The 115,343-nt window shown below is 36.7% G+C and carries 112 protein-coding genes and 3 tRNA genes (2 of these 115 running past the window's edge); 56 read left to right on the top strand and 59 right to left on the bottom strand.

All coding sequences use genetic code 11. The features are described from left to right. Both B0I22_RS08910 and B0I22_RS08905 read left to right on the top strand, forming a co-directional pair. Positions 1-1,088: the 3' portion of a M16 family metallopeptidase gene (locus tag B0I22_RS08910; protein WP_133944311.1), read on the top strand. 1,645 nt of this gene lie to the left of the window's left edge; only the last 1,088 of its 2,733 coding nucleotides appear in the window; the start codon falls outside the window, past its left edge; its stop codon occupies positions 1,086-1,088. Between the two features lie 124 nt (positions 1,089-1,212). Next, positions 1,213-2,616 carry a T9SS type A sorting domain-containing protein gene (locus B0I22_RS08905; protein ID WP_133944310.1) on the top strand — a complete coding sequence of 468 codons (1,404 nt, stop codon included), beginning with the start codon at positions 1,213-1,215 and terminating at the stop codon, positions 2,614-2,616. Between the two features lie 458 nt (positions 2,617-3,074). On the opposite strand, the gene B0I22_RS08900 is transcribed toward B0I22_RS08905, so the two are convergent. From B0I22_RS08900 to B0I22_RS08890, 3 genes are all read right to left on the bottom strand, one after another. Then, the gene (locus B0I22_RS08900; protein WP_133944309.1) at positions 3,075-3,455 is read right to left on the bottom strand and encodes a VOC family protein; all 381 of its coding nucleotides are present in this window, start codon (positions 3,453-3,455) and stop codon (positions 3,075-3,077) included. Positions 3,456-3,467: 12 nt separating this feature from the next. After that, a complete protein-coding gene (gene hemH / locus B0I22_RS08895; protein WP_425459593.1) occupies positions 3,468-4,505 on the bottom strand; it encodes a ferrochelatase in 1,038 nt (345 codons plus the stop codon). Between the two features lie 118 nt (positions 4,506-4,623). After that, positions 4,624-5,502, bottom strand: coding sequence for a NifU family protein (locus tag B0I22_RS08890; RefSeq protein WP_133944307.1), 879 nt, complete (start codon positions 5,500-5,502; stop codon positions 4,624-4,626). 307 nt (positions 5,503-5,809) lie between these two features. On the opposite strand from B0I22_RS08890, the gene B0I22_RS08885 reads away from it, so the two are divergent. Together B0I22_RS08885 and B0I22_RS08880 are read left to right on the top strand one after the other, a co-directional pair. Then, positions 5,810-6,328, top strand: a complete 519-nt coding sequence (locus B0I22_RS08885; RefSeq protein WP_133944306.1) for a gamma carbonic anhydrase family protein — start codon at positions 5,810-5,812, stop codon at positions 6,326-6,328. Between the two features lie 39 nt (positions 6,329-6,367). Next, positions 6,368-7,306, top strand: a complete 939-nt coding sequence (locus B0I22_RS08880) for a YihY/virulence factor BrkB family protein (protein WP_133944305.1) — start codon at positions 6,368-6,370, stop codon at positions 7,304-7,306. A gap of 1 nt (position 7,307) precedes the next feature. On the opposite strand, the gene B0I22_RS08875 is transcribed toward B0I22_RS08880, so the two are convergent. After that, on the bottom strand, positions 7,308-7,742 hold the full coding sequence (locus tag B0I22_RS08875; protein WP_133944304.1) for a hypothetical protein: 435 nt from the start codon (positions 7,740-7,742) through the stop codon (positions 7,308-7,310). A gap of 215 nt (positions 7,743-7,957) precedes the next feature. Between B0I22_RS08875 and B0I22_RS08870 the strand changes: the two genes are divergently transcribed. The 4 genes from B0I22_RS08870 (at position 7,958) to B0I22_RS08855 (ending at position 13,967) form a co-directional block, all read left to right on the top strand. Continuing rightward, on the top strand, positions 7,958-8,842 hold the full coding sequence (locus B0I22_RS08870; RefSeq protein ID WP_133944303.1) for an ABC transporter ATP-binding protein: 885 nt from the start codon (positions 7,958-7,960) through the stop codon (positions 8,840-8,842). Next, positions 8,835-9,305: a hypothetical protein gene (locus tag B0I22_RS08865; protein WP_133944302.1), complete on the top strand. Its 471-nt coding sequence runs from the start codon at positions 8,835-8,837 to the stop codon at positions 9,303-9,305. The genes B0I22_RS08870 and B0I22_RS08865 overlap by 8 nt, the downstream gene beginning before the upstream one ends. 20 nt (positions 9,306-9,325) lie before the next feature. Beyond that, positions 9,326-12,535, top strand: coding sequence for a M1 family aminopeptidase (locus tag B0I22_RS08860; RefSeq protein WP_133944301.1), 3,210 nt, complete (start codon positions 9,326-9,328; stop codon positions 12,533-12,535). A 370-nt stretch (positions 12,536-12,905) separates the two neighbouring features. After that, positions 12,906-13,967, top strand: a complete 1,062-nt coding sequence (locus B0I22_RS08855; RefSeq protein ID WP_246022177.1) for a DUF4407 domain-containing protein — start codon at positions 12,906-12,908, stop codon at positions 13,965-13,967. A gap of 37 nt (positions 13,968-14,004) precedes the next feature. On the opposite strand, the gene B0I22_RS08850 is transcribed toward B0I22_RS08855, so the two are convergent. From B0I22_RS08850 to B0I22_RS08715, 28 genes are all read right to left on the bottom strand, one after another. Beyond that, positions 14,005-14,352, bottom strand: coding sequence for a hypothetical protein (locus B0I22_RS08850; protein WP_133944299.1), 348 nt, complete (start codon positions 14,350-14,352; stop codon positions 14,005-14,007). Between the two features lie 188 nt (positions 14,353-14,540). Further along, a complete protein-coding gene (guaB, locus tag B0I22_RS08845) occupies positions 14,541-16,001 on the bottom strand; it encodes an IMP dehydrogenase (RefSeq protein ID WP_133944298.1) in 1,461 nt (486 codons plus the stop codon). A 258-nt stretch (positions 16,002-16,259) separates the two neighbouring features. Continuing rightward, on the bottom strand, positions 16,260-17,822 hold the full coding sequence (locus B0I22_RS08840; protein ID WP_246022176.1) for a BamA/TamA family outer membrane protein: 1,563 nt from the start codon (positions 17,820-17,822) through the stop codon (positions 16,260-16,262). Positions 17,823-17,966: 144 nt separating this feature from the next. After that, on the bottom strand, positions 17,967-18,761 hold the full coding sequence (locus B0I22_RS08835) for an SDR family oxidoreductase (protein WP_133944296.1): 795 nt from the start codon (positions 18,759-18,761) through the stop codon (positions 17,967-17,969). Next, complete coding sequence (locus B0I22_RS08830) at positions 18,762-19,433, bottom strand: hypothetical protein (RefSeq protein ID WP_133944295.1); 672 nt, start codon at positions 19,431-19,433, stop codon at positions 18,762-18,764. 11 nt (positions 19,434-19,444) lie between these two features. Next, complete coding sequence (locus B0I22_RS08825; RefSeq protein ID WP_133944294.1) at positions 19,445-19,939, bottom strand: hypothetical protein; 495 nt, start codon at positions 19,937-19,939, stop codon at positions 19,445-19,447. Between the two features lie 10 nt (positions 19,940-19,949). Continuing rightward, positions 19,950-21,167, bottom strand: a complete 1,218-nt coding sequence (locus B0I22_RS08820; protein WP_133944293.1) for a 3-phosphoshikimate 1-carboxyvinyltransferase — start codon at positions 21,165-21,167, stop codon at positions 19,950-19,952. Positions 21,168-21,248: 81 nt separating this feature from the next. After that, positions 21,249-21,575, bottom strand: a complete 327-nt coding sequence (locus tag B0I22_RS08815; RefSeq protein ID WP_034964122.1) for a nucleotide pyrophosphohydrolase — start codon at positions 21,573-21,575, stop codon at positions 21,249-21,251. Next, entirely contained in the window at positions 21,575-22,957 is a 1,383-nt protein-coding gene (locus tag B0I22_RS08810) for a hypothetical protein (protein WP_133944292.1), read from the bottom strand. The genes B0I22_RS08815 and B0I22_RS08810 overlap by 1 nt, the downstream gene beginning before the upstream one ends. 189 nt (positions 22,958-23,146) lie before the next feature. Beyond that, a complete protein-coding gene (locus tag B0I22_RS08805; RefSeq protein ID WP_133944291.1) occupies positions 23,147-24,211 on the bottom strand; it encodes a beta-ketoacyl synthase N-terminal-like domain-containing protein in 1,065 nt (354 codons plus the stop codon). Then, the gene (locus B0I22_RS08800) at positions 24,208-25,407 is read right to left on the bottom strand and encodes a beta-ketoacyl-[acyl-carrier-protein] synthase family protein (protein ID WP_133944290.1); all 1,200 of its coding nucleotides are present in this window, start codon (positions 25,405-25,407) and stop codon (positions 24,208-24,210) included. The genes B0I22_RS08805 and B0I22_RS08800 overlap by 4 nt, the downstream gene beginning before the upstream one ends. Positions 25,408-25,490: 83 nt before the next feature. Beyond that, positions 25,491-25,748: a phosphopantetheine-binding protein gene (locus B0I22_RS08795; protein ID WP_034963026.1), complete on the bottom strand. Its 258-nt coding sequence runs from the start codon at positions 25,746-25,748 to the stop codon at positions 25,491-25,493. A 157-nt stretch (positions 25,749-25,905) separates the two neighbouring features. Further along, positions 25,906-26,448 (bottom strand): beta-ketoacyl-[acyl-carrier-protein] synthase family protein, encoded by a 543-nt coding sequence (locus B0I22_RS08790; RefSeq protein WP_133944289.1) that lies wholly within the window; start codon positions 26,446-26,448, stop codon positions 25,906-25,908. Between the two features lie 7 nt (positions 26,449-26,455). Beyond that, the gene (locus B0I22_RS08785; RefSeq protein WP_133944288.1) at positions 26,456-27,604 is read right to left on the bottom strand and encodes a beta-ketoacyl synthase N-terminal-like domain-containing protein; all 1,149 of its coding nucleotides are present in this window, start codon (positions 27,602-27,604) and stop codon (positions 26,456-26,458) included. Between the two features lie 301 nt (positions 27,605-27,905). Then, positions 27,906-28,325, bottom strand: coding sequence for an acyl-CoA thioesterase (locus B0I22_RS08780; protein WP_133944287.1), 420 nt, complete (start codon positions 28,323-28,325; stop codon positions 27,906-27,908). Next, the gene (locus B0I22_RS08775) at positions 28,315-29,577 is read right to left on the bottom strand and encodes an ABC transporter permease (RefSeq protein WP_133944286.1); all 1,263 of its coding nucleotides are present in this window, start codon (positions 29,575-29,577) and stop codon (positions 28,315-28,317) included. The genes B0I22_RS08780 and B0I22_RS08775 overlap by 11 nt, the downstream gene beginning before the upstream one ends. Next, positions 29,567-30,322: an ABC transporter ATP-binding protein gene (locus B0I22_RS08770; RefSeq protein ID WP_133944285.1), complete on the bottom strand. Its 756-nt coding sequence runs from the start codon at positions 30,320-30,322 to the stop codon at positions 29,567-29,569. The genes B0I22_RS08775 and B0I22_RS08770 overlap by 11 nt, the downstream gene beginning before the upstream one ends. A gap of 45 nt (positions 30,323-30,367) precedes the next feature. Then, on the bottom strand, positions 30,368-30,649 hold the full coding sequence (locus B0I22_RS08765) for a Txe/YoeB family addiction module toxin (protein ID WP_133944284.1): 282 nt from the start codon (positions 30,647-30,649) through the stop codon (positions 30,368-30,370). Next, positions 30,631-30,840: a DUF2683 family protein gene (locus tag B0I22_RS08760; RefSeq protein ID WP_133944283.1), complete on the bottom strand. Its 210-nt coding sequence runs from the start codon at positions 30,838-30,840 to the stop codon at positions 30,631-30,633. The genes B0I22_RS08765 and B0I22_RS08760 overlap by 19 nt, the downstream gene beginning before the upstream one ends. 49 nt (positions 30,841-30,889) lie before the next feature. Then, positions 30,890-31,885, bottom strand: a complete 996-nt coding sequence (gene darH / locus B0I22_RS08755; RefSeq protein WP_133944282.1) for a BtrH-related acyltransferase DarH — start codon at positions 31,883-31,885, stop codon at positions 30,890-30,892. Positions 31,886-31,943: 58 nt separating this feature from the next. Next, complete coding sequence (gene DarG, locus B0I22_RS08750; protein WP_133944281.1) at positions 31,944-32,348, bottom strand: flexirubin biosynthesis protein DarG; 405 nt, start codon at positions 32,346-32,348, stop codon at positions 31,944-31,946. Beyond that, a complete protein-coding gene (locus B0I22_RS08745) occupies positions 32,348-32,788 on the bottom strand; it encodes a hotdog family protein (RefSeq protein ID WP_133944280.1) in 441 nt (146 codons plus the stop codon). Before B0I22_RS08745 ends, DarG begins: the two co-directional genes overlap by 1 nt. Before the next feature lie 44 nt (positions 32,789-32,832). After that, positions 32,833-33,264 (bottom strand): hotdog family protein, encoded by a 432-nt coding sequence (locus tag B0I22_RS08740; protein WP_133944279.1) that lies wholly within the window; start codon positions 33,262-33,264, stop codon positions 32,833-32,835. After that, positions 33,264-34,403: a dialkylresorcinol biosynthesis protein DarB gene (darB, locus tag B0I22_RS08735; RefSeq protein WP_133944278.1), complete on the bottom strand. Its 1,140-nt coding sequence runs from the start codon at positions 34,401-34,403 to the stop codon at positions 33,264-33,266. The genes B0I22_RS08740 and darB overlap by 1 nt, the downstream gene beginning before the upstream one ends. A gap of 2 nt (positions 34,404-34,405) precedes the next feature. Next, a complete protein-coding gene (locus tag B0I22_RS08730) occupies positions 34,406-35,320 on the bottom strand; it encodes a dialkylrecorsinol condensing enzyme DarA (protein WP_133944277.1) in 915 nt (304 codons plus the stop codon). 37 nt (positions 35,321-35,357) lie between these two features. After that, positions 35,358-39,014, bottom strand: a complete 3,657-nt coding sequence (locus B0I22_RS08725) for an MMPL family transporter (protein ID WP_133944276.1) — start codon at positions 39,012-39,014, stop codon at positions 35,358-35,360. A gap of 3 nt (positions 39,015-39,017) precedes the next feature. Continuing rightward, the gene (locus B0I22_RS08720) at positions 39,018-39,344 is read right to left on the bottom strand and encodes a hypothetical protein (protein ID WP_133944275.1); all 327 of its coding nucleotides are present in this window, start codon (positions 39,342-39,344) and stop codon (positions 39,018-39,020) included. Continuing rightward, the gene (locus B0I22_RS08715; protein ID WP_133944274.1) at positions 39,334-39,552 is read right to left on the bottom strand and encodes a hypothetical protein; all 219 of its coding nucleotides are present in this window, start codon (positions 39,550-39,552) and stop codon (positions 39,334-39,336) included. Before B0I22_RS08715 ends, B0I22_RS08720 begins: the two co-directional genes overlap by 11 nt. Positions 39,553-39,787: 235 nt before the next feature. Between B0I22_RS08715 and topA the strand changes: the two genes are divergently transcribed. Continuing rightward, positions 39,788-42,358 carry a type I DNA topoisomerase gene (gene topA / locus B0I22_RS08710; protein ID WP_133944273.1) on the top strand — a complete coding sequence of 857 codons (2,571 nt, stop codon included), beginning with the start codon at positions 39,788-39,790 and terminating at the stop codon, positions 42,356-42,358. A 165-nt stretch (positions 42,359-42,523) separates the two neighbouring features. Here the strand turns inward: topA and B0I22_RS08705 are convergent, their stop codons facing one another. From B0I22_RS08705 to B0I22_RS08695, 3 genes are all read right to left on the bottom strand, one after another. Then, positions 42,524-42,862: a hypothetical protein gene (locus B0I22_RS08705; protein WP_166668207.1), complete on the bottom strand. Its 339-nt coding sequence runs from the start codon at positions 42,860-42,862 to the stop codon at positions 42,524-42,526. Positions 42,863-42,985: 123 nt separating this feature from the next. After that, positions 42,986-43,486, bottom strand: coding sequence for a hypothetical protein (locus B0I22_RS08700; RefSeq protein WP_133944271.1), 501 nt, complete (start codon positions 43,484-43,486; stop codon positions 42,986-42,988). A gap of 70 nt (positions 43,487-43,556) precedes the next feature. Beyond that, on the bottom strand, positions 43,557-44,411 hold the full coding sequence (locus B0I22_RS08695) for a GLPGLI family protein (RefSeq protein WP_133944270.1): 855 nt from the start codon (positions 44,409-44,411) through the stop codon (positions 43,557-43,559). Between the two features lie 218 nt (positions 44,412-44,629). Between B0I22_RS08695 and B0I22_RS08690 the strand changes: the two genes are divergently transcribed. The 18 genes from B0I22_RS08690 (at position 44,630) to B0I22_RS08605 (ending at position 65,734) form a co-directional block, all read left to right on the top strand. Continuing rightward, the gene (locus B0I22_RS08690; RefSeq protein WP_133944269.1) at positions 44,630-45,979 is read left to right on the top strand and encodes a hypothetical protein; all 1,350 of its coding nucleotides are present in this window, start codon (positions 44,630-44,632) and stop codon (positions 45,977-45,979) included. Between the two features lie 15 nt (positions 45,980-45,994). Beyond that, positions 45,995-47,044, top strand: a complete 1,050-nt coding sequence (locus B0I22_RS08685; RefSeq protein WP_133944268.1) for an acyltransferase family protein — start codon at positions 45,995-45,997, stop codon at positions 47,042-47,044. A gap of 90 nt (positions 47,045-47,134) precedes the next feature. After that, positions 47,135-48,262 carry an EpsG family protein gene (locus B0I22_RS08680; RefSeq protein ID WP_133944267.1) on the top strand — a complete coding sequence of 376 codons (1,128 nt, stop codon included), beginning with the start codon at positions 47,135-47,137 and terminating at the stop codon, positions 48,260-48,262. A gap of 9 nt (positions 48,263-48,271) precedes the next feature. After that, the gene (locus B0I22_RS08675; RefSeq protein ID WP_133944266.1) at positions 48,272-49,828 is read left to right on the top strand and encodes an EpsG family protein; all 1,557 of its coding nucleotides are present in this window, start codon (positions 48,272-48,274) and stop codon (positions 49,826-49,828) included. 5 nt (positions 49,829-49,833) lie between these two features. Continuing rightward, the gene (locus tag B0I22_RS08670) at positions 49,834-50,904 is read left to right on the top strand and encodes a formimidoylglutamase (RefSeq protein WP_133944265.1); all 1,071 of its coding nucleotides are present in this window, start codon (positions 49,834-49,836) and stop codon (positions 50,902-50,904) included. Between the two features lie 161 nt (positions 50,905-51,065). Continuing rightward, positions 51,066-52,076: a glycosyltransferase family 2 protein gene (locus B0I22_RS08665; RefSeq protein WP_133944264.1), complete on the top strand. Its 1,011-nt coding sequence runs from the start codon at positions 51,066-51,068 to the stop codon at positions 52,074-52,076. 25 nt (positions 52,077-52,101) lie between these two features. Further along, positions 52,102-53,208: a glycosyltransferase family 4 protein gene (locus tag B0I22_RS08660; RefSeq protein WP_133944263.1), complete on the top strand. Its 1,107-nt coding sequence runs from the start codon at positions 52,102-52,104 to the stop codon at positions 53,206-53,208. A 29-nt stretch (positions 53,209-53,237) separates the two neighbouring features. Then, positions 53,238-54,128, top strand: a complete 891-nt coding sequence (locus B0I22_RS08655) for a polysaccharide biosynthesis/export family protein (RefSeq protein WP_133944262.1) — start codon at positions 53,238-53,240, stop codon at positions 54,126-54,128. Between the two features lies 1 nt (position 54,129). Then, complete coding sequence (locus tag B0I22_RS08650) at positions 54,130-56,640, top strand: polysaccharide biosynthesis tyrosine autokinase (protein ID WP_133944261.1); 2,511 nt, start codon at positions 54,130-54,132, stop codon at positions 56,638-56,640. 178 nt (positions 56,641-56,818) lie between these two features. Beyond that, entirely contained in the window at positions 56,819-57,619 is an 801-nt protein-coding gene (gene porG / locus B0I22_RS08645) for a type IX secretion system protein PorG (RefSeq protein ID WP_133944260.1), read from the top strand. A 5-nt stretch (positions 57,620-57,624) separates the two neighbouring features. After that, the gene (locus B0I22_RS08640; protein ID WP_133944259.1) at positions 57,625-58,371 is read left to right on the top strand and encodes an undecaprenyl pyrophosphate synthase; all 747 of its coding nucleotides are present in this window, start codon (positions 57,625-57,627) and stop codon (positions 58,369-58,371) included. A gap of 30 nt (positions 58,372-58,401) precedes the next feature. After that, positions 58,402-60,936, top strand: a complete 2,535-nt coding sequence (gene bamA, locus B0I22_RS08635; RefSeq protein WP_133944258.1) for an outer membrane protein assembly factor BamA — start codon at positions 58,402-58,404, stop codon at positions 60,934-60,936. Between the two features lie 22 nt (positions 60,937-60,958). Further along, positions 60,959-61,618, top strand: coding sequence for an OmpH/Skp family outer membrane protein (locus B0I22_RS08630; protein WP_133944257.1), 660 nt, complete (start codon positions 60,959-60,961; stop codon positions 61,616-61,618). Positions 61,619-61,646: 28 nt separating this feature from the next. After that, complete coding sequence (locus B0I22_RS08625; RefSeq protein WP_133944256.1) at positions 61,647-62,147, top strand: OmpH/Skp family outer membrane protein; 501 nt, start codon at positions 61,647-61,649, stop codon at positions 62,145-62,147. 63 nt (positions 62,148-62,210) lie between these two features. After that, positions 62,211-62,690: an acyl-CoA thioesterase gene (locus B0I22_RS08620; protein WP_133944255.1), complete on the top strand. Its 480-nt coding sequence runs from the start codon at positions 62,211-62,213 to the stop codon at positions 62,688-62,690. Between the two features lie 2 nt (positions 62,691-62,692). Continuing rightward, on the top strand, positions 62,693-63,562 hold the full coding sequence (gene rfbD, locus B0I22_RS08615; RefSeq protein ID WP_133944254.1) for a dTDP-4-dehydrorhamnose reductase: 870 nt from the start codon (positions 62,693-62,695) through the stop codon (positions 63,560-63,562). A 67-nt stretch (positions 63,563-63,629) separates the two neighbouring features. Then, complete coding sequence (locus B0I22_RS08610; RefSeq protein WP_246022175.1) at positions 63,630-64,235, top strand: hypothetical protein; 606 nt, start codon at positions 63,630-63,632, stop codon at positions 64,233-64,235. A 128-nt stretch (positions 64,236-64,363) separates the two neighbouring features. Then, complete coding sequence (locus B0I22_RS08605) at positions 64,364-65,734, top strand: tetratricopeptide repeat protein (RefSeq protein WP_133944252.1); 1,371 nt, start codon at positions 64,364-64,366, stop codon at positions 65,732-65,734. A gap of 442 nt (positions 65,735-66,176) precedes the next feature. On the opposite strand, the gene B0I22_RS08600 is transcribed toward B0I22_RS08605, so the two are convergent. The 3 genes from B0I22_RS08600 to B0I22_RS08590 form a co-directional block, all read right to left on the bottom strand. Beyond that, positions 66,177-67,064, bottom strand: coding sequence for a DMT family transporter (locus B0I22_RS08600; RefSeq protein ID WP_133944251.1), 888 nt, complete (start codon positions 67,062-67,064; stop codon positions 66,177-66,179). Further along, positions 67,061-67,708 (bottom strand): leucyl/phenylalanyl-tRNA--protein transferase, encoded by a 648-nt coding sequence (gene aat / locus B0I22_RS08595; RefSeq protein WP_133944250.1) that lies wholly within the window; start codon positions 67,706-67,708, stop codon positions 67,061-67,063. Before aat ends, B0I22_RS08600 begins: the two co-directional genes overlap by 4 nt. A 128-nt stretch (positions 67,709-67,836) precedes the next feature. Further along, a complete protein-coding gene (locus tag B0I22_RS08590; RefSeq protein ID WP_133944249.1) occupies positions 67,837-68,217 on the bottom strand; it encodes a DUF3127 domain-containing protein in 381 nt (126 codons plus the stop codon). A gap of 168 nt (positions 68,218-68,385) precedes the next feature. On the opposite strand from B0I22_RS08590, the gene B0I22_RS08585 reads away from it, so the two are divergent. The 3 genes from B0I22_RS08585 (at position 68,386) to B0I22_RS08575 (ending at position 68,668) form a co-directional block, all read left to right on the top strand. Then, positions 68,386-68,467, top strand: a tRNA-Leu gene (locus tag B0I22_RS08585). Positions 68,468-68,505: 38 nt separating this feature from the next. Then, positions 68,506-68,581, top strand: a tRNA-Gly gene (locus tag B0I22_RS08580). Between the two features lie 5 nt (positions 68,582-68,586). Next, positions 68,587-68,668: transfer RNA gene (locus tag B0I22_RS08575), tRNA-Leu, on the top strand. A gap of 119 nt (positions 68,669-68,787) precedes the next feature. Here B0I22_RS08575 and ypfJ read toward each other — a convergent pair. The 5 genes from ypfJ to B0I22_RS08550 all read right to left on the bottom strand — a co-directional run bounded on the left by ypfJ (position 68,788) and on the right by B0I22_RS08550 (position 72,826). After that, complete coding sequence (ypfJ, locus tag B0I22_RS08570) at positions 68,788-69,642, bottom strand: KPN_02809 family neutral zinc metallopeptidase (protein ID WP_133944248.1); 855 nt, start codon at positions 69,640-69,642, stop codon at positions 68,788-68,790. Between the two features lie 193 nt (positions 69,643-69,835). Next, positions 69,836-70,321 (bottom strand): 6,7-dimethyl-8-ribityllumazine synthase, encoded by a 486-nt coding sequence (gene ribH / locus B0I22_RS08565; protein WP_133944247.1) that lies wholly within the window; start codon positions 70,319-70,321, stop codon positions 69,836-69,838. 10 nt (positions 70,322-70,331) lie between these two features. Continuing rightward, on the bottom strand, positions 70,332-71,036 hold the full coding sequence (locus tag B0I22_RS08560) for a tetratricopeptide repeat protein (RefSeq protein ID WP_133944246.1): 705 nt from the start codon (positions 71,034-71,036) through the stop codon (positions 70,332-70,334). Between the two features lie 80 nt (positions 71,037-71,116). After that, on the bottom strand, positions 71,117-71,653 hold the full coding sequence (locus tag B0I22_RS08555; RefSeq protein ID WP_133944245.1) for an adenine phosphoribosyltransferase: 537 nt from the start codon (positions 71,651-71,653) through the stop codon (positions 71,117-71,119). 9 nt (positions 71,654-71,662) lie between these two features. Then, positions 71,663-72,826: an NTF2-like N-terminal transpeptidase domain-containing protein gene (locus tag B0I22_RS08550; RefSeq protein WP_133944244.1), complete on the bottom strand. Its 1,164-nt coding sequence runs from the start codon at positions 72,824-72,826 to the stop codon at positions 71,663-71,665. Between the two features lie 148 nt (positions 72,827-72,974). Here B0I22_RS08550 and B0I22_RS08545 point away from each other — a divergent pair, with 148 nt between their 5' ends. From B0I22_RS08545 to B0I22_RS08530, 4 genes are all read left to right on the top strand, one after another. After that, positions 72,975-73,406: a RapZ C-terminal domain-containing protein gene (locus tag B0I22_RS08545; RefSeq protein ID WP_133944243.1), complete on the top strand. Its 432-nt coding sequence runs from the start codon at positions 72,975-72,977 to the stop codon at positions 73,404-73,406. A gap of 85 nt (positions 73,407-73,491) precedes the next feature. Continuing rightward, positions 73,492-74,205 (top strand): nucleotidyltransferase family protein, encoded by a 714-nt coding sequence (locus tag B0I22_RS08540; RefSeq protein ID WP_133944242.1) that lies wholly within the window; start codon positions 73,492-73,494, stop codon positions 74,203-74,205. Continuing rightward, on the top strand, positions 74,202-74,909 hold the full coding sequence (locus tag B0I22_RS08535) for an LOG family protein (RefSeq protein ID WP_133944241.1): 708 nt from the start codon (positions 74,202-74,204) through the stop codon (positions 74,907-74,909). Before B0I22_RS08540 ends, B0I22_RS08535 begins: the two co-directional genes overlap by 4 nt. Positions 74,910-74,965: 56 nt before the next feature. Further along, positions 74,966-75,439, top strand: coding sequence for a DUF6702 family protein (locus B0I22_RS08530; protein ID WP_133944240.1), 474 nt, complete (start codon positions 74,966-74,968; stop codon positions 75,437-75,439). 32 nt (positions 75,440-75,471) lie between these two features. Here the strand turns inward: B0I22_RS08530 and B0I22_RS08525 are convergent, their stop codons facing one another. The 9 genes from B0I22_RS08525 to B0I22_RS08485 form a co-directional block, all read right to left on the bottom strand. Beyond that, positions 75,472-76,236 (bottom strand): hypothetical protein, encoded by a 765-nt coding sequence (locus tag B0I22_RS08525; RefSeq protein ID WP_133944239.1) that lies wholly within the window; start codon positions 76,234-76,236, stop codon positions 75,472-75,474. 69 nt (positions 76,237-76,305) lie between these two features. After that, complete coding sequence (locus B0I22_RS08520; protein WP_133944238.1) at positions 76,306-77,043, bottom strand: sulfite exporter TauE/SafE family protein; 738 nt, start codon at positions 77,041-77,043, stop codon at positions 76,306-76,308. Then, positions 77,034-77,483 (bottom strand): FixH family protein, encoded by a 450-nt coding sequence (locus tag B0I22_RS08515; protein WP_133944237.1) that lies wholly within the window; start codon positions 77,481-77,483, stop codon positions 77,034-77,036. The genes B0I22_RS08520 and B0I22_RS08515 overlap by 10 nt, the downstream gene beginning before the upstream one ends. A 9-nt stretch (positions 77,484-77,492) precedes the next feature. Further along, on the bottom strand, positions 77,493-78,944 hold the full coding sequence (gene ccoG, locus B0I22_RS08510) for a cytochrome c oxidase accessory protein CcoG (RefSeq protein WP_133944236.1): 1,452 nt from the start codon (positions 78,942-78,944) through the stop codon (positions 77,493-77,495). Positions 78,945-79,060: 116 nt separating this feature from the next. After that, positions 79,061-79,948, bottom strand: a complete 888-nt coding sequence (locus tag B0I22_RS08505) for a c-type cytochrome (RefSeq protein ID WP_133944235.1) — start codon at positions 79,946-79,948, stop codon at positions 79,061-79,063. A gap of 19 nt (positions 79,949-79,967) precedes the next feature. Then, positions 79,968-80,162, bottom strand: a complete 195-nt coding sequence (locus tag B0I22_RS08500; RefSeq protein WP_133944234.1) for a CcoQ/FixQ family Cbb3-type cytochrome c oxidase assembly chaperone — start codon at positions 80,160-80,162, stop codon at positions 79,968-79,970. An 11-nt stretch (positions 80,163-80,173) separates the two neighbouring features. Further along, complete coding sequence (ccoN, locus tag B0I22_RS08495; RefSeq protein ID WP_133944233.1) at positions 80,174-82,459, bottom strand: cytochrome-c oxidase, cbb3-type subunit I; 2,286 nt, start codon at positions 82,457-82,459, stop codon at positions 80,174-80,176. Between the two features lie 15 nt (positions 82,460-82,474). Then, positions 82,475-82,663 carry a cbb3-type cytochrome oxidase assembly protein CcoS gene (gene ccoS, locus B0I22_RS08490; protein WP_133944232.1) on the bottom strand — a complete coding sequence of 63 codons (189 nt, stop codon included), beginning with the start codon at positions 82,661-82,663 and terminating at the stop codon, positions 82,475-82,477. Positions 82,664-82,774: 111 nt separating this feature from the next. Next, a complete protein-coding gene (locus tag B0I22_RS08485) occupies positions 82,775-85,153 on the bottom strand; it encodes a heavy metal translocating P-type ATPase (RefSeq protein ID WP_133944231.1) in 2,379 nt (792 codons plus the stop codon). A gap of 95 nt (positions 85,154-85,248) precedes the next feature. On the opposite strand from B0I22_RS08485, the gene B0I22_RS08480 reads away from it, so the two are divergent. From B0I22_RS08480 to B0I22_RS08465, 4 genes are all read left to right on the top strand, one after another. Beyond that, on the top strand, positions 85,249-85,962 hold the full coding sequence (locus tag B0I22_RS08480) for a Crp/Fnr family transcriptional regulator (RefSeq protein ID WP_133944230.1): 714 nt from the start codon (positions 85,249-85,251) through the stop codon (positions 85,960-85,962). Positions 85,963-86,058: 96 nt separating this feature from the next. Then, positions 86,059-86,874, top strand: coding sequence for a 3-methyl-2-oxobutanoate hydroxymethyltransferase (gene panB / locus B0I22_RS08475; RefSeq protein WP_133944229.1), 816 nt, complete (start codon positions 86,059-86,061; stop codon positions 86,872-86,874). A gap of 75 nt (positions 86,875-86,949) precedes the next feature. Further along, positions 86,950-87,801 carry a carboxylesterase family protein gene (locus B0I22_RS08470; RefSeq protein ID WP_133944228.1) on the top strand — a complete coding sequence of 284 codons (852 nt, stop codon included), beginning with the start codon at positions 86,950-86,952 and terminating at the stop codon, positions 87,799-87,801. A 9-nt stretch (positions 87,802-87,810) separates the two neighbouring features. Then, positions 87,811-88,137: a hypothetical protein gene (locus B0I22_RS08465; protein WP_133944227.1), complete on the top strand. Its 327-nt coding sequence runs from the start codon at positions 87,811-87,813 to the stop codon at positions 88,135-88,137. 8 nt (positions 88,138-88,145) lie between these two features. On the opposite strand, the gene B0I22_RS08460 is transcribed toward B0I22_RS08465, so the two are convergent. Then, on the bottom strand, positions 88,146-89,306 hold the full coding sequence (locus tag B0I22_RS08460; protein ID WP_133944226.1) for a hypothetical protein: 1,161 nt from the start codon (positions 89,304-89,306) through the stop codon (positions 88,146-88,148). A 137-nt stretch (positions 89,307-89,443) separates the two neighbouring features. On the opposite strand from B0I22_RS08460, the gene B0I22_RS08455 reads away from it, so the two are divergent. Next, on the top strand, positions 89,444-90,127 hold the full coding sequence (locus B0I22_RS08455) for an RluA family pseudouridine synthase (protein WP_133944225.1): 684 nt from the start codon (positions 89,444-89,446) through the stop codon (positions 90,125-90,127). Positions 90,128-90,221: 94 nt separating this feature from the next. Here B0I22_RS08455 and B0I22_RS08450 read toward each other — a convergent pair whose 3' ends face one another. The 4 genes from B0I22_RS08450 to B0I22_RS08435 all read right to left on the bottom strand — a co-directional run bounded on the left by B0I22_RS08450 (position 90,222) and on the right by B0I22_RS08435 (position 96,252). Next, entirely contained in the window at positions 90,222-90,419 is a 198-nt protein-coding gene (locus tag B0I22_RS08450) for a hypothetical protein (protein ID WP_133944224.1), read from the bottom strand. Positions 90,420-90,432: 13 nt separating this feature from the next. After that, positions 90,433-91,563: an ATP-binding protein gene (locus B0I22_RS08445; protein ID WP_133944223.1), complete on the bottom strand. Its 1,131-nt coding sequence runs from the start codon at positions 91,561-91,563 to the stop codon at positions 90,433-90,435. A 222-nt stretch (positions 91,564-91,785) separates the two neighbouring features. After that, positions 91,786-93,942: an outer membrane beta-barrel protein gene (locus B0I22_RS08440; protein ID WP_246022174.1), complete on the bottom strand. Its 2,157-nt coding sequence runs from the start codon at positions 93,940-93,942 to the stop codon at positions 91,786-91,788. A 210-nt stretch (positions 93,943-94,152) separates the two neighbouring features. Beyond that, positions 94,153-96,252, bottom strand: a complete 2,100-nt coding sequence (locus tag B0I22_RS08435) for an outer membrane beta-barrel family protein (protein WP_133944222.1) — start codon at positions 96,250-96,252, stop codon at positions 94,153-94,155. 163 nt (positions 96,253-96,415) lie between these two features. Between B0I22_RS08435 and B0I22_RS08430 the strand changes: the two genes are divergently transcribed. The 9 genes from B0I22_RS08430 to B0I22_RS08390 all read left to right on the top strand — a co-directional run bounded on the left by B0I22_RS08430 (position 96,416) and on the right by B0I22_RS08390 (position 102,444). Next, positions 96,416-96,763: a hypothetical protein gene (locus tag B0I22_RS08430; protein WP_133944221.1), complete on the top strand. Its 348-nt coding sequence runs from the start codon at positions 96,416-96,418 to the stop codon at positions 96,761-96,763. After that, positions 96,760-97,782 carry a sensor histidine kinase gene (locus B0I22_RS08425; RefSeq protein WP_133944220.1) on the top strand — a complete coding sequence of 341 codons (1,023 nt, stop codon included), beginning with the start codon at positions 96,760-96,762 and terminating at the stop codon, positions 97,780-97,782. The genes B0I22_RS08430 and B0I22_RS08425 overlap by 4 nt, the downstream gene beginning before the upstream one ends. Next, entirely contained in the window at positions 97,769-98,452 is a 684-nt protein-coding gene (locus B0I22_RS08420; protein ID WP_133944219.1) for a LytR/AlgR family response regulator transcription factor, read from the top strand. Before B0I22_RS08425 ends, B0I22_RS08420 begins: the two co-directional genes overlap by 14 nt. Before the next feature lie 87 nt (positions 98,453-98,539). After that, complete coding sequence (locus tag B0I22_RS08415; RefSeq protein ID WP_133944218.1) at positions 98,540-98,770, top strand: acyl carrier protein; 231 nt, start codon at positions 98,540-98,542, stop codon at positions 98,768-98,770. Further along, positions 98,758-99,972: an ANL family adenylate-forming protein gene (locus B0I22_RS08410; RefSeq protein ID WP_133944217.1), complete on the top strand. Its 1,215-nt coding sequence runs from the start codon at positions 98,758-98,760 to the stop codon at positions 99,970-99,972. Before B0I22_RS08415 ends, B0I22_RS08410 begins: the two co-directional genes overlap by 13 nt. Continuing rightward, complete coding sequence (locus tag B0I22_RS08405; protein ID WP_133944216.1) at positions 99,969-100,691, top strand: SDR family oxidoreductase; 723 nt, start codon at positions 99,969-99,971, stop codon at positions 100,689-100,691. The genes B0I22_RS08410 and B0I22_RS08405 overlap by 4 nt, the downstream gene beginning before the upstream one ends. A gap of 12 nt (positions 100,692-100,703) precedes the next feature. Further along, on the top strand, positions 100,704-101,279 hold the full coding sequence (locus tag B0I22_RS08400; protein ID WP_133944215.1) for an acyltransferase: 576 nt from the start codon (positions 100,704-100,706) through the stop codon (positions 101,277-101,279). A 222-nt stretch (positions 101,280-101,501) separates the two neighbouring features. Then, positions 101,502-102,053, top strand: a complete 552-nt coding sequence (locus B0I22_RS08395; protein ID WP_246022173.1) for an RNA polymerase sigma factor — start codon at positions 101,502-101,504, stop codon at positions 102,051-102,053. A gap of 10 nt (positions 102,054-102,063) precedes the next feature. Then, complete coding sequence (locus B0I22_RS08390) at positions 102,064-102,444, top strand: hypothetical protein (RefSeq protein WP_246022172.1); 381 nt, start codon at positions 102,064-102,066, stop codon at positions 102,442-102,444. A 50-nt stretch (positions 102,445-102,494) separates the two neighbouring features. Here the strand turns inward: B0I22_RS08390 and B0I22_RS08385 are convergent, their stop codons facing one another. After that, the gene (locus B0I22_RS08385; RefSeq protein WP_133944212.1) at positions 102,495-104,765 is read right to left on the bottom strand and encodes an aconitate hydratase; all 2,271 of its coding nucleotides are present in this window, start codon (positions 104,763-104,765) and stop codon (positions 102,495-102,497) included. A 323-nt stretch (positions 104,766-105,088) separates the two neighbouring features. Then, a complete protein-coding gene (locus B0I22_RS08380; RefSeq protein ID WP_133944211.1) occupies positions 105,089-107,869 on the bottom strand; it encodes a bifunctional aconitate hydratase 2/2-methylisocitrate dehydratase in 2,781 nt (926 codons plus the stop codon). 277 nt (positions 107,870-108,146) lie between these two features. On the opposite strand from B0I22_RS08380, the gene B0I22_RS08375 reads away from it, so the two are divergent. From B0I22_RS08375 to B0I22_RS08340, 8 genes are all read left to right on the top strand, one after another. Continuing rightward, positions 108,147-108,569 carry a DUF2752 domain-containing protein gene (locus B0I22_RS08375; RefSeq protein WP_133944210.1) on the top strand — a complete coding sequence of 141 codons (423 nt, stop codon included), beginning with the start codon at positions 108,147-108,149 and terminating at the stop codon, positions 108,567-108,569. 14 nt (positions 108,570-108,583) lie between these two features. Beyond that, positions 108,584-109,252: a WG repeat-containing protein gene (locus tag B0I22_RS08370; protein WP_133944209.1), complete on the top strand. Its 669-nt coding sequence runs from the start codon at positions 108,584-108,586 to the stop codon at positions 109,250-109,252. Between the two features lie 239 nt (positions 109,253-109,491). After that, the gene (locus tag B0I22_RS08365) at positions 109,492-111,600 is read left to right on the top strand and encodes a TonB-dependent receptor (RefSeq protein ID WP_133944208.1); all 2,109 of its coding nucleotides are present in this window, start codon (positions 109,492-109,494) and stop codon (positions 111,598-111,600) included. A gap of 159 nt (positions 111,601-111,759) precedes the next feature. Next, positions 111,760-112,428, top strand: a complete 669-nt coding sequence (locus tag B0I22_RS08360; protein WP_133944207.1) for a T9SS type A sorting domain-containing protein — start codon at positions 111,760-111,762, stop codon at positions 112,426-112,428. 92 nt (positions 112,429-112,520) lie between these two features. Beyond that, positions 112,521-113,198, top strand: a complete 678-nt coding sequence (locus tag B0I22_RS08355) for an HU domain-containing protein (protein WP_133944206.1) — start codon at positions 112,521-112,523, stop codon at positions 113,196-113,198. Further along, entirely contained in the window at positions 113,170-113,694 is a 525-nt protein-coding gene (locus B0I22_RS08350; protein ID WP_133944205.1) for an acyl-CoA thioesterase, read from the top strand. The genes B0I22_RS08355 and B0I22_RS08350 overlap by 29 nt, the downstream gene beginning before the upstream one ends. A 91-nt stretch (positions 113,695-113,785) precedes the next feature. Continuing rightward, on the top strand, positions 113,786-114,718 hold the full coding sequence (locus B0I22_RS08345) for a 2-hydroxyacid dehydrogenase (RefSeq protein WP_133944204.1): 933 nt from the start codon (positions 113,786-113,788) through the stop codon (positions 114,716-114,718). Positions 114,719-114,821: 103 nt separating this feature from the next. Beyond that, positions 114,822-115,343 carry the 5' end (the start) of a serine hydrolase domain-containing protein gene (locus B0I22_RS08340; RefSeq protein WP_133944203.1) on the top strand. Its footprint extends 735 nt past the window's final position, so 522 of the gene's 1,257 nt are visible here — the first part of the coding sequence; it begins with the start codon at positions 114,822-114,824; the stop codon falls past the right edge of the window.

Genomic DNA, 115,343 nt, shown 5'->3' with positions numbered 1-115,343 from the left:
CAAAAGAGCAAATCCAAGATATGCTAGATGGTTTGAAGTCTAATGTAAACTTCGGATTTGGTGGACAAACTTTGTATGTGAACTTCAGTACTTACAAAGAAAACTTGCCAAAAGTAATGGGATTGATCAAAGAAATCTTGACAGAATCTACTTTCCCAGAAGCTGAATTAGCAAAAACGGTTAACGAGTACAACACATATTTGGAAGGCTCTTTGAATGATCCACAATCTATCGCATTCAATGAGATCGAAAAAATCACTCAGAACTATCCTAAAGAAAGTATTTATTACACAAATTCTACTAAAGAGCAAATCGAAAACAATAAAAAAGTTAAGAGAGACCAGCTTGTAGATTTCTACAACAAAATTTTGGGAAGTAACAATGGCGTTGGTAGCATCGTAGGTGATGTAGATGGAAAAGAAGCTACTGCATTATTGGAAAGCACTTTCGGGAAATGGGATTCTAAATCTAAATACGAATACATCAAACCAGAATTGTTCGCAACCAAAAAACAAGACAAAGAGTATCTAACACCAGATAAAGAAAATGGTGCTGCGGTTGGAAAAATCTCTTTCTCTATGGACAGAAAATCTCCAGATTATCCAGCGCTTGTGATTGCAAACGAAATGTTGGGAAGCGGTGGTTTCTTGACTGCTAGAATTCCGACAAGACTTCGTGAGAAAGAAGGAATCAGCTATGGTGCAGGATCTTATGTGAATATTCCAATCGAAAGCAATGTTGCATCTTGGGGCTGGTACGCATTCTACAATCCAACTAAGAAAGACGCTGTAAACAAAGCGCTTAAAGAAGAGGTGAACAAAGCGGTGAAAGATGGTTTCACAGAAGAAGAGTACAAATCTAACTTGACATCTTGGTTGAACTCAAGAAAAACAGGTTTAGGAAACGACAATACTTTGATGAACTTGGTGAATGGCCAACTTCAGTACGGCGTTCCTTTGGAAGAGTACGACGCTTTGGAAGCAAAAGTATCAGCGCTTAAAGTTTCTCAAGTGAATGATGTTCTTAGAAAATACATCAGCGAAGACAAATTGACTTCTGTGTTTGCAGGAGATTTCAACAAGAAATAATATTTTTTCTATAAAAATGAAAACCGTCTCAGATTGCTGGGGCGGTTTTTTTATTGTCATATTTATATTTTTATTATCTTTATCGTATCAATAATATATAATAACCCTTTTATAAACTACAACTATGAAAAAAAACAACATTTTATTTAGGTATTTCTGTTTTATTGTGTTTCTGTTTTATGGGAATGCTAATGCTCAAACTTTCACTTTGGATTGGTCCAAAAACTATGGAGGATCAAGTATGGATTTTGCTGAGCAGATCAGTCCAACTTCTGATGGTGGATTTGTAGTCATAGGAAGATCTAGCTCTTCAAATGGTGATGTTTCCACTAATATGGGACAGTCGGATTTTTGGCTTGTAAAATTGGATTCAAATGGAAATTTGCAATGGCAAAAAACTTTTGGAACTGTGGATAGTGATTTGGGGAAAAGTGTTCAGCAAACCTCTGATGGTGGCTATATTGTTGGTGGCTATATCATTAAAAACGGCATCTATACTGGATGGATTTTAAAACTAAATAATATAGGCGAAGTCGTTTGGGATAAGAAAATAGATAATTCGCTAATTCTCAATATTCAGCAAGTTGGAGGTAACAGTTATTTGCTTTCAGGAAGTATCGATTTTAAACCAGCACTTATAAAATTGGATAACTCAGGAAATGTAGTTTGGGAAAAACAATTTACAAGTGGTTCCAACTTTGCAACCATTATTGAGACAGGTAATGAATATGTTGGAGCAACTGTAAGTGGAAGTATTTATAAAGTAAGTAGCAATACAGGTAATGTTGTTTGGCAAACAGAAATTGCCAACGAAATGCTTTCAAAGGTAATTTTGACAAGTGATAATAAATATATGGTGATGGGAACCAACGGCAAGGACACTTTCGGATATTCTGTAAGTCAAATTAATGCACAAGGAGTTGTTGAATGGAATAAATCTTTCGAGTCGCAACTTCCAAATAGTTTCGGAAATGATATTGTTGAAGTTTCGGATGGTTATGTTTTGCTGGGCATTTCGCAAGACAATATTTCGGGAACTTTGGATATGAATAATACATTGGTTAAAATTGATAAATCTGGAAATTACGTTTGGAGAAAAATGGCTGGCGGTTCTAAAGCAGAAGGTTCAAACAATATTTTTTCCAAAGCTTCTATTATTAAGGTCTCAGAAGGTAGTTACGTTGTCGCAAGTTCATCTATGTCCTCGGATAGAGATTTGCCTGCTAACAAAGGCGACTTTGACTTCTGGGTTTACAAAATTTCCGCATCGCCAGTGCAATCTGTAAACGATGTTTCCAAGAATACATTCTCGGTTTATCCAAATCCGGTTGTAGATTTCTTGAGCATCAAATCTGATAAAAAGATTGCAAGCGTTGAGATTTATTCTGTAGACCAAAGATTACTTTTCACAAATAGTGATATCAAGGATAACAAAGTATCTTTAAAATCTTTATCCAAAGGTGTTTATGTTGTTAGATTTATCGATGAAAATAAAAACATAACAACGAAGAAGATAATCAAAGATTAATAGAATTTTAGATATAAAATAAAACCGTCGCAGTAATCTGAGACGGTTTTTTATTTTTCAAATATCACAATTAATTTTCAGGAGCCGGGAACCTGCTTTCCGTTGCAATTCCTCGCGCCCAGCTTTTCCCATCGCTTGCTGTGGGATTTCCACTACAATCAGGGCTATGGGTTTTTAAGTAAAACAATATTTCACATCCAAAAGAAATTATCCACAATATTTGTCATTCTGAAAAAAAATCCAAAGACTAGTTTTACCGATAGGAAGCATACAAATAGCACATCTAAATAAATTATCAAAATGACAAAAAAACACCCTTATTTCACAAAAAAATAAAAAGACACTTAGGATACGGAAAGGTACAGAAAGTGTACAGCGAGTGTATAGACGTAGTATAAAAAAGCTTAATGTCAAAATGACAAAAAACGACCTCAATATTTATTAAGGTCGCGTTTGATTTATTTAGTAATTCTAAGGTCAGAAACAATGATCTTATAATGATCACAATCCTCGAAGCAGATTCCGTTCTCTTTCCAATACGGATTCTTGGGCGTCAAAGCCGGAACTTTAAAATGTTCAAGATTGGCCAAGATCTTCTGAAACTCTTCCAAGGTTTCCGGATAGAAAACCAAGATGTCATCATCATCAAACTTAGACTCCGGCAAGTTCCCATCTTGCGTGAATTCCAGATGCCAATTCTCACCAGCTTTCCCAAGGAAGACACCATCATAACCATTGTGGTCTTCAAACTTTCCAATCACTTCAAATTCCAAAACGTAAGTGTAGAAGTAAATCAGTTTCTCAAGATTCTGTGTATGTCGTGCATATCGGAAAACCATTTGATTTGAATATTAATGAAAGTAAAAATCATTCAGCTTTTCTTCAGAAAGCGTTTTCACAACATTCACCCAGCTTTGTTCCTCATTCAGACAGGGAATATAATCAAATCTTTCGCCACCGCCGTGCAGGAAGATTTCCTTACCTTCCACAGAGATCTCTTCCAAAGTTTCTAAACAGTCAGAAACGAAAGCAGGACAAACGATGGCCAGTTTCTTGATGCCTTTTTTGCCAAGACCTTCCAAAGTAGCGTCTGTATAAGGTTCCATCCATTTGTCTTTGCCCAATCTGGACTGGAAGGTGACCATTACTTTTTCTTTTGGCAATCCTAGTTTTTTGCATACCAATTCGGTTACTTTATAACATTGGTGTCTGTAGCAGAATTTGTGCGAAGGGTTGTCTTCCTTTTGGCAACAAGTATTCATATTGCAGGTGTTCGTAGGATCGGTTTTGTAAATATGACGCTCCGGCACACCGTGATATGAAAACTGCAACAGATCAAAATCCACAGGAAGTTTTTGCCTGATACTTTCAGCTAATGCATTGATGTAGATCTCTCGGTCATAAAATGGCTCCACGTAATTGATCTTGATATCAGGAAAGAATTTCAGTCTCACTTCCTCAGCTTTGTCGATCACCGTTTCTGTGGTGCTCATCGCATATTGCGGATAAAGCGGAAATAAAGTGATCTCGGTAATGCCTTTGTCCACCAATTCCTGAATGCCTGTTTTGATGGATGGTTCAGCGTAACGCATTCCCAAACCAACCGGAACATCCACGATTTCCTGAAGTCTTTTCTGAAGATGTTTGGAGATCACGATTAAAGGCGAACCTTCATCGGTCCAAACGGTTTTGTAAGCTTCGGCAGATTTCGCTGGTCGGGTTTTCAAGATGATTCCTTGAACCAAAAGAGCACGGAAAAACCAACGATAATCGATGACCTTTTCGTCCATCAGGAACTCGTCCAGATATTCCTTTACATCATTTACGTCCGTCGATCTCGGCGATCCAAGGTTTACGAGAAGAATTCCTTTTTTATTGTTGGTTTCCAATATTGAAATTATTATGATTTGAAAAGTCTTCGACTCCGCTCAGACTGACACGTTTCTAATGAAAGTGTAGTATTAGCAATATCACACTGAGCGGAGTCGAAGTGCTTATTTATAAATTTTATCCATTCACAGCTTCCACATTCTCCACCAATTCCGGAACGAATTGTTTTAGAATATTTTGAATGCCGTTTTTCAGAGTTGCTGTTGAAGATGGACAGCCACTGCAAGCGCCTTGAAGCAACATTCTTGCCGTTTTGTTTTCCTGGTCATATTCGATCAACGAGATTTTCCCACCGTCGTTTTCTACGGCTGGCGCAACATATTCATTCAAAATGTCGCTGATCTTTTGCTCATCATTCGTATATTCTCTGTTGATGATCTTCAACATTGGATTCTCGTGGTTGTGAGGTTCTGTGTTGGAAATGGTTTTTCCAGCTTGCAAAAATTCTGCGATGAACGAACGAACTTGATTCATAATTTCGTGCCACTCAAACTGACCGTCTCTGGTCACGGCAACGAAATTGTCGCTCACGTAAACTTCTTTCACAAAGTCAAAAGCTTCGTACAATTCTTTGGCTAAAGGCACTTCGTCTGCTTCTTCCCTGGACTTTACCTCAATGAAACCATCCATCAACATTTTGCTGGAGATGAACTTCATCACCGCTGGATTTGGGGTCATCTCAGAATAGATCTGGTACATTTCTTTTTTCTTCTGAAGATAGATCCTTGGGTTGGCCAACAATTCGTCCTCGATGATATTTTTCAGGCTTTCGGAAACGTGGTCCCATTCGACTGTATCTTCTTTTGCGACTGCAATAAAATTGGCTGTGATAAAAATTCTGTTGACGAAAGGATAATTGAAAAGTTCTTGTGCCAACGGAATCTCTGAAATGTCAGATTCTCTGTCAAGCTCCAAAGATCCGGGAATCAGATTGTAGTCTGTAACAAACTTCATCACTTTTGGATTCTCTGTTGGTTCTATAATGATTTCTCTCATTTTAAGTATATTGAACTACAAAAATATCGTAATTTGGTGGAACAAAAAAGCCGATGAATCCCAATGTTGTGTTAAGTTTTGATTATGAGTAGGTTTGCGGATATTCGATTTTTTCTATTGGTTTGATTTTGGCTGTTTCGGATGACGAAACGTGGATTGAAGACGAATCTGCGCCCCGGCCTGAACGGAAATCCTTTTTTGCTTTGACTTAATGTCTATTTAATGGCAACTTGACTGCAAAAAAGATTGGGAGTGGAGGACGGATAGAGGCGCCCAAATTATATTAATTAAAAAATTTAAAAATAAGATGGCAATTATAAGAGAACTTTTAGGGAAAAAACCACAGTTTGGAGACAATGCATTTGTGGCAGAAACGGCTGTGATCATTGGCGATGTGACGATGGGAGATGACTGTAGCATTTGGTACAACGCGGTTTTGAGAGGCGATGTACATTACATCAAAATGGGGAATAAAGTGAATGTCCAAGATAATGCGATGATTCATTGCACTTACAAAAAAAGTCCGACCACGATTGGTAATAATGTTTCGATTGGTCACAATGCGATTGTTCACGGTTGCACGATTAAAGACAATGTTCTGATAGGAATGGGCGCAATCGTGATGGATGATTGCGTGGTGGAAAGCAATTCTATTGTTGCAGCTGGTGCGGTTGTAACAGCGAATACGATTATCAAAGAAGGCGAAATTTGGGCTGGCGTTCCTGCAAGAAAAGTGAAAGATATTTCACAAAGTCTGATTGAAGGCGAGATTGACAGGATTGCAAATAATTATGTTAAATACTCCAGCTGGTACAAACAGGAGTAGATTGGTACAAAGATTGAATTTTCCAGGGAAATGTAAACTATGACAAAGCTTAAATCTTTTTGGGAAGTTCTAAAGGCCACTTTCAATGAGTGGACGTCCTCGTCCGCATCCAAAGACAGTGCAAGTATGGCTTACAATGCAATATTTGCGCTTCCGGGTTTGCTGATCATCATCATTTGGACGACGAGTCATTTTTTTGGCGAAGAAGCTGTGAATGGAGAAATCCGTCGGCAACTCCAAGGAATAATGGGTTATGACGGTGCGAAAAGTATTCAGGATATTATTGCCAGCGCGATGGTGGATAAGGAGAACTTCTGGATGAAAGCTTTGGGTGTGGCGACTTTGATTTTTGGTGCAACCAGTTTATTTTTCCAAATGCAAAGTACGCTGAACAATCTTTGGGACGTGGAAGCTACACCGAAAAAGGCTTGGCAGAAGTTCATTCTTGATAGAGCCAACTCTTTAGGAATGATTTTGATGATTGCGTTTTTGCTGTTAATCAGTATGGTTTTATCATCTGTAATTGGTCTTGCCAATGGTTTGATAACCAAATATTTTGGAGTTGACACTTACTTCATTATTCAAGTTACCAATTTCGTTTTAGGATTGGCGGTCGTGACGGTTTTGTTTGCAATGATGTTCAAAGTATTGCCGGACGTTGAGATCAAATGGAAATCTGTTTGGATTGGCGCAATAGTAACGGCTTTGCTCTTCAACCTTGGGAAAATGGGAATGAGTTTTTACTTTGATATGTCAAAACCAACTTCAGTTTTCGGTGCCGCTGGAACTGTGATTCTTTTGATGATGTGGATTAATTATTCTTGCCAACTCATATTCTTCGGGGCAGAATTTACCAAGGTCTATGCTATGCGAAAAGGGCACAACATTGTTCCATCGAAGCACGCAACTTGGAGCAAGGCAAAACTATACAGAGATGCTGAGGAACAAAAAAAGCAAGTTGCTCCTCAGGAAATTTAAATTATTTAAAAACGGGTTTATCATTTTCACAAACGATACTTTCCGGTTGCATTACCAACATACAATCTGACATCAGGTTGTATTTTTTGTTGTACTCAATTGATTTTTGATTGTACATATCTATCTTTTCTAAGAAACTTTTTTCATCTATTTTGATGGAATAAGCGATATATTCAACTGGTCCGCCACAAGCTTTCACGCCCAAGCCAACTGTTTTCCAATCGTCAGAATTACTGCATTTTTCACTGCTTGCTAATGCTTTGATTTTTGTTTTTAAGGATTCCAATTCTTTAGATTCTTCTGCCGTTAATCCATTCTTGGGAGCATCATCTTTTGGTCTTTCCGGTAATGGTTTTGGAAGATTGTCCGCAGTATAAGTAGGTTTACACGATAATGCAAACGCAGAAACAAGACTTAGTAAAATTAAATTTTTCATAACTAAATTTTGAATTGAGCCATCAAATATAATACCTGTAATCCTTTTTGACAATTTAATTTTCCGCTCTTATTAATAAATTGATTTAAGCATTTTATATGACAATTAAATTTAAAATTGACTAATAATTATAAGTATTCGATAATTTTTTTTGAAAATTGTAACAAATAATGTTAATAATCGTCTAATAAAATTATAATACTTAAAAAAAAACTATGGAACTGAAAATAAATAACATTAGTAAAACCTACGCCAATGGTTTGAAGGCTTTGGATAACATCAATCTCACGATTGGGAAAGGAATGTTCGGTTTGCTTGGACCCAATGGCGCAGGGAAATCTTCATTGATGAGAACCATCGCAGGTTTGCAAGCGCCGGACAGTGGCGAGATTTTTCTGGGAGACCTCAATGCTTTGACACAAAAAGAAGAACTTCGAAAAGTTTTGGGCTATCTTCCACAAGATTTTGGTTTTTATCCGAAGGTAAATGCGGTGGAACTTCTCAATCATATTGCCATTCTAAAGGGAATTTCAAATAAATCTGAGCGCAAAGAAATCGTTGAAGGCTTGCTTCATCAAACCAATCTCTTCGAGGCGAGAAAAAGAAACGTCAGCGAATATTCTGGCGGAATGAGACAACGTTTCGGGATTGCTCAGGCACTTTTGGGAAATCCAAAATTAATTATTGTTGATGAACCAACCGCTGGCCTAGACCCGATGGAAAGAAATCGTTTCCATAATCTATTGAGTGAAATCGGGGAAAATACAATCGTTATTCTTTCCACGCATATTGTAGATGATGTCAAAAATCTGTGCAACCGTGTAGTGGTTTTGACTTCTGGACATATTATTCTAGACGGAACGCCAAAAGGTGTGATAGAAGATTTCCAAGGAAAAATCTGGAAAAAACTAATCGAGAAATCCGAAGTTGAGGTAGCGAAACAACAGTACCAAGTGATTTCCACGCATATTTCTGAAGGTAAAGTGGAGATTCGCGTTTTTGCGGAAACTCAGCCAGACGCTAATTTTATTCCTGTAGAATCCAACTTGGAAGACGTGTATTTCTCAAGTATCACCAAAAAAATGGCAACCAATGTTTAAAGAATTATTCTCTTTTGAACTCAGGAACGGTTTCAAAAAATGGAGTACGCAGATTTACTTTTTGGTTTTCCTCACGCTTGGCGTACTCGTTGGATTGGGAACGACGGGCGCATTTGACACTTCAACCTCAGATTCGAATTTGACCAAAAATTCCTCTTTGGCAATCGCCAGATTGATTGTCGGGATGAGTGGTAATATTATGGTGCTTATCAATGGGATTATGATGATTAGCATTATGGCAACCGCGATTCAGAAAGATTATGCCTATAATTTTCACGGCTTGTTGTACACGACGCCAATTACCAAATCTGGCTATTTTTTCGGAAGATTTTTGGCTAATTTCCTCATAGCAATCTATGTTTTTTCCGGAATTTTAATTGGCTATTTTTTCGGAACGCTTTACGGACTTGGAACTCCACAACTTGGCCCATCAATATCATCAATTTTCTTTGGCCATTTCTGATTTTCACTGTCGCTAATACATTGATTATAGGTTCGATATTTTTCGCGTTGACGACGTTGACCAGAAGCACTTTGGCTTCATACCTTTTCTGTGTGATTTTGCTTTTGTTATCGATTTTGAGCGACAGCATTCTTTCCGACATCGAGAACAAAGATTTGGCCTCACTTCTAGACCCGTTCGGGAATTTTGCTTTGAAACAAATCACAGAATATTGGACGCCTTACGAACAAAATGAAAACATAGTTCCGCTTTCGGGCATTTTGCTGTGGAACCGTTTGGTTTGGTTGGGAATTTCGCTGTTGTGTGTTGGGATTACATATTTCAAATTTGATTTCAACCAATTTCTACAGCCTTTTTCACTCTTCAAAAAGAAGAAGACGGCTTTGGTAGAAACTTACACCAATTCCGAAAAATCATTACAGGAAATCCTGAATGTTCAAAAGGATTTTGGTTGGATAGCGAAACTTAAAGAGCTATTCTATCTTTCTTTTTTTGAGGTCAAAAGAATTGTTTACACGCCATTTTTTGGAATAATTGCTTTCATTTTTGGCGTTTTGCTGATTGTAATTTCCAATTATATGAAATCGATGTACGACGCAGAATCCATTCCTGTCACCTTTCTGATGGCAGAATTGGCGGAAGAAGGCTTGTCATTTTTCTTGCTTTTGCTGATTGTCTTTTTCTCAGGAAACATCGTTTGGCGAGAGCGTGAAAATAAAATCGACGAGTTGATTGGCGTGAGCACGGTTTCCAATTTCAACCTGATGTTTTCCAAATTTTTGGGAATGGTCTGGATGGTCATCCTAATGCAGATTTTTTCTAATTTAATTTGCATCGGGATTCAGTTTTACAAAGGATTTTATGACATCGAACCATTGACGTATTTGAAATTTAACCTTTACAATCTGCCTTATTATTTGGTTTTGATAGGTTTCAGTTTGTTTATTCAATTGATTGTCAACAACAAATATTTTGGATTTTTCTTGGCGATTTTCCCTGTCGTATTCCTTCCGATGTTGTACAATTATTTGGAAATGAATGGGATTTTGTACAGCTTCAATTCCAATGGTCCGCAACTTCCTTATTCAGCTTTGAATGGTTTTGGGCAAGTGCTTTACAGCTATTTCATAGTGAAATCATATTGGATTTTGATGATGTTATTCTTGTTGTTCATTGCGCTTTTGGTTTTCCCGAGAGGCAAGGAAAAGGGATTGTCCAAAAAATATCTTTTATCGAAAACGTCATTCAAATTAAAACATAGATTTTTACTGTTTCTATTCTTGTTCTCGACTGTTGGACTTGGTGGCTACATTTATTACAACACGCATATTCTTAACAAATCGTATACACAAGTTGAAATGGAAAAAATGCGTGTCGATTACGAGAAAAAATATAAATATCTGGAAAAAATCGACCAGCCAAGAATTGTTTCTTCGGATTTGAAAATTGACATTTTTCCTGAGAAATCAAGCTGGAGCGTAGACGGCATTTATTACATCAAAAACAAACATCAAAAGCCGATTGACAGCATCATCCTTAAATATCCGAATAATCTGGATGGACATTATACTTACAAAAAAATGCAATTGGGACGTTCCGGAAAAGATATTTTCAATGATGAAAAAGTAGGTTTGAAACTTGTAAAGCTAACTCAACCGCTTCAACCAGGCGATTCTATTGCGCTCAATTTTCAATATACATTTGAGCCAAAAGGTTTCGCAAATTCTGAGACGGAAACGGACGTGGTTGGAAATGGCTCATTCTTTAACTCAAATAACTTGCCAGGCTTAGGTTACGACGGAAATGCGGAACTTTCGGAAAATTCTGCCCGAAAAAAATATGGTCTGAAACCAAAACCAAGATTGGCAAAAGTGAATGACACGAAAGCAAGAATGAACAATTTCATTTCAAATGATTCCGACTGGATTCGTTTTCAAACTCAGATTTCGACGGATAATAATCAGATTGCAATCGCACCTGGCTATTTGCAAAAAGAATGGAAAGCAAATGGCAGAAGATATTTTACTTACAAAATGGATTCGCCAATTCTCAATTTCTATGCGTTTCTTTCGGGCGATTATCAAGTTAAAAAAGCAAAATGGAATAACATCAACATCGAAATTTATTATCAAAAAGGTCACGAATATAATCTGGACAGGATGATTTCGTCCATCCAAAATAGTTTGAATTATTACACCAAAAACTTTGGACCTTATCAGCACAAGCAAGTCCGAATCATTGAGTTTCCACGTTATGCTTCATTCGCACAATCGTTCCCGAACACGATTCCATATTCTGAAGAAATTGGTTTCCTGACAAAAGTTGAACCTGATAAGCCCGAAAAAATCGACCTTCCATTCTATGTGACAGCTCACGAAGTCGCGCATCAATGGTGGGGGCATCAAGTTGCTGGCGGCAATGTCCAAGGAAGTGCGATGATGTCGGAAACATTCTCCCAATATTATGCTTTGATGGTGATGGAACACGAGTACGGCGCTCCGGCAATGAAAAAATTCTTGAGTTACGAGCTTGATAAATATCTTCAAGGCAGAACCAGAGAAACGAAAAACGAAATGCCTTTGATGTTAATCGAAAATCAAAATTACATCCATTACAACAAAGGAAGCGTTGTGATGTACGCGCTGAAAGATTATTTGGGAGAAGCAAAACTGAATTCGATTTTGAAGAAATATCTGGAACAAACCAAGTTTCAGGAACCACCTTACACCAATTCTATTGAGTTTGTAAATCTTCTGAAAAAAGAAACGCCTGACAGTTTGCAATACCTTATCAAAGATATGTTTGAGACAATTACGCTTAATGAAAACTATGTGAAGGATTTATCATACAAAAAAGTCGGAAAGCAATATGAGGTAAAACTGACAGTTGGAAGCGCAAAATACCGTGTGGATGGCAAAGGAAAATCGAAGAAAATTCCGGTTAATGATTATGTTGACGTAGGCGTTTTCGGACAAAAATCTAAGAAATTTCCTGAAGGCAAAGAATTGATTTTCAAAAAAGTGAAGATGGATAAGCCTGAGAAAACCTTTATTTTATTGGTCAATGAAGAACCATTGCAAGCAGGAATCGACCCGTACGCAAAACTAATTGACCGAAATATGAAAAATAATGTTCACGATTTCAAATCAAAACCAGACAAAGTTAATCTGGATGCGGATGAAAAAACTGGTGGCGCAGGCGTGAAAGTGACTGTGAATACAGGAGATTAATTTCGATTCAAATAATTATAATTGATAGAGTCTGCTTTTGTTAAAGGCAGACTTTGTTATTTAAACAAATTTGTTTCGAAAACCACAAAAGGCACAAAAGCCACTATATTTTTTATGCTTATCTAAAGTCCAAAAAAGGAAAAAAACATTCTTGATAAGATTAGCTTTTTTGCTCTTTGAGAATTAGTTTTTACTCGATTTCTCTTTTGTGACTTTTGTGGTTTTGAGTTTTTTAATGAGAAATAGTAAAAATAAATTTGGTACATAATTAGCTATTTGGTTTTACCTAATACTATTTGTAACAATTTAACGTTTTGACTTACATATTGTGATAATCATTAATATGAAAAATACATCTAACACTAATAAAATGAATTGGTTTCAGCACTTCCTGATGATTTGCTCCGGCGCCAACATTCACCTTTTGAAGAAATCGCCAAGCGAATGGAACAAGTTTGCTGGAATTGGCGGAATCGTACTATTCACGGCAGTTTTCGCGACACTTTCCGCAGGTTATGCGATGTTCACGGTTTTTGATAATGTTTGGACAGCCGTTGGATTCGGGCTACTTTGGGGATTGATGATTTTCAATTTGGACAGATACATCGTTTCTTCCATCAAGAAAACGGGAACGTGGTGGAATCAGGTTTTGATGACGATTCCAAGGTTGATTTTGGCGACATTTTTGGGAATCATTATTTCAAAACCATTGGAGTTGAAAATCTTTGAAAAGGAGGTCAACAAACAATTGAACACGATTATTCAAAGAAATAAAAAACAACTTCAGGCGGAAATGACCGGAAGGATTTTGCAACAATCCGGGCCTTTTGATACGGAAAAAAAACAAATTCAGAATCAAATCAAAACTTACCAAATGGCCTATGATTCGGCTTCTGTGGAATTAGAAAAAGAAATTCTCGGAAAAGAATCTGGCTTGACGAGCGGAAAAGTCGGCTTCGGAACCAACGCCAAACGAAAAGCGGAATTGAAAGAACAAAAACGCCTTGACCTCGAAAATTACCAAAAACAACAACAGTCGCGATTGGAATATTTGGACAAGGAAGTTTCGAAAGTCTATACCAATTTGGAAACCGAAAGAAAATCTACGGAAACTGTGGAAGACAAATTCAATGGATTTGCAGCGCGTTTGCAAGCCTTGGATGAGTTGGGGAAAAATTCAGCCATCATTGCCTTGGCGGCGAGTTTCATTATGGGATTGTTCATCTGTTTGGAAATCTCACCGGTTTTAATCAAATTGATTTCACACGTTGGTCCGTATGATTATCTCTTGGAAAAAACTGAGAATGATTTCCGATTATATTCTAAGGAAAAAATCACGAAAGGAAATTCTTTGACCAATTACAGAATCGATGATTTTGATGACGATTTGGAAAAAAGAAAAAAGAGAAAACAAGATTTGAACAATGGATAAAAAAATTTGAGCTTCCGGATTTGGAAGCTCAATTTTTTTATTTTAAATCACCGACAACAAAAGGCTGTTCGGCGTTTTCGTTATAATCTCGTACAAATCCTATTTCTTTTGATTTTGTGATTTCGGATTTCGAGGTTCCGGAAAATCCATCCCCAAAATCGATGCTGAAATCAATGTAACTCAATCTGTTCTTTGTAAATTTCATTTGATTGAAAACCAAAATGATGTTCTTTTCTTTGAGGTTTTTCTGCAAGCTCAGCAAGTCCCTTTTTGTCATTTCCTTATTGAAAACTACGGCTATCACTTTTTTGTTTGCAGTAAAAGAAAGCGTACCGAATACGATAAATGACAGAAATAAAAAGGAGAAGAATGTGGACTTTTTCATTGCGATATTTGCTTTTGCAAAACTATTAAATTCTTAGCAAACACAACACCAAAGTTTTGATTTTTAATGCATTTATCTTAATTTTTTTAGTTTTTTTTAAATTACCCTCATAAATTAGTGGTCAAATAAAAAAAGACCCCAAAATGAGAAATCAAGTTGGGGTCTTTTTTTATTTGATTTAAGAATTATTAGAAAGAATAATTCGGAGCTTCTTGGGTAATTATGACATCGTGTGGGTGAGATTCTTTCAAACCACTTCCAGTAATCATTACCAATTTCGAATCTTTTTGTAAAGCTTCAATGTCTTTGGCACCACAATAGCCCATTCCGGCACGAAGTCCTCCAGTCAATTGGAAAATAACATCTTCCAATTTTCCTTTGTGAGGAACGCGACCTTCAATGCCTTCGGGAACAAATTTCTTAGCTTCACTTTGGAAGTATCTTTCTTTTCCGCCACGTTTCATTGCGGATAGACTTCCCATTCCTTGGTAAGATTTGAATTTTCTGCCTTGGAAAATGATTTCTTCTCCTGGAGCTTCGTCAGTTCCAGCAAGAAGTGAACCTAACATTACTGCGCCGGCTCCACTTGCAATTGCTTTCACAATATCGCCTGAAAGTTTGATTCCACCATCAGCGATTACTGCAACGTTTTTCTTTTTTGCAAATTCGTAAACGTTGTAGATGGCGGAAAGTTGAGGAACGCCGACTCCGGCAACAACTCTGGTTGTACAGATAGAACCTGGGCCAACACCCACTTTCAGAACATTTGCGCCAGCTTTTATCAAGTCTTTCGCCGCTTCAGCCGTTACAATGTTTCCTCCAACAATGTCCAAATCTGGGAATGTTTTTCTGATTTCTGAAATCTTATCCAAAACACCTTTGGAATGTCCGTGAGCAGAATCGATGGCGACGATATCAACACCTGCTTTTACCAAGGCTGTAATTCTTTCAATCGTGTCTTCACCAACGCCAACGCCGGCTCCAACGATTAATCTTCCGTTTTGATCTTTGTTGGCATTCGGATATTCTAATTGATTGTCGATATCTTTAATCGTAATCAAGCCAACTAATTTGTTTTTCTTGTCAACGATTGGAAGTTTCTCGATTCTGTTTTTCAGCAAAATTTCTTTCGCCGTTTCCAGATTCGTGGTTTTGTCGGATGTGATGAGGTTGTCTTTCGTCATTATTTCCTCCACTTTCACTTCGAGGTTTTCTTGATATTTCACATCTCTGTTGGTGATAATTCCGATGAGATAATTGTTTTTATCAACCACAGGAAGACCGGAGATTTTGTATTCGGCCATCAATGCTTTCGCTTCGGCAAGTGTGTGGTCTTTGGAAAGTGTGACCGGGTCGGCAATCATTCCGTTTTCGGAACGTTTCACGCTGTTGACCTGCGCGGCTTGTTCCGCAATCGTCATATTTTTATGAATGAATCCAAGACCGCCAACTCTTGCGAGTGCAATGGCCAAATCTGCTTCTGTCACGGTATCCATTGCTGCGGAAACGATGGGAACATTGAGCGAAATTTTGTCTGTGAGTCTGGATTTTAGGGAAACCTGATTAGGTAAAACTTCTGAATAAGAAGGGACTAATAGAACGTCATCGAAAGTGATGGCTGCCTCTACAATTTTGTTATGAATAGACATCTTTACTTTCTGTGCAAAATTAAGCTATTTATTTGGAATTTGAAAGTATCATAATTTATTTGATAAATAGTTAATATTCAGAAAAATGATGATGGGATGTGAAAGCCCATAGCCCCGATAGAAGCGGCATCCTTTTTTGTTTTATCTTTTAGTTTTCTATTGATGACAAATGGTCGTAAACAAAAAAGATATAGCGGATAGCGGGAAATAGCTCCGAAATTTTATAAATGATGAATGATTTTTATCTATAATTATTTATTAAAAACGGCTCAGGATTCCCCAATGGATTTTTATCTCGTTGAATTTGAATGGGTTACCAAATTGGTTTCCGTTCGAAATCTGGAAACTCATCAAACCGATGGGAAGAAAAAAGTTGAAACCGAGACCTAAACTATACAATTTCGGTGAGATTCCCAAGGCTTTGTTGGACATTTGGCCGTACTGCGCAAAGAGGTCAAAAAAGGCTTGGTCATTGACGAGATAGCGATATTCTGCACCGGCAAATGCGTAGAAATCGCTGATGAGACTCTGCTCGTTGAAACCGCGCATCGAGTTCCAGCCTCCAAACCTAAAAAGTTCGTTTGTGGAAAGTTCGTTCTTGGCGCTGAGCAATGCGGACTCGGCCTTGACGTTCAGGTAGTGGTTTCCGGAGAGATTGAAATTGTGTTCGGCGAAAAGGAAATATCGGATTTGGTCAAATTTTTCCTGCGTGTCGTCGTAATTGGTCTTGAGGAAATCGGCTTCCACACGGATATTGCTTTTGTTGATGAACAGCGGAATGTCGCTTCCTTCCTGATATTGATACCAAAGTCCAATCCCTTTTTTGCTGTAATCGCGACCGCCCGTGTAGAGCGAATCCAAAATCGCAGACGACTCGAAAGTTCCTTTAAGACCAAGTTTTTGACGTGGCGAAAGGTGATAGTAAACCGCGGGCAAAAATTTCACATTTGCGAAAGTGGAATCTTGGCGGAAGATATTGACGTTAACATTAAGACCGACATTGCTTCCAAACGTGTACGGAATATCCGTCTGCATATCGAAAGTTTGACCTTTGTCCGGATTTCTTTGCCAGTAAACGCCGATGCTTTCGAAGCTGTTGAACATATTTTTGAGCTGGACATTCAAGGTTCCGTTGACGGTGAATTTTTCGGTTTTGTCGTTCCCGAAGCCAATCATTCCGTCGAACGTGTTGGTTTTTTTCTTTTGCGTAAAGAGAAAAACTTGTGTAGAATCCTTTGTAAATAAAGTCTGAGGCGGTTTTTCCAAAGTCACAAATTGATGATTCTGCAAAGCCTGGTTCATCGAAACCAAGTTTTTGTCTTCGTAATTTTTGCCGACATATTCTTTGTTCAAAGCTTTAACGAATTGTTTCGGTAAACGCGTGTAGCCTTTGTAAACGATGGCGTCTATTTTCCTTTGAGATGCGGTGACAACTGAGATTTTGACCGTTGGAATTCCATTTTCCATTTTCTGGAATTTGGTTTTCACACGGTTGAAGGCGAAACCTTTGTTCCGATATTTTTGATTGATGTTCTTCTTGAGTGAATCGAGGTTTTTGGTGAAGAGCTCGTTCTTTTGAAGTTTCAAATCTGAAACCAATGAGTCTGAAAATTTGACATTGACTTTGTTGAAATTCGGACCTTTGTCGTAATAGATTTCGGTGCGGTTTTCTATTTTTTTGACGTCTTTCAGTTCTGTGAAAAAGTAGGAATTCTCGGTCAATGAATCCAAAAACTTGACTGCTTTCGCTGAGTCCGAAACTATTTTTTTTGCGTTGGTTTCTTTGTCGATGAGCCAGTATTCTTTTTTCTGCGCGTTCAATAAAACACAGAAGAGAGTAAAAATGAAGAAAAAGAAATATTTAATTTTAACCACAAGGTTCACAAGGATTTCACAAAGGACACTATTTTTAGTTCATTGTGAACTTTGTGAAAAAACTTAGTGCCTTTGTGGTTAAACAGAAAATCAATCCATTTTATTGTATTTCTTCATCAGATTCTCGTACGTGCCTTGCGGGAGAATCCATTTGAGCGGAACGCCAATCTTTTGTCCGAATTTTCCAAAATAATAGTGCGCTTTCCACTTCGATTTCCCTAAAAGTCCATCAATGTAAACCGCCACATCCAAAGGTTCGGTGCCGTCGCCAACGTGGGAATTCATCAAAGCGTAAACTTTATCGAAGACATTTTTATAGGGTTCAGAAACTTTTGTTTTGACACGGTTTTCCGCAATGTTAGTTTTAATGTCGCCCAAATGAAGCGAACAAACGTGGATATTCCAAGGATAAACTTCGTAGCGCATTGCTTCCGTCACTTTATCCAAAGCCGATTTTGAGGCGGAATAGAAACCTCGGAAAGGCAAACCCATTTCGGAACCGATGCTGGAAACATTGATGATTTTTCCTGATTTCTGCTCTCGCATTTTCGGTAAAACGGCGGTCATCATCTGGACAGAACCAATCAGATTGAGATTGAATAATTTCGTAATATCTTCTTTTGTAGAATCTTCAACCGAGCCAACCATTCCCATTCCGGCGTTGTTGATGAGAACATCGATTCTGGTTTCTGTTTTCAGGATTTCAGAAATGGCGTTGTCGATTTGGTCTTTTTCAGTAATGTCTGTCGGAATCGAAACGAAACAATCGGAGCTTACGACTTTTCTGCTAAGCCCATAAACTTTGTTTCCTTTCTTCCCGAAATATTCTGCGAGCGCAAATCCAATTCCGGATGAAGCGCCTGTGATGATGATTGTTTTTGACATTTAGAAATTAAAAGATTTTTTTGAATTAGGGATTTTGATTTCATTCTTTCCCATTTTATACTCGTTCATTTTTATCAATTTGGGAAGTTTGTGCGTGAATTCTTTATAATAGTTTTTCGGAACTTTCCGTTCGTATCCGCTGTCACATTCGGAGTATTGTTCATCAACTATAACTTTTCCGGTTGAAAAATTGATTTCATCGGAGAAATTAAATTCGCAAGTATCATCAAATTTAACCAAGGCGCCAATCAGATAGAAATCACCGTTTTGAAATCTATAGGTGTTTTTTGAAGTAACCGTATGTCTAGAATTTGAAAAATAGGATTGAAAAATCACAAGACAATTATTCTTGATAGTCAATTCCAGTTCATTGCTTTCAGGATAAAATCCCTCTTTGCTGTCAAATATTAGATTAGAATTCTCCTTCCAAATTTTTAATTTTCCATTGAAGTTTTTTAGAATGTAGAGTTTTCTTTCAAGACCTTTGGATATGTTATTAACAATCTTATCAGTATTGAATACCATCACGGTTTCGTCTTTTCCATCTTTGTCGAGGTCGCCTTTTGTTTCCAAGATTTTCTTGTAACCTTTTGGAATTGTGAAATCTTTCAATTCCTGAGCATATGAAAATGTGAAAAGAAATATGGCTAAAAAAGAAAGAATTTTTTTCATTGAGTTACATTTTAGAAACTTAATCCAATATCCTCTATTTCAATCATTGCCGTATCTTCCAAATTACAAATACAACCTTTGACGGTTTTATAATTTCCAATAATGCGCGTCTCTTTTCCTTTTTTGTCAGTAATGATAATTCCGGCAGAGTAAGTTTCCCCTTCTGCGTGATAACTTCGAAATAGCAAATATTTGTAGCCATCATTCGTAAACTGAAGATTGTCAATTTCCATTCCCGCATTTTGAATTCCGCCACCACGATAGTAAGAATTATAATGAAATTGCTTCCAACTTTCCTTTGTTCTATTGGCTGGGAATTCCATTTCAATTTTGTTTTTAGTTCCAAATCGATACTGAATGTACTTGTTGGATTTATCCTTTACCAAAGACATTTTCTTTCCATTTTTAGTTTCAAATGAGTAGATAATTTCCTCATTTGGCAAAAGATATTGCGACCAAATTGTGGCAGGAATTAAAAATAAGAAAAGTAGAAAATGCTTTTTCATTAATGTAAAATTAATTCGTAGTTACCTTGTCAAAATCCTCCCAAAACTCAGGATAAGATTTTTCTACCACATCTTCGTTTTCGATATTAAGTTCTTTAACCAAGGCAAAAGGCGCAAAAGCCATTGCCATTCTGTGGTCGTTGTAAGTCGCGATTGAAATGTTTTCTTCAGGTTCTATGAATTCCGAAGATTCTATTTTTTCAACCGTAATATGCGTTTTTGCTCCAATTTTCAACAATTCATTTTGAAGTGCCACCAATCGGTCGGTTTCCTTAACTTTTAAAGTGTGAAGTCCTGTAATTTCGAATGGAATTTTCAAAGCTGTTGCCGTCACACAAAGCGTTTGCGCAATGTCTGGACAATCATTCATATCCAAAGTAATCAATTCAGGATATCCAAAAGCTGGTTCTGGCAAAAGCGAAATCGAGTTTTCTGCATAATCCGAAACCGTGTTGATTCCGAAATATTTCCAGTAGATTTCTTTAATCACGCTGTCTCCTTGAAGTGAAAGTGTATGGTAATTTTTTAAAGTAATATTCTTTCTGCCAATTGCGGACAAAGAGTAGAAGTAAGAAGCTGAAGACCAGTCGCTTTCCACTTCGTAATGTTCAATCCGGAAGTTGTCGGAATGGGCTAAGATTTCAATTTTATTTTCTGCAAAATGAGATTTGATTCCGATTTCGTTAAGGATTTTCAAAGTCATTTCCAGATAAGGACGAGAAGTTATTTCGCCTTCCAATTCCAATGTCAAGCCGTTTTCTAATTTTCCTCCAATTAATATTAATGAAGTCAAAAATTGGCTTGAAACATTCGCTGAAATTTTAACCGAATTTTTCTCCAATTTCTTTCCAATGATTTGTAACGGCGGAAAACCTTCTTTCTCAAGATAAGTAATGTCGGCTCCAAGCGATTGAAGCGCATCCACCAAAGGTTTGATTGGGCGGTTTTTCATTCGATCAGAACCCGTCAGAATTGTTTTTCTACCTTCAAAAATCGAATAATACGAAGCCAAGAAACGCATTGCCGTTCCGGCGTGGTGGATGTCGATCAGCTCAGTATCGGATTCCAAAGCTTTTTTAAGCAAAGTTGTGTCCTGAGAGTTGGAAAGATTGAGCATATCAATGTTCCCAAAGAGTTTCCCTAAAATCAAAAGACGGTTCGAAATACTTTTCGAACCGGTAATTTGGATTTTTTGATTATCGATTAATTCAGATTTTTTTAATATCATTCTTATGTATTAATGTAAAAAGTATTAAAGTTTTAATGATTCTAATTCGTGAATACATTCTACTTTAATACTGTGTACAAATTATTTTAATTTCTCGTTGTTTTGATGTCTGTCCTTGTCTCTGTCTGTTTTCACTTTCATTTTTTTATCGAAAGCCGATTGCAAATCTGTTCCGGTTTGATTGGCGAGACAAAGCGTTACGAATAGAACATCTGCCAATTCTTCGCCAAGGTCTTTGGATTTGTCAGATTCCTTTTCAGATTGTTCGCCGTATCTTCTGGCGATAATTCTTGCAACTTCGCCAACTTCTTCTGTCAGCATTGCCATATTCGTCAATTCGTTGAAATAGCGGACGCCAATGGTTTTTATCCATTCATCAACCTGATTTTGGAGTGTTGTGATTTCCATTATTGGTAAGCGCCAATTGTTATTGGATTGATTCTGTTGATTCCTACAATATCTTTAGGAACATTAGCATTGAAAATACCTTTTCCTTTGGCAGGTGAATCCGTTTTCACTCTCAAATTCATTTTCTGAGTAAAGTAATTTTGGAATTTTGGGTCTTCATTGGCAATGTTTGAACTTCCCACTGTTAAACCAGAATTTGTTGTGAATTTCAGTAAAGAGCTGTTGAAACTATAACTAATCTGCGTTCCATTCGGATTATTACTCAAAGAAATCATATCTGGCATATCACCATAAACAATTGAATTATTTACTGTTAACTTCACAAGTCCGGATTCCAAATCGCCAGCTTCATTTTCCCAAGTATTGCTTGCAAAGATTCCCATCGCAGACATACTTGAGTTTAAATCCCAATAATTGGCAATCGTACAATAGTTTAGGTTATAGTTTCCGCTTCCGGCAATCGCAATGTCAGTTTCACCGCAGTTGTTCATCACCACGTTGTTCATTGTCAGATTTGAATGGATGCCATAGATTCCAACATTTTGAAAAGTGTGAATGATGGAATTGTTTATTTCTGCCGTATTCTTTTTAAGTTGAAGACCAACGTTTCCACCAAAAAGTCTGGCATAGTTCATTTTCAGTTGTGTATCTTCTTCCATTTTGATTCCGTTCCAATTAGCTGGCAAAGTATCGTATTTTGTATCACTTCTGTCACCTCGGAAAACCACTTCATCACCCAAAACTCCTTTTACATCAAGAATTGAATTTTTTGCGAAATTCATTCCGCTGTTTTTTCGGAAATAAACTTTCGTCCCTTTTTCCATTGTCAAAGTTTTCCCTTCAGCAACAGTCAAATCTCCGAAAATCACTTTTACTTTATCCTTTGTCCAAGTTGTATTTTCAGAAATAATATTTGGATTTGTATCAGTCTTAATAAAATATTCCGCGTCTTGAACAACAGAAAGAAGCGTCACTTTCTGTTCACCCGCTGGCGTATTGATTACCACTTTGTCCTCTGCAATCGCTTCTGGAGCATTGGCAACTGGCGCAATTTCTACAAAAACATAAAGACTGTCTTTTCTTCTCAGCGCCACATTTTCAAAACTCGTTCCCACTTTTCCATCCACATTGATTCTGTAAAGCGAACCACTTCCGCCTTCCAACGCAATTCTCGGAATCAAAACATCCTTGTCCTCTTTATTGTAAACCTTCACAGCATATGTTTCACTACGCATTTGGTTGTAAACTGTGTCGCAAAAAAGTGTGTCTGTGGAGAATCGCAACAGTTGAGTTGGCGATTCAAACGAAATATCATCGCGATTACACCCCACTAATAATAAAAGTGACCAAAATGCGATGCCAAGGAATATTTTAATTTTCATTTATCTTGTTTAATCTTCAAAACTACAAAATTTAAATTTTTATTTTGTGACTCTGGCGATATTTCAGAATAAATTTTATTTGGGCGCCTTTATCCACCCTCCGTTCCCGCTTTTTTCTTTTTTTGTCAAAAAAGAAAAAGAGCTCTACTCAGGTTGGGGCGCGCTTCGCAAAAAAGAAATTTTCAGAATTTAAATTAGATTTTCCAACAAAACCGTACTGTGGTCAACTCCACCAAGATGATTGTAAAGAAGAATATTTTTGATACTTTCTTTTTCAACTTCATTAATCTTCATCACCGCGGGAATCTGCTGATTTTTTAAAATCTGACAAGCCATAAATGTTGAAAAACCACTTGCTGTATTGAATTCTCCACTCAAATGTTTATAATATAATAATGACGAATTTTGAAATAATGCTGAAGCCTTCTCATAATAAACATCCGACTTTGAATCTCCGCTGAAACCTAAAATAACAGCATCGATATCTTCATTTTTTAAATTATTTTTAGCTAAAAAATTTTCAATAAATTTTGTGGTTTCGTCTAATTCTAATGAATTTATAATTTGAATATCTTTCAGTTCAGCGTAAGAGTTTTCTGTTTTATCTTTCCCCAAAACAAAAAAGCTCGAACCCTCACCCCAAATCACACCTTCCGTTGTTGAATTCAAATAATCAACAGGCAGATTTTCTTCTTTTTTAATGGAATTGCTCAATTTATAGAGCTCCATTGTTCTTTCAGTTTGTTCATCTGTTGAACCTACCAAAACATTTTCTGCTTCACCATCCAAAATCTGAAGTTTTGCATCCAGCATTGAAAATTCGAGTGAAGATGAACTGTTGACGTACGTAAAATTATAGCCGTGACATTGCAATCCCAAGGCAATTTGTCCGGAAACCGTGTTGTGAGTGGATTGAATAAAAAAAGTTGGCGTCAAAAACTCCTCATTATTTTCCAATACATTTTTCAGGAACTTTTCGGAATCCTGAGAGCAACCCATTCCGGTTCCGACGATGATGGCGTCAGGCTTTTCAATTCCTGCTTCCTGTAAAGCTTTTGTGGAAGCTACAGAGCTCATTTTTACCGTTTTAGACATTCTTCGGCTCATCGCTGGCGGAATGAATTCTTTGTAATTGGGCTCAATGGCTTTTAAAATTTGAACTGAATTTTCAGGTTTTAAAATATCGGAGAAATTTTCGTTTAAAGTGTCCTGAACCGAGATGCAGGCGGCACTGTTGATGTAAACTGCACTCATTGTTTAGAAAAAATTAAAGTTGAACAGTTTCCGCCAAATCCAAATGAATTGGAAAGTACGTGGTTGATATTTTTTTCTTTCAGTTCGGTAACTGGCGTCAAATCAAATTCTTCCATTTTATTTTTGAAATTTAAATTTGGAAAAATCACATTGTTCTGCATCGCCAAAATCGAATAAACCGCTTCAATTCCCGCTGCCGCCGCCAAAGTGTGACCCGTAAATGCTTTCGTAGAACTGAATTCCGGCACCTGATTTTCACCAAAAATCCGAATCATTGCAATGCCTTCAGATAAATCATTATTAGGAGTTGCGGTACCGTGAACGTTGATGTAATCGATGTTTTCTTTATTTAAACCTGAAACTTTCAAAGCTTTTTCCATTGCCAAAAATGCACCTTGTCCGTTTTCCGAAGAAGCGGTCTGGTGATGTGCATCATTCGCATTTCCATAACCTGAAAGATAGGCGAGGACTTTTTTATTTTCTTTTTTCACAATTTCGTCAGATTCCAAAACGAGGTAAGCGGCAGCTTCGCCCAAGTTTAGGCCTTTTCTGTCGTTGTCGAAAGGCGTGTTGTAAGAATCCGTCAGAATCATCAACGTATTAAATCCATTCAAAGTAAACTTTGAAAGCGAATCTGTTCCGCCAACAATCACACGGTCAAGAACGCCGTTTTTGATGAGTTTTGCTCCCATCATAATCGCGTTGGCAGCAGACGAACAGGCTGTGCTGATGGTAGAAACCATTCCTTTCAGGCCCAACAATTCTGCAATCGCCAAGGATGAATTTCCGGCATCGTGCGAGTCAATATATTTTTGCTTTTCAGGAAAATCTTCGTAGGTGTAGAAATATTTTTCGGTAATATCCATTCCGCCCACGCTTGTGGAGGAAATGAGTCCGGTTTTGTAGTCGTTAATATCCGAAATTCCGGCACTTTCTACAGCTTCTTTTGCAGCAACCATTCCCAACAAAGTGGTTCTTGTGACGTTGTTGTCTTCATTCAGCTGAAGTTTCTGCACAAGTTCTTCATTAGACAATTTTATCTCGCCTGTTTTGATGCTTCCGGCGTGGCGTGTTTCAAACAGTTCGATGTCTGAAATGCCGTGTTTACCGGTCGTCAGCGAAATAAAATTTTCCTCGACATTGTTACCAATGGAGGAAATGATGCCCATTCCTGTAATGGCAATTTTTTGACCCATCTTTTTATAAATGTAACAATGTAGCAATGTAACAGTTTACCAATTATTGCTAGACTGTTACATTGTTATATTGGTAAATTAATTTATTTTGTTCTGTTTTCTTCGATGTATTTTGCCATCACTTCGATGGACTGGAAGATTTCTTTTCCTTTTTTCGGGTCTGATAATTTGATTCCGTAGTCTTTATCGAGAAGTACGATTAACTCCAGCGCGTCGATAGAATCCAAACCAAGACCGCCACCGAAAAGTGGGTCTGTATCTTTGATTTCTTCTACTGCAACGTCCTCAAGATTAAGAACTTCGATGATTTTGTTTTTTAATTCTAATTTTAAATCTTCCATAAAAATTAATTTGAAAATATGTTAATTAGATAATTTGAAAATGTTTTGCAATACAACATATATTAGATTTTCAATAAAAATTAGTCTGTTGATTAATTGCTGTACTTATGATGAATATTATGCATTTTAAAATTAGCACATTTTCAAATTATCAAATTTATAATGTCAGCAAATATACAAAAGCTTTATAACTTTCCTGATATAGTTCGACCCAGCCACACAAGACTTTTTCAGCTTTTCCTGACTGCAGAATCTGTGCCGCGTATGCGTTTAAAAATTCCTCATCAAATTCATTCAAAACGAAAAACGCATTCTCGGTTTGCATTTTATGTTTTATACTGATTTCGCCGACGCAAATGTTGGGTAAAGTGTAGACAAAAACAGCGGGGCTCGGGAAATAATTTTCCTGAGAATTGATACTCTCCTGATATTTAAAATCGGTGTCGAGGCTTGAGGATTTGTTGGCAAAAACCAATGCAGTTTTGCTGTGGTCATCGTTTTTCAAAATCATTTCGGAAGCGAGAAATGCGAGTTTGCTGAGATTATCCATCTTATGAAATTTTGGATAATTCAGTTCTAAAATTTTATAAGCTTCCTTTGCGAAGTCCGAGAAATTTTCGGTTTTAGTTTCAAAAATAATTTGTTCGTTGAGAATTATTTTTGAATTTTCTATGGTGCAAGTGTATGTTTTCTTCATCATTTAAATTTTAACATTTCTCCAAAACAATCGCCGCATTACACCCTCCAAAACCAGAAGCTGTTTTCAAAATATATTTGACTTCTGCGGATTGATTTTTCTTAATAATATTCAAATCTTTCGAAACACCCATTTCTTCAAAGTTTTTAGACGGAATTAAAGTACTGTTCAAAGTAGATTCCATAGAAATAATGCTTTCCAAAAGCCCTGAAGCTCCAAGGCAATGTCCGTAATAACCTTTCATACTGTTCAGCGGAACATTTTGCAAATCCATTCGGTTGAAAGCGATGGCTTCCATTTCGTCGTTGTAAAGCGTTGCTGTTCCGTGAGCGGAAATAAAATCGATTTGTTCTGAAGAAACTTTCGCTTCTTTCATTGCATTTTGAACGCTCATAAACAATCCATCGCCGGTTCTCGATGGTCCGGAAATGTGATTGGCATCGTTGATTGCAGAGTCACCTAAAATTTTAAACTTAAATTTTTCGTTCGCTGATGGAGTAGAAGTGATGTATGCCGCAGCCGTTGCTTCACCCAGATTAATGCCGTTACGATTTTTGTCGTAAGGTTTGCAAGGTTCGCTTCCAATCGCCTGGAAAGAATTGAAACCTGAAATTACAAATTCAGAAATCTCATCTCCGGCGACCACAAAAGCATCTTTATATTGTCCTGCCAAAATCATATTTTTAGCCACAGAAATTGCCATCACTCCCGAAACACAAGCGTTTGAAACGACAATCGGTTTGGTTTTAAATCCAAAAAAATCAGCCAGTTTTTGAGCTAAGTTTGAAAGATAAACGCCGTCCGGTAAAGTGTTTTCGTTTTTTAATAAGCTGATGTTTCCTTTGGTTGTAGAAAGAATAAAAGCCGTTTCATCTGAAATCTGATGTCTTTCTACTAAAGGTTTTAGACTTAATAAAAACATTTTTTCAAGTCTTGTGAAATTTTGATTGTCACTCTGAGCGGAGTCGAAGAGTTTATTGAATTCTTCTTCCAATTTCTCAGAATCAATTTTAGAAACAAAAAAAGCTTCGTGATTATCAATAACTTTATGTAAAGCAACGCCAGATTTTCCTTCCAGAAGTGCTTTCCAGTTTGATTCCACATCAAAACCCAATGGTGTGATGCAGTTGTAATCTGTAATGTAAATTTCTTTGTTCATTAATTACTAAAATTTTGAATCTTATTTTGAAAACATTATTGCCGATTAAATACAATTAACAGGTCGCTCCTACGGAGCTTTAATTTTTGAATATTTTTTTTCTATTATCAGTATGCTCCTAACGGAGCTGTATTTAATCCCATTGGGATTTACTGTTAATAGAAAAAAGTGAAACCACCAAAAACAGAGCTCCAGAGGAGCGAAATGTAGATTTGTCTTGTAAAACATTGTGTTTGTCTGTTTTCATCGGACAACAATTTTTTAAAAAGCTAATAGCCATTAGCCAATTGCTAGAAGTCTTCTAAAATCCCATTTTATCTTTCCAAGCCTGAAAAAACTCGGGATTGTAGAGGCATAAATTATTTTCAGAATCCAGAAAAACCTGAATGGTTTCTCCTCTGCAAACCAATTGATTATTTTGGTTGAAAATCTCATATTTATAAATCAATTTCGCTGAAACAGAATTCACAAAAGTCGTTACAATATTGAAAGTTTCACCATATTTTAAAGGCAGAAAATGTTCACACGTGCTTTTTACAATCGGCGTGGTAAATCCAGCTTTCTGAATGTCGAGATAAGTCAAACCGTGCTGTCTTCCGAAAGACTCTCTTCCGTCCTCAAAATACACGATGTAATGCCCGTGCCAGACGATTCCCAGTGGGTCTGTCTCGTTGAAACGGACGCGTACTTTTTCGGTACAAGTTAATTTTTTAGACTGCATTTTGTTTTCTTTCGTATAGTAAAGAGATGGTTACCATCGCAATATAAAATAAAAATAAGAAAATCAGTTCCTTGGCAATTTCGCCAATGCCACTGTTTCTTAAAATAATATCGTAATACGCATTCAGTCCCCAGTTCATCGGGGAAAACTGTGCGATTTTCTGCATAAATTCTGGCATCAGGAAAACCGGAACCCAAATTCCGCCAATCGCTGCCAAAACCACAACAGAAGTCGCTCCAAACGGCGCCGACTGTTCCTGAGTGTCGGAAACGGTGCCGATTAAAACGCCAAATCCAATCGCTGCCAAACCTGCAAATAAAGTGACAATCAGAAGGTGAAGCATTTTTCCGGTAACGTCAAATTGTGGCAAATCCATCAGCGGGAAAAGCCAGATTCCTACTGCAACCATCAGCAAAAACTGGATAACGCAAATAATGAGATAGGTGAATGTTTTTCCTAAAATATGAATGTAATATGGCGTCGGGCTCACGCGAACTCTCACGCTCGTTCCCTGACTTTTTTCTTTGACTAAATTAATCGACAACGGCACCACAATAAAGAAAATCGCAAACAGCGCCCAGGCAGGAACATTATGTTGTACGGAATTTGGCATTACTTCTTCGTTGCCTTTGTTTGGTGTGATTTCTTTGAAGGTAATCAGGCTTTTATTTTCAAGGTCTTCCGTCGTTCCCAATTGGTCCTGGAAGGCTTTGTAGATTTTTTTATTCTCGATTTCGAAAACCATTTTGTTGATGGCATTCATCACAGAATTTTTGAAACCAGCGTTGGTGGCGGGGTCGAAATAGAGGTGAATGTCTTTCGTTTTTGAAGCTACAGCTTTTGTCGCCGTAGAGTCGATTTCCAAACCAAACGAACTTACAACGGTCTGAACTTTGGAATCGATATTTGAATTTAAATCTTTCGTCAGATTTTCCGGAATGACGATGGCCATTTGATAATCTCCTGTAAATACGGCTTTCTCGGCTGATTTTTCGTTGTAATCGGTGACGAGTTCAAATGTTTTGCTGGTTTCCAGTTCTTTTTTGATGACTTTGGAAACTTCAGACTTGTCGTTATCAATAAAAATAATCGGAATTTTTGAACCCTCCAGATTTTTGAATGTCGAATCCTGAATTAAAGTAATCGTAATAATCAACAGCAACGGCATCAGGAAAATGATGACAATTCCGCCTGAATCCCGCTTTAATAACTGAATTTCCTTGATGAAACTTCTCCACAATTTATACAACATCTCTCAATTCTTTTCCGGTTAATGAAATGAAAACATCCTCAAGGTTTTCGGCATTGGCGACTCTTTCAACCAGTTCCTGCGGTGTTCCCGTCGCGTGGATTTTTCCGTGGTCGATGATGGCGATTTTTGTACAGAATTCCTCAGCCTCAGAAAGGTGATGCGAGGTATAAATAATGCACGTTCCTTTTTTATTTAAATCTAAAAGATAATCGATTATGGCTTTTTTGGATTGAACATCAACGCCGACCGTTGGCTCGTCCAGAAACAGAACTTTCGGGTTGTGAAGTGTTCCGGCAATTAGGTTGCAACGGCGTTTCATTCCGCCTGAAAACTGGTCCACTTTTTTGTTGGCAAATTTCGTTAAACCCATTAATTCTAAAGCTTCATCGATTGCTTTGTGAAGATAATCGTTTTTCAAACCATACAGACTTCCGAAGAACAAAAGATTTTCTTTCGCCGTCAAAGTTGGGTAGAGCGCATATTCCTGAGGAACAACGCCGATAATTTGTTTGATTTTTGAATTGTCTTTTTTCGGCGACAAACCGTTGATGGTAAAACTTCCTGAAGTTGGTTTAATCAAACCTGAAAGCATAGAAATTAGCGTGGTTTTTCCCGCTCCGTTTGGACCGAGAATTCCGTAGATTTCGTTTTTATCAATATTGAAAGAAATATCATTAACCGAAAAGTCTTCCGAGTTTTTGTATTTCTTGTAGAGGCTTTTTATTTCGATGATGGGATTTGACATTGTTTGTTTTTGAGGATTTATAAATGAAAATAGCTAAAGAAAAATTTAGTTGTCGCTGTAATGTCCCAAGGAACTCACTACAATGACATTTTTATCTTCTTCATAAATTTCATAAACAAATCTGTCTTTTTTATTAATCCTTCTGCTCCAGATTTCTCCTTCAAAGTATTTTAATTGCTCTGGTAATCCTGTGCCGGTTCTGGGATGTTCTTCGATTTCGGTGAAGAAAATTTCCACTTTTTTGATGTCAGATTTATTACCTGATTTTAAAATTTTAGCAAGGTCTTTTTCCGCTTCCCTGGTGCGGACTATTTGATACCTTCCCATATATTTTTTGTATTTACATCAACCGTTTTTCCTTCAGAATATTCCTTTCTGGCTCTGTCTACCTTTTCAGCAAACTTTTTAGAAGGAATTTCTTCTTCTTTGATTTTCAATTCGGTTACCCCCAGAGCTTTGAGAATAGCTTTGATTTTTTTACTCTCGCTGGAATCTATTTTGAAACTGAATGTTGTCATAAGTCATTGTGTTTAAAGTATAAATTTAGATAAATTATTCTGCTGACGGTTAAATCGCCTTCCTCAGTTTCTTATAAAAAGCCTCTTCCAAATCAGCAATATGCAACATCGACTTTGAAAGCTGATTGTAAATATCGCTTTTCGAGTTTCTGTTTTTGTAAACTCTTGCAATATCCACGGCAAAATCTCTCCAAAGGTCACCGATTGCGGTAATTTCTTTGGATAATTCCTTTAACTCGTCATTTTTAAGAATAACAGACGCCTCCTGTAAAAAAGCACCGTAAATAAATCTGAATCCGCCACCACCAGTACCGATTTCTTCCTGCATTCTGATGAGTTGTCCAAGATAATGATTGGTGACTTTGGTACCTTTTTTCTCAGCCCATTTCGGGATGCTTTTCGCCACCCAACGCATTGCTTTTACACCAATTAATGGAACTGGCGCGAGCATATTTTTGCAGGTGTCTTTAATTCCTTTTTTGATGGCTTCTTCCAAATGTACATTTTCCGGAATGTGTGTTGGGAAATACATATGACCTTTTGGAGCGAGTGCACCTTTTGCGTAACGAACTTTCTCAAGTTCAGCTTCGGTCAACGTGGTTGCAAAATCCATTACAGGGTCGCTGATGAGGAATTTACCATCTTCTTTTCCGTAAACCACAAGATTGTGGGCGTTGAAATGGAATTTATATTCTTCAGGAAAATAAGTCAAGTTGAAAACACCAACCTGTAAACCAGTTGGGATATTTTGTTCTAAATTTTTCTCCAATGCCTTTTGAGCTTCGTCTGGATTTGAGAACTTTTGTCTTTTGATTTTAATTCCCAATCGTTTTGCCGCTTTGGTGAATATCGAACCTGGCATTGGACGATAACTAAAACCTGGCGCAAAATTCACTTTTAAGAAAGGCAAATACACGAAAAATAATCCGGAACCGATTCCGAAAATCATTGGCTCGCTGAGTTTCAAACCTTTGTTGAGAAGTAGATTGGAAGCAACACCGTTTTCGCAATGCGCTGTCTGATGGTGTTCAAAATTTATTTTCATTCGTTGTTTCTTTAAAACCCCTTCAGAGTTCAAAACGCTGAAGGGGTTATTTATTTCATTATTTCCCGTCAAAATTTTTCAATTCATCTACTGAAATTCCGAAGGCGTCGGCATATTTTTTCAAAGTAGAATCGCTTAGTTTTTTGAAAACGTGTGGTTTTGAATGTCGTTTTACGGTCCATTGCCATTTGTCAACATAAGCCGCAAGAACCTGCAAATCCATTTTATTCAACTCCATAAAATAGATGATTGGGCTCACGATGTTGTTGGCGACGTTTTGCTTAGCTTCTTCAATTCTCTCATAAATGAGTTCCATCGATTCGTCAAGGGCTGCTTTTTTAGCTTCCCAGCCGATACTTTGAGCGGTGGTGTAATTGTTATTTTCATCAGTCACGTATAACATTTCGGTCATATTTGCTGATTGAAGATTACTTTCGTCTTGTGGAATGTCTTGTTTTTTCATTATTTAATTTCTTGAATAAACAAATTGATTTCTGCTCGGATGAGTAATTTATCATTAATAAAAGTCTCGCAGAAAATGTTGCAAATGTTCTCATATTGAGAAATCAGAGAAGCTTTGGAAATGATATTATCACCAACTTTTGGCAACGCAAAAATTTCTATTTTTTTGATATTGGTAATGAAACCGATGACTTTGGTTTCCACATCCGCACCTTTGAAAAAACTTTGTCCAAGAATCGATGAACACGTTTGCGCCACATTTTCTATCAATCCAGCTTCAACCAATTCATTATTCAAAACAAAAATATTATCAGGCTTGATTTCAAAAGAAGTGATGACGGTTTCAGGCGTCAACTCCAAAATGTAATCCGCCATCAGCATTGGTTTGCGATGGGGAAGAAAATTGTGGATGTTGATTAAGTTCTCGGCCTTCAGTTCCATATTTTAGTTTAACCACAAAAGTCACAAAAGCTTTTGCTATTTTTTTATTTCACAACGGTTTTCATCTGCGATTTTGCAATCACGGTTTCATTGATTTTCGTAACGATTTCAACTAGAGTTACGCCCATCATTTCGTTCAGGATTGTCGCTTCAGAAATCAGTTGGTCGCCTACTTTTGGTAAGGTTTCAACTTCAACAGATTTTATTGCGCCTATGTAACCTGTCGGAGATTCCTTACCCAAGAGAAAATATTTATAACCTGTATGCAAAGCTACCGTCTGAGCCTGATGTTCAATCAAACCGGAAGCTTGGAAAATGCCTTCGCTCACAAAAATATTATCTTCTTTAATTGTAAATCTTGAAACAACCAGATTCTCGGAATAGTCGGAAACTTCATCAACCATTACGAATGGAAATCTCTGTGGAATCAGACTTTCTACAAAATCTTTGTCGGAGTTTGGTAAGTTGCTTTCCATTAGCAAACCGTCAATAAGGCACAAGAATACGCGAATCTTCCACTTTCTGGAACGCAAAGAAGGATTTTTTCACCTTTCTTCAATTTCCCAGAATTCATCAATTGCTCAACAGCGATGAAGATAGAACCAGCGCCGATGTTCCCCACTTCGGAAAGATTGTAGAACCATTTTTCCCAAGGAAAATCCAATCCTACATTGGCAAATTCCTCTTTCAATCCGTCTTTGAAGTAACCAGAAGAAATGTGCGCCAAAACGTGGTCCACAGTTTCTGGGTCCAACTGATGTTTGTCAAAAGATGTTCTCAAACTTTCTGCACCTTTTACCAAAATATATTTGTCAAGGATTTTCGTGTCTTGTTTCAAAGCAAAAATCGATTGTTTCAACCATTCGTCAGAAGGATAATCTGCCCAAGATTTGAGGCTTCCGTCTTCCTGTTTTTCGCAACCTGAATACATACAAGCTTCGATTTGGTGCGCATAAGAATAGAAATCAATCCATTCGATTCTTAGAGATGTTTCATTTTCTCTTGGTTTATTTTCCAATAAAAATGCACCAGCGCCATCAGACAACATCCATCTTAGGAAATCTCTTTTGAAAGCGATGATGGGTTTTTCTTCCAAAAGCTTGAGGTTTTCTGCCTCGTGGTCAAATTTGTCCGCCGTCATCCAGGAAGAGAATCTTTCCGAACCTACGCAAACGGCATTGTCTTTAACGCCAGCTTTTACGGATAGAAATCCATAGTTCAAAGCGTTCATTCCAGAGTTGCAAAGTCCCATAGACGTATTGATTTCTACAGATTTTCCAATGTTCAACTCGCCGTGAACCATTGAGGCGTGCGAAGGCTGAATTTGGTCAGCAGAAGTGGTTCCGCAAGACAAAAGTTCCATATCTTCTTTTTTGAAATTCTCATCAAAAAGGCCATTGATTGCCGCTGCTGTAATTTGAGCATTGGTGTGCGTTGGCTGTCCGTTTTTGTCCAAAGCGTAATATCTTGTTTTGATTTGATTGTTTCTCAAAATCAAAGCTCTTGCTTTGGAAGGTGTATTGTTGACCAAACCAAGATGTGTTTCCATTTCGTCATTAGAAACCGGCTCGTTTGGCAGATATGTAGAAGATTTGGTGATATAAACGTTACTCATTTTTATTTTAAATTAATTCCTTGTAAATATTCTCTTTGTTTCTTTCTTTTGAACCACAAAATGGGCGTTAATAAAAGGTGAAAAACCAAAACTATAGGCGAAACTACCCAGATTGCTGTCATCAAATATACCTTAAAGAATTTAATCAGCAAAGGGCGTTTTTCTTTTTTATTGATAATCAATTTGCTCCAAATGGTGAAGATTTTGTTCCCCACTTTTTCCATTCTTACCAAAAAAGGACGGATTTCCACCGCTCCATTTTTCACTAAATCTGGCTGAAGATTCTTAAAATCATTACCGCGGAAATGCGCTTCAATAATCTTACCATACTTTACAGAACCGGCAATTTCTTCATCAGAAACTCCAGCGGATGGTAAGATTCCAGATTTTTCTTTTTTTCCGGTTGTGAGCCATCTTAGGATTGTCAAAACGCTGGTGTAATTATCGTGTCTGTCCACCAATGCGATGTTTCCAACCAACTTAGCGTTTAGAGTTTTCAGATAGACTTTCAATTTTTCTTGAGAAAGCATCCACATATTTCGAGTTCCAGAAATGGTGACAATTGGCGTATCCTTCAAAATATTCTCTGCAAATCCACTTTTCAAAAACGAAATAACCGGAATTGAAGGTGTGAGATACCAAACTTGATATCCGAACAAAATCAAATCAAAATTGGTGTTCAAAACTTCGTCGGAAGGAGGAAAGATTTCGCTTGGGATTTGGAGATAAGATTCTGGAAAAGTGTTGAAAAAAACATCACCTGGCCAAGGAAAAGGAAAATCTTTTTTCAGCTGAATGTTGTAATAAGTGACTTGATAATCGTCTTTTTTATCCTCAAAAGGTTGGGCAATATTCTTCACAATATCTTCCAATTGTCCGGTTTGAGAATAGTAAATGACAAGCATTTTCTTTTGCATCAGAATTTAATATAGAAACAAAAATAGCATTTTCAAACTATTTTTTGCGTCTTAATATTTTAATTGATTCTGAATTGTACTCTAAGTTAAAATTGATATTGCCAGAAAGTTTGTTTTCTGTATTGAGGAAAATGATGGTTTCCGGTAAATCCGTGATTTCGGAAAGGTCAAAGTTTTGGTCAGAGATGAGGAGAACATCAATGGTTTTATAAATGTCAGAAAGGTTTTCGATGTAATTGAGTTTTCTTCTTTTGACTAAGTAATTTTGTTCCGCAACTTCCCGTTTCTCCTTATTTTTAATGAAACTAAATATTTTTCTTCCAGCTTGCTGAATGGTCAGAAGGAAATCTTTCTGTCCAAAATCATCAGCGATATGTAGAATCGTTGCGTCTTTTGCGATGTGTTTATTTAATTCAAAATAAACCGATTTATTTTCATTAAAATCATCTTTGACCGCTTTTACAACTTCCGTTTCTTTGTAGAGGAAACTTAAGAATAATTTCTTTTTAAAATAATTCTCATCCTCAAATTCATTTCGAAGTTTTGCAAATTCATTTCTGAAATTCGCATTGATATTTTTCGCACGTTCTTTATAAGTCGTTCCAAAACTCAAATCGTCTTTGCTGATTCTGTCGCCAACTTTCACCGTAATACTTCCATCATAAATAATGAAATCGCCTTTCGGTAAAACTTCAGAATTCCCGTGAATGTAAATCGGTAAAATGTCTAAACTAAATTCTTCGGCCAAATAAAATGCGCCTTTGTGAAAACGTTTGATGTCATTGGTGTAAGACCTTTCAGCTTCAGGAAAAACGACTAAAGAATAACCTTGGTCGATTTTTTCTTTCAATTTTTCTTTCCCATTTTCTATGCCTTGAGAAACAGGGAAAAATCCTAAAGCCTTTACCAATTTTCCAAAAATCGGTGAATCATAAACCCAGTCGTTTACGAGATAAACGATTTTGTGCGTCGTCATTCCAATTGCCAAAGTATCAAGGAACGACGTGTGATTTGCAATGATAATCGCTGGTTTGCTGAAGTCTTCGTCCGGATTTGAAATGATTTTTTTCTTCACAAATGGATTGCCATACAGCACAGATTTCATAAACTTCGCCAGAATCAATTTGATAATATCCAAAGTTTTTCCTTTCGCATTTTTCACGAAAACACTTCCAAGCGCAGAGAACATCAATCCGCCTAAACCATAATAAATAAAGAGAATCACGGAATGGAAAAATAGCCTGAGGGTAATGGGCGACAAACCTTTTTTCTGCCTGTTAATAATCAAAAACCTAAACCAAAAAGGATACAAAGTTGAAGTGATTATAATTACTGAGAGCATTCCAATCAAAGCCACCAAAGCCAAAGAATGTAAGGCCGGATGTTTTGCAAAAATCAAAGAACCAATGGATAAAATCGTGGTAAAAACCGCCAAGATTATAGAAATTCTATACGTCGGAAGTTCGTTTTTCCCTGTCGTGTGCTCTTTCTGCATCGCTTTTGTGAGGAAAATACTGAAGTCATCTCCAACGCCGAAAACCAAAGTACAGACAACGGTGCTGAAAATATTGAGTTCTAATCCTAGAAAATAAAGAATTCCCGCGGTCACAACGCCCGTGAGAACAATCGGAAACATCGTTAGCAACGACAACTCGAAATTTCTAAAGAAAACGATAATCGTTAATACAATCGCCAAAAGTGAATAATTAATCAAGGTGTTGAAATCCCTTTTCAGCAAGCCCAAAAAGTTCTCATTCATCTGCTGGCGGTCGATGGCGATGGCGTCGTGTTTCTTTTCGATATCTTTTATGAAGACGTCACGTTTCTTTTCATCCACTTTTACGACATTCGAAACGGTGTAAAAACCATTTTCCTGACTTAGGAATTCTGAGATTTGAAGCGCTTTTATTTTTTCGTAGTCTTTGAGACTTAAAGTGGCGTAGGTTTTATTTAAATTTTCATTGAATTGGTCGAAAGCCGAAGCATTAAAACCAAATTTATTTCCATTAGAAACCAAATCGGAAATCGTTTCATTTTTCTTGTTTTTGTTCCAGAATTTTTGCCAGATTTCGACCTTTTTTTGCTGGTCTTCTTTAGATAAAACAACATTCCCAAGAGAATTGTAGCTCAAGATATTGCCTTCTTGTTTTTCTTTCTCCAAAAACTGGCTCAAATCGGAATTTCTCGCCAAAGCTTCTTCCTCAGAATTTCCATAAGAAATCGTGTATATGGATTTTGAGGTAATGTCTGACAGTTTTTCAAGTTTCGCCTCACTGATTTTTAAATCTGTCGGAATATAATTCAAATCGCCAATGTCATCATTGAAACCAACGTGGCGGAAACCGAACAAACACGCAATAATCACAAGCGAACAGCCGATAATCAAAGGTTTGTTTTTCTCGTAAGGATAATGCCCGATTTTGTCGATGAAATTGGAGTTTACTTTCTCAGATTTTTCCTTCGGATGATACAATTGCGGAACGATAATCAAAGCCAAAACCGAAGAAAACAAAACCGTAATCGATGCAAAAAGTCCCAAATCTTTCAACGCTTCAGAACGTACAAAAACGAGACACAAAAACGAAACCGCCGTCGTCGCACTGCTCAGGATAATCGGTTGGGTGATTTCTTTGTAAAGCGCTTCGATATTGTTATTGTGCTTGTAATGCGTGAGAATATGGAGCGCGTAATCAATCGTAATTCCAATCAAAATCGCACCAACGCTGAGTGAAATGGCGGAAATTTTATCTTTAATAAAATACAAAACCATCAAAGCGAGCAAAACCGAAAATAAGGTCGGAAGGAAAATCACGATGGGCGTGAAAAAACTTCTAAAATAATAAATCAACAAAATCATCAACACCGTCATCGAAATAATCACCGTATTTTGAATATCTTTCTTGATTTGTTGGGCATTCGCAACCGCAATTACCGGCGAACCAAAGTAACTCAGTTCCGTTTTTCCTTTGAATTCTTTGTTGAGGTCATCTTTGATTTCATTAAGTTGATTGACGAAAGCCTCATTGTTTTTGGTGTCGTTGCTTTTATTTTTTGGTTCAATGAAAAGCAGGAGGTTTTTGCCGTCTTTAGTAACGACGTAATTATCTTCGAGCTTGAAATCTTTGCTGATGTTTAAGGCATTCAGTTTTTTTATTCCGAGAAAAGTAATTCCCAAAGGGTCTTTTTTGATGAAATCTTTCGTGACCAAGCTTGTCGGTGAAACCAAAGAAACGTAATTGTTCTCAACCTGTTTTGCAATGCTGTCTTTATTAAGTTTTCGCTCGATTTCCTGATAATCGCTTTTGTCTAAAAACAAGGGCAGATTTTGATTCACGAAATCAAACGTTTCAGAAATCTCATTATCATTCACCTTTCCTTGGATGGAACCAATGTATTTCTCTAAAGGTTTTGTCTTCTCTAAAAATTGGTCAGCCGTTTCTGACAGTTGAAAATTATCGTCCTTCGATTTCTTTTCGATAATGACGATGATTTTGTCTGAAAAATTAAGTTGTTTCAGAACTTTCGCTGTCAAATCAGACTTTTCGCTTTTCGGAATGATTTGATTAATGTCTTCTTCAAAGTTGATTTTCGAAGCAAAGAACAAGCACAGAAAAGCAATTCCCATCGCAACGGCAATGGAAAGGATTCTGTTTTTGGCAATCAGATAATATAAATAGATGAAAAAGCGATGCATTGTTTATTCTATCAGATTGATTAAATCGCGAATTTCTTTGTAGGAGATTGTTCCTTGTTCGGATTTATCATAAATGGTTAAAAGATAGATTGTTTCGGCTTGGATGATGAGATGTGAAATAAGTCTTGCACCACCAGATTTACCTTTGTTCTTGCTGGAAATTTGCATTCGGATTTTATAGGAATTATTGCCAAGTGGCGTTCCTTGCTTTGGATTTTCGCGAAGACTTTCCAAAAGTTCTGCAAAATCTGTTTTTATGGATGAATATTTTTTCGCCAGTTTCTTAATGTTCTTATCAAAAACTGAAATGGTTTTAATATTATAGCTCATTCAAAAGTTCTTGCGCATCTCTCGCTTTTGTTTTACCTTTTTTTACAAGATTAAGTTCCTTCACAGCTTCTTGCAGGTCACGGAGAATCTCACTCTTGTCTTTTTTGGAAATTTGAAATTTTAACTTCAATGCTTTAGCAAATGCCTTCAAAGCATCCGCTTCTTCAGAAGTATTGGGCTCTATGATGAAAATATCTTGTGTTGGCATTTTGATTAATGATTTAAAATAACTTAATATTATATTCAATACAAATGTAGTATTTTAAGTTTTCAAAATCAATAGATCCTCGACTGCAATGTGAAAATCTTATTCCGAAATCAATCGTTCGGAAAGGCTGATTTAGTGCTTTCATTGATATAATTAATAATAACAAATTTTAAAATCGAGAGCACTAAATGAGTGGTCTAAAAAAAAACCTCTACTTTTGCAAAAATTTTCCAGTATGCCAAAGAATCTTGTAATCGTCGAATCACCAGCAAAAGCAAAAACTATTCAGAAATATTTGGGTAGTGATTTTGAGGTGAAATCCAGCTTTGGTCACATTCGCGACTTGCCCAAAAAAGGAATGGGAATCGACCTTGCGAGCTTTACACCTGACTATGAAGTTTCTGCTGATAAGAAGAAATTAGTGGCAGAATTGAAAGCCTCTGTGAAAAAAGCCGATATGGTTTGGCTGGCTTCCGATGAGGACCGCGAGGGAGAAGCGATTGCTTGGCATCTAGCGGACGAACTGAAATTAAAACCAGAAAATAGAAAAAGAATCGTTTTCCACGAGATTACAAAAAATGCAATCTTGAAAGCGATTGATAATCCAAGAGATATTGACCAGAATTTGGTTAATGCACAACAAGCAAGAAGAGTTTTGGACAGAATCGTTGGTTTCGAAATGTCACCGGTTCTTTGGAAAAAAGTGAAAACTGGACTTTCCGCAGGACGTGTACAATCGGTTGCTGTAAGATTGGTTGTTGAACGAGAAAAAGAGATTCGTGAGTTTACTCCGAAACCAAGTTTCAAATTAGAAGGGATTTTCCTTAATGACAACAAGCAGGAGATCTTGGCGAAACTCAAAAAAGATTTCGAGAAAGAATCTGACGCAGAGAACTTTCTGAATTTGGCCAAAACTACAGACTTCAAAGTCCTGAATGTGGAGACCAAACCGGGAACAAGAACAGCTTCTGCACCGTTCACGACTTCCACTTTACAACAGGAAGCTTCTTCTCGACTTGGATACAACGTAACTTCCACAATGCGTTTGGCGCAGAGACTTTACGAGGAAGGATTCATCACGTATATGAGAACGGATTCCGTGAATCTTTCTCAGGAAGCCATCAATGGAGCGAAAGCGCAGATCGTTTCTGAGTACGGTGAGAATTATTCTAAACCAAGAAATTACACCACAAAATCATCTTCTGCACAGGAAGCCCACGAGGCGATTCGCCCAACAGATTTCGCTTTGAAGTCCATTGGCGATGCGCAGTTGAACAAATTATACCAATTGATCTACAGACGAACTTTGGCTTCTCAAATGGAGAATGCGAAAATCGAGAAAACTGTCATCGAAATTGGAAACGCCAAGTTGCCACAACACTTCGAAGCGCAAGGTGAGGTCATTATTTTTGACGGTTTCCTTAAGGCTTACGGCATCGTAAAAACGGAGGACGAAGATGACGAAAGCAACGAAAAATTGTTACCGAAAGTTTCCGTTGGCGAAGCTTTAGACTATAAAAAAATCACCGCGACTGAAAAGTTCACAAGACCATCTGCAAGATTTACAGAGGCTGGTTTGGTGAAGAAACTGGAAGAGTTGGGAATCGGTCGTCCATCGACTTATGCGCCGACCATTCAGACCATTCAGAATCGTGAATATGTAGATAAAAGAGAACTCGAGCCTCAGAAAAGAGAGATCGTGAAAATGACATTGGGGAAATCCGGTGTCAAAAAAGAAGTTCTGGAAGAGAAATTTGGTGGCGATAAAAACAAATTCATCCCAACCGATATTGGCGAGGTCGTGAACGATTTTTTGACCAATAATTTTGCTGAGATCCTGGATTACGGTTTCACCGCAAAAGTGGAGGAGAGCTTTGACCACATTGCAAGCGGCGACCAAAAATGGAAGGAAATGATGACGGATTTTTACTCCAAATTCCATCCAAGGATCGAAGATGTAGAGGAAAATGCAGACCGTGCGAATGGCGAAAGAAGCCTTGGTGTAGATCCAAAATCTGGCAAGAATGTCTATGCGAGAATTGGAAGATTCGGACCGATGATTCAGATTGGCGAGCAGGATGATGAGGAAAAGCCAACATTTGCATCATTGATGTCCAACCAAAACATTTCGACTATCACTTTGGAGGAAGCTTTGGAGTTGTTCAAACTGCCTTTCGATTTGAAAGAAGTGGACGGACAAACTGTAACCATCGGCGTTGGAAGATTCGGACCTTATGTGAAATGGGGCGAGACTTACATCAGCATTCCCAAAGGTGAAGACCCGCTTTCTGTGGATCAAAACCGTGCTGAGGAAATCATTAATGAAAAGAAAGTGGCAGATGCGCCAATCGCAAGCTACAAAGGTGAACCAGTGACAAAGGGAACCGGAAGATTCGGACCTTTTATCAAATATCAAAGTATTTTCATCAACGTTCCGAAACGTTATAACTTCGATAATCTGTCTCAAAACGATATCAACGAATTGATTGATGCAAAACTGGAGAAAGAGGCCAACCGATACATCCAACATTGGGAAGCTGAAAAGATCTCCATCGAAAATGCGAGATGGGGACCGATTGTGAAACACGGCAAGAATATCCACAAGATCCCGAAAAAGAAAGATGACACCAAATACGAAGCAGACGAACTAAAAGACGTTTCTCTGGATGAGGTGAAAAAATGGATCACGGCGCAAGACCCAAAAGCCTTCGTTGAGAAAAAGAAACCTGCAGCCAAAAAGCCAGCCGCAAAAAAAGCAACTACTGCGAAGAAAGCACCGGCTAAGAAACCTGCTGCGAAGAAATAAGAGTTTTTAAACTAGAATATAAAAACCCCTTTTGAATTTCAAAAGGGGTTTTGTTTTTAGATTATTAATTGGAGATACAAGCGTGACGCTCGTGCCAGCTTGGGCAATGCCGTTGAATTTAGCACTGAACCCGCCATTTTGTCAAACTGCTACTAGCAACAGTATTTATTCCGTTTTTATAAATTCAATTTTTTCGTCCATTACGTCACTTTTCGCGCGGACTTTTATTTTATTCCCATTAGTTTCTAAAATCTCCACGAAGATTTTCTTTCCAATTACGCGACTGACGTCTTTTGGGTGATTCAATATTTTTTCATACGTCATTGCATATTCGCAATCAGATTTCCATTCAACTCTTGTGTGTATTTCAACTCCGGTTTCTGAGTTGATTTCGATTTGCGTATTTTCAGTCCGCACTATTTTTTCGGGTCGGCCATTTTCCGCGTAAATAAATTTTCCGGTTTTAAATTCTGCACAGTTTTTTTCTTGAGCGCAACTGCTCAAAATAAAAAAAATTATTATTGTGGCAATCAGTTTTGTCATATTGTTGTTAACGTTTCCCCGCTGGCGCAACATCTTGCTTGTGCCGTTTCATTATACTAGCTAAACGTTTAAATTAGGATTTTTTTAGTTTTCGAATTCTTTCTTAAACTCCACACGATAAGCCACACCATTTTCTGATCCTAAATTGGTGATGGAAGTTGGGCCTTCAGGATCTACCATTTGACCGATATTTACAGGCATTTCGTTGATGGTGACACTATCCGATTTTATCAGATTTCCATTTTCGCCTTTCTTGTAATTATTAATTTGGCAAGGAACAATGGGTTTTGCAATCCACATAATGCTTTTCCATTTGTGCGTATGGATGGGTTCAGATTTCTTGCCGTCCAGAATGACAGCCAAAACTCTCACATTGCCATCTTCAAAAACGACTTTGTGATTGTCCGGCGCTGCTTTCAAAGCATCCAAATTCTCAGGCCAAGTCCAATTGGTGGAATAGGTGCTGTCAGTTTTAGTTGTCGTGGCGATGTCAGTTTTATTGCAATTTTTGGTAATGTACTTTGTAAATGCAAAGCCCAAAAGCCCGCCAACTAAAAGTCCGATAAGTAATTGTCCGAATTTCATATGTTTGTATTTTAAAGTTTTTAATTATTCTTCTTGCAAAGTTTCAGATTGCAAATCATCTGAATCAAAATTACTTATAAAGTTCCATTTCTATAAAATTATTAACCTTCTTAAAAGTTTCCCTTGCGCCTTGTTCTTTTCTTTTGATCAAATCTTGCTTTGATAATGGATTACCATTCGCATCAGAAAGTATCGTGTCCGACATTTCTGAGGAACTGTGAATGAGTTTTATATTTCTGGCTGGGTCTTTTTTATATTCGTTCCAAAGTTGATTGAATTTCTCATTGGTCAGAAAAGTTTCTTGCTTTTTGGAATCTATTATCAAAGGTTGATAGTCGAGTTTTTGACTGCCTACCAAATTGAAAATATGATCGCCTTTCTCATCTTCAATATTCAAAATCAAACCGGGAAGACCGCAGAATTTGTAAGGGCCGTCTTGGATTTGGATGTCGTTGGCGAACCAGGCAGTCCAATTTCTCCCGCCGAAAGTGGTGGTGGCTTTTTGAACTTTAAAACCTTCTATGCTTTTTGTGTCGGGCAAGATTGTCCAATTTATTTTCTTGTTTTCTTTTAAGGCGACATTGGTGGCAAAGATGGAAGTATGGTAGATTGTTTCAAAATCGGGATAGCTTTTGGAAACTCGGAAATTGACTTTCGCCATTTTAACTTTCCTCATATCAATGGTGACAGATTGCGACACTTTTGTTTTTTCAAATTCAGCTTTGAAGAGTGAATCTCTGGTGATTAGCAAAGCGCTGTAAAAGTTAGAACCATCTTTTGTAATATCCAGATTCATTATTTCTTTTTCAATATAATCTTTGTTCAAAGAATCCATTTTGAAAGTATATTCATAAGTGAATCTTTGATTTTGAGCGAGAATTATAGAAAATATAAAAAGTGAAATTAGAAGAATAAGTTTTCTCATTATAATCAATTGGTTGAATGTTTTGGTCCGGGAGTTTCGGTTTGTGATTTTGTATTTCAAAGATAGCAATTATCCACTTTCGATAAATGTAGGATGCTTTAAATTCCGCCCCGAATTGTGAATAGAATATCAAGATTCCAAAGCTTGAAAAGGATTTTCACCGATTGCCGATTAATTTTAATATTTTTGACACTTCAAAACCCAAAACACAACTCAGGATGGGAGAAAAATTACAATGGGCAACGCTGAAGAACTTTCCTTGGATGGTTTTTTTTGTTGCGATTTTTATCTGGATTGCCATTGCCGGTGCCAATTATTATTACCAATTACAAGGTGGTTTTACGGGAACTGGCTTGCTTTTTCCGATTTCTGTCATCTATCCCAATCAATTTCTTTGGAGCGGATTTGTGTTTGCCTTTTTGTTTTTATTGACCGGAATTTTCGCTTTTCGATATTCGGAAAAACTGAATGTCTATCTTTTGTTTTTGATTGCCATCGTTCTTGTTGTTTTCGGAAATCTGAGCCAAGGAAACTTCGATATTGCTTTTCTACAACCGTTCTATCTGAAAGGAAGACAATATTACACCGACGCGATTAATATTACAGATGGAACAATTTGGCTTCGTGATTTCACTAAGAATTTGGAAAATTTCCAGCTTCATACCAGAACGCATCCGCCGTTTGTAACGCTTTTGCATCATTGGATTTTGCAGATTTCTAATCTTGAAATGTTGGCGATATCATTCTTTGCAATCGGCTGTTTGTCTTTCCCGATTTTTTATAAAATCTTAGATTATCTCGGTTTTGAAGAATTGAGAAAAAAGTGGATGTTGCTTTTGTTCGCCGTGATTCCTTCGGTTAATATTTATCTTTTGGTTTCCATCGATTCTTTGGTTTTGACTTCAACTTTGATTTTCCTTTTGGGATTTGCGAGAATATTTCATCAAAATAAAATCGACGTTTGGTCATTTCTATTCATCTTTTCAGGATTGCTGTTGACAAATTTGATTACGTTTTCCGGTTTATTTCTGTTTGCATTTTTGGGCTGTTTCAGTTTTTATTTTCTCCTCAAAGGAAAATGGAATTTCGTTTGGCTGAGCGTGATGAATACGGTTTTGTTTGTCTTGAGTTTTCTATTGATTTATGCCACAACAGGTTACAATCATCTTGAAACATTCTTGCAAGCTTCACACTCCGAAAATCCCGATGGTTTCAGACTTTTTCATCAGCCTTTTATTTACTTCGTAACGAGGATGGAAGACATTGGCGAGATATTTTTGTTTCTGTCTTTTGGATTTTTAGCGGTTTTCTTTTCGAAGAAATCTGGAACCGAAGTTTTTGAAAATCCAAAGATCAATATTCTGTTTTTCTCAGCCATTTCCGCTTTGTCTGCAATGCTTTTGACGGGCGCGTACGGAACTGGCGAAACGGCGAGAGCTTGCTTGTTTCTAGTTCCTTACTTTTTGATTTTGTTGAAGGATATTAATTCAAATCAATTCAAGATTCTATTTTTTCTCTGTCTTTTTCAGACGTTTGGGATGCAGATGATTGGGAATTTTTATTGGTAATTTAAAGTGTGATTGATGCTAAATAATTTGACAGGATTAAGATTCTACACAGCACTTTGGGTTTTTTTGTACCATTTTAGCGTTTATGTCGGCGGTTTGAATAATTTCTTTTTTGATAAAGGTTATTTGGGCGTTGATGTATTCTTTGTTCTAAGTGGATTTATACTGACCTATGCTTATTACAAAAGCTTTTTCTTAGAAAAAGTAACGGTCAAAAAATATTATAATTTTCTGCTCAAGAGGTTTGCGAAAATCTATCCGCTTCAGATATTGACATTTTTAATTGTTGGTATGCTGTTGTACGTTGGGAAATATATTTTTCATCAGGAAGATTTAATTATCAGGAAAGACCACATTATTTCCAATTTGTTGATGATTCACGCTTGGAATATCAACGATGCGCTGAGTTGGAACACACATTCCTGGAGCTTGTCGGCGGAGTGGTTTGCGTATGTTTTTCTTTTCATTTTGTCAGTATTGGTTATAAAATTAAATAAATCTGTAGGTAGAATCGTTCTTATTGGAGTAGTTGTTTTTTTTGTTTTAAGATGGTTTAGTATTGAGAATTTTGATCTGAATGAATATACTTATAATGGCCTTGAAAGAATCATTCCTGAGTTTTTTTTAGGTGTCAGTATTGGTTTGCTGAGGTTTGATATTCAGCTTTCAAAAAAGATGGCGAGTTTTATTTTCGTCTTAAGTTTATTGATGCTTTTCTTGCTCACGATTACAGATTACAAAATGGATGCGCTGTGTATGTTGATTTTTGCAGGATTGATCTTTTCGTTGTCATTTGAGACTTATTTTGACCAATTTTTCAGTTCAAAGAGAATTGTTTACTTAGGGAATATTTCTTTTGCATTTTATATGTTTCAGTTGATTGCTTTTTATATTTTCAAACCGTTTCAGAATTACATTGGCAGTCTTGATTTACCTAATTTTGTCCATCTACCAATAGAATTACTGCTTTTGATTTTGCTGAATCTTCTAATGGCTTCTTTGGCTTTTAAATATTTTGAGGAACCTATGAGAATATCAATCGTGAAAAAATTAGCAAAAAAATAATCCAAAATAAAATCTTAAATCTTATTGGTATTACGAAAGACAAGCTTTTTTAATACATTTGCTCTTTACAAAAACTATTTCCGAACACAAATGGCATTTCTCCATCCGGCTTTCACCATTCTTTTTATCTTGCTGATCTTGTTTAGTTTTCAGGAGGTCTATGGCAATGGTGAAAAAAAGAATTTTGCCGGTTTATGGGTCGTTGGAATTATGATGATTGTGCTATCCGGATTGCGTGGGAATGTTGGAGCAGATTATCCAATTTACAGATCTTTCTATTTGTTTTATTTCCCGACAATTGACTATTCTGAATTGATCGATAAAATGTTAATGCGGAAAAGCGATCTGGAAATCGAGTGGATGTACGTGATGCTCAACAAATTTGTGGCGACTTTCGGTGGTCCATTCCAATCTTTTACATTTGTAAGTGCTTGCATTAGTGTTGGGATTAAAATTTGGACCTTTAAAAAAGATTCTCCATATCCTGTGTTTTCCGCATTGATTTTGCTTATTCCAGGCTATTTCATTGCAGATACGGGACATATGAGGCAAGCACTTGGGATGACAGTTTGTATTTTGTCCTATCAGTTCATCAAGGAGCGAAAATTGGTTTGGTATCTCGTCTGTCTCTACATCGCTTATGGTTTCCACAAGTCGGCCATTATCTTTTTGCCGGCGTATTGGTTGGTATTGATTCCATTGAATGCGAACCGGATTTTCTACGCCATCATCACTTGTGTTATTCTTTCGCCATTTCAGGTTTATAACTTGTTCTCAGGATTTTTGGGGAGTTTGAATCTTCAAGATGTTTCCAATGGTTACAACGGTTACATCGGCTACGAAGACAAGGCTTCCAGTTTTATGGACGGCACAATGGTTTTGTATGGGATTCTTCTAGTAATGTACGATAAGACCGCTTGCCAACGCGTTTGGTATTACGAATATCTCCGAAATATTTTGGTTTTTGGAGTCTGTCTCTATTTCATTTTCCGGGACAATCCTGTGTTTTCTACAAGGTTGGTTGGGGTTTACGTCGGATTTGCGCCACTTGTGGTAGCTAATATTATTTATGGAATTGATAAAGTTGGGACCAAAAGATTCTGGCATCTTTTCTTTGTTGGATTTATGGTGTTTTATTACTTTGTTTTTGCCAGTTATCAAGGTGTTGCGGGGAGATTTACGCCAACCACTTATACTAATTTCCTTTGGAGTTACTAATAGTTAATAATGAAAAAAAACATACCACTTTTACTGATATTCCTAACGCTTGCCCTATTAATTTTTTTTAATATTCAAGTGGTTGTGGATTTTGCGGGGCGATATATTTATCCTTTGGATGATGCTTATATCCATCTTTCGATGGCGAAAAATTTTGCGGAATTTCAGACTTGGGGCATCACGCAATATGAGTTTTCATCCACGACTTCTTCTCCACTTTTCACATTTCTGTTAGCGATTTTGATTAAAGTTTTTGGGAATTGGGAATACATTCCGCTGGTTGCGAATAGTCTTGCTGGTGTGGCTTTAATCCTCGTTTTTCATCAGTATCTGAAGCAATTTTCTAAAGCAACTTACATCATTTTCCTGTCGTCATTGGTTTTATTAATGCCATTGCATCTGATGATAATGACAGGAATGGAGCACGTTTTCCACGCATTGACAATGGTTTTGGTATTGCTAGCTTTCAAAAAATATTTGGATAATGAAGCGCCGAGAAATTTTTCTAATTTGGCTTTGTTGGCGATTTTAGCAACAGGTTTCAGGTACGAAAGTTTGTTCTTCATATTTTTTATGTGCGTTTACCTTTTCTTCATCAAAAGAGAATATTTTCAAAGCATTGCATTGGGATTATTTGCGATCACGCCGGTTTTGATTTATGGTTGGATTTCTGTAGATCACGGTTCGTTTTTCCTTCCAAATTCTTTGATTCTGAAAGGAAATACCAATGACGGAATCGTTGGTTTTCTCACAAGGGTTGCCGGAAATGGCTATCGTGGAATCTCGGTTTTGTTATTAATCTTAATCTTATTAATTCAGATTTTCATTAAATCAAAAAGTCAAAATTCTTTCATTGATAAAATTAAAGTTAATCCCATTCCAATGGTCGTTTTCTGTGGATTTGCAGTGCATCTTTTGTTCGCCAACTTTGGTTGGCTGATTCGTTATGAAGCTTATTTGGTGGTTGTGATTCTTTTGGCGATTGCACCTTTTGCGGATGAACTTTTTCAGAAGAAAAAGGGAAATCAGGTTTTGAAGTTTTCAATGGTCATTTTATTATTAATTACATTTTCATTGCGCTTCGTTCCAATGTTAAAAAATCAACCTAAAGCATCCAAAAATATTTTTGACCAACAAATCCAATTGGCGGATTTTCTTCATCAATATTACAAAAATTCCAAAGTTGTAGCGAATGATATTGGCGCCATCACTTATTTTAATTATATCCATTTGCTCGATACTTACGGGTTGGGAAGCATCGAAGTGGCGAAACTGAGGAAAGAAGATCACGGAAAATTTGCCGATAACAAAAAACTTCAAGCTTATATTTACAACACCGCAAAATTGCAGGATTTTGAAGTGGCTTTGGTTTTTGATGAATGGGTAAAAATGCCGGATTATTTTTCGAAAGTCGGAACTTTGACAATTCAAGATAATTACATGGCGGGAGGAACGACGGTTTCCTTTTATGCCGTCAAAAAAGAAAATACAAACAAACTAAGAAATCAATTGGTCGAGTTTTCCAAACAAACGCCGAAAGATGTCATCATTAATATTAAAAAATAGAATCAATGAACTTCGAAGATTTTATTGTTGCGCCAAGACAATTCCGAACCGAGAAATGGCAAATCGGAAACAAAATCACGAGTGAAATCAAAGAAAACAGCATTGTCTTGCTTTTTGTTTCAGATTATCGTGGTGCCAATGGCGATGCTGAAAGTCAGGATTTTACAGGCATCCGAAGAGAGTTTTACAAATTGTCCCAGCTTGATTTTGATATTCCAATCATAGATTTGGGTGATTTGGTTTCGGGGAAAACGCCTCAGGATTCGCATTATATTTTGCAGGAAGTTTTGTCAGCTTGTCATCAGAAGGGTGCAATTCCTGTGATTGTTGGTGGAAGCAACGATTTGGCTTTTTCGCTGTTTTCAGCGCTCAATTTTCATCAACAAGATATCAATTATACCCAAATCAGCAACGTGGTTTCTCTGAAACAGGACGAAGAAATTCACGAATCGACCTTCTTGAGTAAAATCTTAAGCTCCAAAAATTTCTCCATAAAAAATTACCATCATCTTGGTTATCAGAAACATCTGAACGAAATGGATTCTGTGAATTTGATAAAGGAAGTTCAGTTCGACATTATCCGTTTGGCAGAAATGATGAATTCTACAGAGAAAACCGAACCTTATTTCCGGAAAGCAGATTTGGTCACCATTAATTGCGACGCCATCGAAACTTTTGCCGAAGCCTTTTCTATGAATCCGCAAGTGAATGGACTCAACAGACGCGAGATTTGCGCATATATGAAAGAAATTGGACTGAGCGAAAGACTGAAATCTGTTGGGATTTTCAATTATAATATTTATTCGGATTCTCAGCTCAATCATCAGCTTTTGGCACAAATGATTTGGTATTTGATAGAAGGAATCAATATCCAGAAATCGCATCCGAAAGAGAAATCCTACGAGACTTTTTTTGTTTTGATTAATGATGAGCAATATGCCTTCAAGCGTGATGTTTTCAATAATCTTTGGTATTTTGGCGAAGATGAGAATATTGACAATTGTATTCCGTGCTCGCGTTCGGATTTTGATGAGGCGAAAAGAGGTTTTTTAAGCCCGAGATTTACAAGAGTTTAAAAAAGGAGTCTCGTAGATTTTGCAGATTTGACAGATTTTTATTATTTCCAAAAAGTGATATATTGATAGGAAAGTTAATCCCAGAAAAAACTCCGAAGGAGTGAAATGTTTGTAGCAAACATAACCATAGAAAAGAAAAGCTCCGTAGGAGCGACACAACAATGACAATCGAGAAATCAAACATCAAAGTTTCCATCATTGTTCCGGTTTATAACGTCGAGTTATATCTGGAAAAATGCCTGTTGTCATTGGTCAATCAAACTTTGCAGGAAATTGAAATCTTGGTTGTGAATGATGGAAGCCAAGACAATTCTCAAAAAATCATAGACGATTTCCAACAAAAATATCCTGAAAAAATCTTCGGTTTTACAAAAGAAAATGGTGGACTCAGCGATGCGCGAAATTTCGGAATCGATAGAGCCAAAGGACAATTTTTAGGATTTGTAGATAGCGATGATTACGTTTCCGAAACGATGTTTGAAGAGATGTACAATTTGGCCATAAAACACAATGCAGAAATGACAATCTGCAATCTTCAAAAAGTGGATGAAAATGGAAATATCACTCAGAAACTAACACAACTCTCCGGTTTTTCAGAGAAAATCACTCTAAAAGACAATCTTTTCGTTTTTTCTGATATTTCGTATTTTGCCTGTAACAAGATTTTTCGCCGAGATTTGTTTGATGGAAAACGATTTAAAAAAGGAGTTCATTTCGAAGACATCGAGTTGATTCCGCAGTTGTTGCTTCAATGCCAGATTTTGGCTTTCACGCCGAATTATCATTACCAATATCTCGAAAGGCAAGATTCCATCAGCAAAAGCCACACAACCAAAGGTCTTGATATTCTGAAAGCGGTGGAAGCTGTTAGCGAAAAGTTTAATCAAAGTCAATTTGCTCATCAAACAAAATTTTTGAAAGATTTCCAGATTTTGGAAGGCGTTTATACATTTCTGGCTTATTTAGCATTTGTGAAAGAAGACAGCGATTTCCATAAAATGTCGGATGTTTTGGATGATTTTATTAAAACAAAAGGTTTGAAAACTAAAGAAATCTTGCAATATAGGCGGTTTGGTAAGAATTATCTATTATCTTTGCCCCTGAGAAAAAAAATTTATTATATCCTTAGCCTGCTTAGACTAAGGAAAATCGTCAGGATTTTGACTAATTAATAACAACCCAAGCCAAAAACACTAAATGAGTAATTTCGAAACTTTTTTGCAAAGCAGCGGAATATCTTTCTTTTATTTTAAGCTCTTGTTTGGCTTTGTATTTTCCTTTCTTATTACCTACGCTGCGATTCCGACGATCATCAAAATTTCCAGACGAAAAAATCTGATGGATGAGCCAGGTGCGAGAAGTTCGCATCTTAGAAAAATTCCAAATCTTGGAGGTATTGCTATTTTCTTTTCCTTAGGTGTTTGCGCACCGGTTTTTGCCTACGAATTGTTTGACCGCTACAAATTCCTCTTCGCTTCTTTCATCATCCTGTTTTTTGTAGGAGTGATGGACGATATTATGGTTTTGCGGGCTTACAAAAAACTGTTGGCTCAGATTCTGGTTTCCGCTTTGATGGTGATTGGCTCAGATGTCAGAATCCGAAGTCTGTTCGGGGTTTTCGGTGTTTATGAGATCAATTATTATGTAAGTATTGCATTCAGTTTGATGACCTTCATTATTTTGATTAATGCTTTTAATTTGATTGATGGAATTGACGGATTAGCAGGTAGTTACACGATTGCGACCAGTGCCTTGTTTGGTATTAGTTTTTTCCGATTGGGAGAGCATAATGATCCTTTGGTGGTTCTTTGCGGTATTTTGATCGCGGCATCATTAGGCTTTTTGGTCTACAATCTATCGAATAAACGCAGTACAAAAATCTTTATGGGAGACACGGGATCTATGATTCTTGGATTTCTTTTAGCCTTCACAGGGATTTCTTTTATTGATATTTTTATCGCAAAAAAGGATGATGTTTTCTATCATCTTCAGGCTGCTCCCGTGATAGCAGTAGCGATTTTGATACTCCCAATCATTGATACGTTGACTGTCATTATTACTAGAATTTATCACAAAAAATCCGTATTGTCGCCAGACAAGAACCATATTCACCACAAATTGCTTAACTTGGGACTTACCCACAAAAGATCCACGACTTACATCATTTCTTACTACTTTTTGATCATTGCTGTAGCGTATTCTTTCAGGCATTTGAATGTGAATCAGTTGTTGTTGATAATTTTATCTTTGGGCTTTTTAGGAGCTTATTTACCGATATTCTTATTGCGATTCAAGAAAGATTAATAATTTATACTTTTGCAAAAAAACAATTAATGAAAAACCGTTATTCATTTAACATATTTTTACTACTGATATTGATTGGATTTACGTCTTGTATTTCCAAAAAGGATATTCGCTATCTGCAACCAAGTGAGAGTCTTACGATAAATGAGGAAGGCTTGGTACCCTACAATGTTCCACAATATCGAATTACAAAAGGAGACATCTTAACGTTAAACGTGGTTACTACACCAAAAGGTGATGCTGCGCAATTTTATTCATCTCTCAATGCTTCATCTTCAGGTGGTGCAAATGGTGCAGCAGGTGGAGCTGTTGGTGGCCAGATAGGCGGGGCAGTCGGCGGACAAGCTGGCGGCGGCGGTGGAACTGGAGGTAATCCAACATTTTATTTCAATGGATTGAAAGTGGATTCCAATGGTGATGTCAACATTTTTGGAATTGGCTATGTAAAAGCGGAAGGAAGAACGGTAGAAGACATGAGCCAAGAAATACAAACCCGTGTCAATGAAAATTTTTTGCAAGGTAAGGCTGAAGTAAGACTTAATCTAGACGGAATCAGATATTACGTCTTAGGTGATATGGAAACCACAAGTGTCACCGGAGAAAAAGTTGCTTATGTGACTCAACTCAACATTATGCAAGCGCTTGCAATGAACGGTGGACTCAATAGAACGATCGATAGAAAAAGTATTACCATCCACAGAAAATATCCCGAAGGCATCAAAACTGCAAAGTTGGATCTTACAAGAGAAGATGCGATGAACTCACCTTACTATTGGCTGCAAAATGGCGACATCATTTACCTTAATACCAATGGTAAAAGCATCAATGGATTTGGAAGAGAGCCTGTTCAGACTTTGACAACCGGCGTTTCCTTGCTTACGACAGTGATGTCTATTTATTTAATAATTTCGAGACTATAAGATGATTCCTAATAAAAACGGAAATACGACGCAAGATACAGCTCAAGTGGCTGAAAAAATGGGATCTTTCAATTTGTTTGATCCTGTTCACTTTGTGCAGAGGGTTCTTCGAAATTGGTACTGGTTTGTAATCTTAGGATTTCTTGGATACTGTATTTCTTATGTTTACAGCAAGTATTATGCGCAGAGGGTTTACTCATCCAGTCTTTCTCTAAGTATCTCAAACAACACATCCAGCTATTTCACGCCCAATCAGTCTATCAATTTTATTTGGGGACAAGGTGGGAATCAGGACGGAATTTTTCTTAAAAAAATATTACTCTCCAGAAGTCACAATGAATATTTGGTAAAGCAACTGAATCTTAATACCAATTATACGACCAAAGGACTCATCAAAACTACTTATCTGGATCAGGAAGATAGTCCGTTTTTTTTGGAAATCGATAAAAATCACTTGCAGCAAGTCAATTATCCAATCAATTTCATTCCGAAAGGAAATAACAAATACGAAGTGGTACTGCCGGAAGAAGGATTGTCCACCCATCTTTACAACTACAATACCGAATCTTTCGAAAGTATTCCCGCTTTTGCAAGACCAGCTAATAAGATTTTGAGTATTAATGAATGGTACGAATCGCCTCATCTTAGATTCAAGTTGGTTACCAATCCCAATCCAAGTAATCTTGGTTTAGATAATGTCGCAGTCACACTTATTCCGGTAAATCAAGCTGTGAACGGGATCATAGGAAGTTTGGCTGTGGATTTTGATAAGGAATTGCCATCCATTATGGTCATTAGCAAAACAGGTTATAATCTAAATGGCGCCGTTAATTTTCTTAATAACTCCGTTCAGGAACTAATCAATAAAAGATTAATAGATCAAAATACAGTCGATCAAAACACGGTAGAATATCTGAATCTGAATCTAACCAAAATCAGAAAAAAACTAGATTCCAGCGCTACAGTTCTTAATAATCTGAAAATCAACAACCGCCTTTTCGATATGGAAAATATCGATTCCAAAACACTCTCAAAACTAAGTGATCTGGAAGCACAAAAGGCAGAATTGGTAACGAAAATTAACTCTCTGAATGACATCCGTTCTTCTGTGAATACCAATAATATTGATAAAATAATTAGTCTCAATATTGCAGGAATCGAGGATGGAAGTTTCAATGCATCTGTTTCTGAACTCAAAGCACTTTATGCAAAACGGAGAGAAATGGCGCAGATTTATACGCCTAATTCTGAACCAATGCGGGAAATCAACCGCTTGATTAATGAAGCGAAATATACTTCGCAAAGCGGACTCAAAAAATATTTCCAGTCTTATTATGACAGACTTGCCGCATTGGATGGTGGGATTCTTAAAATAGATCAGGAACTTGTAACGCTGCCGGAAAAGCAAAGGATTTATCTGGATGCCCAGCGCGGTTATGATATTATTGAAAGCACTTACAACACCCTGCTTTCCGAACAGGCAAAATCTCAAATGCGTGTTGCGACCAATCAGAGTAATCTTAGAATCATAGATAAGGCCAAAAATCTAGGTCAAGGGCCTATTGCGCCAGATGTCAATGGGACGAAGATGCAAATTATGGGCGGATTGCTGTTGCTTCCATTGTTGTTTTTATTGATTGGGGAATTGCTTGATAATAAAATTAGAAACCTAAAAGAACTTTTAAGCGCTACCAAAATTCCGCTTCTTGGTGTGGTAGGTCATAATAATTATGAGAATAATCTTACCGTTTTGGAAGAGCCAAAATCATCCATTTCAGAGGCATTCCGAGCGATTAGGGCCAATCTTAGATTCTTGTTTGATGAAGAGCAGAAAAGCAAAGTGATTCTCGTGACTTCATCTATCAGTGGGGAAGGGAAAACTTATATTTCGATTAATATTGCTTCGGTATTGGGTTTAAGTGGGAAAAAAGCGGTACTGTTGGGAATGGATCTTAGAAAACCGAAAATTTTTGGTGACTTCAAAATCAATAATAAAAACGGAATTTCTAATTATCTCACAGGGCAAGTTCAATTGGAAGATATTATCAACCATACCAGCATTCCAGGGCTTGATGTTATTACTTCCGGGCCTATTCCTCCAAATCCTTCAGAGCTTTTGATGAGCGATAATAACATGAAATTCATAGACCAGTTGAAGGAGATTTATGAATATGTCATCATAGATTCGCCACCAGTAGGATTGGTTGCCGATTCTTTTGAATTGATTAAAAAAGCAGATACTACAATCTATGTTGTTCGCCACGAATACACCGAGAAACATATGTTGAAAATGATCAGCGAAAAATATTTCAACAAAGAAGTAAAGAATTTGGGCTTGGTGTACAATGACTTTGTTGTGAAGCAAGGTTATGGTTACGGTTATGGATACGGCTATGGTTACGGCTACGGTTATGGCTACGGTTATGGCTACTTCGATGAGGATAAAAATTACAAGGAGCCAACGATTATCAAAATCCGGAACAAACTGAAAATGTTTTTTAATAGAAAATAAGAGCCTTTATTAAGGCTTTTATTTTTTTTAAAGACTATTTTGAAGATATGTTCGTTTTTATAACAAATAATTATAATTACTTGTCCTTATTTAACTAAACTTTAAGAAGTTGCTTACGCTAAAAATGTTTTATATTTGCACCAAATTTTTAAGTAATAGACGTTTCAGTATATTGAAAATGAAGAAAAAAATAACTTATTCCTTTATCGCCTTATTTTGTTTTCTCAGTTTTGCCAATGCGCAAAGACACGAGATTGGGGTGCAGATGGGAATGAGTAATCTTGTTGGGGATATTGGACGGACCAATTATATTTTCCAAAAGCCTATTGGTGGGAGTCTTACAGATTATGGGCTTCCGTTCTACGGCGGTTTGCTTTATCGTATGAATTTCAATCCGTACCAGTCGGCGAGGCTTAATTTGGGTTTCAGCAATGTTCAGTTTGATGACAGATATGCCAAGGAGAATTACAGAAGAATGAGGAAATTATGGGGAACCAATTCTATATTTTCTGCTGATTTACTTTTTGAATATAACTTCTTACCAGTAAATGATGAGCAGAGAAGCATGCTGAGCCCGTACATCTTCGGAGGAGTTTCCGGGATGTATATGAATGCGGCAAGTCCGGAGCTTAATATAAAATCAGCTACCGATATAGAAGTGAGCTACACCCAGAAAAAAGAATTCACAATGGGCGTGCCTTTTGGAATTGGGCTTAAGTATAAATTTAATTATAACTGGGCATTGTCCGGCGAGTTTTTATTCCGCCCGACATTCTCAGACAAGGTAGATTACAGTAGTGTGGAAGAAGGTGATATTACGGTGAAGAAAACTGCACTCAACAAAGAACAAACCGCTGAAATAGTACAAGGATTTATGCAACAGAGGAATATTGGAAATCCGAACTCAAAGGACTGGGTCAATTCCGTGACGCTTATTTTGTCTTATTCTTTTGGAAGACCACCTTGTTATTGTAAATAGTGATTATGGACGACTTAAAGAAACTAATAGATCAAAATCGTTTGCCTCAGCACGTTGCAGTCATTATGGATGGAAACGGAAGATGGGCAAAATCCCGAGGCGAAGAAAGAACCTTCGGACACAAAAATGCTATCAATGCCGTTCGTAATGTCATTAATGCGTGTAACGAAGTGCATATTCCTTACCTCACGCTTTACACCTTTTCTTCAGAAAACTGGAACAGACCAAAAGAAGAAGTGGATACGCTGATGAATCTTCTGTCCGAAACATTATTGCTAGAGGCTGATGAGATTTTCTCAAAAGGACTGAGAATGCACGTTGTGGGAGATGTTTCTATGCTTCCGGAATTGGTGAGAGATCAATTGCTGAATGTCATTGACCTGACAAAAAATAATACTGGTGGAAATCTAATTCTTGCTCTGAATTATGGCTCTCAGAAAGAAATTCTGAAAGCGGTAAAAGAAATCAGCGAAGAAGTAAAAGACGGAAAACTGAATGTAGATGATATCGATGAGAAATGCTTCGAAGACCATCTTTATACAAAGGATTTCCCACAGGTGGATCTGATGATAAGAACAAGTGGTGAAGTGCGAATCAGTAACTTTTTGCTTTGGCAAATCGCTTATGCTGAACTTCAGTTTTTAGATGTACTTTGGCCAGATTTTACCAAAGAAACATTTTTCCAATGCATTTTGGATTATCAGAACAAAGAAAGAAGATACGGAAAGACTAGCGAGCAGCTGCTTTCATAATATATTTTAGAAAAGAGAACTTCAATTAGAATGAAATTAAGAATTATACCCATTATTTTGTTAACAGCTTCCGCGTATTTCCACGCACAGGTTGTTCCACAGGGTAACAATGCAGAAAACACAGAACTTGCAGCAAACCAAAATCAAGAATATGTTCTGAAAGATGTTGTGGTAGATGGTGTCAAGAGATTCACCCCAGCTCAGATTTTGCGTTTCACAGGACTTGTGAAAGGAGAGAAGTTAGAAATTCCGGGGCAGAGAGTTAGCAACGCTATCAAGAAGCTTTGGGAGACACAGTCTTTTTCTAAAGTCGAGGTTTACATTCAGGATGTAGAAGGGCAAAATGTTGTGCTTCAATTTTCTTTGCAAGACCTGAAAGAACTTGGTGAAGTGAAATTTACCGGGAAAGGAATTGGAAAGTCTAAGAACGAAAAACTCATCAAAGATAACAATCTGAAACCTGGGACAAAAATCAATAACAATTTGGTTTCCAGTCTTCAAAACAAAATTCCTCAGGAATATATTGCCAAAGGTTTTGCGGATGCCAAAATTAATATTCAGGAAAAAGCCAACGGTGGAGACGCCAATTTGGTGGACTGGACGATAGAGGTTTCCAAAGGTAAAAAAGTAAAAATCGATAAAATCGAATTTGACGGAAACCAAGAAGTATCAGACAAAAAACTAAGAAAAAATGGTTTCAAAGATACCAAGCAAAAGAGATTCCTTCTTGGGATTCTGAAGCCTTCAAAATTTGTTCAGGACAAATACGATGAGGACAAAAGAAACCTTATCAGTTATTATAATTCCTTAGGTTTTAGAGATGCAACAATCGTTTCAGATTCTGTAACGAGAAATGAGAAAGGTTACAATATCAATGTAAAACTGAATGAAGGTAAAAAGTACTACATCGGTGATATTAATTTCATTGGGAATACGACTTTCACCACAGAATTTTTACAAAGAATCTTAGGATATAAAACAGGAGATATCTACGATGCAGTAGGATTCAACAAAAAAGTTGGAGACGATGGCGGTAAGGAAGATGATTCTGATATCAAATCCATTTATATGAACAATGGATTCTTGTTTTCAAACGTAACACCGATTGAAAAATCTATCAAAGGAGATTCTATCAATTTGGAAATCAGAATCAACGAGGGTGAAAAAGCAACTTGGAACCGTGTAACTTGGTCTGGAAATACCACGACGCATGATCACGTAATCTTGAGAGCATTGAGAACAAAACCGGGTGCGTTGTTTGCAAAAACAGAAATCAAAAGAACCTATTTCGAATTGGCTGGGATGCAGTTTTTTGATCCTCAACAAATCGGAACCGATGTAAAACCAAATCCGCAAGATAACACCGTGAATATGCACTGGACGCTTGTAGAGAAAGGATCTTCTCAGGTTCAGTTGCAAGCAGGTTACGGTGGTGGATCTTTCATCGGAACGCTTGGTTTGACCTTCAATAACTTCTCTTTGAGAAACTTCCTTAAGTTCAAAGATTTCAAACCAGTTCCTCAGGGAGATGGACAAACTTTGTCACTTCAGGCACAAGCTGGACAATTTTTCACCAATTATAGTGTTTCATTTACAGAGCCGTGGGTCTTTGGAACGAGACCAACCGCACTTAGTGTAGGTTTTAACTATTCAAATGTAAATTACAACTTATCAACTGGCGATCAAAAAATGGACATTTTCTCTGCAACAGCAGGTCTTACAAGACTATTGAAATGGCCGGATGATTATTTTGCACTTTACACTGGGATTCAGTTTCAGAGTTATAACTTTAGCAACTATCCATTCAACTTTGGTGATGTTGTAGAAAATAATGGTAGTACGAAGTCATTCAGTTTCAATATCGGTTTGAGTAGAAGTTCTGCCGGATTAGATCCAGTGTTCCCAACTTATGGATCCAATGTGGAAGCTTCTTTGAAATTCACGCCTCCATATTCTTGGTTCAGCAACAAAGATTATTCTACTATGACAACTTTGGACAAGTACAAATGGATGGAGTTCTACAAAGTAAAGTTGAAAGCAGATTTCTACAACGAGGTAATCGGGAAATTAGTTCTTAGAACCACTGGAGAAATGGGATACCTGAATGGATACACCAAAGAATTAGGCCCACCACCATTCGAAAGATATTATGTAGGAGGTGTAGGTTTGTTTAATGGTAGATTTGATGGTAGAGAATTGGTACCGTTGAGAGGATATGAAAATGCTTCCTCTACAGGTTTCAGCTCATCTTCAAATTATGATATTACGCCTTACGGTGGAGCAACTATTTATAACAGATTTGCAGCAGAATTGAGATATCCAATTTCTATGAACCAAACAGCGAAAATTTTCGTTTTAACGTTTGTTGAAGCAGGAAACGCTTGGAACAGTTTCGGAACTTATAATCCATTCAAACTGAAAAGATCTGCCGGACTTGGTATTAGAGTATCGATGTCAGCATTTGGATTGATCGGGTTTGATTTTGCTTATGGTTTTGATAAAACACTAGGAAGCCAGGAACCATCAGGATGGCAACAGCACTTCTTGATGAACCAGCCATTATAAAATAAAATATTATTTTTATCAGATGAAAAAAATAGCATTCATTGTAACAATTCTTTTCACCGCAACACATATCTATGCACAGAAGATTGGCGTTGTAGATACAAATTATGTGTTGAGCAAGTTGCCTCAGTTCAAAGAAGCTGAAAACAGACTCAATACTCAGGTGACGCAATGGCAGGCAGATTTGCAGAAGTTGCAGGCGGAATATGAAAGAAAAAGAGAAGCTTTCGAAAACGAAAAGGTACTCTTGGTAGGAGATCAATTGAAGCTCAGAGAAAAAGAAATTGTGGATATGGAAACTAGCATCCGCAACACAATTGGAGCTAGATTTGGAACCAATGGGGAGGTAAATCAATTGAGATCCAATCTTACGAAACCATATCAAGACCAGATTTGGAATGCCATCAAGACTGTTTCTACCAAAAATAACTTGGGCATAGTTCTTGATAAAAGCAACAACATTAGTGTAATTTTCCTTGATAAAAAGTATGATTACACCGAGGCTGTTCTCAATCTTTTAGGCAAAAGTCTTCCAAAAGTTGAGGAAACAAAGACCTCTATTCCTAACAGAGGAGGTCGCCCAATGAATTCCAACAAGAATGGTAAACTGAAATCTAATAGTGCTAGTAAAAAAGTAGCACCTATAGAAAGTATCCAATCTATGGATGTAAAAGGAAATTAAATATAAATTATAAACATAACTTTTTAAAATGAACAAATTAAATGTATTATTAGTAGCCGTTGTAATGGTTTTTGCAACTGGATTTGCACAAGCTCAAAAAATAGCTTCTGTTGATATCAATTCGATCTTTACATCAATGCCAGAAATGAAGGCTCTTGATCAACAATTACAAAACTTGCAAACTTCTAAGCAAGGTGAATTGGAAAAGCAAGGAAAATCTCTTCAGGATTTGATGAAAAAATACCAAGATGAAGCGGCAAAACAAACGCCTGCTATCAATGAGCAAAGAAGCCAAGAAGTTCAAAAACTTCAGGACAATCTTCAGCAACTTTACGCTGCTGCTCAAAAAGACATCGCTGAAAAAAGAGATGCAGGATTAGCACCAATTGAAAAAAAAATCAACGATGCTATTTCTAAAGTTTCAAAAGCTGCAGCTTACGAATTCGTATTTGATGCTTCTAGCCCAGCTCTTGTTTACAAAGCAGGTACAGATGCAACTCCAGCTGTAAGAAAAGAATTAGGTCTTTAATTTTAAGACAATATTATAATAAAAACCGCTCTCTTTACGGAGCGGTTTTTTTATTTTTGCACTATGGAAAAAGAATTTTCATCTACTGTTAAAATCCGTTTTGCAGATTGCGACCCGATTGGTCACCTAAACAACGTGAAATATCTGGAATATATGCTCAATGCCAGAGAAGATCACGTTGAACAAAACTACGGATTTACCTACGAGCAATACACCAGAGAAACAGGTTGCACTTGGGTCACGATTCAAAATGAAATTGCTTATTTGAAAGAAGTTAGGTACAATTCCACAGTCAACATCACCAGCAAGACGATTATGGTGGATGACATCACTGCGGTTGTAGAATTGCTAATGACAGACGAAAATGGAAAAATAAATGCGGTTTTCTGGTTGACGGTGATCTACTTCAATATGAAAACCAGAAGAGCCGAAAAAATGCCAGACGAAACTTTGGAAAAATTCGCGCATTTTTTAGTTGAGATTGACCATAAAACTTTTAAAGAGAGAGTCACTTTTTTCAGAAATCAAAATAGAGCCAAATAATTATGCAAAGAATTTTAGTTGTTGGCGGAAACGGCCAATTGGGACATTGTCTTCAAAAATTAGCACCAAAATACCACGATATTTTCGACTTCAATTTCACAGGATCTCAAGCTTTGGACATTACAGATAGAGCTCAGATTGAAAAGGAATTTGAAGAGTACAAACCAGATTTTGTCATCAATGCTTCGGCTTACACAGCTGTAGATTTGGCGGAGAAAGAAGAGGAAAAGGCTTTTGCTGTCAATGCCATTGGTGTTGGTAATTTGGCTGAAATTTCAAGTGAGTACAACGCTATTTTGATTCACGTTTCTACTGATTACGTTTTTGATGGCGAGACCAATTTGAGCTATTCAGAAGATGATTTCACAAACCCGATTGGTGTTTATGGCGCTTCAAAACGTAAAGGAGAAGAGTTGGCTTTGGAAAACAATCCAGAGACTGTGATTCTTAGAACTTCTTGGTTGTATTCAGAATTTAATAAAAACTTTGTGAAGACAATGTTGCATTTGTTTAATGTGAAAGACGAATTGGGAATCGTAGGCGACCAACACGGTCAACCAACCAACGCAAATGATTTGGCAGAAGCAATTATGGAAATTATCGAAGCTAAAAACAAAACCTTCGGAATCTACCATTTTTCCAATTATCCAGAAACCACTTGGTTTGATTTTGCGAATAAAATAAAAGAATTTTCGGGTTCTTCCGTTTCATTAAAAGCAATCACGACGGAGGAATTTCCAACGCCGGCAAAGCGCCCAAAAAGAAGCACAATGTCTTTGGACAAAATCGAAAAGGATTATAACATCGAACCAAAACATTGGGAAAACAGCCTTCAGGATTGTGTAGAAATCCTAAAATTAACGAATGCGTAAACTCCTATTTTTAATTAGTGTTTTTTGTTTTCAGTTCTTTTATCTTCAGATAGTTACATTGAACAAAGTGGAAAAGACGAATGACAACAAGGACAAGTTTTTTTATCTAATCAATGATGCTTCGAAGTCAGAATTCTTAGGAGAAATTCTAGTGAATGCTTTCTCAAATGACGATGTGGCAATCTTCGGCGATATTTACAAAAAAGCAAAACAAGTTGGTGCGAACAGTTTTTCATTAAAACCAATTGAAAACATCGACGGTACTTTTCAAAACTTCAATCCGGCTTATTATATTTTGAATTTGTATTACACAAATCTGGAAAATATTCCCAACGAAGAAAATGTCGCGTACTTGGTTTCGTCATCAGAAAAAAAACAAAAGATTAATATCAATAATAAAACGACAGAATTACCAGCCAGAAGTTTCATCAAACTCAATTTGAACGAGAGTGAAGTTATGTCAGTCTCCACCAGAAAATTGTTGGGGTCAACGGTAAAATTGTCAGCAAAAGCCGGACAGCCATCTTTGTATCTTTCTTTGACAGATTTCAAAATACGTAGCAATGATAGTCTCTACGGCGGTGTCAATCTCAAATCCGGCGATATTACTGGATTAGAAAAATCGTTTGGTATGTTTTTGACTACAATCTACACAGAGCAGAAAAAAGATTAATGTTAATAAGTTATCATATTAAAATCACTTATTATCAAAATAAATTTAATTAACTTTATACAAGCAGATTTCAGGACCGGGCATTTGTAATTCTCAACACTCAATCTCTAGTCTAAATCTATATACTATTGGAAGAATTTTTTGAAAACGAACTTGCTAAAAAGTTCGAAGAAATGATAGAAAATAATGAAGAATTCTATTTCGATACAGAAGAATACATAGAAATCATCATTTACTATCTGGAGCTTGGAGACTACAGCTATGCAGAAATGGCCGTGAACCACGCTCTTAGCATCCATCCAAATTCTCTGGAAATCAAAACCAAGCAATTGGAAGTTTTCCTAGAGTTGGAACGTTATGTGAAAGCCAAAGAATTGATAGACGAGTTGCATCAATCCTCTTTGGAAGACACAGATTTCCTTGTGTGTTGCGCCAAATATTACTCAAATCTCGGAAACCCAAAAAAATCCATCGAATATTGCCAGCGCGCATTGCAATTGGAAGAAGAGGAAAATTTCCTTCACAATTTCATCGCAGACGAATATGTGAATCTGGACGACCCGTTCAACGCGTTGAAACATTACACATCCGCACTGGAGCACGATCCTTTCGACGATTATTCCTTGGAAAATGTAATGCTTTGCTATAATTTGCTAAATCGTCCTGTGGAAGCTTTGGATTTCCTCAATCAATATTTGGACAAATTTCCTTTCTCAGAAACCGCTTGGTACGAGTATGGGCAATTCCATTTTAACAAAAAGAATTACGAAGAAGCCATCAAAGGTTTTGACTATCTATTAGCAATTAACTCAATGGCTGTCGGTGTTTATGCCAACAAAGCCTCGTGTTTTGAAGCAATGGGAGAGTGGGACAAAGCAATTGCAGTTTACGAGGAAATGCTGGAATTGGAATATACCAAAGCTTTCACATTCTACAAAATCGGATTATGTTACAAAGAAGCCAAGAAATTAGTTCCTGCACTCACATCTTTCCAAAAATCATTGAGAGAAGACCCGCAGTTTTACTTGGCAATGATGGAGCAATCTCACATTTATGAAGAATTGGGAAACATCAAAGAATCGCTTTATTTTGCACAAGAAGCCTCTTTACTCAACGAAGGAAATGTCGAGTATCAGAAGCGTTTAGCGTTTCTCTACATTACTTCCGGCGATTACGAGGAAAGCTTGGTTTGCCTCAAAAAACTCATAGAATCCGAGCCGACGAGGTTTTACAATTGGTACGCCTATTCAGAAGTCTTGATGTTGCTTGGCGAGTACGAAGATGCCATCACGATTTTGGACAAAGCTCTGAAAGCCCATCCACGCGCCGAATTGTATTATCAATTGAGCAACTGCTATTTCCATCTGAAAAACGAATCAGAAGGCGTCTTGCAACTCAAAAAAGCTCTGGATTTGGATCCAAGTCTCAGCAAAGATATGCAACAGAAATATCCATCGATTAAAGAACAGGTCAAAAAAATAAAGGCCAAAAAGAAATAAAAGCAAAGCTCAGATTCGTCTGAGCTTTTTCATTTTTAGGAGCCGGGAACCTGCTTTCCGTTGCAATTCCTCGCACCTGGCTTTCCCAAGGCTTGCTGTGGGATTTCCACTGCAATCAGGGCTATGGGTTTTGTCATCCAATCAACATTTCAAAAAAAGAATCAGCATTATCTGTAAAATCTGTGAGACTATAAATCATTGTAATTTCGGGTTAAGTAAAATTACATAATATCAATAGGAATGGGCTTTAGCCTATTTTTAATGAAAAAAAAGAGTTAGGCTTTAGCCAAAATTTAAATATGTTTTGGCTAAAGCCTTTTTTTGCAATTTTATACATCGGGCTAAAGCCCGACGCTATTAATAATGTTTTTATAATGACATTAAATAAATTAAATAGTTAACCCAAACTCAGGTTAATTTTAAACCAATTAACCAAATGCCATCAGCCATTGGCCATCTTCGGTTTGCTCCTCAAAAATATTAATCCAGCCAAAATAATCAGCGCACCAACAGATTGCATTGTCGTCAATTTCTCTCCGTCCAGAATTCCCCAAATAATTGCAACAATCGGCATCAGTAAAGTCACAGTAGATGCAAAAAGCGGGGTAGAGATGCTCAATAATTTATAATTCATCATCATCGCCAATCCAGTTCCGAAAATCGACAGCATCGCCACAAATCCCAAACCGACAAAGTCACCTTTTGAAAATGTAAAATGCGAGAAAAATCCAGAGAAAACCAACGCAATCAATGATGGCAAAAACAAAACAAACGAAAAAACATAAGCCGACATCAAGATAGCCGGAACATCGTGCAACTTAGATTTGACAGTCGTTGTGCTGATGGCGTATAACAACGTTGCCAAGAGCAAAAGTAAGATTGGATAGATTTTGATTTCGCCACTCTCGCCACTTCCCAAAGCCAAGATGCAAGCACCTGTAAAACTTATCAATACGCCAAGCAATTGCCTTTTCGTAGTTGAGAATTTCCAAACGAGAGAACCGACAATAATCACAAAAATCGGCATCATAGAATTGATGATTCCTGCAATGCTACTACTGATTTCAGTTTCTGCCATTGGAAATAAAAACATCGGGACAAAACTTCCTGAGAGCGCTACAAGGATGAGCCACTTCAAATGTCTTTTCGGAAATAGTTTTATTTTGGAAATCGCAAAAGGCATCAGCACAATTCCCGAAATCAAAACACGCAAAGCACCAACTTCGTAAGGATTGAAATGTTCCAAAGATTTTTTGATTAGTATAAAAGACGAACCCCAAATCACAGATAATGCGATGAGAAGTAGCCATTTTTGTCGTTCTGCTGTCAAGAGATTTGCTGTTTTAAGATTTTTAAATATTCGTTTTTGGGAATCATTTTTGCACCAAGACTTTCCAAATGTTCAGAATGGATTTGGCAATCAATCAGTTCCCATTCGTCTTGATATTTCGTTGTGAAATGGATGAATCCAGCTTTCGATGCGTTGGAAACTTTGGAAAACATACTTTCGCCACAGAAAACTTTTCCGACTTGTACGCCATAAAATCCACCAACCAAATTACCATTTTGCCAAACTTCAAAACTTTTGGCTTTCCCAGCTTTATTAAGTTTTACAAAAGATGAAATCAAATCTTCATTAATCCAAGTTCCATCTTGGTCTTTTCGTTCCGCAAGCTTACAACTTCTCATCACATCCTCAAAACATTGGTTTTCCGTGAATTCAAAAATGCTATCTCTCAAAATTTTTCTCATCGATTTTGAGATTTTAATTTCATTAGGAAACAAAACAAATCTCGGATCTGGACACCACCAAAGGATTTCTTCGCCTTCATTATACCAGGGAAAAAGTCCGAGTTCATAGGCAAACCAAAGTCTTTCGGGTTTCAAATCGCCACCAACTGCCATCAACCCTGTCTCTGCGTCGTAGAGTTCTGGGTCGGGGAAAGAAATGTCATCAGGGTCAAGCCAAATCATTTGAAAAGTTTTGTTTAATATTAATGAACATCGATTTAATTAGTTTTATTATGAAATCTACTGACCTACAAAAATTCCCTACATTCAATTAAATGCAGGGAATCTATAATTAAACTATTCTAAAATAATTAGAATGGCAAGTCATCGTCTTCGTCCTCAGCAAAAACATTTTTGTTCTCTGTTGCTGGCTGTCCTTGGTTTGGAGTCGCTTCGGTTGGCTCATTAAAATTTGTAGAAGCATCTTTTTCCATTCTCCATCCCACGATCGAGTTGAAATATTTCACTTCACCTTGTGGGCTCGTCCATTCTCTACCTCTGATATTGATATGAACTTTCACTTTGTCACCCACTTTGTGAGCATTCAGCAAGTCCACTTTATCTTGAGTAAATTCAATATTAATAGGTTGTGGATATTGTTCTTCAGTCAAAAGAACGAGTTCTTTTTTTTGAAATCCGCTTGCAAATGTTTGTAAATCAGAAATCTTCTTAATTGTTCCTGTTAATTCCATATCTTCAAAATATTTTAAGAGTGTAAAGGTAATAAAAAGTATCGAAGTTATCCGAAATCACACAATCAAAAAACTTGAAAAAAAGATTGATTTTATTTTGGAGGATATGTAAAAGAGTTCTATATTTGCACTCACCAAAACGAAAGAAAAGTAGTTCTTGAAAATAATGCGGATGTGGTGTAATTGGTAGCCACGCCAGACTTAGGATCTGGTGCTTCACGGCGTGGGGGTTCGAGTCCCTTCATCCGCACAAACTAAAATTTCTAAGAAATTAGGAATTTTTTTTATGCGAAAATAGCTCAGCTGGTAGAGCACAACCTTGCCAAGGTTGGGGTCGCGGGTTCGAGTCCCGTTTTTCGCTCCACCTCTGCCCTGGTGGTGGAACTGGTAGACACGCAGGACTTAAAATCCTGTATCTTCGGATGTACGGGTTCAAGTCCCGTCTGGGGTACAAAACGACTGTTGATCTTAGGATTTGCAGTCGTTTTTGTTTTTAATAGCTAAGAGATACGTATAAAAAGCCCGACGAAAATAGATTCGTCGGGCTTTTTTATTTTTGTTTAATGTATTCTACTTCAAAAGCGCATTAAAAGTATCACCTTGCCTGATGTCACCAGAATTGTAACCTTTCATAAACCATTCTTCTCTTTGTGCGGAAGAACCGTGCGTGAAGCTCTCTTGGTTCACGTAGCCTTGTCCTCTTTTTTGGATATTGTCATCACCAACTGCTGCGGCAGCGCTCATTGCTTGTTGTATGTCGCCTGGTTCTAATATTTTCTCACGGTTGTCGGTTTGTTTTGCCCACAATCCGGCGTAGAAATCTGCCTGAAGTTCATTGGCAACAGAAACTTTGTTCATTTCTGATTCCGAATATCTTCCGCTATTTCTGAGTTGATCTACTTTGTTAAGAGTTCCTAACAAATATTGAATGTGATGACCGTACTCGTGGCCAAGAACATAAGCAACTGTAAACTGTCCTACCTTTGCTCCAAATTTCTGTTGCAATTCATTGAAGAAGCTCATATCCATATAGATCGTTTGATCTGCTGGACAATAGAAAGGTCCCATTGCTGCTTGAGCAGTTCCGCAACCAGAGCGGGTTGCGCTTTCGAATAGGACAACCTTTGCAGGTTTGAACTGGATTCCGTTTTGTTGGAAGATTTTATTCCACGTTTCTTCGTTTTCAGCAGTCAGCATACTTACGAATTCTCCGATGTTGAGTTCTTCTTTGGATAGTTGTCTTTGTTCGGATTGTTGTGGTGCAGATGCGCTGTTGTTCAAAATGGCAGAAGGATCTCCTCCCAAAAAGAAAACGATGGCTGCGATGATGATAGTTCCTAATCCGCCACCGACAAGCATTCCGCCACCGCCACCTGAGCCTCGTCTGTCATCGAAGTTGCCACTTCTGTCGTTTGTCCATTTCATCTTGTAATATTATTTTGTGTTTTAAAATTAATACTTTCTTTTTGATATTTAAGTAAATTTTTTTTGGATCGTCTTTTAAAAATAGCCCTGATCGTAGAGGAAATCCCACAGCATGCGATGGGAAAGGCTTGGCGCGAGGAATTGCAACGGAGAGCAGGTTCCCGGCTCCAAAAAATTTTTATAATAAGAAATTCTAATTTGATTTGGTGTTGAAATCGATCATTTTGAGTGCCGTGACTGCGGCTTCTACGCCTTTGTTGCCAAGGTTTCCACCGCTTCTTGCGATGGATTGCTCCTTGTTGTCATCTGTCAGAACGCAAAAAATTGCGGGCGTTTCTGTAAGAATATTGCAGTCTTTGATGCCTTGCGTAACGCCGGAACAAACGAATTCGAAATGGGGCGTTTCTCCGCGGATCACGTTTCCAATGGCAATCACTGCTGCGAATTTGTTGGATTTGCAAAGTTTCATCGTTGCAAAACTCAATTCGAAAGCGCCAGGAACATAATAGATATGGATGTTTTCTTCTTTGATGCCTTCGGCTTTCAGGGTTTCCACTGCGCCATTTCGGAGGTTGTACGTGATGAAGTCGTTCCACTCAGAAACAACAATGCCGATTGAATATTCATCGGCATTGGATATGTTGAGTGGCTTGTAATCTGAAAGATTTACCGTTGCCATATTTTATATTTTAATAATATTTTGTCATTTCTATGAACGCATCAGATTGACCGTTGTCATAATCTTGATATTTTTCGTCGATAGTTGCGAAGTATTTTTTAGCATCTGCATTTTTCTTAAGTGCTAGAGCCAAAATTCCTGCTTTCTTTGTGAAATAGTAAGATGTGTAAGCATCATCTGAAGCTGAAGCCGCTTTGTCCGCCATTGCTAATGCATCGTCTGCTTTGTTTAGGTTGGAAAGGCAATCTGCCATTGCGCCATATTTCAGAGCGACCAAAACTTTGTTCCCAGAGCTGAATTTGTCTAATAAATCATAAGCTTTCTGATAGTTTCCTTTTTTGAACTCGATCAATCCTGCGTTGTAAGCAGAAAGTTTACCTGCTTTTGTGCTTCCATATTCTTCGAAAGTTCCAATGAATCCTGGGTTTGCAACAGATTTTCCGCCTAATGCTAGATCTTCTTTACCTTCAGCCAAGTTTTTCTGAGCCACCAAGTAGCTTTTCGTAGCTTCTTCGTTTTGTGGACCCAAAATAAATTGCTGATATCCGAACCAGCCAAGAACTGCAACGATCAAAACACCAAAACCAATGCTTAAGGTTTTTGCATTTTTCTCTAAGAAAGATTCTATGTTAAGAGCCTCTTTATCAAGATCTCTGAAGAATTCTACAGTTTCTTTTCCTTCTTGTTCGTTTTTCGTGTTATGATTATTTGCCATAATTTTTTAGTAAATGAAGTGCAAATTTAATGCTTTCCTTTTGATTTGCAAAAACTTATTTTTCGGATGCTCAACTTATTTTAATATTGAAGAAGGGAATAGACTTCGGAGTTAAATTTCTTAAGTCTTTCTACACCATTCAAATCCTTTAAGTCTATCAAAAAACTGAATTGTGTAGGAATCGCGCCTTGTTTTGAAACAAGTTTTGCTGCTGCTTCCGTAGTTCCGCCTGTTGCTAAAAGATCATCGTGAATCAGAACGCGTTGTCCTTCTTTCAGATGTCCTGTTTTCATTTCGATTTCTGCTGAGCCATATTCCAAATCGTATTTTTCTCCGATGAAAGGTGGTGGCAATTTGCCTGCTTTTCTGATTAATACAAAAGGAACGTCCAAAGCTACTGCAATGGCAATCCCGAAAAGATAACCTCTGCTTTCTATACCACAAACCACATCTACTTTTCCTCTACTGAAATTTGCCAAGTCTGCAATCACTTCTTCATACAATTTAGGTTGAAGAAAAATCGGACAAATGTCTTTGAATTGAATTCCCGGAATTGGAAAGTCCGGAATGTTGTCGATTGTTTCTTCTAATTTTTTGATTAATTCTGCAGATGCCATTTTTTACTTTTAATTGTTGATTTTGTATGTTGTGATCTTCCAGTTGTTGTTCACAGATTTCAGTCCGTAAGTTACGTTGAGGGAAGTCGTTTTTCCATTTTTGTCGGTCACGTCGTAAGTGACGTTGACATTCGCTGAGTTGTCTTTGTTATAAGGAACCGAAATATTTTTTACACTGATATTCTTAACAGAACCAAAACCAGAATTAGGATTTGAGAATTTGTCATAAGATCCCCAATTTGGATTTTCTGAAGCATCAAAAGCCGCTTTGAAATTTTGAGAAGACAAATTGTTCAGGAATTTTGTCACTGTATTTTTCGGGTCGGCCGTTGTAGGTTTTGGTGGAGCAGGAGGTGCAATAGTTTCACCAGTTTGAGGATCAACCATTGGCTCCGGAACCTGCAGAGAATCTACAACCACAGCCGCAGGTGGCGTGTAAAGTGCTTTTCCGTTTACAGGAATGCCCATTTTGATCATCTGCAAAAGTTTCTTGCTAGTTTTTACAGTTAGTTTGATGTCAATTTTTTCTTCGAAGATTTTTTCTTTCGGAAGAGATGAATATTTGATTGTGAAACCTCGGAAAGCAGGATCTTGCATTAGGTTTTTAGAAGTCGATATTTTGTTTCCACCGCTGGAGATTTCCATTACTGTTTCCAATGCAGCGCCATCAAAAGCAACTTTGTTTCCATTGTTGTCCATCAATTGAGGAATGATGATTAATCCTTTGGAACCTGTCAAGCTATCGCCCGCAATATTACGAACGACAATGTTTAGTCCAGCTGCGTCAATGTCATTTGGATCTTTTTCTGATGCCACAGCATCTCCAAAAATGTTCATTTCACCTAAACTTGGTGGCGCTGTGCTACTCCAAGCGATTCCGTTTTTCTTTGCTACTTCATCTGCCAAAGCTAGGATTTCCGGTGTTTTTTTGCCATCCAGTAATTTTCCGAGCGCAGTAATCTCAGCAATATCACCCTCAGCTTCTACACCAAAAGTTTTAAGAATGTAAAGCGCTTCATTGAATTTGACTTGTTGCAAGGTCGGCAAGCTGGAAGCCATATCGTTGATGCTTTCTTGAAAACTCATTCTGTTGCTTCCATCCACTTTAGATTTTTTGCAACTGATGGTGAAAATCAATAAACTTATTAAAAGACAGTATTTTATAAATTTCATTTTGTGTGATTTATTTTTAAAAATAATAAAAATGATTGAGTTGATAAGCCTTCAATCAATTAATATGCAAAATTAAATTTTAAATTCAGAATACTCAGATTTTTCAAAGAAAATTAAAAAAAGTAACTTTACGGAAAATTTAATTTTGATGCAGAGCAAACTCAATATAGAGATTCATAGTTTTTCTTATAAAAAAGGTGGAATCCCAAAAGATAATACTGAAAACGGAGGCGGATTTGTCTTCGATTGTCGTGGAATTTTAAATCCTGGAAGAATTGAGGAATATAAAATCCAAACAGGTAACGACATCGGCGTTCAGGAATTCTTGGAAAACAAAACCGAATTTCCCAAATTCTTCAATTCTATTAAATCCCTTTTGTCCATCAGCATAGAAAACTATTTGAGTCGTGGTTTTGAAAATCTGCAAATCAACTTTGGTTGCACTGGCGGACAACATCGTTCGGTTTATTCAGCGATTAAAACGGCTCAATTCATCAAAGAAAATTATCCTGAAGCAAACGTGAGCATTCATCACGATGAACAATTACAACTTAATTTGACATCGGCTTCTAGCAACTAATTTTTTGCTGTTAGCTTAAAAATCATTATTTTAAAATTGATGAGTGAATTAATCATTCATCAATTATCATTTATCACTTATAAATATGAAAGCATTATTATTTGCTGCAGGAAAGGGAACGCGCCTCAAGCCGTTTACCGACGAACATCCGAAAGCTTTGGCAAAAGTCAACGGAATTCCGCTACTGGAAAGAAATATCAAATATCTGCAAGGTTACGGAATCAATGATTTCGTGATTAATATCCATCATTTTGGAGGACAAATTCTTGCTTTTTTAGCTGAGAATGATAACTTTGGCGCCAATATCGAAATTTCTAACGAACACGAAGAACTTTTGGAAACGGGCGGCGGTTTGCTTTTCGCAAGAAAATTTCTTGAAAACGAGAAATCATTTCTTATAATGAATGTCGATATTTTGACAGACCTTAATATCACTAATTTTGTAAAACTCCACGAGTTGAAAGGTGCGATGATTACATTGGCAGTTTCTGACAGAGAAAGCTCTAGAAAACTGATGTTCAATGACAAGATGTTTTTGAAAGGCTGGAGAAATCTCACGACAAACAAAAAGAAAGTTGTTGGAGGGATTTTCAAATTGAGAGAATTGGCGTTTAGTGGCATCCACTGTGTGAATTCTGAGATTTTCGATAAGTTTACAAGAACCGGCTCATTCTCCATAATGGATGAATATATGGAATTGATGAAAGAAGATATTATTATCGGTTATCAGCATACTGCCAGTTTGGTGGATGTTGGCAGACCAGAATCTATTGTAGAAGCAGAAAGAATATTCAAATGATAGAAGACGACGATAAAAGACTGCAGGAAAGTCTAAGACAAAAAACCTGGGACGAGACAATCACGAAAGACAGCTGGATGGTTTTCCGCGTGATGTCGGAATTTGTTGACGGTTACGAAAAAATGGCGAAGATTGGTCCTTGTGTTTCCATCTTCGGTTCGGCAAGGCTGAAGGAAGATCATTATTATTACAAAATGGCTTCGGACATTGCTCAGAAAATCACAGAACTTGGGTTTGGCGTGATTACTGGCGGTGGACCTGGAATAATGGAAGCTGGAAACCGAGGCGCACAAGGCAACGGAAAATCCATAGGACTGAACATCGAATTGCCTTTCGAGCAACACTTTAATCCTTATGTTGACAAAGGTTATAATATCAATTTTGATTATTTCTTCGTTAGAAAAGTAATGTTTGTTAAATATTCGCAAGGTTTTGTCGTAATGCCTGGCGGATTTGGAACTTTGGATGAGCTTTCCGAAGCATTGACATTAATACAAACCAACAAAATAGGGAAGTTTCCAATCGTTTTGGTAGGAAGCGAATTCTGGAGCGGACTTTTGGATTGGTTCAAAGGAACATTGCTGAAAGAAGGTTTGATTGCCGAGAAAGACCTTGAGCTTTTCCGAGTGGTAGATACAGCGGAAGATGCGGTAGAGCATATCAAAGCATTCTACGACAAATATTCTGTGAGCGTCAATTTCTAATGCGTGGCATATATTTTGACTAAATTCTATAATTAAAGTTATTAAACATATCAAAAATGAAAAAATATTTATTAATACTTGCAGCGGGACTTTTGATGATAAGTTTTTTTAGTTTCAAGGACTTTGATTTCTTTTCATCAATGACCAAAGTGGATTACATCGATGGAACCAAAACTTTGAAATTCACTACAAAACTGAATACCACTCACATTTCTCAAGCTGTGAAAATAGATCCTGCAACTGCGGGTTTTGAAGCAGAAGTGAAAAAATATGTGAACAATAATATGGATGTTGCCATCAACGGTGCTCCAAAATCTTTGACTTTTACCGGAAGTCAAGTGAACGGCGAATCTGTTTGGGTTTATTACGAAGCTGGAAATGTTTCCGATATTTCCAGTCTCAAAATCAAGAACAGCATTTTGATCGGACAGTTTCCTAAACAAGTCAATATTGTGAATATTACGTACAAAGGAACTTTGAAAACGCTCAATTTCCAGAAAGGAAAAGAGACTTCAGAGGTTTCTTACTAAAACAAAAAAATCGGTCAATGACCGATTTTTTTTTATTCTGTTTCTATAATGATGAACGCATCTTGATTGGTAAATTTGTGATCTTTATTCGTCATTTCTTTTAAGTCGAGATTCACTTCCATTGTTTTGTTGTCCAACTGTTTTATCCAGTCGTGCTTACCTTTTACAGATTTTATTTTCTTATCGAAAACCAATTTATTATTAATTCGCATTTCCATCATACTTAGAAATTGCTCCATTCCTTCCTCATCTTCTGCTTTTTCTTTGTCGCCGGTTTTGAAAATCCCTTTGAGCTCATCAGAAGAAAGTTGTAGTTTTTTCATATCAATTTTCAGAATATTACCGTTCCAGTCTTCGAAGGCAGAATTGTGCATCATAGAACTTTCTTTGCCCATCAATGTTCCTACAGATGCAAGTTCTTCCCTTGTCAGCGGATCAGATTTCACAGAAAAACCTTTGAAATTGTCTTCCGTAAAATTCCCTTTGAAAAACAGTTTTTTTAGAATTTTGATAGAATCTGGATTGGTACTAACTTTACCTTCTTCTTTTTGGATTTCGTAGAGGTTTTTCCAGTCGCGCGGATATTTGTCAGATTTCATAAAATCCGAACCTTGGCTCAAAGAATCGGGCATAAAGGATTTCATCATTTCCATCGCTTCTCTCATATCAATATCCGTTGCAAAACTAATTTTTTTGTCGGAGTGGTAATGATTGGTTGTATTTATAGAACAAGATTGGAGCAGAAGAAATCCGAAAATTCCTAAAATCGATTTCCAGAAGAGTAGCGGTTTTTTCATTTTAATAATTTTATTGAGATCAAAAATACGTGATGATTTCAAAGAAACGAAAAAAAATTAAATTTAAAATTAATGACAGTTGGTGTGATCCATATGGAAACCATCTTTAGAATGCTGAACTTGCAAAGATTCGGATTGAGGAGAAACATACGGAATCCCCAACTCTAAACCTCGGAGAACGAATAATCCGCCCAACAAAATCATCATCACTGGAATGACTTTTAGTATTTTCACCCGAAAAGCTGTGGTGATGAAATTTCCCAGGTAAACAACGGCAAACATAAACGGAAAAGTTCCCAAGCCGAAGATCAGCATAAAGAGCGAACTTTGCCAAATTCCGCCTGCTGCCAAGGAAGCTGTCAAAGCCATATAAACCATGCCGCAGGGTAAGAATCCATTTAGAATTCCGGTAGCAAAACGCGATTTGTAATCGGGACGTTGGAGGATCTTTCCAAGTTGCATTTTTACACGCAGCAATGCTTTTGAAACCATTGGAATTTTGGAAGCAAAATCTTTCCCACCAAAAGAGAAAACGGCCATTATGATTAACAAAATCCCGACAGAAACCGTCAAGTATTTTTGAAAACCTGCCAACTCAAAACTTTGCCCAATGATTCCCAAAATGCCACCCAGAAACGAATAGGTCAAAATTCTACCCAACTGATAAGTAATATTCTGAAGGTAGAAATTGGTTTTTTGATTTTTCGTAAGTCCCATAGATAGGGCAATTGGACCACACATACCGATGCAATGAAATCCGGATGCGAATCCCAAACCAATAGCCGATATGACGAGTGCTATTTCCATAAGATGTCATAATCCACCTGATATGGTTTCTTATTCTCTGTCCATTTTAGTTTTAAAGTATAGGAACCGAGGGAAACTACTTTTTTTGGAATGACAAACTTGTGATTCTCCAGATTCAATTCTTTTTTGATATCGAGGTTAGAATCTTCTGTTCGGAACAAAATAAATTCTACCTTGTTGTCATCCACTTTTATAGATTCTGGGAAAGTGATTTCCATACCTTCTGCAGTAGCTTTGTAAGCTGGGACTTCTTTCAGCTGAGCTGCATTTTCTTTAGCATCTATAACGTCTTGGTATTTCAGCTCCTCTTCGTAATAATTATCGGAAATCATATCTGCATTTTGTTTCCCAATAGGAAAGACCAAAATCAGAAATAAGATGAAAAGGATAAAACATCCCAATGCAATCATCAATCCGTGTCCCCAATTTAGTTTCTTCATCTCTTTTTATTAAAATTGAAATTTGAATGGCCCTTCAAAATAAGTTTCATATTCATCCAGAAGTTCACCATTCATGTCATAAACGCCTAACTTCAGGTTTTGTTTTGAAAGCTTAATCTGGCTTTCCGGGAAACTCACATTGATAGTTCCTTTTATCATCGCATCTCTTTTCAGAACGATTTTGTTGGAAGTACTGGAAGAAATCTCCCCATTCTTCGGTTCTATGATTTTAATAATTACCGTTCTGTTGTCATTGGATTTATTCAAGAAGGTATAGCTGTAAGTATTGGTAATTTTTCCATCTCTTACAAAGAATGTGGATCCCGGAGGTTTTAGGAATTTAGCTTCCATATCGCCTCGGTTGTAAAGCAATCCACCTAAGAAAGCAATCAATGCTAGCAAGATGACAGAGTAGAGCTTCATTTTACCAGAGAATTTGAAATTCTCTTGTTCTTCGATTTCTTTTTCGGACGCATAGCGGATTAGTCCTGGTGGAAGTCCAACTTTTACCATTACCTCGTCGCACGCATCGATACAAGCTGTGCAATTCACACATTCCATTTGAAGTCCATCTCGGATGTCTATTCCTGTAGGACAAACGACAACGCATTGCTTACAGTCGATACAATCTCCTTTTCCCTCAGCTCTTCTGTTTTCGCCTTTTTTCCATTTCGAACGATTTTCGCCTCTTTTGTAATCGTAGAAAACATTGATAGTTTCTTTGTCTATCAGCACGCCTTGTAGTCTTCCGTAAGGACAAACCATTGTACAAACTTGCTCTCTGAACCAAGCGAATACAAAATAAAATGCCGCTGTGAAAAGTATCATCACTAGGAAATTGGTCGGTTTCGCAAAAGGACCTTCTTTCATAATGCTGAAAACTTCCTCATAACCCACAATGTACATAAACATAATGTGCGTAATGATGACAGAAATCAAAATGAAAATGCTCCATTTCAGAGATCGTTTCCAGATTTTTTCCGTATCCCAGGCTTGATTATCCAGCCTCATCTGCTTGTTTCTGTCACCTTCTATGGCATATTCTATTTTACGGAATATCATTTCTAGGAAAATCGTTTGAGGACAAATCCATCCACAAAAAATTCTTCCAAAAACAACGGTGAAAATAATAATGAATATTAAAGTAACAATAGCGCCCAATGCCAGAATAATGAAATCCTGAGGATAAAAAGGCTGTCCAAAAATAAAGAATTGACGCTCTATAATGTTGAATAAAAGGAGCGGATTTCCGTGAAATTTGAGAAAGGGAATGACGAAATAGATTGCTAATAAAAGGACGCTTACCAAGACTCTGTAATTGGTGTACTTTCCTTTTGGCTTTCTTGGAAATACCCATTTTCTCTTCCCGGTATTATCCATTGTTCCCACAGAGTCTCTGAATGTTTCAGCTTCTACCACCCAGCTTTCTGCTTCGTTGTATTTTTTTTCTGTAGTACTCATAATAATGTTTGGATAAAAAAAGAGATTGTCCTGAAAATGAACAACATTTACATTATTCAATTTCAAATACCATTCCTATTAGAACGATATCTTGCGACAATCTCTTTTATATGATTTTATTCAGCAGCTTTCTCCCAGTTCGGCTGTGTTCCCTGAGGAGCAGCGCCACCTTGAGCCTGAGTGATAGGAGCTTTCTCCTGATTGATGTGATAAACGTAAGCCGCAACTTTTTCGATATCATTACCAGTAAGAACGCCATTTTTACCCCAAGCCTGCATTGTTGGATTGTTTGTACTACCATTTTCTACCATATAGAAAATAGTTTTGAACAAAGTTTTCTCCGGCTGGTTGATCCAGAAGTTGTCTGTCAAGTTAGGACCAATTCCTCCTTTTCCTTCTGCCGCGTGACAAGTTACACAGTTGGTTTCGAAAATTACTCTACCTTCTTCTACGTTGTCTTCAGAAAATTTTGCTGTTTCTATCGTCGCCTGAGGTACAGTTTTCATGTACTCTTCTACAGAAGCAATTTGCTCTTTATACTCCTGATCATATTCTTTGATTGGATGTGCGAAATCTGTCAAGAAATAAGAAGAGATATAAAGTACGCAATATGCAACACCAAAGTAGAACAATCCCAACCACCATTTTGGAAGCTGATTGTCTAGCTCCATAATGCCATCGAAACCATGGTCGATAAGGATGTCTTTTTCTTCTTTTTCAGATTGGCTTTTGAAAGCACCGTTCCAAAGATATTGGAAGTAAGGTACTTTTTTCTCAGCCACATATGTTGCTTTTTCTGTGTCAGTCAGTTTTTTGAATTTCTCATTTTCTATCAAATCTCCAATCGCAGTCTGGATAAATACCACAATGATACTAATCAAAGCTGTTCCAATGAAGAATTTAGATGTCAGAAAATCCGACGATTGAGAAAACATGTAGAACACTACAAGTAATAATCCTAAAACGATTAAAATATTAATATAAGCAGGGGTTCTTCTTTTCATGATTAATTATTTTTTTTAATTACAAAGTCCATTTGTCGTCTTCATCTTTTTCCAAAGGTGCATTTTCTTCTTCGCTGTAATATTTTTTTGGTCTGTTGAGAACCACATATATTACGATTAGAAAAAACAAAATGAAGATGATCATTGCAATGGTTTGAAGCAAACCTGCATTTTCCACATTGGAGACGATGTCTTTGAAACTTTGCGGAATCATTTTATTTAAGTTTAATTACTAGCTGTTTTTACTTCTGTTGTTTTGATGTCCGTTCCCAGTCTTTGCAGGTAAGATATCAAAGCTACGATTTCTCTCTTCTCAAGCGGTACAAATTCCTCGCCAGCTTTTGCTTTGTTAGCTTTAGACTCTTCGAATGATTTTTTAACATCATCAGCTTCTGCAAACACATTTTTTACAATAGCGTTGGCCTGATTGTTCATCCAAGAATCCATAGAATCAATCTGAGATTTGGTGTATGGAACATCGAAAGTGTTTTTCATCAATTCCAGTTTTGCTTGAGTTTTGCTTCTGTCCAGCGTATTTTCTATCAACCAAGGATATCTTGGCATGATGGAACCTGCAGATGTCGATCTCGGGTTGTACATATGTTTGAAGTGCCAAGAGTCTGGTCTAGCGCCTCCTTCTCTATGCAAATCTGGTCCCGTTCTCTTAGATCCCCAAAGGAATGGTCTGTCATAGATGAATTCTCCCGCTTTGGAATATTGTCCATTTTTTCCGTTGAATCTTACAACTTCATCACGGAAAGGACGAATCATCTGTGAGTGACAAGCATTACAACCTTCTCTGATGTAAATATCTCTACCTTCCAATTCTAATGGTGAATATGGTTTCACTGCAGAGATTGTAGGAACGTTATCTTTTACAAAGATTGTAGGAAGGATTTCCAATGATCCACCAATTGCAACTGCAACGAAGGATAGAATTCCTAAGTATAATGGCGTTCTTTCTAACCACAAGTGGAAAGTTTCACCTTCTTTTCTTCCTTTATTAATTTTTGCCAATGCTGGAACTTCTGCCGGTACTTCTTTTTGGAAAGATCCTTTTCTAGCTGTTGCAACCAAGTTAACAACCATTAAAATAGCACCTGAGAAATATAATAATCCACCTACAAATCTAAGTTTGTAGTGAGGAAGAATAGCTGTAACGGTATCCAACCAGTTTTTGTAAACCAAAGTTCCATCTGGATTGAATTCTTTCCACATCAAACCTTGCGTAAATCCAGCGATATACAATGGAACAGCATAGAAAATAATCCCGAAAGTTCCCAACCAGAAATGCCAGTTAGCCAATTTTACAGACCATAATTTTGTTCTCCAAAGTATTGGAACCAAGAAATAGATAACACCAAATGCCATAAATCCGTTCCATCCAAGTGCACCAAGGTGAACGTGACCAATTACCCAGTCGGTAAAGTGTCCAACTTTGTTTACAGTCTTAGTAGCCAAAAGCGGTCCTTCAAAAGTTGCCATACCATAACAAGTTACAGCGACAACAAAGAATTTAAGAACTGGATTCTCTCTTACTTTATCCCAAGCTCCTCTCAAAGTCAATAGACCGTTTAGCATTCCTCCCCAAGATGGAGCGATAAGCATAATAGAGAAACCTGTTCCTACTGCCTGTGCCCAAGCGGGAAGTGCAGTGTATTGCAAGTGGTGAGGTCCTGCCCAGATATAAACAAAAATCAAAGACCAAAAGTGAATAATTGATAATTTGTATGAGAAAACAGGTCTGTCTGCCGCTTTCGGAACGAAGTAATACATCAATCCCAAAACAGGCGTTGTTAAGAAGAATGCCACTGCATTATGTCCATACCACCATTGTACCAAAGCATCTTTTACTCCAGAATATGCGGAATAGGATTTCCAGCCTGTGAAAGACAATGGAACTTCTAAGTTATTGAAAATATGTAGCATTGCAACAGCAACCCAAGTTCCCAAATAGAACCAGATAGCCACATACAAATGTCTTACTCTTCTTGTAGCAATGGTTCCAAACATATTGATACCGAATATTACCCATACCACGGTGATCAAAATATCAATTGGCCACTCGTGCTCAGCGTATTCTTTAGAAGTATTGATTCCCATAAAGAAAGTAATCACTACCGATACGATCATCAATTGCCATCCCCAGAAGTGGATCCAAGATAATGTGTCGCTCCACATTCTTGTTTTTAGCAATCTCTGCATAGAGTAATAAATTCCTGAGAACATAGAGTTTCCGACAAATGCGAAAATTACCGCACTCGTGTGAAGCATTCTAATACGTCCGAATCCGAAAGCACCTTGGGAATTGATAAGTCCTTGCATCCCATCGCTTTGCAATGTTTTGATGGTAGGGTCATCTGTTCCTAAGAAAAATTCTGGTAATTCAGGATAAAATAACAACAACGCGGCCGTAAGTCCTAATAAAAAACCTACAATACCGAAAACAACTGTCGCGATCAAAAATGCGCGAACAATACCGTTGTCATAACTAAACTTTTGTGTTTCCATATCTACAAATAGCAATTATTCTTTATCGTTTTTTTCGGGAGTTTCTGTCTCCTTTTCCGTCTTCACCTCGTCTTCGAACAAAATCCGAACAGCGGGTGACTCATCGTCCTCAAACTGACCTTTTCTAGCTCCAATAATAAAAATTATTAGAAAAATGACAGCTAAAGAAACGCTGCAGATTATCATTAAGTAGAGAATCTCCATATCTGCTACAAATTTAAGGTAAAAAGAGTTGCCAAATTTAGTTAAAATTACTGACTTTGGTCAGAATGGGCTAAATACGGATAATTTATAATGGCTCTAAATAAGCGATTCCTACATATTAAACTTAAAATATTTGGAACTTCTGAGCCAAGTCGAAAGAGTGGTAAAGGTAACAACGGTTACTGAACTTACAGGCATAAAAATAGCCGCAAAAAGTGGATGCATCTTTCCAGAAACTGCAAATCCGACACCTACGACATTGTAACATAAACTGATTATAAATGTGATTTTTACAATCGTGATGGCATCTTTGGAGAGCTTTAGGAATTTGTCGAGTTCCGGGATTTTTTCACCATTCATAATCACGTCAGATGATGGCGTGAAGGAGTTGCTGTCGTCTGCAATTGCGATTCCTACATTGCTCTGTTTTAGGGCGCCCGCATCGTTCAATCCGTCGCCTAGCATCGCTACTTTCCTGCCTTCGTCTTGGAGTTTTTTTATGAAATCTAATTTGTTTTCAGGATTTTGATTGAATTTCATTTCAGAAATCGACGGGATGAGTTTTTCCAAAATAGGTTTCTCAGAAGAATTGTCTCCACTCAAAATATTGATTCCGTAATTTTTTAAGTTTTGGAAAAGTTGAGCCAGATTATTTCGATATTCATTCTTGAAAATATATTTCCCAAGAAATTCTTCATTTTTGCTGATGTAAACAGCGGTTTCCAGATTCTGAGATTCTTGATTCGTAAAACTAGCCGAACCAATTTTATAAGTAATTCCTCTTACTTTCGCCTCATAACCTTTTCCGGAAATCTCCTGAAAATCTTCAATTTCAAAATAATCATCATTCATTTCAAAATAATCATAAAGCGATTTTGAAAGCGGATGATTAGAATTTTTTAGCAAAGACTTGATGTTTCTCAAATCAAATTCCTGGATTTCGTTTCCAATGAAAGTGATATTCGTCTTTTTGTTTTCGGTAATCGTTCCGGTTTTGTCGAAGACCAAAGTGTCAACTTTCGCCAGTCTTTCTATGGTCAAAGTATCTTTTACATAGAATTTGTTCCGACCCAAGATTCTCATAATGTGTCCGAAAGTGAATGGTGCAGATAATGCCAATGCGCAAGGGCAAGCCACAATCAAAATTGCGGAAACCACCTGAAACATTTTCTCCATATCAATCCTCGCCCAATAGATTCCTGCAATCAAAGTAATCCCTAAAATGATGAATGTAAAGTATTTACTGATTTTATTGGTAATTGTATCCAGCCCGGTTTCGAATTTTTTGAACGCTTCTTTGTTCCAAAGTTGCGTCAGGTAACTTTGGTCAACGCTTTTGATGACTTCAAGTTCCAAAATAGAACCGGTCTGTTTCCCACCTGCGAAAATCTTATCGCCCGGTTTTTTGGAAATATGCGCAGATTCTCCAGTGATGAAGCTGTTGTCAATATTTCCTTCACCTTTGATTAAAATTGAATCTACCGGAATGATTTCCTGATTTCTCACCATTATCCTGTCGCCAACCGCCAAGTCAGAGAGTAAAATATTTTCCTGTTTTCCGTTGAAATCAACTTTGGTTACAGCGATTGGATAGAAAGATTTGTAATCTCTGTCGTAGGAAAGCGTGTTGTAGGTTCTTTTTTGAAAAGTTTTTCCTAATAACATAAAGAATAACAATCCACAAAGTGTATCGAAATAGCCTGGACCATAATCTGTTACAACTTCGTAAACACTTCTTCCGTAAAGTACGAAAATTCCTAAAACAATTGGAACATCGATGTTGATGATTTTATTCTTCAATCCGTACCAAGCTGATTTGTAATAATCTGAAGCTGAGTAAAGTACAATCACGGTTCCAAGTAGAAACATTATGTATCGGAACAAATGTTTGTAAGAATGAAACCAAACATCGTTCCCGGAAATATATTCTGGGAAACTCAGAAACATCCCGTTTCCAAAGGCAAAACCAGCAACTGCCAATTTTGTAAGAAGACTCCTGTCAAGCTTGTTATCTTTCTTTTCCGCAGTTTCCAGATTGATAATGGGTTTGTAACCTAGATTGGTCAGGAATTTTGCCACTTCACTCAGTTTGATTTCTTCTTCTTTGAATGAAATTTGAAGTGTTTTTTGAGTGAAGTTTACTTGAGAATACTTGATTTTTTTATTAATGGTATTAAGACTTTCTAAAAGCCAAATACAAGAAGAACAATGGATTACGGGGATTTTAAAAGTCACAAGCGTCGTTCCGCCTTCAGAAAAATCGACGACTTTGGCGAAGATTTCAGGCGTGTCCAGATAATCGAACTGAGCGTTGTTTTCGTTGTTCGGCCGGATTCCGGAACTTTTGTTGATGTTGTAAAAATTGTCAAGATTGTGAAAATTCAGAATTTCGTAAACCGATTGACAGCCGTTGCAGCAAAAGATTTTCTCGTCGAAAAGAAGTCTCTCTTTATCGATTTTCTGACCGCAGTGAAAGCATTGTTCTGCCATTAAAAAATACTCAGATATTTGGATTGCAAAATTACGCCAAAAATATTGGTATGTAGTGTTAAAAAAGCTTATTTTTGCTGACAAATGTCATAGGTATGTCTCTTGAACAACAATTGGTTATCGAGGAAAATTTCTCAAAAGCATTTAACACAGAATCTTTGCGCGAAAGTCTAAAACCGGAAGATTTTGAAGTTTACAACAATGCACTCAAAATTCTAGAATTCTCAAAAGGCGATGTCGTTTTCGAAGATGGAGATTCGCCGAAAGGAGTTTATTTCATCGAAAAAGGAACTGCTAAACTTTCCAAATCAGGTGTTTATGGTAAAGATCAAATTCTTAGATTCTGCAAAGAAAATGATTTGATAGGTTACCGTTCTTTGCTTTGTGGCGAAAACTTCCAAGCAAAAGCAGAAGCGATGACGCCAATGAAGGTTCATTTTCTGCCATCTGACGTTTTCCTAAAACTATTGGAAATAGATCCCAAATTATCCTATGCGATGCTACAGAAAATTGCTTACGAATTGGGCGAATCTGCAAACACTGTTACTTTCCTTGCACAAAAAACGGTGAGAGAAAGATTGGCTGAAATCTTAATTTTATTAGAACAAAAACTAGGAACAGACCCAGAAGGTTTCATCAAAATCTCTTTGACGAGAGAAGAAATTGCCAATCTTATTGGAACTGCAACAGAAAGTGCGATTAGATTAATCTCCGAATTCAAACAAGATGATTTGATTGCGGTAGAAGGCAGAAATATCAAAATCCTAAACAGAGAAAAACTCATTAAATTGGGTCACGTGGTTATATAAGTGATAATAGATAAATGATAATTGATTTTCAATTCATCGTATATTTATCATTCTTATTTTCAATCATTTATCAACTATAATTTATCATCCATAATCATGTCTGTACATTCAGAAATAAAAAAAATCACGACTGAAACCTTGCGAAAAATGAAATTCGATAAGGAGAAAATTACAATGCTGACGGCTTACGATTTTACAACGGCGAAAATGGTGGATGCTGGCGGCGTAGATTCTATCTTAATCGGCGATTCTGCGGCTAACGTGATGGCTGGCTTCGAAACAACTTTGCCAATTACGCTTGACCAAATGATTTACCACACACAATGCGTTGTTCGTGGTGTGGAAAGAGCTTTGGTTGTTGCAGATTTACCTTTTGGAACTTATCAAAGTAATCCTGAAAAAGCTTTGGAATCTGCGGTAAGAATGATGAAAGAAGGTGGTGCGCACGCTATTAAAATCGAAGGTGGAAAAGAGATTGAAGAATCGATTAGAAAAATTGTGAATGCGGGAATTCCCGTTTGTGGACATCTTGGTTTGACGCCTCAAAGTATTTATCAATTTGGGACTTATAAAGTAAGAGCAAAAGAAGATGCAGAAGCTGAAAAATTAATTTCTGATTGCAAATTATTAGAAGAACTTGGATGTTTTGCTGTTGTTTTAGAAAAAATTCCGGCATCACTTGCCAAAAAAGCTTCGGAAAGTATTTCGATTCCGACGATTGGAATTGGAGCTGGACAAGATTGTGACGGACAAGTTTTGGTTTACCACGATATGGTTGGGATGAACCAAGGTTTTTCTCCTAAGTTTTTAAGACGATATTTAGATTTGTACTCCGAAATTACTGGCGCAGTCTCGCAGTACGTAAAAGATGTGAAAAGTGCTGATTTTCCGAATGATAAGGAAAGTTATTAATTTGAAAAATAAAATATATTTAACCCTTTCAGAGTTCCAAACTCTGAAAGGGTTTTAATTATAAATCCATTAGAAATGATTCAGAAATCAGTTAAGTTTTTTTCGTTTTTAATCTTAATATTGTCAATTGTTTCCTGTGTTTGTCATCAAACAAAATCTGGGACAAGAACAGAAATATTCGACAAGAAAGATTCATTGAAATCGCTAGCGAGAATTAAGGAAATCAAAAATTTGGATTATTCTGATTTCAAAGCTGGGAAATTTGATGACGGAAAAGTAGCTGTGAATTATCGATTGCTTAAACCAAAAAACTTAAATCAAACCAAAAAATATCCTTTAATATTGGTCTTCCACGGTTCGGGAGCGATTGGTACAAACAATACTTCTCAAATGGGCGTTTTGTCCAAAATGTGGTTGCTTCCAAAAAATCGGGAGAAATTTCAGGCTTACGTTTTGTCACCTCAATTTCCAATTCGTTCGTCCAATTATCATCTGGATGAAAGCAGAAATGTGAAAGTTTCTCAGTCCAACGAATACTTAGATTTGGTTTTGAAGTCCATTGACTCATTAATCACCAAAGAAAACATCGACCCGAGCAGAATCTATGTAATGGGATTTTCGATGGGAGGCGCAACGACATCGAACGCGATTTCCAAAAGACCAGATTTATTTGCCGGCGCAATCAACATTTCTGGAATTTCACAATTTGATAAAATGGATGAACTTCTGAAAATGCCAATCTGGATTGTCCACGGAAGTCTGGATACGGACAATTTTCCTCAAAGCAATTTCAAGTTTTTCGAAGAAATGAAAACCAAAGGGAACGTTTTTCTTTGGGAGTATAAAGATAGATATCACAACAATATTCTCTCCGCCGAGTTGGTGGATGAGATTCCAAAATGGCTTTTTAAGCAAACTAAAAATTAAATTTAAAAAATGAAAAATTCTCAAACAATACAAGGCGTTCTCTCTATTCTAGCACTGATTTGCATTGCCGTAGGTTGGTTCGATGTATTTTCTCCTGAGATTACAGAATTGCTTTATCACCGATTTTTTTACATTCTCATTGGTTTGAGTTTCATCTTTCAGGCGCAATCTTTCCTCAACAAAAAGTTTGTTTATCTGATGTATGTCGCATCGGGATTATGCATTATTGGCGCGTGTCTTCCCTTTGATTCTGAGTTCGCAAGAATCAAAACCATTGGACTTTTCACGGGTGTTATCGTTTCTGTTTTCAACAGACAGAGCGCGCCGAGAGCTTAATGAAATAATTAATAATCATTATCTATAAACTTCTGCTCTTCGCTTGATAGCAGGGTTTTCGTTTCCTTCACGGTATTATCCGTAATGGCATCTGTGATTGACTTACTGAGGTCTATTTTGTTAGAAAGTCCTTTTTTATCAGCAAAATTGTGGGTTCTGTAAATGAATTCTCTGTAATTGGTTCCGGCGTAGGTTTTGTCTGCAATCGTAAAATTGGCATCGGATTCCATTATGATTTTGGCAGGAATATACTTTTTGCCTTTTTTATACATATCATAAGTTACTGTAAACGTGCTGGTTTCAGTTATGATTTCTTGTTCCAAGTAATTGGTGTAATTGGACATTGTGTTTTTCTGCAACTGTTTGCATTTCAGGTAGATGATTGTGTTTTCTTTTTTGTTGTACTGCATTGTGCCTTCAAAAATTGACACATCGTTCGGAATCTCATCAGATTTGAAATCTATGGTGAGAACATCGTTGTTTTCATAGATGATTTTACCATTTATTTTAAAGCCTTTCGTGTGAAAATCTAAGATTAACAATTGATTATAGAGGAAAAATCTTTGCAGAAAACTTTTGATGTATTTTGATTCGTCTGTGCTGTTTTTCACATTGAAAATATAGGATTTGTCGTCCTTTCTGTTCTTGTCAAATTTCTTGTTTCGAAGATTGATTTGCATAAACTCATCAATATCTTTTCGATAATCAAACTTGTTGTTGAGCGTCCAGAGATCCAAATCCATCACGAGAATTCTGTTGAGCTCGTTGTCAACATCAGATTTGGACTTCAAAGTTCCATTGAAGATGGACGTTTTTGTTTCGTAATTTTTATCGTATTCTCTCAAGACAGAAGCGATGATTTTTTTTGCATCTATCGGTCTTATCACAACTTCTTCTATTTCTTTGTAAAGAAGTTTTAGCTCGATTTTATCTTTTACATTGTATTTGTTGTCGCCATATTCCGGAGAAGAAATTTGAATGCTGGTAATGTCATTGGGAATGGTGACAAGTCCGTCGTCATTGGTATAAGAAATTTCATTGTTGTAAACTACTCTTGCCTGTGGGATTGGTTTTTTGGTTTCAAAATCAACCAAGCTGATTTTTTTCTGAGAAAATGTAAGGATTGAAAATAAGAGAAAAAATAAAGCAAAAGTTTTGTTAAGATTCATAGATATAGTTTTATAATTTTAAAAATACAGAAAATAATATTTATAACTGTTATTTTACGGAAGAATTTGACGACTTAAAAGAAGGATTTCATCGAGTCCAAACTTATCTTAATCAGAAAAAAAGTAAATTTGCAACTGTGAATTTAGAATCTCAAATCATTTACGAAGACAATCATCTTCTTGTCATCAACAAAAAAGCCGGACAACTCGTTCAGGGTGACAAAACCGGCGACTTGTCTTTGCTGGAACTCATCAAAGATTTCATCAAAAAAAGAGACGAAAAACCTGGAAATGTTTTCCTCGGTTTGGTTCATAGGATTGATAGACCAACTTCTGGCTTGGTGATTTACGCCAAAACTTCCAAAGCTTTGACACGATTGACGGTGATGGTGAAAAACCGCGAAATCAAAAAAACGTATTGGGCGATTGTGGGCAAAGAAATGATTCCGAAGTCTCAAAGATTGATTCATTATCTTCAAAAAAATGAGAAAACAAACAAAGCAACAGTTTTCATAAAACCAACCGACAAAGCGAAAGAATCGATTCTGAATTATCAAGTCATCAAAATTTTGGATAATTATCAATTGTTGGAAATCGATTTGGAAACGGGTCGTCATCATCAAATCCGAGCGCAATTGTCAAAAATCGGCGTTCCAATAAAAGGTGATTTAAAATACGGCGCACCACGTTCCAATCCAGATGGTGGAATTTCCCTACACGCCAGAAAATTGGAATTTGAACATCCTGTAACCAAAGAAAAAGTAGAAATTGTTGCGCCGGTTCCGCAAAATGATGCGATTTGGAAGGCGTGTGAAGATTAGTTTTTAATTTTTTTGAATATTGCAGAAGCACCTTCTCCAGTCAAATAATTGATGATTAATAATCCATTTTTAATTTCAAGTAGAGGCTTTACGTTTATATTACATTACTATCAGCAAAAAAAGTGATTGTCCGTTTACTATCTTTAATTTCTGAATCAAAATTTTCATCAACCAAAGTACGGTTGATTTCAATTAATTGCCAAGTTCCAATAAGTTCAATATCGTCAATATTTTTTTGAGATTGACAATTCATTAAAATTGATAGAACGAATAATTTGAGAAGCTTTTTCATTTTAACAAAATGACTATCGATTAATCACAAACTCGTGGAAATTATCTTTCGTAATGATTTTCTCAATTTCGGGATTGTAAGTTTCTGAAAAATTCTTCGGGATTTTTGCTTTTTTTCTTTCGTTCCATTTGAATTCGTAGGCGGATATTTTTCCGTCGGCTTCTTCCAAAAAATCGATTTCCTGCTGTGCGTGCGTTCTCCAAAAATAGGTTTTGAAATTTTTCAAATGATAGGAATTGGTTTTTATTCTTTCGGAAATCAAAAAATTTTCCCAAAGTTTTCCCACATCATCGCGAAGATTCAACGGATTGAAATTATTCAAAATCGCATTCCGAATACCATTATCATAGAAATAGATTTTCTTTCCTTTTTTGATTTCGTTTCTCAAATTTCGGTTAAAACCATCCAATCGAAAAATAATAAAAGATTGTTCCAAAAGCCTGATGTACTTTTCAACCGTCAAATTATCGATCCCAACCAACTGCGAAAGCTCGTTGTACGAAACTTCATTTCCCATTTGCAAAGCAAGCGCAGTGAGTAATTTTTCCAACTTTTCCGGCTTCTGAATATTTTCCCATTGCAAAACATCTTTGTACAAATAACTTTCGCTCAGGTTTTTCAAACGTTCGATTTCGTCGCCTGGATTGTTCACGATTTCTGGATAATAACCGAAAACCATACGATGTTCCAGCAATCTTCGCTCTTCCAAAAAACCATTTTGATTCGACATTTCTTCAAACGAAAGCGGAAACAATTGATATTCCCATTTTCTGCCGGTCAAAGGTTCGTTTATTTTATTGGCTAAATCGAAAGACGACGAACCAGTTGCAATCACTTTTACATTTTTGATTTGGTCGGTAATTAGTTTAATGATGATTCCAATATTTTCAATTCTCTGCGCTTCATCAATAATTAAAGTTTTCGAATTGCCAATCAAGGTTTTCAGGAAATCAGAAGTTGGGTTTTCCAGAATATTTCTAATGTCACTTTGGTCACCGTTCCAGTTTGCGATGGGTTTTTCGAATCGGTTTTCCATCAATTCCATCAAAGTACTTTTCCCGACTTGTCTTGGTCCGAAAAGGATGATCGCTTTCTCATCTTTCAAGCGTTTTTCTATATTTTTTTGAAGCAATCTTTCTACCATAATCCAAAATTTAATATGAATTCTTCGATTCTATTCGCAAATTTAATACAAATTTTTCGAATTTATTCCAAATTTTAATATGAATTCTTCGAATGGAATCGAAAATTTACTATTAATTTTTCAATTTTAAAACACAAAAAATCTCCCAATTGAGATTGAGAGATTAAATTTTTAATTGATTTTTGTTCCCTTTAGGGTTGGGGCAGGCAAAACAAATGCTAATTATAACTGTTGCACTGATCCAGAATCTTCTTTCTTCTCCTGATTTAGCAAGTTAGGTGTTTCTTTCGCCAACTTATTTTTTGTCGGGATCTTGTAAGTGAAAGAAAGTCCAAAAGTTTTTGTGTCATTTTTGTTTCGGATGTTCACACTTGGAAGGGCATTGGTGGTTCTAAGATTCGTTTCGTTGGTATTGAAAACGTCATTCGCAAACAAAGTTACCGTCATTCTTTCGTGATTGAATTTCCTTGACAGAGACAAATTCAGTGTGTTGTAAAATGATTTGTTCGGATAGAAAAAGAACTCGTTTCCTTTGGTCAAATAAGTATAATTGGCATTGAACTTCACTTTATAAGGCAAAATAAATTGTCCAGAAACATTGTAAGTCCAATAGCCTTTCGGATTGATGATCTGATCAATTTGTTGTAGTTGATAAGATCCATAAAGGAAGATAAAACTCACCTGGTCTGGATTCATATCCATTTTCATAATGTCTTTGAACGGTGTGTTGAAAATCGCCAAAGGAATCGGAAATCCAATATTGAAATTATGCGTTTTCATACGATCAAGATTATCGCTTGTTTGCAAAATATCATCGCCTTCTCTTTTCACAATTTGTACCACTTGATTTTTCGCATTCGTGAAATTATAGCCGATGAAAGCATAATTCAAAGCACTCAATTTAACTTCGAAATTATCAAAAATTGTTGGCTGAAGATTTGGGTTTCCTGAGAAATCAATATTGTCGTTTCCGTATCTTGTGTTGTTTGGATTTAGATTAGCAACATTTGGTAAAGCAATTTTCTTGTTGTAATTGACATTAAAGAAAGCAATTTTCGGAATAATGTTGTACTGAATGCTCGCATTTGGAAACACTTTGAATTTTTCAAATGGTCTTAAATCATCGTACATTCCATTTTTTCTGTTTAAACTGATTCCATTAATATTATAATATTCTCCACGAAGTCCCAAGACGAAATCCATTTTTCCTTTGGTAGCACTCGCTTCGGAATAGAATGCAGTCGTTTTGCTTTTGTAATCCAAATTTTCTATCCCAAAAAGATCTGCTGAAAATTCAATTTGGTCATAAAAAGCACCGAGACTGATTTTTCCTTCATCCAAAATGTTAATCGGTTGTGCATAATCGATTCTGAAATTGTAAACATTTTGGTTGGAACCATTTTCCGAAGCATCTGGATCTGGTTTTATAATTTGACTTGCTTGCGCAAAATCATTAATGAAGCTAGTATAAGAACCTTTAAACTCTAACTTTTTGTTTTTATCCGCAAATTTTTTCTGATAAGTCGCAGTTACTTCATTTCTAGTATTGCTTTGATCAATTTTGTCTTTATCAAAAGATTCTGTTCCGTTGTACAAAGAATAGCCATCCACATAACGATCCGAAGATCCAAGGGAAAGATTGTAATTCAAAAGCAATCTGTCTTGCCCGATGTCAAACGTGAAAGCACTTCTCAAATATTGATTTCTATTGACATTGTCATTGTATAATCTTGAGATTTCATCAATCGTAGATTTTGTCTCGCTCTCGTTGTAAGATTGCCCAACGTTCAATTGCCATCCAAACCATTTGTTTTTGGAGTTAAGCGTCAAACTATTGTTGAATTTACTTCTGAAATGGTCATAATTACTGAAACGATAACCGCCGGCGTAAGTTGCCGATAGATAAGATTTAGCATTTCTACTCGTGATAATATTGATAATCGCGCCACCCGAAGTTGCAGGAAATTCTGCGCCCGGTTGCGTGATGATTTCAATTTTTTCGATGCTGTTTGCAGGAAGTCCTTCCAGATAAGCTGTCAATTGTGTGCTGTAGATGTTCAACGGTCTTCCGTCCATATAAACGTCCAAAGCTTTTCCTTGGTAAATCATTCCTGCCATTTCGGAAACTACCAATCCTGGGATTTTTTGCAATCCTTCCAACGTGTTGCCAGAATTAAGATGTGGTTGCTCGGAGAAATCGTAGATGGTTCTGTCCGCTTTTTGTTCAACGGCTTTTTTAGTTTTGGTAATCGTTACTGCTTCGATTTCTTTTTCTTTAGGCTCTTCTTTTTTTGGTGTTTCCTGCGCAAAGTAGATTTGACTCAGAAACAACGCAGAGATTGGAATGATAGATTTTAACTTCATAGTTTCGTTTGTCATTTATTAGACAACTGAAAAACATATTTGTTACATTGAAGCTTTTTAAATTTACCTTTAGAAGTTTTTTATTAACCACATAGACACATAGTATTTTTAGAGATTTAAGGTAAAATAGCTGGCGATTTGGCTCTATTTTATCTTTCTTATAAATAAATTCTGCATTATTTCTATGTGCCTATGCGGTTGATGATTTTTAAACAGTTTTATGAATTAATTTGCTCTGTCTTTTTCTTCAAAATTAATATTCTTTTTGCTGAATTTTTTCTTATTCCCGAAAGTGTAATTTACGCTCAAACGGAAACTTCTTCCGTCCCAATAGTTATTAAAATGCTGGCTGTTGTCATCGTAATATTTGTCGCCTTTCCATCGCTGAGCAAAAATATTGGTCACAGTTGTATTGATTTGAAGTTGCTTTTCCATCAGAGAAACTTTGATTCCGGAATTAAGGTTGGAGAAATTATGAAAATAAGAATTCACATTTTTGTAAGGCAAACTTTGGTCATAATTAAGGAAGAGAGCAACCGTTTTTGTTTTATTAAGAATAAATGTGTTGTTGATAGAATAACTTACCGAAGTTCCGTTTGATGTTTCCGCATTCATATTGAAAACTTCCGAATTCTGATAAGACGCATTTGCAGAAATCGTTGTTTCCCAGAATTTGAAAAAAGTATCGGTGTAAGAAACATTGGCGCCGTAAAAATTATTGTTGTAATAATTAAGATAATCTCCCGTTTGAGAAATTCCATCCAAAAATCCGACTTGTCCAAACGCATTCTTCAATTTCAAATAATAAATGCTTGTCGAAAATTTGTTGTTGTACGTGTAACCCAACTCATAATTGTTGATATAAGAAGGCTTCAGCAAAGGATTTCCTGATGAATAAGAATACGGATTTTCGTACCAACGGAATGGATTCAAATTGCTCATACTTGGTCGGTTGATTCTTCTGGAATAGGACAAACTGAACATGTTTTTTTCTGCCTTATAAGAAACAAAAGCCGAAGGGAAAAATTGTCCATAAGAGAAATTATTCACAGAGCTTTTTACAACCGTGTTTTCGTAGCGCAATCCAGCTTTCGTTTCCCAATGTTCCCCAAAACTTTTCGCAAAACTTCCGTAAACAGCATAATTCTCTTCACGATAATTGAATGTGCTACTTTTTTCATTATCAATGGTGTATTGATTGTTTTCGAAATCAAGATATTTCAAATCCGCAGAATTTCTGAATTGATTGAATTTCGCACCGGTTTCAATCGTTCCAAAGGAAAAAGGCAATTCCAAATCACCTTGAACAGAGAAAATTTGAGGCTTGATTTTCGATAAAGTTCTCACATCTTGAATGGTATTTTCTGGCAAAGTCAAAGTCGAAAAATTGACTTCCGTGTCATTATTATTTTTATAAAAATTCCCAGCAAAACTCAATTTCTTACCAAGAGAATCCAACTTCAAATCGTAGTAAGTACTGAAAGTTTGCGTTGGCGATTTTTCTCTGTGAAATGTGTTGGTAATTAGATTTGTTTCTCTTAAATCTGAGCCGATATTTTTGGTTGTGTTTAGTATATCCATTCCGTTTTTCTCTCCACCAAAAATATATTCCATCCCAATTTCTGAGTTTTTATTGATTTTGTAAGAAGCATTCAAGCTCGGTGTCAAATCCTGCCACATATCTTTTCTCGTAGATTCGCTGTAATTTTTGGATTCGCCAAGGATTGTGTATCTTTCATTAGAACGTTTTGCACCATCAATATAACTAGTTTTTAAACTTAAACTAAGCTTTTCGGTTTGATAATTCAAAGTTCCGTTGGTTGTACCATTGAAGTAAGTTCGTTGTGTAAAACCTGTGTTGATATTGCCACTGAAACCAAGATTTGGATTTTTCTTTAAGATAATATTGATGAGTCCGCTGTTTCCTTGCGCTTCATATTTTGATGGCGGAGTCGTGATTACTTCGATTTTTGAAATATTTTCTGATCGGATTGATCTCAGGTAATTTAATAAAGCCGTTCCTTGGAGATTCAGCATTTTTCCATTAATCATCACATTTACACTGCTTTTTCCTGTGATAGAAATCGTTCCCATATTTTCATCTACTTTCAACATTGGAACATTGGCAAGCGTTTCTCCCGCATCCATTCCTTGCGAAGCGATTGATGCATCTACATCGAAGATTAATCTGTCGGCTTTTCTCTCGATCAATTTTTTCTTCACGAGAATATTTACTTTTTCAATTTCTTTTAAACTATCTTTTTCGATTTGACCAAAAGCTGTGGCTGAAAATAGTGTTGCGATTATTAAAGACTGTAGTTTCATAAGTTTTAATTTGATGATGCAAATGTATTTTCAAGACTTTCCTTATGAAATAGCGTTTAGACTTGATGAGGTTTTAATCCGACCAAACAATTTTCATCGGGAAAAAACGGGTGTTTGTAGAATCTTGCCGATTGGAAGTCGCAGAATCTTTTACTTTTGAATTATGAAAAAAATAATTCTTATTTCAATTTTGGCTTTTCTGACTTCCTGCATCGGAAAGCATCGAGTAGATGTTTGGAAAACAATGGCAATTGCGCCTGGAGATAGCATTGTTGTGCAAAAAGTAAAAGCACCGGTGACTTTAGAAATTAAAAATTTGTCTAATGAAAAATTAACATTGATTTCACAATTAGATATGCCAAAAACCATCAATGCAAATTCTCACCTCGATTATAGATTGCCCAAAAAGAGTCGATTGATATTGGAAAATCAAAATGCTGATTCGGTTTCTATACATTTGCATTATTCTTCATCAAAACCAATTATCATTAACAATAAAGAATTACGATGAAAAAACAACATATCCTTTTCTTGCATTTATTTTATTGGCTGTACTTTGTCTGGTATCAATTCCGATTTGAGTATTTTTCTGATGATATTAATTTTCAAAGCTATGCTTTAGCATTTTCTTTTATTTTGGTAAATGTGATAACTTTTTATGTTAATTATTTTTTCGTTCTTCCTTGGACTTATAAAAAACAAAAATTGTATAGTATTCTTTTCGGCTTATTGCTGATGTTTTTGTTTTTTACCTTATTGAGATATAGTATTGAAGAAACGCTTTATCCAATAATTTTTGGATTTAGAAACTACCACGAGAAAACAACGCTCGCCTTTTATCTTTTTGACAACACTTTTTATAGTTACACGACTATTTTTATTAGTTCTTTGATTTGGTTTGTAGGTAACGCATTGAACTCTGAAAAAGAAAAAAGTAAATTAATCGAAGAGAAAAAAAATTCGGAGCTCCAAGCTTTGAAAACACAAATCAATCCACATTTTATTTTCAATACTCTTAATAATATATATTCTCTCGTTTATCAAAAATCAGAAAAAGCTTTGCCAGCGATTGAAGAACTGAGCCAATTGTTGCGATACAGCACAAAGGATTTGGAAAGGGATTTTATTCCATTGGAAAAGGAAATCGGTTATCTTGAAAGTTTGATAGAATTGGAAAAACTAAGAATCAAAAATCCTGAATTACTCATTATCAATAAAAATCTTAACCATCCAAATCTTAATATTTCGCCGATGCTTTTGGTTCCGTTTGTAGAAAATGCCTTCAAACACGGTGACTTTTCTGGAAAAGGATTTACGTTGAAAATTTCTGATGAGAATCAAAAACTCAATTTCCATCTTCAAAACTTCAAAAAACAAAGGTCAAAAGATTCGCTTTCAGGAATTGGAATCAATAATGTGAAAAAACGATTGGAAATCCTTTACCCCAAAAAATACGAACTAAATATCACGGAAACCGAAACCGATTTTACAGTAGATTTGAAAATTGATTTGAGAAATGAAAAGAATTAAATGCATCGTTGTGGATGATGAGCCACTCGCAGTTTCTTTGCTGGGAAGTTACGTTGAGAAAATCCCATTTTTTGAATTGGTTTTTTCGACCGAAAATCCAATTGAAGCTTTGGAATATATTCAGAAAAATGAAGCAGATTTGATTTTTTTGGACATCCAAATGCCGGAATTGACGGGAATCAATTTTATGAAAATCGTCGGCGATCAATTGAAATATATTCTCACAACGGCTTATTCAGAATACGCTTTAGAAGGCTATGAGCACAACGTTATCGATTATCTTCTGAAACCAATTTCCTTTTCCCGTTTTGAAAAAAGTGCTTTGAAAGCTCAAGAAAGATTTCCAAACGAAGATTCCAAAAATTCTCACTTTTTCATAAAATCTTCCGGACAACAGCATCGAATTAATTTTGATGATATTCTTTATGTTGAAAGTATCAAAGATTACGTCAATATCAAAACTGAAAATCAGGAATTTATTGTCTTGGAAACTTTGAAATCTCTGGAAAATCAATTGCCTGAAAACTTTGCCAGAGTTCACAAATCTTTCATTCTTAATCTTGAAAAAATAGAGAAAATCGATATCAAAAACGTCTTCCTCAATTCCGGAAAAGAAATTCCAATTGGCGAAACGTACAAATCCGATTTCTTGTTGAGATTGAAGAAATAGTAATTCATTTTCGTATTATTCTAATTGTAATGCTTTATCTTGTGTTAATGGCGAAATATTGTTAATTTTGCAGGAAACACACAAACGATGCAAGAAAAACTACTTACAATTATCAATTCTATTAAAAAGAATAAATTCGAAGAGGAAGTTTTGGAACTAAAGCCGGAACAAAAACTGAGAGAAGATCTCAACTTCGATTCGTTTGATCTTGCAGAACTTACCGTAAAAATTGAAGAAGAATTCGAAGTCGATATCTTCGAAGATGGTTTGGTAAATACGGTTGAAGAAATCTATACAAAACTCCAATGTTTTTCTTAATAGATCAGCATTTTTCTTTGTCGTACGAAGAAATCTTAGAAAACATCAATACGTCTGATTCCTACACAGATTGCTACATTTATCCCGATTTGAAATCCTTTTTTCTTAATTGGATTTTTGCTTTGGTCAATGAAAAAAACATCGCTTTGATGGATTCTGATTTATCCGAGAAAGAAATTAGTGATAATAATTTGACTGTCAATCAATTCGTTAAAATTGAAAATCCAAAAAAGGTTGATTATATAGAAGAATTGATAAATTCTATCCGACATTCTAATTCCGAAATCACACTTTTCACTTCCGGAACCACTGGTTTTACAAGAAAATTCACGCATCCTCTTAAAAATCTCATTAGAAAAATTAATGTTTCTGATGAGCGGAAAAATGACGTTTGGGGATTTGCATTCAATCCGACGCACGTTGCTGGCGTTCAGGTTTTTTTTCAAGCCATCTTGAATCAAAATCTTTTGGTTAATGTTTTTATGGAATCCAAAGATTTCGTCATTAATGCCATTAATGAATATAAAATCACAAACCTTTCCTCAACACCAACCTTCTACAGATTGCTTTTGCCTTTGAATCAAGCTTTTGATTCAGTAAAAAAAATCACAATTGGTGGAGAAAAGTCAGATAATTATTTGATTTCTCAAGTCGAAAAATATTTTCCTAATGCGAGAATCAACAATGTTTATGGCTCTACCGAAACCGGACCTTTGTTCTCTTCTCAGAATGACGAATTTGTTGTTTTAGATAAGCACATTGGATTAATAAAAGTAGTTGAGGACGAATTGTACATTCACAAAAATCTTTTCGGAAAAACTTCACAATTGAATTTGATTGATGATTTCTACGCAACCGGAGATTTGATCGAATGGCTTGACGATGAGCAAAGAAGATTCAGATTTACATCCAGAAAAAATGAACTTATCAATGTTGGCGGTTACAAAGTGAATCCCTACGAAGTGGAAGACGAATTGACGCAACATCCAAAAATCAGAAATGTAAGAGTTTTCGGAAAGCCAAATGCGGTTCTTGGAAACGTCATTTGTTGCGAAATAGAATTGCTTCCAAACTCAGAGTTGAAAGAAGAAGACATTAGATTTTATCTTAATGGGAAAATCCAAAACTTCAAAATTCCGAGAAAAATTAGCTTTGTGGAAAAAATAGAATTAACAAGAACCGGAAAAAAGAAAATCGTATGAACATATTAATTACCGGAGTTTCTAGAGGTGTTGGACTAGAAATGAGCAAACTGTTTCTGGAAAATGGACACACAGTTTATGGCATCAGCAGAACAGAATCTGAGGAACTGAAAGCTTTGGAAAATCAATATCCGGAGAATCTTTTCTTCAAGACTTTCGATTTGTCCAATCCGGAAAATATCAAGCAAGAAGTTTTCAAAGACTTTGTGAAAAATCAAATTCCGATTCACGTGTTAATCAACAATGCAGCGATGGCTTATGACGACATCGTGACGAATCTCAATTATGAAGATCTGAAAACAATGTTCGATGTCAATCTTTATTCGCCAATGTTTTTGACAAAATATGCGATCAGGAATATGATTTATAACAGAGTTGCGGGAAGCATAATTCATATTTCATCGATCAGTGCGCACACTGGTTACAAAGGTTTGTCGATGTACGCGGCATCCAAAGGTGCTTTGCAATCGTTTTCCAAAAATATTTCCAGAGAGTGGGGTGAACGTGGCATCCGTTCCAATATCGTGGTTCCAGGATATATGGAAACTGCAATGAACGCCAAATTAACAACCGAACATAAAAACAGAATCTTCAAAAGAACAGCTCTTAAAAAGGAAACCGATATGAAATCTGTTGCAGAAACTGTGATATTTCTCGCAAGTGAAAAAGCAAAATCTATCACAGGTCAGGAGATTTTTGTAGATTCTGGAACTTTATAAAACTAAAAACTAATGATCAATTTCATATACAAAACGCTCAATCTGATTCCCAAAACGATTGCAAAAATTGAGAAGCTCTATTCCTACAGCATTCTCAATTCCCATTCCGGCGTGAAACTTCATTCAGATTTGAAAATCGGGAAAGCCACGACTTTTGAATTGGATGATAATGTGCAGTTTGAGATTGGTAAAAATGTGATTTGGAGAGATCATACAGCTATTAGAATCAGAAATGGAGGGCATTTAATTTTCGGGAACAATGTCGATCTCAGCCATTATATTTCCATCAATTGTCTTGATAAAATTGAATTGGGAGACGATACTTGCATCGCAGAAGGTTGCAAATTCTACGACCACGACCACGCTTTTGATACCAAACCGGAATATATCTGGCATAAAAATAAATTCAATACAGCACCAATCATTATCGGAAAAAATGTAAAAATCTACAGTAATGTTACGGTTTTAAAAGGTGTGACGATCGGAGACAATTGCATCATTGGAGCAAACTGTGTTATTTCCAGAAACGTTCCACCAAATTCCATCATTTTCGGAAAACACGAATTGATGAGGTTGCCGTTGATTTAGAATTATTTGACTTCGTTGAACCACTTCGTTTGGTTTGGGCAGCTATCTCCGTCTTCCACTCACAATCTTTTGTTCGTCGTTCATCCTCGCAAAAGGATTTCCGTTCAAGCCGGGCTGCGAGGATTCAAATTTTGAAGACGTTTTCAAAATAATTTCGAAAACTTTAAAGTAAAAAAAAAGGAGTGTCGTCTTATTCGTATGGACTCGCTATCTTTACAGCCAATGGCCGAAACAAAATCTGTATCTATTACGGAAGTCGTGAAAAATTACGGCTCCCAACTCTTGCGCTTTATCAATTCGAAAGTGGCAAAGACGGAAGATGCAGAAGATATTCTACAGGAAGTTTGGTTTCAAACCAGCCGATTGACCAACCTTAATGAGTTGGAAAATGTCGGAGCTTGGTTATATTCGGTGACCCGAAACAAAATCATCGACAGCTATCGCAAGAAGAAAACAGAATCTCTGGAAGATTTTGTCTATCAGGATGAAGACGGCGAACTGAATGTGAAAGATATTCTCCTCGCAGATGACAGCAACAATCCGGAAATCGCAATGTTCAAAGATATGTTCTGGGACGAGCTAATGAAGGCATTGGATGAATTGCCGGAAAAGCAGAAGAAGGTCTATGTTCAGAATGAATTGGAAGATAAAACTTTGCAGGAAATTGCGGACGAAGAGGGCGAAAACATCAAAACAATTATCAGTAGAAAATCATACGCGGTAAAACATTTGCGAAAAAGATTGCAGCGACTTTACAACGATTTGAAAAATTAATTTTAAGAAAATGAACAAGCATAAAAAGAAATTTTGGTTAGCATTCCCATGCATTATTGTTGCAATTGGATTGTTTATTTGGTTTTTCCAATGGCTTTGGAATATGGTTTTGCCCGATGTTTTGGGCGTGAAAGCGATTACTTATTGGCAGTCTCTTGGGATTTTGGTGATTTCAAAAATACTATTTGGAGGATTGGCCAATGCAAAAGAGAAATTCAGAAATAGAAATGGTTTTGGAAATGATGAAAGAGAGATGTGGAAACAAAAATTAGAAACGAGATTTTGTGGAACTGAGGAAGAAAGGGAAAAGATGAAGCAAATGTGGAAACAAAGATTTGAGTCTAAGTTTTGCAGACAAGAAGAAATCAAGACAGAAGAAAATAAAGCATAAAAAAAGCCTTGCAGTTTTGCAAGGCTTTTTCTTTTATAAGAAATTAAATTCTAGCTTTCTTTTTCCATTTTCTTAATAAGATTGAGTGCAGATCCAGCCTTGAACCAAGCAATTTGTCCAGCGTTGTAAGTATGATTTGTTACAATGATGTCTTTGGTTCCATCGGCGTGTACAAATTCCAAAGTCAATGGTTTGTTTGGTGCAAACTGATCCAAATCTAAGAAGTTGATCGTGTCATCTTCCTGGATTTTGTCGTAATCTTCCTTATTGTCAAAAGTGATTCCGAGCATTCCTTGTTTTTTAAGATTCGTTTCGTGGATTCGGGCAAAGGATTTTACCAAAACTGCTCTCACGCCAAGATGTCTCGGCTCCATTGCCGCGTGTTCTCTGGAAGAACCTTCACCATAGTTTTCATCACCAACTACGATGGTAGGAATACCATCAGCTTTATATTGTCTTGCAGAATCAGGAACTGGTTTGTATTGTCCGTCTTCTTCATTTTTCACATTATTCGTTTCCATATTGAAGGCGTTTACTGCACCAATCAACATATTGTTGGAGATATTATCAAGATGTCCACGGTATTTCAACCAAGGTCCAGCCATAGAAATATGGTCTGTCGTGCATTTTCCGTAAGCTTTGATTAAAAGTTTGGCTCCGGTTATATTTTTTCCGTCCCAAGCTGGGAATTCTTCTAATAACTGAAGTCTGTCTGATGTTGGAGAAACAATCACCTCAACATTAGAACCATCTTCTGCGGGAGCAATATAACCCGGATCATCAACATCAAAACCTAATCTTGGAAGATCATCGCCACTTGGCTCGTCCAGAAGAACCATTTCTCCGTCTTTATTTTTAAGTTTATCTGTCAATGGATTGAATCTCAAATCTCCGGCAATAGCCATTGCGGTTACCAACTCTGGTGAACCTACGAAAGCGTAAGTATTCGGATTTCCATCAGCTCTTTTCGAAAAATTTCTGTTGAAAGAGTGAACGATTGTGTTTTTTTCTTGTTTATCAGCGCCTTCACGTGCCCATTGTCCGATGCAAGGTCCACAAGCATTGGCAAACACTTTACCACCAATTTCATCAAAAGTTTTCAAAAAACCGTCTCTTTCTACAGTGAATCTTACTTGTTCTGATCCTGGAGTGATCGTATATTCTGCTTTTACTTCAAGGTTTTTTTCTTTCGCTTGTTTTGCTACGGAAGCTGCTCTGGCTATATCTTCATAAGACGAGTTGGTGCAAGAACCTATCAATCCAACTTCGATTTTCGTTGGCCATCCATTTTTCTCAGCGATTTCTTTCATCTGAGAAATTGGTGTTGCCAAATCTGGAGTGAAAGGTCCGTTGAGGTAGGGCTCCAGATTATCAAGATTAATTTCAATTACTTCATCAAAATATTTCTCTGGATTTGCGAGAACTTCTGGGTCAGCTTTTAAAACGTGAGCAATCGCGTCTGCTGCATCAGCCAAATCTTCTCGGTCTGTGGAGCGGAGATATTTGCTCATATTTTGGTCATAAGCGAAAATCGAAGTTGTAGCTCCGACTTCTGCACCCATATTACAAATCGTACCTTTGCCAGTGCAAGATAGAGATTCCGCACCGTCTCCAAAATATTCTACAATGGCGCCAGTTCCTCCTTTTACAGTTAGGATTCCCGCTACTTTCAAAATGACATCTTTTGCTGCAGTCCAACCGTTAAGTTTTCCCGTTAGTTTTACACCAATCATTTTTGGAAATTTTAGTTCCCACGGCATTCCTGCCATTACATCCACAGCATCAGCACCACCAACACCGATGGCAACCATTCCCAATCCGCCTGCGTTTACAGTGTGAGAATCGGTTCCGATCATCAATCCACCAGGAAATGCGTAATTTTCTAAAACAACTTGATGAATAATTCCTGCGCCTGCTTTCCAAAATCCGATGCCGTATTTATTAGAAACTGATTGAAGAAATTGATAAACTTCGTTGTTTTTATTTTCAGCTTCGATAAGATCTTTCTCTGCACCAACTCTTGCTTGGATCAAGTGATCTGCATGAACCGTCGATGGAACTGCAACTTTTGCCTTGCCTGCCTGCATAAATTGCAGAAGCGCCATTTGTGCTGTTGCATCCTGCATTGCCACCCTGTCCGGCGCAAAATCTACGTAAGAATCCCCACGTTTGAAAGATTCTCTTACTTGTTTTACATCCAAGTGTGCACAAAGGATTTTTTCGGAATAGGTAAGAGGTCTTCCCATAAAAGCTCTTGCATCGTTCACTCTGGTTTCGAAATCAGAATAAACCTTTTTAATCATATCTAAGTCAAAAGTCATATCTCGATTTTATTTTATAATTAATTAATCAAATTTTCCCTGATTTAATCGAGGAAAATAGTCTTATTCTATTTATCAAATTTTGTTCCTACATTTCTTAAATGGTTATAAATAAGATGTATGGTAACAATATTTTACAACTATCAAGTTAATAAAAATTGAGATTCCGAACTTTAATTTTCATTTAAATTGAACTTTGATCAGTTAATATGGAAATATTCTAAACAAAAAATCCCGATTCAATAGAATTCGGGATTTTTTATTATTTAAAAGCCTTGTCAAGGTTTTGAGCCTTGACAAGGCTGAATTACATCAAAATGTTATTAATGACCAACTGTTACCAATTCCTTAATAGAAGGAATGAAAGTCGTTAAGTCAATGCCTTCAACAGCTTCTTTGTATTCTTCGATACTTGGAATTCTCCCGATGATTGCAGAAAGTACAACAACCGGAGTTGAAGCCAATAAAGATTCACCTTTTTTACGTTCGGAATCTTCCACAACTCTACCTTGGAAAAGTCGAGTAGAAGTTGCTAAAACAGTATCTCCTTTTTCCGCTTTTTCTTGGTTACCCATACAAAGGTTACATCCTGGACGCTCTAGGTACATCATATTTTCATATTCTGTACGGGCAGCACCTTTCGGAGCATTGTCATTAAACTCGAAACCTGAATATTTTTCAAGCAATTCCCAATCACCTTCTGCTTTCAATTCGTCGATGATGTTGTAAGTTGGAGCCGCAACTACCAATGGTGCTTGGAATTCTACTTTACCATTTTGTTTTTCGATGTTTCTTAACATTTGAGAAACGATTTTCAAATCGCCTTTGTGAACCATACAAGATCCTACGAAACCAAGATCCACTTTTTTATCACCTCCGTAATAAGTCAAGTCTCTGATTGTATCGTGCGTGTATCTTTTAGAAACATCTTCGTTGTTAACGTCTGGATCGGCAATCATTGGCTCAACAATCGCATCAAGATCAACAACGACCTCTGCATAATATTTAGCATTTGAATCTGGTGTCAAAGCTGGTTTTTCGCCAGATTTAATTTCAGTGATTCTCTTGTTTGCTTTATTAATTAAACCTTGAAGAACCTGAAGATGGTTATCCATTCCTTTGTCGATCATAATCTGGATTCTGCCTTTTGCAATTTCCAAAGATTCGATCAACGTATCGTCTTCAGAGATACAGATTGACGCTTTTGCTTTCATCTCTGCAGTCCAGTCGGTGAATGTAAACGCCTGATCCGCAGGAAGTGTTCCGATGTGAACCTCGATGATTCTACCCTGGAAAACATTTTCGCCTCCAAATTGCTGAAGCATTTGCAACTGAGTTGCGTGAACCACATCACGGAAATCCATGTGCGCTTTCATATCACCTTTGAAAGTTACTTTTACAGATTCCGGAATCGGCATAGAAGCTTCTCCAGTCGCCAAAGCCAAAGCTACAGTTCCTGAGTCAGCACCGAAAGCCACACCTTTGGACATTCTTGTGTGAGAATCTCCTCCGATGATGATTGCCCATTCGTCAATCGTAATATCGTTAAGAACTTTGTGAATAACGTCTGTCATTGCGTGGTATTCACCTTTCGGGTCACGAGCTGTGATCAATCCGAAATCGTTCATGAATTTCATCAATCTTGGAATATTAGCCTGCGCTTTTTTATCCCAAACTGAAGCGGTATGACAACCAGATTGGTAAGCCCCATCAACGATTGGAGAAATAACTGTTGCTGCCATTGATTCCAATTCCTGAGCAGTCATCAAACCTGTTGTATCCTGAGAACCAACAATGTTGACTTCAACTCTTACGTCTGAACCAGCGTGCAATAATTTTCCTGGAGCAACACCAACAGCATTTCTGTTGAAGATTTTTTCAACTGCGGTAAGACCAACACCTTCTTTCGTGATTTCTTTTGATGGCGCATAAACCGTAGGAATTTCAATTCCTAAAATGTTAGATGCCCAAGTTTGTAATTTTTTACCAAAGACGATGGCATAAGATCCGCCAGCTTTGATGAATTCCATTTTTTGTGGCGTAAATGATTTAGAAATATCTTTCACTTCCAGATCGCCGTTGTATAATTTTTTGGTCTTGGTATTAATGGTAAGAACTGTTCCGGTAGCTACAGAATAAACTTCTTCAAGGATTGGTTCGTTGTTTTCGTTACGGATTACATTGCCTTCTGCATCTACTTTTTTCACCCAGTTTTGAAGGTCAATTCCAATTCCGCCGGTTACGTCAACAGTAGTCAAGAAAATTGGAGAGATTCCGTTTGTTCCTGCAACGATTGGTGCGATATTTACGAATGGAATATATGGACTAGCTTGTTTACCTGTCCAAAGCGCCACGTTGTTTACACCCGACATTCTGGACGATCCAACACCCATTGTTCCTTTTTCAGCGATTAACATCACGCTCTTGTCAGGATGTTGTGCTTGCAAAGCTTTGATTTCTTGCTGAGCTGCGGGCGTCATCATACACAAACCGTGAAGTTCACGATCAGATCTTGAATGTGCTTGATTTCCTGGAGATAATAAATCTGTAGAGATATCACCTTCTCCAGCGATGTATGTTACCACTTTTACTTCTTCCGGAGCTTCTGGAAGTTTCGTAAAAAATTCTGCTTGTGCGTAGCTTTCTATGATTTCTTTGGCGATTTCGTTTCCATTGTTGAAAGCTTCTTTCAATCGATCAGTGTCTGCTTCATAAAGAAAAACCTGAGTTTTCAAAACATCTGAAGCTTGCTGAGCAATAACTAAATCTTGACCAAGTGCCAAGTCCAGCAATACTTCAATGGAAGGTCCACCTTTCATGTGGGACAATAATTCGAAAGCGTAAGTTGGTGTAATTTCTTCTACAATGGATTCACCGAGAATAATCTCTTTTAAAAATTTAGCTTTCACGCCTGCAGCACTCGTCGTACCAGGCAAAGTATTGTAAATAAAAAACTGAAGAGAATCCGCACGATCTGCATTCCCAGAATCTTTGATTTGTGCAATGATTTCGCTTAGCAATTCTGCACCGTCAATTGGTTTTGGGTGTAAACCTTGCTGTTTTCTTTCTTCAATTTCTTTAAGGTAATCTTTGTAAATATTCATTATAGAAGTCTTTTTCTTTTTTTTGAGTAGATGTTCTTGAAAACAATAATTAAAATATTGCTAAAAATCTACAGTTTGTTTGTCCTTAAAACCGTCAAGATAAAAAGTCTTATCTGTTTGGTTTTAGGTCTTGTAAATTCGCCCAAATTTACGAAATTCAAAACTTTTATAAGAGAAGAATAATTTAGATTAAAAATAAATTACATATATTTTATCTATATTTAATGTTTTTATCATATTAATCTTTACTTTCTCGCTCGTTTAACTTTTAATTACAATGCTGAAAATCAATTTTTTATTTAAAAAATATGCAAAACAAATCGTCATAAGTGTTATTTTGATGGCGATTGTTGCTGTTTTCTATTTTATTGATCCATCGGAGAGTCCTTATTTTATCAAATGTCCTCTGAAAGCGGTTTCAGGCTATGATTGTCCGGGTTGTGGCGTTCAGCGGGCGGTTCACGAGTTGCTTCATTTTAGAATTTTGGAAGCATTTAAATACAATGCTTTATTTGTGATTTCCTTACCATTTTGTGTCTTCATTTTGCTGGTTCACTTTTTTGGCAGAGAAACAATGAAACGGACAGTCAAGTGCTTTTTTACCCATCGGATATCCGTTTTTTTGGTGTTAATAATAGTTTTTGTATTTTTGGTGTTGAAAAACACAGACTTATATAAAGAATTTTTATTTAAGTTATAACACAAACGCCCTCGATGAAAAAATATCTGACCGTAATTTTTACTGGTTGCTTTCTTTTGGCAACCTGCCAGATGAAGGAAGATGTGATTCCTGATCTTATTCCCCAAACTATTGACGGAAAGTCGGGTTATGTAAATCAAAAAGGTGAATTGGTCATCCCTCCAGAATATCACATTGCGATGTTTTTTTCGGAAGATTGCAATCTTTTGAATTCTTCAAATCCCAAAGCAAAAACTTACGGAACAGCGGATTACGCCACAGTTGAAAAAAATCAAGTTTCTTACAGGATTGATAAAACAGGAAAACGCGTTTACCAGTACAAAAATTCTGATCTGGGGAAATGTTCCATTCCTTATGAGCCTTCAAAATATAAAGCTTTTATTCTCAGCGGTTTTTACGGCTTGGTAAGCAAGGAGAAGATCGATATTTCCACGTATAAAGATTTTGACATCTATCCACAATATCAAATGCTGTATGTTTTGGATGGTGATAAGGAAAACCCTATGATTGTAGCGGTTAAAAATGATATGTTTGGTGTGGTAGATAAGAAAAATAAAATTGTTGTGCCTTTTATCTATAATGATATTAAAACCAATCTCTCCTGGAAAACAGCTCATCTTTTTGAAGTTTCCAAAGATGGGAAAGAATATTTTTTCGTGGATGAAAAAAATAAAGCATATTAATTAAAAAAAAATGTAATTTCGCAGTCAGAAATTTAAGGGGTGCTGTCACAAGCTGAGATTATACCCAATGAACCTGGAACAGATAATGCTGTTTAGGGATACTATTTTTAATGAACCATTAAAAATTAAAAAATTAGTAGTGATTGATTTCCGGAGATTACATCATTATTAATTCTTCATTGTTAATTCTTTTCGCCCCTTTTATTCCAATAAATTTTAACAAACAAAAATTTAAAAGAATGAAAGGTTTACTTTTTTTAGGAGTGTTCACTGCTCCGTTCTATTTTTCACAAACTACAGATTCTGTACAAGTTACAAGCATTCAAGCTGTAGAATTTACCAAACGAACGCCGGTTGCAAAATCAATCATCAATGTCGAAAAAGATCTTGCGGACAAAAATCTAGGTCAGGAATTGCCCATTTTGCTGAAGAACCAAATGTCTGTAATTTCAACTTCCGATGCAGGAAATGGTGTTGGTTACACGGGTTTTAGAATCCGTGGAACAGCCGGAACCAGTATCAATGTGATGCTAAATGGCGTTCCATACAACGATTCAGAATCTCAGGGAACTTTCTTTGTGAATCTTCCGGATCTCACCAGTTCGGCGTCGCAAATTGTAATTCAGCGTGGTGTGGGAACTTCCTCCAACGGTGTTTCTGCTTTTGGTGCAAGCGTGAATGTGATCTCAAAAGACCCAAGTGACACGTTTTCGGTAAAGTCGGATAATTCGTATGGGTCGTTCAATACTTACAAATATTCTGGGGAAATCAATTCTGGGAAATTCTGGAAAAACCGATTGTCTGTGATGGGAAGATACTCGCACATCCATTCCGATGGTTATATAGACAGAGCTTCTTCAAATCTGCATTCGTATAATTTCTCCGCATTGTTTCAAGAAAAAAATACTGAGCTGAGGTTTCTCACTTTTGGAGGTAAGCAAAGAACGTATCAAGCTTGGAACGGAATCAGCAAATCAACTTGGGAAAGCAATCCGAGATTCAATTCCTCCGGTGCGATTTATGATGCCAATTGGGAAAATATTGTTGGGTTTTATGACGGCGAAACGGACAATTACAGACAGAGTCATTATCATTTCTTGTGGAATCAACGTTTTTCAGATCAATGGAAATTGGAAACCACAGCACATTACACAAAAGGAAAAGGTTTTTATGAAAACTATAAGCAAGATGCGAAATTTTCAAAATACAACTTGCCAAATATCATAGAAAATGGAACCGAAGTTGAAAGAACAGATTTCATCAGAAAAAAATGGCTGGACAATGATTTTTATGGCGTGATCTCGACTTTGTATGGTAAGTTGGGGAATCTTGATATTAATGTTGGCGCAATTGCCAATCAGTATTACGGCTGGCATTTTGGAAACGTAACAGGTGTTTTCTTTCCTAATATTAATGAATCCGAATATTACCGAAATCGCTCTCTGAAAAATGAAGTATCCGGTTTTGCAAAAGCAATCTATAAATTGAATAGATTCGAATTCTTTGGAGATTTACAATTGAGAAACATCGATTACGATACCAAAATTTTGCAACAAGGTGATGATGAAGGTGTGGATCTCCACCGCAAATGGACATTCTTCAATCCGAAAGCTGGAATTAATTATAACTTAGGAAATGGGAAAGTTTTCCTTTCTTATGCCAACGCTCACCGTGAACCCAACAGAGATGATCTTTTCGCCAATCCCGATACAAAACCCGAAACCTTACACGACTTCGAAGCTGGATTTGAACAGCAGGTTGGGAAAGTAGCTTTTACGGCGAATGCTTATTATATGTCTTACAAAAATCAATTGGTGTTGAATGGGCAGATTAATAATGTCGGAGAATTCATCCGAACAAACAGCGGAAAAAGTTCTAGAGTTGGTCTTGAGTTTGGCGTTCTGGCAAAGCTTTCGGAGAAGTTGCAATTGTCTGGAAACACAACTTTGAGTTCTAATAAAAATAAAGAATTCATCGCAGAAACAGAAGATGGATTGGTGAATTACGGGAAAACCGATATCTCATTCTCTCCAAATGTAATTGCCAATGGAAACGTTCTTTATTCGCCTTTCAAAAATTTCAATTTGGGAATTACAGCTCAATATGTGGGAAAACAATTTCTGGATAATTCGGGAGATCGCGTGAATCAATTGGAAGATTATGTAGTTCCGGATTTCAATATGTCTTATAAATTGCCTTTCAAAAAAAATGAAGTGATTCTTAGGTTTTTGTTGAATAATTTCACAAATACAAAATATGTGAACAATGGCTACATTTCTGGGGAACCGTTTTACTTTTCACAAGCTGGAATTAACTTCATGTTTGGTGTTTCTTTGAAGTTTTTTTAAAGTTTTTAAGTTGATAATCAGTTGTTTAATTCATTTGGCTGGCTGGTTTTGATTTTTTTCTTTGTTAATTTAAAATTAATATTATTTTTACATTTAGTTAAATTTACTCACGTGAGGAATGTTTAGCTAAATATATATAGACCTTAAAAATTAACAATTATGAGAAAAATTTATTCTCTAGCACTTGCATTGATGGCGGGTGCTACGGCTTTCGGGCAACTTACTCACACCGTAAACAACGGTGAATTCAAAATCACTTACGGTAAAACTGCAGATTGGAGTATCTATGATCCACAGGGTGCGCCAACTATTTACTTGCACGTTTGGTCTTCTCAGACAGATGGCGATAACGACAAAGGAAACTTTGACGATTCTTGGAATAACTCAACTTCTACATTGACTTGGGATGCAACAGAAAATGCGTATGTAGGGACAGTAAATCTTAACACAAAAGTTTTCTCAAACTCTAACAACACAATGCCTGCGGGAACTGTGGTACAAAGAATCGGAATCGTGATGAAGGATCAAAGCAACGGAGCGACTCGTCAATCTGCTGATAAAGATTTAGAAGGACCAACTACACTAACTACAATGGCAGTTGTAGAGGCAAATGGAAAAGCAAAATCTCAAGTAGCTGCAGGTAAACTTTTCACTTCTGCAAAAGGAAATGTAGATCTTACAGTTTTCGACTTCGGTGGAAAAGTCATTAAAACGATGAAAGTAAATGCTACAGGAACTCCAATCGATTTGAACCTAAACCAAAAAGGTTTGTATTTGGTTAAAATTTCTGGAGCAGGCGTTTCAGAAGTTGTGAAATTTGCAAACTAGACCTTAATTATTCATATCAATTTCAAAAGCTTGCTGTAAAAAGCAAGCTTTTTTATTTCCTTTAACATCAAAAAATATGTAGTTTTGTGGCGATGAATTTTGAATATTTTTTATATCAATATCTTCTGAAGCATAATACAGCAGAAGTTCCCGGTTTTGGAGTTTTCGAACTTACGAAGCAATCTGCTAAGATAGATGCGGAGAACTCTATTATTATCCCTCCAAAAGAAACAGTCAGTTTCCAGCACAGAGAAACAGTTTTTGAAAATCATCTGGCAAAATATATTGCCACGGAAACCAATTCCAATCTTTTCGTCGTGCAAACCGATTTGAAAAATGAAGTTGCCAATTGGATTCAAAAATTGCAGCACAATCAGATTTTGAGTTTGGACAATCTTGGTCAGTTTCAATTGGATGAGGATAACAAAATCATTAAAATCAATGATAATAATTCCGATGTTTTCGGTTTTGAAGAAGTGGATTTGCTTCATCTCAAAACTTTAAAATCCAAAAAGATTTTTTCGGAAGATTATAGTTTTAATAAGAATGTGATTTGGACTTTTTTAAGCCTGATTATATTAGGTTCTGCCTCACTTTTTCTATTCGGTAATCAGGAATTAATATTCGGAAAATCATCAAAGATTCCTACAAAAAAAGTAGCGAAAAAAATCGAAAAACCCAAAGTTTTGGTAACACCGAAACAAGATTCTATAAAAACAGACAGTTTAAAACCCACAACCAATGCAGAAGTCCAAAAAAGCAAAAGATAGCCTTACGATAATGACAAATATTGTGCTCCCAAATGAGACCAATTCTTTGAGAAATCTTTTCGGAGGCGAACTCTTGTCAAAAATGGATCGCGCGGCGTCTATCTCTGCCACAAGACATTGCGAAAGACGTGTGGTAACTGCTTCTGTAAATCACGTTTCCTTCAATCATCCGATTCCGGAAGGTGGAATTGTGGTTTTAGAATCCAAAGTTTCCAGAGCATTTTCAACATCGATGGAGATTTATGTAGATGTTTGGTTGGATGATCCTATCAATCAGCGAAAGATTCATACCAACGAGGGGATTTACACTTTCGTAGCGGTGGATGAGTTCAACCGTCCGATTCCAATTCCTCAGCTGGAACCAGAAACAGACGAAGAAGTAGAACGTTTCCACGCCGCGTTGCGAAGAAAAGAATTATCACTGATTCTTTCCGGAAGAATGAAACCAACGGATTCTGTGGAGCTCAAAAAATTGTTCCTCGGAACTGAGTCATAAATTTAAAATATAAAACGGGCTCTTGTCCGTTTTTTTAATTTAAGGTTTTGGATAATCTAATTTCTAAAATCTAATTTCTAAAACCTGCCAAATGAAAATCCTTCAGCTCGATAAAAATCATCCGTTAATTTCTGAACAACTCACTGCAAAAGGTTTTGTGGTAGAGGAAGATCATTCTTCCAGTTACGATGAGGTTTTAGAGAAAATCAAGGATTACGAAGGCATTATCATCAGAAGCCGAATTCCATTAGACAAAAATTTTCTGACCAAATCTTCTCACCTCAAATTCATTGCACGAGTAGGAGCGGGAATGGAAAATATTGATATTGAAACGGCAGAGCAATTAAACATCAAACTTATCAATTCTCCAGAAGGCAACCGAGATTCTGTTGCGGAACACGTTGTGGGAATGTTGCTGATTTTGATGAACCGATTATTCATCGCTTCTAACGAAGTGAAAAATGGAATTTGGAAACGCGAAGAAAATCGGGGTGATGAATTACTGGGGAAAACTTTCGGAATCATTGGCTATGGAAATATGGGAAAAGCGACGGCGAAAAGACTTTCTGGTTTTGGCGTTGAGGTGATTTTTCACGATATTTTACCGAATCTTTCTGACGAATTTGCAACGCAGGTTTCCTTAGAAGAACTTCAAAAAAAATCTGATATTTTAAGTCTTCATATTCCTTTGACGGATGAAACCAATTATTTGATTGATGAAAGTTTCATTTCGAAAATGGCGAAGAATTTCTATTTCGTCAACACAGCTCGAGGTAAAAATCTTAAAACGAAAGATTTAGTAGAAGCAATCGAAAATGGAAAAGTTTTGGGAGCTTGTTTGGATGTTTTGGAATTTGAAAAGCCATCTTTTGAAAATCTGGAAGTAGAAAACCAAGATTTGAAATTTCTATTAGATTCTGAAAAAGTGATTGTTACGCCACATATTGCAGGCTGGACGAGTCAAAGCAAAGAAAAACTTGCTCAAGTGATTGTTGATAAGATTCTCGCAGATTTCAAAAATTAAGTATCCAAAAATTTCTCCACATTTAACAATTCTTAAGAAAATTGGTGTCTTCTAAAGACTCATTTTATGTTAACTTGCGAGCCTTAACGAAGTTTGGATCATAATGAATTTTAGAAAAGTAATCGCTCCGGTTTTAATTGTTTTGTCAATTGTTTCTTGTAAAAAAGACAAAGAATCTACAGAAGAAGTTTACGATTCCAAACTCCCAAACTTCGGAAATGTAAATCTCGAAAAAGTGTTTCCGGCAGAAGATTTGACCTTAGCCAACCAAACTTCAATTTTACCTTTGATCGATAATTACTATCAAAAAGTTTGGGAACAAAGCGATTTAAGCGGTGGAATTCTCATAGCAAAAGGCAACAGAATTCTGTTCGAAAAATACAGAGGATTTGGCAGAGAAAACCAGCAAATGCCAATTGATGAAAACACGCCACTTCACGTAGCGTCTGTCAGCAAAACAATGACGGCAATGGCAGTTCTCAAATTAGTAGAAGCCGGAAAACTGAATCTGGAAGATGATTTGACCAAATTTTTCCCCAAATTTCCTTATCAAAACATCACCGTTTTTAGCTTACTTTCCCAAAGAAGCGGACTTCCAAAATACGAACATTTTGACAAAAGTATT

It is taken from the genome of Epilithonimonas xixisoli (assembly GCF_004365655.1).
Taxonomy (GTDB): Bacteria; Bacteroidota; Bacteroidia; order Flavobacteriales; family Weeksellaceae; genus Epilithonimonas; species Epilithonimonas xixisoli.
The sequence above is the reverse complement of the archived record's forward strand: the minus strand, read 5'-3'. Positions and strand labels throughout refer to the sequence as shown.

Coding starts and splice junctions, on each gene's coding strand:
- B0I22_RS08790 (WP_133944289.1), bottom strand. CDS start 26,448: ATGATGAAGAAAACATACACTTGCACCATAGAAAATTCAAAAATAATT.
- ribH (WP_133944247.1), bottom strand. CDS start 70,321: ATGGCAACGGTAAATCTTTCAGATTACAAGCCACTCAACATATCCAAT.
- B0I22_RS08530 (WP_133944240.1), top strand. CDS start 74,966: ATGAAAAAATATTTATTAATACTTGCAGCGGGACTTTTGATGATAAGT.
- B0I22_RS08905 (WP_133944310.1), top strand. CDS start 1,213: ATGAAAAAAAACAACATTTTATTTAGGTATTTCTGTTTTATTGTGTTT.
- B0I22_RS08835 (WP_133944296.1), bottom strand. CDS start 18,761: ATGTCAAAAACAATCATCATCACAGGCGCTTCATCCGGAATTGGATTT.
- B0I22_RS08370 (WP_133944209.1), top strand. CDS start 108,584: ATGAAAAAATATCTGACCGTAATTTTTACTGGTTGCTTTCTTTTGGCA.
- B0I22_RS08720 (WP_133944275.1), bottom strand. CDS start 39,344: ATGAGCTATAATATTAAAACCATTTCAGTTTTTGATAAGAACATTAAG.
- B0I22_RS08445 (WP_133944223.1), bottom strand. CDS start 91,563: ATGGTAGAAAGATTGCTTCAAAAAAATATAGAAAAACGCTTGAAAGAT.
- B0I22_RS08690 (WP_133944269.1), top strand. CDS start 44,630: ATGGGAGAAAAATTACAATGGGCAACGCTGAAGAACTTTCCTTGGATG.
- B0I22_RS08500 (WP_133944234.1), bottom strand. CDS start 80,162: ATGATTCCGCAAAGTTTCAAAGACATCGTCTCCAATGTGGAAAATGCA.
- B0I22_RS08800 (WP_133944290.1), bottom strand. CDS start 25,407: ATGGGTCAAAAAATTGCCATTACAGGAATGGGCATCATTTCCTCCATT.
- B0I22_RS08395 (WP_246022173.1), top strand. CDS start 101,502: ATGGCCGAAACAAAATCTGTATCTATTACGGAAGTCGTGAAAAATTAC.
- B0I22_RS08400 (WP_133944215.1), top strand. CDS start 100,704: ATGATCAATTTCATATACAAAACGCTCAATCTGATTCCCAAAACGATT.
- B0I22_RS08535 (WP_133944241.1), top strand. CDS start 74,202: ATGATAGAAGACGACGATAAAAGACTGCAGGAAAGTCTAAGACAAAAA.
- B0I22_RS08870 (WP_133944303.1), top strand. CDS start 7,958: ATGGAACTGAAAATAAATAACATTAGTAAAACCTACGCCAATGGTTTG.
- B0I22_RS08825 (WP_133944294.1), bottom strand. CDS start 19,939: ATGAAAAAGCATTTTCTACTTTTCTTATTTTTAATTCCTGCCACAATT.
- B0I22_RS08775 (WP_133944286.1), bottom strand. CDS start 29,577: ATGTTGTATAAATTGTGGAGAAGTTTCATCAAGGAAATTCAGTTATTA.
- B0I22_RS08745 (WP_133944280.1), bottom strand. CDS start 32,788: ATGGAACTGAAGGCCGAGAACTTAATCAACATCCACAATTTTCTTCCC.
- B0I22_RS08460 (WP_133944226.1), bottom strand. CDS start 89,306: ATGAATCTTAACAAAACTTTTGCTTTATTTTTTCTCTTATTTTCAATC.
- B0I22_RS08740 (WP_133944279.1), bottom strand. CDS start 33,264: ATGGAAAGCAACTTACCAAACTCCGACAAAGATTTTGTAGAAAGTCTG.
- B0I22_RS08760 (WP_133944283.1), bottom strand. CDS start 30,840: ATGACAACATTCAGTTTCAAAATAGATTCCAGCGAGAGTAAAAAAATC.
- B0I22_RS08805 (WP_133944291.1), bottom strand. CDS start 24,211: ATGAGTGCAGTTTACATCAACAGTGCCGCCTGCATCTCGGTTCAGGAC.
- B0I22_RS08545 (WP_133944243.1), top strand. CDS start 72,975: ATGCAGAGCAAACTCAATATAGAGATTCATAGTTTTTCTTATAAAAAA.
- B0I22_RS08675 (WP_133944266.1), top strand. CDS start 48,272: ATGAAAAAAAACATACCACTTTTACTGATATTCCTAACGCTTGCCCTA.
- B0I22_RS08665 (WP_133944264.1), top strand. CDS start 51,066: ATGACAATCGAGAAATCAAACATCAAAGTTTCCATCATTGTTCCGGTT.
- B0I22_RS08885 (WP_133944306.1), top strand. CDS start 5,810: ATGGCAATTATAAGAGAACTTTTAGGGAAAAAACCACAGTTTGGAGAC.
- B0I22_RS08785 (WP_133944288.1), bottom strand. CDS start 27,604: ATGAACAAAGAAATTTACATTACAGATTACAACTGCATCACACCATTG.
- B0I22_RS08650 (WP_133944261.1), top strand. CDS start 54,130: ATGATTCCTAATAAAAACGGAAATACGACGCAAGATACAGCTCAAGTG.
- B0I22_RS08350 (WP_133944205.1), top strand. CDS start 113,170: ATGCAGAAGTCCAAAAAAGCAAAAGATAGCCTTACGATAATGACAAAT.
- B0I22_RS08725 (WP_133944276.1), bottom strand. CDS start 39,014: ATGCATCGCTTTTTCATCTATTTATATTATCTGATTGCCAAAAACAGA.
- B0I22_RS08430 (WP_133944221.1), top strand. CDS start 96,416: ATGAAAAAAATAATTCTTATTTCAATTTTGGCTTTTCTGACTTCCTGC.
- B0I22_RS08555 (WP_133944245.1), bottom strand. CDS start 71,653: ATGGCATCTGCAGAATTAATCAAAAAATTAGAAGAAACAATCGACAAC.
- B0I22_RS08520 (WP_133944238.1), bottom strand. CDS start 77,043: ATGGAAATAGCACTCGTCATATCGGCTATTGGTTTGGGATTCGCATCC.
- B0I22_RS08795 (WP_034963026.1), bottom strand. CDS start 25,748: ATGGAAGATTTAAAATTAGAATTAAAAAACAAAATCATCGAAGTTCTT.
- porG (WP_133944260.1), top strand. CDS start 56,819: ATGAAGAAAAAAATAACTTATTCCTTTATCGCCTTATTTTGTTTTCTC.
- B0I22_RS08525 (WP_133944239.1), bottom strand. CDS start 76,236: ATGAAAAAACCGCTACTCTTCTGGAAATCGATTTTAGGAATTTTCGGA.
- rfbD (WP_133944254.1), top strand. CDS start 62,693: ATGCAAAGAATTTTAGTTGTTGGCGGAAACGGCCAATTGGGACATTGT.
- B0I22_RS08765 (WP_133944284.1), bottom strand. CDS start 30,649: ATGGGAAGGTATCAAATAGTCCGCACCAGGGAAGCGGAAAAAGACCTT.
- darH (WP_133944282.1), bottom strand. CDS start 31,885: ATGAAAATAAATTTTGAACACCATCAGACAGCGCATTGCGAAAACGGT.
- B0I22_RS08405 (WP_133944216.1), top strand. CDS start 99,969: ATGAACATATTAATTACCGGAGTTTCTAGAGGTGTTGGACTAGAAATG.
- aat (WP_133944250.1), bottom strand. CDS start 67,708: ATGATTTGGCTTGACCCTGATGACATTTCTTTCCCCGACCCAGAACTC.
- B0I22_RS08465 (WP_133944227.1), top strand. CDS start 87,811: ATGAAAAATTCTCAAACAATACAAGGCGTTCTCTCTATTCTAGCACTG.
- B0I22_RS08425 (WP_133944220.1), top strand. CDS start 96,760: ATGAAAAAACAACATATCCTTTTCTTGCATTTATTTTATTGGCTGTAC.
- B0I22_RS08855 (WP_246022177.1), top strand. CDS start 12,906: ATGAATTGGTTTCAGCACTTCCTGATGATTTGCTCCGGCGCCAACATT.
- B0I22_RS08550 (WP_133944244.1), bottom strand. CDS start 72,826: ATGAAATTTATAAAATACTGTCTTTTAATAAGTTTATTGATTTTCACC.
- B0I22_RS08440 (WP_246022174.1), bottom strand. CDS start 93,942: ATGACAAACGAAACTATGAAGTTAAAATCTATCATTCCAATCTCTGCG.
- guaB (WP_133944298.1), bottom strand. CDS start 16,001: ATGTCTATTCATAACAAAATTGTAGAGGCAGCCATCACTTTCGATGAC.
- B0I22_RS08560 (WP_133944246.1), bottom strand. CDS start 71,036: ATGGCAAATAATCATAACACGAAAAACGAACAAGAAGGAAAAGAAACT.
- B0I22_RS08820 (WP_133944293.1), bottom strand. CDS start 21,167: ATGATATTAAAAAAATCTGAATTAATCGATAATCAAAAAATCCAAATT.
- B0I22_RS08420 (WP_133944219.1), top strand. CDS start 97,769: ATGAAAAGAATTAAATGCATCGTTGTGGATGATGAGCCACTCGCAGTT.
- B0I22_RS08865 (WP_133944302.1), top strand. CDS start 8,835: ATGTTTAAAGAATTATTCTCTTTTGAACTCAGGAACGGTTTCAAAAAA.
- ypfJ (WP_133944248.1), bottom strand. CDS start 69,642: ATGAAATGGACAAACGACAGAAGTGGCAACTTCGATGACAGACGAGGC.
- ccoS (WP_133944232.1), bottom strand. CDS start 82,663: ATGGAGATTCTCTACTTAATGATAATCTGCAGCGTTTCTTTAGCTGTC.
- B0I22_RS08345 (WP_133944204.1), top strand. CDS start 113,786: ATGAAAATCCTTCAGCTCGATAAAAATCATCCGTTAATTTCTGAACAA.
- B0I22_RS08620 (WP_133944255.1), top strand. CDS start 62,211: ATGGAAAAAGAATTTTCATCTACTGTTAAAATCCGTTTTGCAGATTGC.
- B0I22_RS08485 (WP_133944231.1), bottom strand. CDS start 85,153: ATGGCAGAACAATGCTTTCACTGCGGTCAGAAAATCGATAAAGAGAGA.
- B0I22_RS08435 (WP_133944222.1), bottom strand. CDS start 96,252: ATGAAACTACAGTCTTTAATAATCGCAACACTATTTTCAGCCACAGCT.
- B0I22_RS08640 (WP_133944259.1), top strand. CDS start 57,625: ATGGACGACTTAAAGAAACTAATAGATCAAAATCGTTTGCCTCAGCAC.
- B0I22_RS08355 (WP_133944206.1), top strand. CDS start 112,521: ATGAATTTTGAATATTTTTTATATCAATATCTTCTGAAGCATAATACA.
- B0I22_RS08875 (WP_133944304.1), bottom strand. CDS start 7,742: ATGAAAAATTTAATTTTACTAAGTCTTGTTTCTGCGTTTGCATTATCG.
- B0I22_RS08770 (WP_133944285.1), bottom strand. CDS start 30,322: ATGTCAAATCCCATCATCGAAATAAAAAGCCTCTACAAGAAATACAAA.
- B0I22_RS08900 (WP_133944309.1), bottom strand. CDS start 3,455: ATGGTTTTCCGATATGCACGACATACACAGAATCTTGAGAAACTGATT.
- B0I22_RS08380 (WP_133944211.1), bottom strand. CDS start 107,869: ATGAATATTTACAAAGATTACCTTAAAGAAATTGAAGAAAGAAAACAG.
- B0I22_RS08715 (WP_133944274.1), bottom strand. CDS start 39,552: ATGCCAACACAAGATATTTTCATCATAGAGCCCAATACTTCTGAAGAA.
- ccoG (WP_133944236.1), bottom strand. CDS start 78,944: ATGAGTACTACAGAAAAAAAATACAACGAAGCAGAAAGCTGGGTGGTA.
- B0I22_RS08850 (WP_133944299.1), bottom strand. CDS start 14,352: ATGAAAAAGTCCACATTCTTCTCCTTTTTATTTCTGTCATTTATCGTA.
- B0I22_RS08685 (WP_133944268.1), top strand. CDS start 45,995: ATGCTAAATAATTTGACAGGATTAAGATTCTACACAGCACTTTGGGTT.
- B0I22_RS08385 (WP_133944212.1), bottom strand. CDS start 104,765: ATGACTTTTGACTTAGATATGATTAAAAAGGTTTATTCTGATTTCGAA.
- B0I22_RS08810 (WP_133944292.1), bottom strand. CDS start 22,957: ATGAAAATTAAAATATTCCTTGGCATCGCATTTTGGTCACTTTTATTA.
- B0I22_RS08730 (WP_133944277.1), bottom strand. CDS start 35,320: ATGCAAAAGAAAATGCTTGTCATTTACTATTCTCAAACCGGACAATTG.
- B0I22_RS08630 (WP_133944257.1), top strand. CDS start 60,959: ATGAAAAAAATAGCATTCATTGTAACAATTCTTTTCACCGCAACACAT.
- B0I22_RS08625 (WP_133944256.1), top strand. CDS start 61,647: ATGAACAAATTAAATGTATTATTAGTAGCCGTTGTAATGGTTTTTGCA.
- B0I22_RS08540 (WP_133944242.1), top strand. CDS start 73,492: ATGAAAGCATTATTATTTGCTGCAGGAAAGGGAACGCGCCTCAAGCCG.
- darB (WP_133944278.1), bottom strand. CDS start 34,403: ATGAGTAACGTTTATATCACCAAATCTTCTACATATCTGCCAAACGAG.
- B0I22_RS08700 (WP_133944271.1), bottom strand. CDS start 43,486: ATGAAATTCGGACAATTACTTATCGGACTTTTAGTTGGCGGGCTTTTG.
- B0I22_RS08390 (WP_246022172.1), top strand. CDS start 102,064: ATGAACAAGCATAAAAAGAAATTTTGGTTAGCATTCCCATGCATTATT.
- B0I22_RS08890 (WP_133944307.1), bottom strand. CDS start 5,502: ATGAGAGAAATCATTATAGAACCAACAGAGAATCCAAAAGTGATGAAG.
- B0I22_RS08695 (WP_133944270.1), bottom strand. CDS start 44,411: ATGAGAAAACTTATTCTTCTAATTTCACTTTTTATATTTTCTATAATT.
- B0I22_RS08680 (WP_133944267.1), top strand. CDS start 47,135: ATGGCATTTCTCCATCCGGCTTTCACCATTCTTTTTATCTTGCTGATC.
- B0I22_RS08480 (WP_133944230.1), top strand. CDS start 85,249: ATGTCTCTTGAACAACAATTGGTTATCGAGGAAAATTTCTCAAAAGCA.
- B0I22_RS08655 (WP_133944262.1), top strand. CDS start 53,238: ATGAAAAACCGTTATTCATTTAACATATTTTTACTACTGATATTGATT.
- B0I22_RS08670 (WP_133944265.1), top strand. CDS start 49,834: ATGAACTTCGAAGATTTTATTGTTGCGCCAAGACAATTCCGAACCGAG.
- B0I22_RS08815 (WP_034964122.1), bottom strand. CDS start 21,575: ATGGAAATCACAACACTCCAAAATCAGGTTGATGAATGGATAAAAACC.
- B0I22_RS08515 (WP_133944237.1), bottom strand. CDS start 77,483: ATGAAGAAACTAAATTGGGGACACGGATTGATGATTGCATTGGGATGT.
- B0I22_RS08410 (WP_133944217.1), top strand. CDS start 98,758: ATGTTTTTCTTAATAGATCAGCATTTTTCTTTGTCGTACGAAGAAATC.
- B0I22_RS08360 (WP_133944207.1), top strand. CDS start 111,760: ATGAGAAAAATTTATTCTCTAGCACTTGCATTGATGGCGGGTGCTACG.
- ccoN (WP_133944233.1), bottom strand. CDS start 82,459: ATGGAAACACAAAAGTTTAGTTATGACAACGGTATTGTTCGCGCATTT.
- B0I22_RS08590 (WP_133944249.1), bottom strand. CDS start 68,217: ATGGAATTAACAGGAACAATTAAGAAGATTTCTGATTTACAAACATTT.
- B0I22_RS08450 (WP_133944224.1), bottom strand. CDS start 90,419: ATGAAAAAGCTTCTCAAATTATTCGTTCTATCAATTTTAATGAATTGT.
- topA (WP_133944273.1), top strand. CDS start 39,788: ATGCCAAAGAATCTTGTAATCGTCGAATCACCAGCAAAAGCAAAAACT.
- B0I22_RS08880 (WP_133944305.1), top strand. CDS start 6,368: ATGACAAAGCTTAAATCTTTTTGGGAAGTTCTAAAGGCCACTTTCAAT.
- B0I22_RS08470 (WP_133944228.1), top strand. CDS start 86,950: ATGATTCAGAAATCAGTTAAGTTTTTTTCGTTTTTAATCTTAATATTG.
- B0I22_RS08780 (WP_133944287.1), bottom strand. CDS start 28,325: ATGCAGTCTAAAAAATTAACTTGTACCGAAAAAGTACGCGTCCGTTTC.
- B0I22_RS08660 (WP_133944263.1), top strand. CDS start 52,102: ATGAGTAATTTCGAAACTTTTTTGCAAAGCAGCGGAATATCTTTCTTT.
- B0I22_RS08375 (WP_133944210.1), top strand. CDS start 108,147: ATGCTGAAAATCAATTTTTTATTTAAAAAATATGCAAAACAAATCGTC.
- bamA (WP_133944258.1), top strand. CDS start 58,402: ATGAAATTAAGAATTATACCCATTATTTTGTTAACAGCTTCCGCGTAT.
- B0I22_RS08365 (WP_133944208.1), top strand. CDS start 109,492: ATGAAAGGTTTACTTTTTTTAGGAGTGTTCACTGCTCCGTTCTATTTT.
- panB (WP_133944229.1), top strand. CDS start 86,059: ATGTCTGTACATTCAGAAATAAAAAAAATCACGACTGAAACCTTGCGA.
- DarG (WP_133944281.1), bottom strand. CDS start 32,348: ATGAAAAAACAAGACATTCCACAAGACGAAAGTAATCTTCAATCAGCA.
- B0I22_RS08415 (WP_133944218.1), top strand. CDS start 98,540: ATGCAAGAAAAACTACTTACAATTATCAATTCTATTAAAAAGAATAAA.
- B0I22_RS08505 (WP_133944235.1), bottom strand. CDS start 79,948: ATGAAAAGAAGAACCCCTGCTTATATTAATATTTTAATCGTTTTAGGA.
- B0I22_RS08830 (WP_133944295.1), bottom strand. CDS start 19,433: ATGAAAAAAATTCTTTCTTTTTTAGCCATATTTCTTTTCACATTTTCA.